This window comes from Streptomyces actuosus (assembly GCF_016921115.1).
Lineage (GTDB): Bacteria > Actinomycetota > Actinomycetes > Streptomycetales > Streptomycetaceae > Streptomyces > Streptomyces actuosus_A.
On record NZ_JAFFZS010000001.1, the window covers coordinates 1 to 114,581 of the forward strand.

The following is a 114,581-nucleotide window of genomic DNA, read 5'->3' on the forward strand; positions in this document are numbered from 1 at the left end:
TCGGTGGCGTTCAGCCCCGACGGCCACACCCTCGCCACCGCAAGCGAAGACCGAACAGCGCGACTGTGGGACATGGGAACCGGCCACCTGCGCACCACGCTCACCGGCCACAGCGACGGCGTGACCTCGGTGGCGTTCAGCCCCGACGGCCACACCCTCGCCACCGCAAGCGAAGACCGAACAGCGCGACTGTGGGACATGGGAACCGGCCACCTGCGCACCACGCTCACCGGCCACAGCGACGGCGTGACCTCGGTGGCGTTCAGCCCCGACGGCCACACCCTCGCCACCGCAAGCGAAGACGGCACGGCGAAGCTGTGGGACGTCGCCACCGGAGGCACCCGCACCACCCTCACAGGCCATCTCGGCTACGTGACCTCTGTGGCGTTCAGCCCCAGTGGCCACAGCCTGGCCACCGGTGGGATCGATCGCAGGGCAAGACTGTGGGAGGTCGCTCTACCCGGTCAGACCGATGCGATCAGGAGAATCTGCAGGGCCGTCCACCGAGACTTCACCCCACAGGAACGAGCGACGTACCTCTCGGGTCGGCCGGTTCACACCTGTGCTCCCTGAGGGAGCGTGAGATGTGGTCCTGCTCGCCGTCCAGCAGTCGTGGCGAACGGTGACGGTGGAGGCCGCCGTGTCCAGGCAAGACACCGTTCCGGACTGCGGGCAGTGTCACCACGGCCATGCGGATCGTCCGGAAGGACGACCGCTGGCGGTCCGCCACGCCCCGTTTCCGCCGGGACCGACCGGACATGGCCGGGCAGGCGCGCGCCCGCAGCCCGCCTGCCCGCCCGGAGGCGCCGTACGACCCCGCACGGTGTCGGCACGGCCGCACAGCATCGGGCGCCGCGCCCGATCCGGGCGGCACAGGCCTCGGAACGGGCGGGCCGCGCCGTGTCAGAAGGCCGAGTTGGCGAACCAGCGCTCCAGCAGGTCCTCGTCTCCTTCGGCAGAGACGAGTCCGCTGTCGAGCGACGTGCGTCCGTAGACGAGCAGGAGCAGGTCGGCGGCGGTTCCCCGGACGGCCGCGTCGCAGGCGTCCGCGGCCGCGTGAGTGGTGTCGAGCCCGAAGCCGTCGGGACGCAGGCGCACCAGCCATCGGTCGTCCCCGTCGGAGGTGTCGAAGAGGATCGTTCGGTCGGGGGCGCGCAGGTCGGCCACCTTGGGGGCGAAGAAGGCCGCGAAGGGCAGGTTGACCAGGAACTCGTCGACTCCGTCGACTGCGGCCGGACGGTCGATCGCGGGTCGCAGGCCGAGCGCCGATTCGGCGTCGGTCCGGTGCAGCAGGGTCTCGCAGAACATCCGGCGCGTCCAGAAGCGGGCGTGCTGGTCGGCTCCCCAGGCCCACATCGGCAGATCCGGCTCGGTGACCGCGAATGCGTCGGCGGCCACGGTCGCGCTCGCAGTGAGCCAGCCGGGGTATCCGTCCTCCCGGTCCGGGAGGTCCAGGTCCACGTCGCGTGTGCTCGGCGGCTGCTGGACGCGCGTCCGCAGCAGGACCGAGAACCAACGCTGGACGCTGCCCGTGTGCCTGATCAGATCGGTCAGGGTCCAGCCGGGGCAGCCGGGCACGGGCGTCGCCGGGTCGGCGCCCTCGACCGCGGCGACGAACCGGGCGGTCTCGGCCGCCACCGCGGCCCGGTGGTCCACCGGTGTGTGAACGGGCCGGTGGCCGGAATGGTCCGAGGTCTTCAACGTCGCATGCCTTTCGGGGAGAAGGGGTTCAGCCGTGCCGCCGGACGCGGCGGGCTCGGGAACGGCGGCGGGGCAGGTCGGTGGATCCCGCTCACACGGCCGCCGTGGCGGATTCCGCCTCCGCACCCTGCGCCGCCGGGGGCTCGGCGGCCGTACTCGGCTCGGCAGCCCGCGGCACGCGGTCCGGCTCGAGCCCGAGGAGCGCGATGACCACGACCAGGAGGAAGGCCGCTCCGGCGATGACGAAGCTCAACGTGAACTGGCTCTCGGCGGGCAGCGCGGGCACGCCCTGCGGCACCGGGACGGTCTTGGACGCGAGCAGCGAGGTGATCACCGCGCTCGCCACGGCGCTGCCGACCGAGCGGGAGATCGAGTTGATGCCGTTGGCGATGCCCGTCTGGTGGGACGGGACGCCGGCCACGATGAGAGCGGGCATCGCGGCGTAGCCGAAGCTGATCGCCAGCCCGATGATCATGCCGGCGCCGATCACCGAGGCCGTGGTGTCGTGCGCGCCGCTCAGCCAGGTGAAGCCGAGCACGCCGCAGCAGGCGCCGACGGCCAGCGTGGCGCGCGCGCCGAGACGGCGGACCAGCACGCCGCCGACCTGGGCACCGAGCAGGGAAACGAGTGCCGTCGGCAGCAGGTACACCACGGATGCCTCGAGGACGGACGCTCCGAAGCCGTAGCCGATGAGCCTGTCCGGCATCTGGACGAGATACGAGACGCCGAGGAACTGGGTGAACATGGCGAATCCCAGCATCAGTCCGGCCAGGTTGGTGAAGAGGACCGGCGGGTGGACGAACATCTTGAGGTCCACCATCGGCTCCGCGACCCGGCGCTCGACGAGGACCCAGACCATCCCCATCACGACAGCCCCGGCGAAGGCACCGAGCGTACGGCCGGAGGCCCATCCCCACTGGTGCCCCTGCGAGACGGGGAGAAGGATCAGCACCAGCAGCGCTCCCAGAGTGAGGGCGCCCAGCCAGTCCGTGCGCCCGCCCGTCTTCGTCCGGGAGGCGGGCACGACGAACAGCACACCCGCCAGCGCCACCACTGCGAGCAGGACCGCGAGCCAGAAGACCCGGTGGTAGTCCGGGTGGGAGCCCCGGGTGAGCAGCCCCGCACCGACCAGCGCGAGTCCGCTTCCGAACGCGAGGGTGCCGCTGACCAGGGCCATCGCACCGTGCAACCGTTCCGGCCTGACTTCTTCTCGCAGGATGGAGAGGGCCAGGGGGAAGATCGCGGTGGCGGCTCCCTGCATCACTCGGCCGACGATCAGCCAGGTCAGCGAGGTGGTCGTGGCGGCGAGCACGGAACCCGCGACCATCACCATCAGTACGCCCACGAGGGTGGGCTTCTTGCCGTGCTGGTCGCCGAAGCGGCCGAACAGCGGGGTGAAGACGGCCGCCGACAGCAGCGTGGCCGTGGCCACCCAGCTGACGTCGGCGGTCGTGGCCCTGAGGTCGTTCTGGATGATGCCCAGGATCGGGACGACCAGGGTCTGCATCATCGAGACGACCATGGCGGCAAGCCCGAGCACCAGGACGACCGCGGTGTCTCCCGAGCGTCGTGGAGGAGCCGCCTGCTGTGCCTGAGACACGAAGAGTCTCCCTGTCCATGACCCGGTGAGCTCCGTGAGAGCCCGGATCAACTATTTGAGAACGTCGATACTTGAGAACTTCAAGCAATGGCGGGACGGTAGCCATCAATGCTTGAGATCGTCAAGTTTCCTGGCGTAGGGTGACGCGCATGACAGGAACCGCCCGCACCGACACGGCTCACCTCATGGAGCTGTTCTCCGTCACGCTGGCCTCCTACTACGGCGATTTCACGGTTGCCGCCGCGAGCGAGAACCTCACGCCCAGCCAGGGCAAGACCCTCACCGTGCTGCGTCGCGGAGCCGCGTCCATGAGCGCCTTGGCCACCACCTTGACCTGCGACGCCTCCAACATGACCGGGATCGTCGACCGACTGGAGAAGCGCGGCCTGGTACGCCGCGAACCGAGCCCGTCCGACCGGCGTGTCAAGAACGTCGCCCTGACGGAAGACGGTGAGCGGGTCATCGACACGATCCGCGGCAAGATGCACCACACCGTCGCGGGTCTGGAGCAGCTGAGCCCGCAGGAGAGGGACACCCTGTCCGCACTGCTGGAGCGCGTCTTCGCCACGCGGCCCGCCGTCTGACCCGAGTCACCCGAGAGCGGCCCCGCGGCACGTCCGGTCCCACCCGCGGCGATGCCGCGCCCGCGATTCCGTCAGGCCCCGCGCACCCGGCCCGGGGCACCGCGCCCGGTGCGGCGGCCGCGAGCCCCGGTGGCGACGCGGGCGTCGCGCCGTCCGCGGCCCCACCGTTCGCCGCTGGAGCCGCCGACCGCCCCATCACCCACCCGCCGGCATGACCGAGTACGCCGAGCTCTCCCCATGGGCGGGGCGGCAGCCCCGGTCTGATCCACAGCAAGGCCCCAGATCCCAGAAGGCCGCGCTCCACCGGTGCCCGAGCGGCACTGTGCGGACGGCTTGAAGGGTGGCGGCCACGACGCGGCTTCGGCCGGTCCCGTGGCCCTGGGGGCTCCCGGCCGTGCCTCCCCTGCTACAGGCCCAGGCCTCGACGGATCGCCTGCTCGACCGGCGAGATCCCACGGTCCACGTCGTACGGCTCAGCCGGGTACAGGCACGGCTGAGCGAGGAACCGCGGCCGGGCACTGATCCTTGTCACCGGCTTGATCCAGGTGGACGGGTCATCAGGGTCACGGCCGGTCTCCCTCCAGAGGATGGCCAGGCACTCGGCGGCCACCTTCTCGGGGAACGCCTGCTCGACCTTGGCGAAACCGTCCTCGATGAACCGGGTGACCTGATCGTCCGTCAGCATGAGCCCAGAATGCCCTGAGCCGGCCATCACGAGCGAAGGGGATTTCGGGCCTCCGCCGGGATCTCGACGCGAGCGTCCCCACCGACGTGACCAGCACGAAGGCCATCTGCCCGGTGTGTTCTCCGCGGACCCCCGCCGCTCGACGAACTCGGGGACGCGGGGCCGGGAGTCCTCGACGGGGCGCTCGCGGGCTTACGGCCGGTGCGGCGTGGGGCACCTCCCGCACCTTCGGGGCAGCACGGGTGCCAAAAAATGCATGCCTTGCGCAAACTTGCTCGGGCCGTGTAAAAATAGTAGGTGTCCGCAGGCAAGAGGAGGCAGAGCGGTGCCCGCTGCAACGAACCGGACGCTGAGAGCCCGGGAACGCAATCGGCTGTCGATCCTGAGCGCCGCGAGGGAGGTGCTGGCCGCTGACCCGGACGCGAGCATGGACGACATCGCCGCGGTGGCCGGGGTGGTGCGCCGCACCCTGTACGGCCACTTCCCGACCCGGCAGGACCTGGTCGCGGACCTGGTCCGGGCAGGGGCGGAGCAGTTCGTCACGCACCTGGGGCCCATCGACGTCGAGGCCGACGACCCCGGCGCGGAGCTGGCGGCGATGGTGATGCGCACCTGGGGCGCGGCACGCGAGTTCGCCGTGGTGGTCGAGCTCGCCCGCCGGGGTGCCCCCGACGCCGTGACATCGGCGATGGAGCCGTTCAACGCGGTCGTCGCCGAGCTGATCCGGCACGGGCAGCAACGCGGCGTCTTCGGCAACGACCTCGACCCCGGGATGCTGTCGCGGGCTCTGGAGAGCACCGCGCTGATGTTCCTGTCCGCCGAGCCCACCGAGCGCTGGGGCGGCGACGCTGCCGACGTGGCCCTCACCCACCTGCTGCTGCTCGGCACGCCGCTGGACACAGCCCGCACCGCGGTCCGCACCGCGCAGACCCGGGAGGGAGAAGCCCGATGAGATACGAGCTCAGCGCCGCCGACCGGGCGCCCAGACCGGCCCACCACACCCGCGAACCGCGCTACCTGGGCTACCGGGAGGCCGACCGGGCCCAGCCGTACGCGAGCTACTTCCAGGCCCGGACCCGGCCCGTACAGGAGCATGTCGTGCACGCCCTGGTCAGCGGGATGGCGCCGACCGAGTACGGGTACGGGGTCGACGAGGTCGCCGACCGGCTGGCCCGGCCCGGGTACGAGGCCATGGAGACCGGCTGGACCCGCCTCCCCGGCGGGGGCGTCATGGTCAGCGTCCACACCCCGATGCCCGGTACCACCGCGGACATGTGGGACTGGTGGTTCGGCTGGCACAGCCGTGAGAGCGCGCGGTACAAGCTGTGGCACCCGGACGCCCACCAGTACTGCAGGCTCGGCCTGGACCGCGGCGCCGACCTGACCCTGACCGACCGGCAGCGCTACATCGGCAACGTCTCCTACGTGGACGAGTACATCGGCGGCCGGATGCAGGCACTGGCGATCCGGTTCCTGGACCCCGAGAAGATGGGCATCACCCCCGTCACCGGGACCACCCACATCTGCGCCCGCGTCGGCCTCAGCTCCCACCCGCTGGCCTTCGGATGGCTGATCCACCAGGTCAGACCCACCGAGGACGGCGCCGAGATGCGGTCCCGGTTCTTCCTCGGCGACGGCGCACTGCTGGACCTGCCCGCCCACGCGCTGCCACCCGGCCTGGCCACCCGCACCCTCACCTCACCCCCGGGCCGTGCGGTCGGCCGCGTGCTCGCCCCCAGAGCCGCGCCACGGCTGACACCCGCCACCATCGGCACCGACATGATCCACCACTGCGCCGCGGAGATGAACCACCTTGCGTCCTTCCTGCCCCGACTCCACGAGGAATTCAAGGCCAGCCCATGACACGTCCGGCCGGCTCGTCCGCCCCCGCAGGGCAGGGTCCGCACCGCTTCGGCCGGGCTGCCCGTGATCGTCTGCGTGCAGTCGTTCGGCGCGGGAGCGGTCGTCGGCGTCCTGTACGCGGCGCTGCGGGTGCGGTCCCCCGCGCCACCGCTCATCGGGCTGATCGGCCTGGCGGGCATGCTCATCGGGTACGGCCTGTCGGACTGCCTCACATGACCGCCCGACTGCGCCGGTGCGCCATCGCGTCAGCCGCCGGGCTACCGGCCGGAGCGGTGTTCCGGCTGTTGGGTGTTCCCAGCCCGGCTCCTCCTTGGAGCGCGCTGTGCGCTCTGCTCGGCATCCTCATGGCCGAACGCCTCACGGCGCGGGCCCGCACCCGGCACCCCACCGTCCCTTCCCCTCGCCCGTCCGGCCGGCTCCCTGCGGACTGACCCACGCCCCACGGCATCCCAGGTACCCCGGCTCACCGGGACGCCCGCCGTCCTCATCTCGAGAAGGTCCCCGCATGAGCACCCTCACCCCGGCGGTCCCAGACCTGGCAGGTCCGTGCTCCTCCCCACGGTGGCTGCTGTGGCTGCTGCTGATCGCGAACACCGCCCTGTTCGCGATCTACGGTGGCGTCATCGGCGTGCTGCTTCCGCTGCAGGTCGAGCGCATCGACGCCGCCAACAAGGTCATGCTGCTCGGCCTCGTCACCGGCGTCAGCGCCGTGATCGCCACCCTGTTCAACCCTCTGGGCGGCGCGCTGTCGGATCGCACCCGGTCACGGTTCGGCCGCCGTCACCCGTGGCTGCTCGGCGGCGCCGCCCTGGCGATGGTGTTCCTGGTCTCGCTCGGCCTCAGCCCGACAGTGCCGCTGCTGATCGTTCTCTGGTGCCTGGCCCAGGCCGCCACGAACGTGTTCCAGGCCGCACTCACCGCCGTGGCGCCCGACCGGGTACCCCGGGAGCGCCAGGGACGCGTCTCGGCGGTGCTCGGCGCGGCCGGAACACTCGGACTGGTCACCGGCATCGTCGTGGCCGGCCGATTCACCGAGGCGCTGTCCACCGGATACGCGGTCCTGGGAACCCTGCTGCTCGCCGCCGCCCTGCTGTTCGTCACCCTCACCCACGACCCCCAGCCCGACACCACGGTGAACAGTGCGGCAGGCGGACAGCCGGCGCGCCGGCAGCTGCGATCGCTCCTGTCGTCGTTCGCCGTCGCGGACTTCCGATGGGTGTTCCTGAGCCGGGCGCTGATGATGCTCGGCTACTTCATGGTCACCGGCTACCTGCTGTACCTGCTCCAGGACCACATAGACCTGCCGAAAGGCCTGGCAGCGACGGACGGGGTCGCGATCCTCGCGGCAGCGTCGTCCGGGGCGATGATCATCGCCGTGTCGATCAGCGAACGCCCCGCCATCCTCACGGGCCTGGCCGGACACGCCCAGTTCGTCGGCGACTTCGGCGCGACCGACCGGGCCGTCCTCGATGCGGTCCTGGACGGCAACGGTGGCGGTGCCACCCTCCCCTTCGAGCTGCCCCGCACCCCCGAGCGGGTCGACAACGGCCGCGAGGAGGTCCCCCGCGACGCCGGAGACCCTCTCTTCGCCTACGGCCACGGCCACCCCACCCCCGAGTCCGGCACAGCCGCCCCGTAACTCACCCCGACACCCCGCCCACTCCCACTCCCACTCCTGGTGGAAACGCAGCCGAGTCCGCCCGGCCGGTCGCAGCTGCGAGTACCTCGTCCTCGGCCGGGCGGCGAGCACCGCGCACCCAAGTCCCCTCCTCGGACGGGTCCTCCCCCGCTTCCCCCCTCGTCTCGACCCCATGCGTTCCATGCCGTTGACCACACGACGTCCACGACGACGCGGCCGGCAGAGACCTTCCCCTCTTCCGCCTCCGCGCCCAAGAGCTGCGCGTCGTGGCCACCCACTCTCACCCGCCGGAGACTTCCGTGCACTCACCCTTCACCCCGACATCCGCCGACGGCCCACGAACTCCACGCCACGCGTTCCGTGAGGCCCTGCACGGCACCCGACGCACCTTCCTGGCGGTCAATGCGATTCCCCTCGCAGTCAGCGTCGCCCTGCTTCCCGCGACAAACCTGGCCTCCGTGCGCGTCGCCGGACACCTCACCATCGGGGTGGTGTGGGGCCTCCTGCAATGCGTCCTCTTCGTCACCAGCACCTGGTGGTACGAGCTTCGATGCACGCGCGCCTGCGACCCCCTCGATCAGCCCGTGACGTCCGGCACGCCCCAGCCCGGGAACCGGGGAACCTCCGGTGGCGGCAACAGGCACGGGTGGTGAAGCGATGTCCCTGGCAATCCTCAGCACGGGCGCGCTCGACTCCATCGGTTCCGACGCCAGACGGCCCGTGATCATCGCCTTCCTCCTGTTCGTCAGCGGTTCGTTGCTGTGGCTCTTCGCACTCGTCGCAGCCCACCAGGACGACCCCGACCGGTTCTACGTAGCAGGCCGACGCCTGTCCCCCACGGTCAACGGGTTCGCCATGGCAGGCGAACAAATCTCGGCCGTCGCGCTGCTGGCGATCCCCGGCGGCATCGCACTGTTCGGCTACGACGGCTTCACCGTCGCCGTCGACGTGCTCCTCACCATGGGCGTCATGCTGCTTCTCGCCCAGAGGACACGAAACACCGGGCGCTACACACTCGGCGAACTCTTCGCACTCCGCGCACCGGGCCCAGGCCCCAGGATCGCAGCCGCCCTGGTGACGTTGGCCATCACCCTTCCGGTACTCACAGTCCAGCTGCGGGCCGCCGGCATCAGCGTCTCCCTCCTGATCGGCATGCCCACCGACTCCGCCCAGCTGATCTGCACGATCCTCATCGGATTCCTCGTCGCGTGCTTCGCCGCCATCGGAGACCTCAGAGGCATCACCTTCATGCAGGTCGTCAAAGTGCCCCTCTGCCTGATCACACTCGCCGTGGTCACCCTGCTGGCGCTCAGGAGATTCGAGTGGGACCCGGGACACCTGCTGGGAGCCGCAGTGAACCGGAGCCTGGCACCGGACAAGTACCTGAGCCCCGGGCTATGGCCGTACTGGACCAGCCTCAGACCACTCAACAGTGTCGGCGAGCACATCATCGCGATCCTCGGCACCGCGGTGGCACCCCACCTGCTCCTGCGCATCGGCGCCTCCCGATCCGGGCCGGCGGCACGGCGCTCGATCAGCATCGCATCGGCCCTGGTCGGCATGTTCACCGTCCTCCTGATCGCCACCGGGTTCGCATCAGCGGCTCTCCTGGGCAGCAAGAACATCGGCGCCGCCGACGGCAACGGACAGTCGTCCCTGCTCCTCCTGGCCTCCGGCGTACTCGATGACGGCTCATCAGCACGCGTCGCACTGATCACCACCATCGCATGTGTCACCTTCCTCGCGGTGTTCACCGCCGTGACCAGTGTCGCGTTCGCTGCAGCGGTCTCCCTCACCCGCGACGTGTTCGCACGACGCCTGCGTCGTCACAGCAACACAGCAGAGGTACGCACCCTGCGTCTGGCCGTCGTCCTCCTGTGCACCGCAGGACTGTCGCTGTCCGTCGCCACACACCACTACCAGGTGGAATTCCTGGTCAATTTCGCCATCAACGTCGCAGCGTCATGCATCTTCCCGGCACTGATCTGTTCCCTCTTCTGGCAGAAGTTCAACCGCAGAGGGCTGCTGTGGTCCGTCTACTGCGGACTCGCCCTGTGCACACTGCTCACCGTCTTCTCACCCGAAGTCTCAGGGACCACGTACGCACTGTGGCCGGACACAGATTTCGCCTGGTACCCGTTCCACACCCCCGGACTGATCTCCGTGCCAGCCGCCTTCCTGCTCGGGTGGATCGGCAGCGTCACCTCGCAGGAAGCCCCGCCTTCCTGCTTCCCGGACATCGAGTACACGATGGCGACAGATACTGGTGAGCGCCCGGCAGCGGCGTCTCCCCACTACGGCTGACAGCACGTCCCCCTACCGCCTGGGCATGGCGGACATCGCGGAAGGCATGGGCTGCGCGATGCTGACGCGTGCGGTCCCGGCCGGGAAGCAGCCGTGTGGGCGAAGGTTCCAGGCCTCCGGTGCCAAGGGCGAGGGCGCTGGCCGGTGGGAGCGTCGCGGTAGCGGCTTCGGTGGCCCGCCCCGGCCCGGGCCTGCGCCGCAGGCCTGCGGTCCGCACGGTGCTCGAGCAGCGGATCTTGGAGCGGAGGCGTGGGCCGCAGCCCCTGTCAGGTGGTCCGACCAGCCAGGGCGGCCGTGCCGGCCGGGGTCACGAAGGGAGCGTCGGCCGCCCGGGGCAGCGGGGGGACGGCGCTTCCGACCTGAGTGCCCGTGGTGTTGTCGGCTATCTGGAAGAAGCCCTGGACCGTGTCGTTGTTCGGGTCGGCGAAGGTGTCCCGGAGCATCGGTGTAAGGGTGTTGACGTACCCGGTTCCTTTGGAGTCCTTGAAGAACGGCGGACCGGCCTGCTGATCCGTGCGGGGGCGGTGGTTGTAGGTGACGACCAGCTTGGGCGGGAACTCGCCCGAGTGGTCCTTCATCGCCATCGTCGGGGTCCTCGCTTCCTCCGGATCAAGCAGATCCAGTTTCAGCATGTCCACCCACCGGGGCGAAGTTCCCGAATCCGCCCCGGCCTTCCAGGTGTGCTCACCGTCCCGCTTGCAGAGCCGCCCACGTCTGCGGCCCCACGACGCCGTCGGACTCCAGGCCGCGGGAAGATTGGTACGAGCGCACGGCGTTCTCTGTCGCCGGACCGAAGTCGCCGTCGATGACCACGGTCTCGCCCAGGGCAGCCGTCAGGGCGCGCTGCAGCCGGGTGACAGCCTCGCCGTTCGCACCCGCCCGCACTTCAGGGGTGTCGCCGCGGGACAGCAGGACGGTCCAGGTCTTCGGCCCGACGACGCCCAGGGTCTGCAGGCCGTGATCGGACTGAAGGCTCAGCGCGGCGGCGGCCGTCATCTCGCCGAACTCCCCGTCCACCGGGCCCGGATCGTAGCCCGCCGCCATCAGCAGACACTGCGCGGCCCCCACCAGCGCGCCTGTCGATCCGCGTTCGAGCGGGTCGTACGCGCCGAAGTCGACGCCTACTTCGGCGCAAGCAGCCTCCGGCCTGCCCGCCTCCTCCGCCCGGTACAGCGTGACCGTCATCCCCCTGAGCGCGACGGTGCCGGGCTCAGGGTCCTGCCGTACCACCCGGCCGGGCCCGGCGGACTCCGCTTCGCCTTGTCCCGCGGCAGCAGTCTCGACGCCGAACCCGGCCTCACGCAGGCTCGCTTCAGCCTCATCGGCCGGCTTGCCCACGACGTCCGGCACCTCGGCGTTCTCCTCGGTGCCCGGGTCGACCTTCAGCACCTGGTCCTGTTCACCGGATGTACCGGGTGGCCGTTCGAGGCCCTTGGTCTCTCCGTCCTCGGTGTGTTCGACGAGGAGGACGGCATCGAGCTTCTTCTCGGCCGGCTCGACCTTCACGATCCTCTTCCTGTCGAATCCCTTCCATTCCTTGCCCTTCTCGCCCTTCCCACGCTTGTTGCCCGCGACCCGGTCCGCGTCGAAGTCGACCTCCACGTCGTCACGCGGCATGTCGAAGCGGCGCAGCGGGTTACCGCAGCGGCACTGGACCACGGGCAGGCCGTAGGCATCGATGAGGACGGCCACCCCGGCTTCGAGCAGTGCGTAGAACGGCGTTGGTTCCTTCTTCCGTGTGTCGTAGTCGTAGTTCTCGACAAGGGTGTCGTTGCGCAGGAGCACGGGAGTGAGTTTGTCGACGTAGCTCTCGATCTGCTGCATGCCGATCCCCCGGACCTCTGCCCAAGCCGCCGCCTTCTCCCCGTTCTCCTTCAGGTACTTGATGAGCTGCCCCTTGTCGCAGCTGGACTTCCGCCGCGTCCCGCCGTAGAGCCCCGGCGTGGCTCCCGACTTCGAACCGCCCTCCAGCGCGGAGATCGTGCCGATGAGGTCGACGGCCAGACCGGCCGCGCGGAAGAAGGGTGAGCTGTTCGTGGCACCCCGGGCGAGTGCCTTCACCGTGACCCTGCCGCCCGCGCAGCTCGAGGCCCCGAGGGTGAACAGCATGCTCGCTGCCACGCCCAGGGCGGTCAGCACGACTGTTCTGTGCCAAGTTGCGGGCCTCCACCCCTGACGTAGCGCCGGTAACCAGGCCATGTTCTCCCCTGTCTCTCTGTCTCTCCTTCCGGCCGGTGCAGTCGCGGCCGACCGGAGCCCGGCCGGAGTGTGCAGACGGTGCGACCGGGCGGCTGATGCACGCCTATTGATGCAGGCGGTACGCGACGATTGGGGCCGGTTCACGCACGGCGTGGGTATTGCCGCTGGTGAAGGGCCTACGCTCTTTTCTCCGGACCGGACCGGTCCGGACATGGCGGTCTGTTGGGGACGGGACATGGGCAAGGCGGAGCCGACACCCAGGCGGGTGTTCGCCGACCGGCTGAGCGAGCTGCTGGGACTCGCGGCGGATCTTCCGATCAAGAGTGCGGTGGCCGAGGTCAACCGGCGTCGCCCCGCCGGTCGGAGCCGGCCCATCTCGGGACGGCGGGTCAGCGACTGGAAGCAGGGCCGCCATCTACCTGAGTCGGAGATGGCGTTCCTGCTCCTGGTCCGGGTGCTGCTCAACCACTGCCGCGGCCGGCAGATCCCAGCGGCACTGCTGGACGAGGAGCAGTGGCGGCGCTGCCTGCGGGCCGCCCGCGCCTCCCCGCCCGATCCTGAACCCCCGGCACAGCAGTCACCGGCACAGGTCCAACAGGCCGGGCAGGCGGCGCACGACCAGCGTCGGCGGGAGCCGGACCGGAGCGCCTCGGCAGTGCCCGACCGCCATCGTGGCGAACGCCCGGTGCACCCGCGGGAAGACTTCATCGGGCGGATGACCGAACTCGCGGCTCTCGCAGAGCGGATCGAGGCTGCGGCGACCGGCGCCGGATCCGTAGTGCTGCTTGCCGGCCCGGCAGGCATCGGCAAGAGCACCCTCGCGGCCGAGGCGCTGCGCCGCCACGCCGATTCCGCGCGCTTCACCGTCGTACGAGGCCATTGCCCCAGAGACGCGGTGGCGCCACCACTCTGGCCCTGGCAGCGAGCGCTACGCCTTGCGGGGGTCACCCCTGGTGGCGCAGCACAGCGAACCGCCGCGCCGCGGCCGGGAGCCGGGGCCGCGCCGGGGCACCGGCCATGGGAGGCGACGGATCCGGCCACCGCGGCGACGGCACGTTTCATGGAACTGGCCGGGATCGGTGAGGCGCTGGCCGTAGCATCCTCCCAACGCCCACTGATCGTCCTGCTGGAAGACCTGCACTGGGCCGACACCGCCAGTCTCGACCTGCTGCTGCAGGTGAAGACCGGCGTGGCGGCCGAGTGCCGGCTGCTCGTGCTCGGCACCTTCCGGGAGCCGGTGCCCGAAGAAGCCGCCGGAGCGCTCGGGAGCCTGGGCTGCTACTGGCCCGACGTGCTGCGGCTGGCCCCCTTCACCCGGGAGGAGGTCGCACAGTGCGTCGGCGAGCCGAACGCGGCGGATTCGTATCGGCGTACCGGTGGGCTGCCGCTGCTCGTCACGGCACTGCGCACGCACGGAGCCGACCTCAGCACCATCGTCAGCGGGCTGCTGACCGGACTCACGGCCGAGCAGCGGAGCGTCATGCGTGCCGCGGCCGTGCTCGACGAACGGGTGGATGCCACCGATCTCGCCGCAGTCCTGCCGGACCTGGACGAGACCCTCGTCGCCCAGGCGCTGGCTGCGGCCTGGCACGCCGGTGTCCTCAACACGGCAGAGACCACCGGCGCCGGACGCACCTACCGCTTCACCCACGATCTGGTACGCGACGAGATACTCGGCCGAACCGATCCAGCCGTCGCCCGTGCCCTGCATCGAGCAGCCGCACTGGCCCTGGAGCAGGCCGAAGGCGCGGGCGCGGCAGCCCGCATCGCGGCGCACTGGCGACTGGCCGGCAGGGGGCCCGGCCACCGTGCCGCCGCCGCACACTGGTCCCGGATCGCAGCGGACCAGGCCCGCGACCGGCTCGCCTACACAGATGCCGCTCGGTACCTTGCGGATGCCGCCGCCGTACTCGGCCCGACCGATCCGCAGCGTGCCCCGGCCCTCATCGAGCTGGCCCGTGCCGAGTACCTTGCCGGGCGGTACGACGCCAGCCTGAGGCACTGCACCGAAGCGGCCGACGCAGCGAACGCAACCGGCCAGCCGGCTCTGCTCGCCGAGGTCGCCCTGGTGTTGCAGGGCGTCACATTCCCTCGGGCCTCACAGACGATCAGTCGGCTGTGCAGGGCGGCACTGGCCGTCGAGGGCCTATCAGGGGCCGTGCGTGCTCGGCTGCTCGCCCAGCTCGCCAGTGCCTCGGCCGATCTGGGCTCGCCCGGGATGGCGGCCGAGCACGCCCGCGCCGCCCTCGATCTGGCCGAGGCAACCGGCGATCTGCGGGCCGAACTCGACGCGGCTCGGGCCAGGGAGATGACCCTGGCCCATCCGGACGACACCGCCGAACGCCTGAGCCTGGGTGAGCTGTCCGTGTCCCGCGCAGAGCAGCTCGGCGACCCGCTCGCCGCGGTGCTGGGCCACGAGTGGCGTATCCAAGCCGGGTACCTGCTGGGGCGGCTGAACCTGGTGACCGATGCGATCAGCGGCATCAAGGCGATCACGGCCCGGTCCGCACTGCCGCTCACTCGCTGGCACCTGCTGCGCGTCACCGCCTCCCAGGCCGTTCAGGTAGGAGAGTTCGCCGCTGCTCGCCGGTACAACGAGGAAGCCGCCGAACTCGCCCTGGCCAGCGGAGACCAGACCGCGATCGCCATGAACCACGTACTGTGCCAGCAGCTGGCTCTGGTGCGCGGTGCCCCCGAGGAACTGCCCGAGGAGATGTGGCGCGACCTCGACCGGGCGCCGAGAGAGCCACTGATCCTGTCGGTCCGGGCCCGGGCGCTGTTCCTCGCGAGGCGGCTGGACGAGGCACGGGAGGCCTACACCGGGCTGCGCGCGCTGCTGCCGATCCCGATGACGCACCCGACGTGGCCGGGGGTGCTGCTGCACCTGGTCGACCTCATCGAGATGATCGGCGACGCCGAGGCGGCGCGGCTGGTGTTCGACCAGCTCGCACTGTTCCGGCCGTACCCAGGAGCGCTCGGCACACCCACGGCCTACTTCTCCGGTACGGTCAGTCGCGAACTCGGCCGTCTCGCCCTGGTCGCCGGCCGCCCGGCGGAAGCCGAGACGTTGTTGCGGGAGGCGCTGGTCCGCAACCATGACCTCGGCGCGCGCCCCTACGTGGCGCTGACCTGCCTGAACCTCGCCACCGTCCAGCGCGACCAGGGTGCCCTGGCTGAGGCTGCTGCCCTCGCCGGCGAGACGCTGGCCATCGCTGATCAGCTCGACCAGCCCGGCCCCTCCGCTGATGCCATGCGCCTCCTCGACGAGATCGCCGCCCTGCACGTCGACCCGACCCCGATCACTCCACTACCAGCAACGGCGCCGCACGCTCCCTCCTCACGCAGGCACCCTTCACCGACCAGCGGAAGCCGAGATCGCCCACTGCGGCTGGGAACGCCTCACCACCCGTGCAACCCCATACCCGGGCTCCCTGACACTCCACGCCGCCCGGACCACGCCCTCCGGCGTGTTCGAACGGACGAAGGAGCCCCAGGAAGTGTCCGCGCGAAGAAGCCGCGCGCCCCGACGCCGGCGACCGGGCCAAGCCCGGCAGCTCACCTCTGATGGGCGCGGTGCGGGGGCCGACGGGGTGGTGGTGTCGCACCTGCACGTCCGGTCAGGTGAGCGCCGCCTTCCGCTGGACGCGAGGCCGTGGGTGACGAAGCGCGGGCCGGGTGCGCTGGTTGGAGTGGGGCGTGCGGTCCTTCAGTGTCCTGTGAGGTGAACAGCGCTATTTTTGCTGTTCGTTACGATTGTTAGGTTATAAAATTGCTGTGAGCCCCTGGGGTTGGGCGGAGGAACGGCAGTACGGTTCCGGCACTCGGCAGTAGGAGATCAGGTGCGGCCGTAGGGGCGGCCGCCGCTCCTGCCGAAGAAGCCGGAGACAAGGCATGCGTGTGTATTCCGCACGGCGCAGACCGCGCCGCGGGGCGGAGAGGAGCGGTCGGGCGGCTTTCGCCGCCGTCGCCGCCGCGCTCCTGATAGCGGGGACGGGACCTGTCACCGCGTACGGAGCGGACGAGACGGGATCCGGTCGCCATGACCTGGCGGGCGAGGAGTCCCATGAACTGATGGAGTCCCTCGACGCGTTCAACGAACCGAGGCTCTCCCCCGGCGGCCGGATCGCGCCGGGTGCGTACGCCGACGCGTGGGCGCACATCACCCACATGCCGGTGGCGTCCGGCAGCTGGAACGAGGTCACCACCTCGCCGTACAACGAGGACGCGCTGCACTACCGCGACCGGTCGGCGTCCAACTCCGGTGGCGGTGCGGGCCACTCGGCGGGGCGTATCGCCGCGCTGGCCACCGATCCGACCCACCGGGGCGTGGTCTACGCGGGCGCCGCAGGCGGCGGTGTGTTCCGCTCCACCGACGACGGCGCAACCTGGGCACCGATCGCCGACCGGCTGCCCGCTCTGTCGGTGGGCGCCCTCGCGGTCGCGCCCGACGGCTCGCTGTGGCTGGCCACCGGCGAAGCGACCACCGCCTCCGACAACTACCTGGGCAGCGGCGTCTACCGCCTCGCGGACCCGGTCACCGGCACCTTCAGCGAGAGCGACAAGGTGGGCGGTACGGAGCTGGACTCGGCCTCCATCCACACCGTCACCTTCGACCCGGCCGCCGGGTACGTCTTCGCGGCCTCCTCGCACGGGGTCTTCCGCCGCCCGCTGGCGGCCGGGCAGTCCACCGCGTGGACGAAGGTCCTCGCCCCCTGCGCGGGCGTCGGCGTCGACGGAGTGAGCTGCGGGGTGGACAGCCACTACGCGGACATCGCCAACGACATCGCCGTTCGCCCCGGCAGCGACGGCACCGCGCTCCTGGCCAACGTGGCCTGGCGCAGCGGCGCCGACTACAACGGGTTCTACTACTCCGACGACGCCGGAACCACCTGGAAGCGGGCCAACCCGACCGGCGCGATCAACCCCGCCGAGATCGGCAACGCCTCCTTCGCCTACGCGGCCGACGGCAGCAAGCTGTACGTGTCGATGGAGTCGCCCAGACTCCTGACCAGGGCCTCCGGCGCGGGCGTCTACTCGGTCCTCGCCGGCGTGTATGTCAGCCGGAGCGGCGACGCCGGCGGATCGTTCAAGCAGATCGCGACCTCCTCGTCTCTGTCGACGACCGGCTCCGCGATGAAGGTCAGCGAGATCGGCACCGGCTACCAGCCCGGCTCCCAGTCCTGGTACGACCAGGTCATCGCGGTCGACCCGAGCGACCCGGACCACGTCTACCTGGGTCTGGAGGAGATGTTCGAGTCCCGGGACGGCGGCGCCACCTGGAAGGCGATCGGCCGGTACTGGGACTTCGGCATGCCGTGCTTCTCGTACGACCCGGCCGTGAACACCTGCGACGGCGACGTGATGCACTCCGACCAGCACGCCCTGGCCTTCTCGCAGTGGAAGGGCGGCACGCCGGAGGTGTTCGTCGGCAACGACGGCGGCGCCTACGCCCGGCCGACCGCGCAGACCACCACCGGCTGGCGCAACCTCAACGCGTCGGGGACCCTGCGCAACCTCCAGTACTACTCGGTGCGCGCGGGGAGGATGACCGACGGCAGCGGCGACGCCGTCTGGGGCGGCCTGCAGGACAACGGCGTCTCGCTGCTCGCTCCCCGGGGCGCCACCTACCAGGGCCGGCAGCTGAATCCGGACGGTGAGATGGTCTCCCCGTTCGGCGGGGACGGCGGCGACCAGCTGGTCAACCCCGACAACGGCTGCCAGACGGTCGGCGAGTACGTCGACCTGGCCCTGCAGATCACCGACAACTGCGGCTACACCGCCAGCGACGACGGATCCGAAGACGTGATCACGGACATCGCACCGGGCGACCCGGGAGCCCGCTTCATCGCGCCGTTCAGCGCGGACGAGACGGACCCGAACGGCCTGTGGGTCGCGGGCGGCCAGTACGTCTGGGGCAACACCAAGACCTGGCAGAGCACCTCCGGCGCCGACTGGACGAAGCTGTACGACCTGGGTGCCGGTCACTCGGCCTCGGCGATCGCCAGCCGCAATCATGTGACGTGGGCGGCCTGGTGCGGCCCCTGCTACACGGTCACCGAGTCCTTCGGGCGCGGCATCGCCACCGACCTCGGCGGGAGCTGGCACCAGGTGACCCTGCCCGGCGACTTCCCCAACCGCTACATCTCCGGCCTGGCCATCGACCTGTCCGACGCCTCCGGCCAGACGGTCTACGCTGTGGTCAACGGCTTCTCGCGGCACTGGAACGAAGGCCCCGGCGCCGGCTACGGCCACATCTGGCGGACGACAGACGGCGGCACGACCTGGGCCGACGTCAGCGGCGACGCCGCGGCCTCCGACTCCTTCCCGGACGCCCCGGCCAACGCGGCGCTGGTCACCGGGGACGGCACCCTCCTGGTCGCCACCGACCTGGGTGTGTTCACCAGCACCTCGGCCGGTCACTGGGCCCGCCTGGGCACGAACCTGCCCACCTCGCCGGCGGTGTACCTCTCGCCGAGCCCGGACGGCACCGAGGTGTACGTCGCCACGCACGGCCGCGGGATCTGGAGGACACGGATGCCGTAGCGGGACCCGGCCCCGCCGCCCGCGGCGCACCTGGAGCGGCCCCGATGTCCCCGGACCTCATCAGGGATGCCGTTGGTCAATGCGTCCCGCCGAGTGTGAGCTCGGCGGGACGGAGTCGCTCCAGGTGGTTGGTGCGGGTGCGGGACCTCGGTCTGCCGCTGGTCGAGGCGTGAATCGTGCGAGATCGAGGGCGGTAGCCGTGAGCTGGTGTCGGAGCCGGGTCTTGGCGAGGCCGTGGTAGCGACACGGGCATAGGCCGCGACGGTCTCTGCCTCCACGCTCCCCGCGTCCGTCTGCCCAGACGTGTCAAACTCCGTGTTCTGACCGAACGGTCCCTCTCACGCGCACTGCGCACGTGTGCGTCGAGACCCGCACGGGGACGGGCACGGCGGGCAGTTGCCGCAAGTGCTCCTCGCCACCGCGTATCGAGGTGTTCTCCTCGTCCCGGACGTGGGAGAGCACCTCGTCCAAGAGCTGCCGTAGCAGGGGCCCGTCTCCGGTTCTCGGTGTCCCCGACCGGGACGGCCCTGACAAGCGACCGGCTGACGTCACCGATCCGTAAGACGCCGGCTCCCCGACCGCCGGGGCCACCGCCGCTACGCTCACCGGCAGTCCCGACCTCCAGGAGTCCTCCTTGCGCGCCCGTAATCTCCTCCCGGCCGCCGTCGCCGCCGCCCTTCTCACGCTCACCGCATGCGGCTCGGGCGAAGGCTCCACGGCCGCCGGCGACGCAGACGCCCCTCCTTCGAGGGCGTCCTCCCCCGCCCGGTCGTCGGCCGACTCCCACGACACCGGCAGCGGAAGCGGGGTGTCCGGTGCGAAAGCGCCCCGGGTGCTGAACTTCACCGCCACCACGGTGGACGGCAAGCCGTTCGACGCCAGGACACTCGCCGGCAAGCCCACCGTGCTGTGGTTCTGGGCTCCTTGGTGCCCCACGTGCAAGGGCCAGGCCGCCGAGACCGCCAAGGTCGCCGACGCCCTCCGGGGCCGGGCGAACGTCGTCGGCGTCGCGGGCCTGGACGACAACGACGCCATGCGCGCCTTCGTCTCCGACACCGCCACCGGCTCCTTCCCCCACCTGTCCGACGAGGCGGGTGAGGTGTGGAAGCGGTTCGAGATCACCGAGCAGAGCTCCTACGTGATCCTCGACCGGACCGCAAAGACCGTCTACGAGGGCGTCCTCCCCGGCGGCAAGGGTCTCGCGGAGAAGGTCTCCGCCCTCACCGGCTGATCCCGCCATGACCGACCTGCCCCTCGCTCTCGCGCTCGGCGCCGGGATGCTCGCCGCCGTCAACCCTTGCGGCTTCGCCCTCCTCCCCGCCTACCTCTCCCTGCTCGTCCTGGGCGACGGCGCCCCCAGCCGCACCGTCGCCGTCGGCCGGGCACTTGCCGCCACCGCCGCGACGACCGCCGGCTTCGCCACCTTCTTCGGAGTGTTCGGACTCGTCATCCAGCCCGTCGCCGACCAGGTCCAGCAGCACGTGCCCTGGTTCACCGTCGTCTTCGGCCTGCTCCTCACCGTGGCCGGAGCTTGGCTCCTCGCAGGCCGCCAACTGCCCGCCCTGACCCCGAAGCTCCGACGCGCTCCGACCGTGACACGCTCGGTGCCCTCGATGGCACTGTTCGGCATGGCGTACGCCACCGCCTCCCTCGGCTGCACCGTCGCCCCCTTCCTCGCCATCGTCGTGTCCGCCTTCCGCAGCGGCTCCACCGCACAGGGCGTCGTACTGTTCGCGGCCTACGCCGCCGGGATGGGCCTGATCGTCGGTGCCGCCTCCCTGACCGTCGCCCTCACGCGCACCACCGCCGTCACCCGGCTGCGCCGCCTCAGCGCGCTCGCCCCGCGCCTCGCCGCCGGCCTGCTCCTCCTGGCCGGGGCCTATGTCGCCTACTACGGGTGGTACGAGATCCGCGCCCAGCGCGACCCGACCACCACCGACCCCGTCATCGACACGGCGGCCGACATCCAGCGAGCCGCTGCCGACACCCTGGACGCAGCCGGCCCAGCCGTGGTCGCCGTGCTCTTCGTGCTTCTGCTCCTCGCCGCGCTGCTGATCCGGCGCCGCAGGCGCACGCGCCGGCGGGCCGGCTTCCAGGCATGACGAGGGGCTTCGGACTGCGGCGCGCCCCCTCCGTCACGGCTGTGCGCCGGCCGCAGGATTTTTGATCGCCGCCGTCCGGTGGGGCTTGCGCCCGCCCGGTACGGACACGATGTCCTCAAGGGCTGCCTCACGGCACCGGACGGTCCTCGTGGACCCACCGCGTCGGCAGCCGGTGTCGCGGCGGAGAGCGCGGCGCGGAGCCACCGCTGATGCCTTCACCGAAGGCATCAGCGGGCGACCGCATACTTCAGCACAACCTCGGCCCCGTGCTGCCCTCCGTGACCGCGGCAGGAAGGGCGCGCTGTCCCTGCCCGTGCGGCCGCCGTCGGACGAGACCCGCTCTCCGCCCGGTCGCTGCTCGCAGATTACCGAGCACACCAGTCCGTGTTGTTGCCGTCGGCGAACGCGGCCCTGGTCCGCGGTCCGGCGATTCCGTCGATACCGACTCCCAGGAAGTTCTGCAGAGCCTTGATGGTGTTGGACCCGACGATGCCGTCCACGACAAGCTTCCTGCCGACGTTGTAGTCGTAGTAGTTGAAGAACCTCTGGGCCGCCTTCCAACTCTTGGGGCCCAGCTTTCCGTCGATCGTGCCGGGGCTGAAGTGCCAGTAGTTCAGCCAGCACTGCCAGTGCCTGGCCTGAGTGGCGTTCAGACCGAGGTTGTTGACGGCCAGGACGGAGACGTCCTGGCGGCTCACCACGGGTTGGGCGGCCGGCAGGGACGCCGCGAAGCCGGCGCTGGCGCCCGCCAGGCTCCCGGCGGTGATCCCGACGGCGGCAGTGGCACCGACGAGTGTCCTGGTCACGACATTCGCATGCATTCGTTTCCCCTCGGGTCGTAGGACTTCACGTGTTGCGGTAGCGCGCAGGTGGCGGCGATCGGATCGAGCGCGACCGCACGCTTCCCCCGGTCAGATCCTTCGTCCTTGGTGCTCGTGCGTGGATAGCGCTGCGCGCCGGCTGCTTAGCGGTGGGCGCCAGGATCTGCGGGCCGGGACGCCCGGCGGTAGTCGATGGGGGTGGTGCGGTAGGCGGTACGAAAGGCGCGGGTGAAATCGGCGGGACGGGTGAAGCCCCAGCGAGCGGCGATCGCGCGGACAGGCCGTGCGGCCAGGCGCGGGTCGGCGAGATCGCGCCGGGCCATGGTGAGGCGCTGGTGGCGGATGTAGGAGGAGACCGTGGCACCGTGGGCATGGGCGTGGAACAGGCGGTGCAGAGTCCGCAGCGAGACGTGGTGAGCGGCGGCGACGGTGTCGGGGGACAGTTCGGCGTCGCCCAGGTGCCGGCGGATGAAGTCCTGGATCTTCAGGAACTGCATGTGCCGGCGCGTCTCGGCGGGTGTCTGGTCCTCGGCGTCGAGATGGTGGGCCAGCCATGCGGTGATCAGGTCCACGAGGACGCCGCCGAGCCGCTGGCCGTCGGCGGGCCGGTAGGACGCGGTGTCGGTGGCCACGTGGGTGAGGAAGTGGGCGAGAAGGCCGCCGACACCTTCGTGTCCTGGCATCCGGGCGGCCAGTATGCCGTCCACGCGGTTCGACGACACCGGGACCATGGCACGCGGGACTTGCACCACCACGGATGCCGCTGTGTCCTGCCCGGCCTCCACGACCGCCGTGTAGGGGTGGGAGGTGGAGTACACCACGAGATCACCTGCTCCGAGCGGCGCTTCGCTCCGATCCTGCACGATGACCTGTCGTCCGCGGAGGATGAGCCCCACCGCGTACATTTCGGGGTCGGACCGGCGGATCAGCCGTGGTGTCCGCCGTGACGCCATGGACGCGTAGGTCAGGGCCGTCATCTGCGCCTCGCCCAGGGTCGCGGCTCTCAGCGAGGCCCGGAACTCGGCTGCGCGGTCGATGGTGAACTCGTTGGGTATCAGCGTTCTTGCCGTGACGTCCCGCCAGGCCTCCACCCGGTCCGGCACCGGCACCTCCTGGCTGTCGAACACCTTTCCCCACATCGGTGTCGTCCCCCTCGTGCCGTCTGTGCAGTCCCCTTCACTCTCTCGGGCGGGGAGCTGTGGGGAAAGCGGGGCGTCGGCCAGGTGGCGGGGTGCCCTCCGAGGAGGAACGCCGCCCGTTCCCGTCTCGGCCCCGGGCGTGCGGCGGCGCGTGTTCCGGCTGTGTGCAGTGCGGGTCCGGTGCTCGCTCCTCGCCGGCGGTGCGGGCGGATCATGGCGGAAGGCCGTCCGTGTTCCTGCGATCTGCCGGACACCCGCCGGCAGTTGAGCGCGCCGGCACCGAGGGCCCGGCGGGCCGCTCGGCGCCGACGCGCCGAACATCGGACCCCGCCCGAGGACGAGTTGCGCGACCGGCGCTCGCGATGCGTTCGCGGGGCGGCTATTTGGCCAGTCGGCCCAGCCATTCCGTCATCAGCTGCTGTTCGGCCTGGCTCAGGACGTTCTGGTCGGGGAGTGCGGCGCGCAGGGCGCGGGCGGCGCCGGCGGGGCCCTCTTCCCGTACGGCCGGCACCTGGTCGGTGACGGCGGCGATCATCGCCTCGCGCAGTGCGACGAGGAGGGCGGGGTTGCGCTCGGACTCGGGAAGGGACAGCCAGGTCAGAACGGCACCGCGTGCGGTGGCGTGGATGATCTGCGCCGCAAGCTCCTCCTCGACGCGCAGGCGGCCCGCGACGGCCAGGCGCCGGATGCGCTCCATGAGGAGTTCGAGGCCGATACGGAAGACGGTGGTGGACCGGGCGGGTTCGCCGTACATCAGCGTGTACAGGGCGGGGTTGGCCAGCCCGAACTCGACCGCGGTGTCCCAGCCCGCCCGCAGCTCCCTGACCGGGTCCTGCGGGTCGGGGTCGATGTGCTTGGCGGCCAGGAACCGGGTGAACCCGCGTTCGGCCACGGCGTCGAGCAGTCCCTCCTTGTCGCCGAACAGCCGGTACAGGGCCGGCGGCTGCAGTCCGGCGGCGTCGGCGACGGCTCGGGTGGTGACCGCGTCACGGCCGCCGCGCTCGAGCAGGTCGATCGCGACGTCGATGATCCGGCGGCGGGTCTGCTCGCGTGCTGTGGCGCCGGGCTCCACTGCGAGTGGTCCGGGCGGCGGGTCGACAGGCATGTATCAACGATAGCGCCACCGGATTACCAGGTGGGTATCGTCGTTATCATCAATCCATTGACATCGATATTATCGATGGTACCTTGAATGAGGTTCCATCGGAAACAACTGCAGGGAGCGCCACCATGTCCGACCGCCTGAGGATCATCGGAGTGGAAGAGACCGTCGTCGTACCCGCCGTCCACGAGGCCTACCGGCGGGCCGGATCACCGCAGACACCCGCCCGCGGCTTCGGGGACGGCCCGATCGCCAGGAACCTCCACGACGTCGGCGAACGGCGACTTGCCCACATGGACGACCAGGGCATCGACGTCGCCGTGCTGTCCCTGTCGTCGCCGGGCGTTCAGGACCTGCCGCAGGCCGACGCGATCGCCGTGGCCCGCGAGGCCAACGACCAGCTCGCGCAGATCGTCGCCTCACGCCCCGACCGCTTCCAGGCGTTCGCCGCCATCCCCACCCAGTCGCCGGCCGCAGCCGCGGCCGAACTGGAGCGCGCGGTGAACAAACTGGGCTTCCCAGGCGCCATGCTGTACGGCCGCACCGGAGACAAACCGGCGGACCACCCGCACAACGACGAGCTGTACGCCACCGCCGAACGGCTGGGCGTGCCGCTGCACTTCCACCCGCAGATGCCCGTCCAGCCGGTGATCGACGCCTACTACTCCGACATCGGCCAGATCGGCCCCTGGCTGGCAGGGGCCGGAATCGGCTGGTACTACGACCTCGGCATCCAATACCTGCGGATGATCTTCTCGGGCGTCTTCGACCGGTTCCCCGACCTGCAGGTGATCGCCGGACACTGGGGTGAGATCGTCTTGTTCTACCTCGACCACACCGGATTCTTCGCCGAGGCCGGCGGCCTCCAGCGCCCGCTGGCGGACTACTTCCGACAGAACTTCTGGGTCGCCGGCAGCGGCACCAACAGCCACCGCTACCTGCGCTGGACCGCCGAGGTCGTCGGCACCGACCGCATGCTCTACTCCACCGACTACCCCTTCACCTACGGCTTCCGCCCCGGCGGCTTCCCCTACGTCGACACCAGCAACGGCGCCGCACGCTCCTTCCTCACCCAGGCCCCCTTCACCGACCAGCAGAAAGCCGACATCGCCCACCGCAACTGGGAACGCCTCACCACCCGCGCAATCCCCCACCCGGCTCGCTGACACACCTCGCCGCCCGGACCACGCGGACGAGTCGGACGGGCGTGCCGCCGGTCCCACGTCTCCCCGATGCGCACGGCGAATCCCGCAGCGCGCGCCCCTCGCCCCGGCCGTCGGCCACCGGGGCGGACGAGCCGACAGCGGTGCGGCCGAGCCCGTGACGCCGTTTCAGCCGCAGCAGTAGGCGGCCGAGGCGCGTGCAGCGAGACCCCGTTAATATCAGGCGATCTTGAGAACACGGGGGCTGATGTGGAAGCACGGGAAGCGCCACAGGGCGCGGACGACGGCATACGAGCCGACACGCATGAGGGCATTTCAGGTTCATGGCTGCGGCGCCGCCGCGGAACGGTCGTTGCGGTGACCGCACTCGCGCTCGCCGTCACCGGGGCAGGTGTACGGGCGGCCGGTATGGGGCCCTTCGCCAAGGATCGCTACTGCTGGGGTGCTTGGGAACAGGACAGCGGCCCCAGGCTGCTCGGCGACGACGAGCTGGGGCGTTCCGGGAGCAAGCGCACCGCCGAGGAGTCCGCCGCCCCGTCGGCCGACCGTCCCGAGGGCACCTGCACGCTGCGGGTGACGTCGAGCGTGCCGGACGACCACGGGGCATCGGCCACCGACGCCTACGGCGCCGATGACGACCAGGCGTCGAAGACCATCGAGTTCAAGAAGACGGTCGAGGTCCGCTACGGGGCCGTGCCGGCCTCGGAGGAAGAGCACCTGAAGTGGCTGCAGCGGTTTCTCGGCGGTTCCGTGGCGCCGCTGCCGGACGGTGTCCCCGGGCTGGTCGGCGGGGCCGAGGGCATGGTCGTCCTGCCGGAGGGGTGTGACGTCGACGGACGGCCGACCGTGGTGACCATCTCCGCGGACGAGACAGGCGACGGCCACCTGGGGCTGGTGAACATGCCGGTGTCGATCGGCAGCCAACGGGATGTGGCCCGGCTGCTCCTCGCCGTGGCCAACGAGGGCATGCGGCGCACAGGTTGCGCACAGGGCGCCGCTCCGCTGCGGGTCACCTCTCCGGTGAAGCCCGTCCGCGACAGGGAGATCGGTGGAGTCGGCTCCACATCCACTTGCGGCATCCGGGGTCTGGGCTTCGCGACGGTCAAGGGCGATCACTACGACGCGCTGGCCGGTACCGTCGAGGACGATGTCCAGCTGTGCACGCTGACCAACACGGACGACGTCAAGAACCCCGTTTTCACCGGGCAGTTCGTCATGGTGGCCCACCCGCGCCTGGCGGCGCTCTTCCAGGGACTCACCGGTGACCGGTCACCGGGGCCCGGCTGGCGCGGCAAGGGCCGGCTGACCGGCTCGTACGACATCGTCCGGACCGACTGCGCGCACGGTCCCACGGTCTTCGCGCTCCAGCTCGAGAGCGACTATCTGAAGAAGATCGCCGTCCCGGACTCGGGTGGCGCGTTCGCCCGCGCCGTGAACGCCGTGGGCGACCGCATCGGTTGCCCGGACGTGGCGCCGCGGCGATGAAGGGGGCATCGGAGACGGAGAACGGGAGCGGCGAGATGTCCGAGAACACCCATGAGCAGGAGCCCGCATCCGAGACGACGGCCCCCGCCGCCAGCTCGCCTTCGCCGGAGCCCTCCTCCGACCGTCGGCGGTGGCTGCGCGGCAGGCGGGGAGCGGCGCTCGCGGGCCTGCTCTCCGGCGCCCTCCTCGGCGCGGGCACAGTGGCCTGGCAGACGGACGCCCTGCCGTTCGTGCCGAGAGACCTGTGCTGGGGGACGCTGTCGGAGGACGTGGCGTTCGGCATGTTCACAAGAAAGGGGGACCTGGAGGCGCGGGAGCTCCCCCTCGAACATGCCAGGGGGAACGACACGCGGATCCGGGGTGAGTGCCGGATCACCCGCGTCGAGGGCGGCAGGCGGCGCTGGGAGGTCACCGCCGAGGTACGCGACCTCGACGGACTGTACGGGCTGGACATGCGGCAGTGGCCCGACGAGTTCCTCTCCCCCCGGATGGCCCCGCTGGGCGGCGAGATCACCGGCATGGCCTCACCCAACCGCGCCTGGGCCGCGCTGCCCAAGAGCTGCACCGGTTCCTCCGGCCGGGCCCACGCGCCGACGGTGGTGGACCTGTCCGCGGGCGCCGACCGGCTCGAGCACGACGACGACAGGACCCGCCGCAAGGCCATGGCACGCGCCGTGGTCAGCATGACCAACGCGCTCATGGAACGGTGGGGTTGCTCGGGGAGGTACGCCGAGCCCGGCGAGCCGGCGCCGCTCGCCGAGCGGCGCGGCGCGGACCCGGACGAACTGTGCGGGGTGAAGGACCTGCGCCTGCCCGATGCGGCCCGGAGGGCCGAGGAGGACGAGGTCTCCTACTTCGAGCGCGTCACCCCCGGGCCCGGCGACGGAGTGCGCAGCTGCGACGTCAGCACACACGGTGATCGCCCAGCCGTCCGGCTCATGACGGTGGAGGACCCCGATCTGGCACAGATCTTCATGCCACGCACGCTCCAGAGCGGCGAGCACCTCAAGGGCGGCGGCTACGGCGTCCTGGGCGGGGACCTCTCCGTCTTCACGAGTCACTGCCAGACCGGCGACGTCGCCTTCGTCGTCCGCGCGTTCGACACACTCGACGGCGACTGGCCGGGCACGCTCCTTCCCGCCTACGTGAAATCCGAAGCCCGACGCATCGGCTGTGGAGAGGTGTCCGTGACCGTGCCCCGCTGACCCCGCTGACCCCGCCGACCAGCCGCCGGCCTTGTCGTCGGCCTGCCCGGTCGGAGCTTGTCGATCAAACGCACAACGGTCTCCCCGACAGGGCAGGTGCACCACGAGGCCCCCGGGTTCCCTCCGAAGTCCGCCGGGCCCAACTGCTCGGCCCCGGGCCTGCCGGCTCGGCGTGGCCGGGCCAGTTCGCTATGTGATGGACGGCTGTCCATGTAAAATGGACAGCCGTCCATGAAATAGCGGAGAGCGAGAAGACGCCCATGGAGACGACAGCGCAGGTGCTGGTGGGGCTGGTGGCCACGCTGCACGGGTACTTCCTGGTTCTGGAGATGTTCCTGTGGGAGCGGAAGCCGGGCCGCGATCTGTCCGGCTTCGACGCGGTCATGGCTCGCGCCACCGCCCCGCTCGCCGCGAACCAGGGCCTCTACAACGGGTTTCTGGCGGCCGGGCTGGTCTGGGGCCTGATCGCGGAAGATCCGACCGGGTTCCGGGTGCAGGTCTTCTTCCTCGCCTGCGTGATCGTCGCTGGGCTGTACGGCGGACTCACCGCCAACCGGCGCATCTTCGTCGCGCAGGCGCTGCCCGGAGTCCTGGCGCTCGCGACCGTACTGGCGGCCCGGTGAGCGTCGTGCCGCCCGATCCGCGTGCCGCACGGACCCGGGCCCGGCTGCGTCGGGCACTGCTGGAGGAGTGCGCTGACCGACCGCTGGCCGACGTCAGCGTGGCTGCGCTGGTACGCCGGGCCGGGGTCGGCCGCGCCACGTTCTACCTCCACTACCAGGACCTGGAGGCGCTCGCCGTCGACGCCTGCGCCGATGTCGTCCGGGAGGCCGTCGACGCTCTGCACGCCTGGCGCGGCGTGCCCGATCCACGCACCCCGCCGCCCGCTCTGCTCGCCTTCTTCGACCGTCTCGCCCCGCACTCCCGGCTCTACGGCGAGTTGCTGAGCCCGGGTGGCGGCGGTCCGCTCGGCCTGGTGCTCCACCGGGACCTACGCGCCCGCAGCCGCACCGAACGCACCCTGGCCGGCGCGCCGGAACCCGACCTGATCGCCTCGGCTGTCGCCGCGGCCTTCGCCGGGGTTCTCGCCGACTGGCTGCACGACCTCATCGAGGCCACCCCTGCCGAGATCACGCAGCGGGTGTGGTGCCTGCTCGTCAACCTGCACCGCACTCCCCTGTCCTGAGCAACCGCCCGCCCCAGCCCCAGAGGCTCCGGCCGGGTGGCTGCGTGGACAGGCAGGCCCTCGGGTTTCAGCGGGTCACACCTCGTTCACCAGGCGGCCCTCGCGCAACCACCGGACGAAGACGAAGACCCAGGTCACCAGAAGCAGGAGTTGCAGCGACAGGGCGAGGAGCCAGGGCGCCGGGCGGGACCAGCCGATCAGCAGAGACGCCACGGCGGCCCCGGTGAACACCACTTGGACCGAGAAGTAGGCCGACGCCCGCCGACCGTAGACCTCCAGGGTGGGCAGGACAGCCACGACGGTGAGGAACATGACGGCGACACTGCCGCTCATCAAAAAGCTCAGCGCGCCCGGCGTCCTGCCGTCGTCGGCGTGCTCGATGAGACCCACCATGCCCGCTCCCGCCGCCGCGACGGCCATGGTCATCGGGAGGTGGATGAACATCCACGCGGCCAGCGACGCGCGGGCTTCGCGTGGCGGTTGCCGGGCCACCAGATCGGCGTAGCTCCACCAGAATCCGAACCCGACGGCGAGTCCGAGCAGGCCTGTGGTGACGACCAGTGCGGTGCGGTCGGCGTTCGCCAGGCCGTCCACGACACCGACGACGACCTCACCCAGCACGATGATGATGAACAGCCCGAACCGCTCGACCATGGAGTCGGTCACGACGTTGTAGGCGGGGTTCCTGCGCCAGCCGACGAGCACGCCGGATTCGACGGCGCACCAGCCGAGCACGAAGAGTGCCCAGACGCCGAGCCTGGCGTCCGCGGACAGCGGCGCCGAGACCACGACGAGGGCGATGCCCGCCAGCATGACCACCAGGTACTGCCGGGGTGTCCTTCGGTACTCGGGCGGATCCTGCCGGTAGACCGAGTACCACTGCCAGCTCAGCAGCACGAGCAGCAGCGCGTACAGCACCGCGAGAGTCCGCCCGTCCTCGCCGTCGGCGTGACCCACGTAGGCCGCCATCAGCGCCAGCAGCAGCATCTGAAGGAAGATCATCGAGCGGGTCCGGCCGTCTTCCCGGCCGTGGAGTTCGTAGAACAGCGTGCCGTTCAGCCAGGCGATCCAGATCAGCCCGAACACGACGGCGAACGTGACGGTGCCCCGCCAGGAGACGTCCTCGGCCAGGGCGTGCGCCGCCTGACCGATGAGCACGACGTAGACGAGGTCGTAGAAGAGTTCTAGGAAGCTGACGGTGCGGTCGGTGTCGACCTCGCCGTGACGGCGCGGCGGGCGGAACAGCCATCGCCGGAGACCGTCGCCGAGGCGGATCGCCTCCCGGGAGCCGGTGCCGCTCCGGCTGCCTGTGTCCGACATGCGAGCTCCCTGCACTGTGGTGATCCGAGCGCTCCGCTGCCGAGCGTACCCAGCCCGGTGCGGCGCGCACGCCGAGGAGCGAGACCGCGGCGGGCGTCCGGGCTTCCGTGTCCTTCCGGACGGCGGAGAGGGGGCGCCGGGACGGGCGGTTCCGGCGCGGACGTTCGGGCGCCAGACCTTGAGTCGGGTCGTACGCGACGGGTCGGGGCCCGTGGGGAGCCGTTCACCGACGAGCCCGGCCCTCCTCGTCCCGCCGTAACAGATCAGTGGATCCCCCCGGCCGCGTCACCCGGGCGGGACACGTCGCTCGCCCAGGGGGCGGTGACTCGGGTGTCGCCGCCCCGGCGCTGTCAGCCCCACGGACCGCGGCCCCACCGCACGGGTCGACGCCCTGTTCGGGTGGGGCGCGGGATCGCGTACGGTCACCGGCACGCCCCGGTCCCGAGGAAATCCACGAGCCAGGTGTGCGGGACGGCGTCCACAATGTCCTCGTGGATCATGTGCTTCACGGGCTCGCCGCCAATCCCTCGCTGCCGCCCGAGTCGGTCGACCGGCTGATCACGGTCGCGGACACCGACCTCGGCTGCAGTCTTGCCGCGCGTGGCGACCTCACCCGGGTGCAGGTGGCTGCGCTCGCCGCGCGCGGGGAGGAGGTCGGCCGGCGGCTGGCGTACGAGGGCGTGCTGACCGCCTCCGACGTCGATCCGGTCGCCCAGCCCGACACCGCGCTCGTGCTGCTGGAGGAGGGGGCCGGCCGACCGGATTGGGCCCGGAGCCTCGCCGGACATCCCGGTGTCGAGTGCCGAGAGAGGCTCGCCGCCTGCCCCGCACTGCCCCCCCGATGTGGTGGAGAGGCTCGCGGCCGACAGCGACGTGCGGGTCGTCGCGGAACTCGCGCTGTGGGCCGCGCCGGAGGTGGCCGCCCGGCTCGCGCACGTCCCTCATGCCGAGGTGCGCCGTGCCGTTGCGGCCAACGAGGCCGCACCGCCTGCCGTCCTGACGATGCTGCTGACCGGCGAGGGGCTGCTTGCGGCACGGAAGTGCCTGGTCTGCGACCGCGAACCGACCCCGTTCGTTCACCGTCGTGACTGCCCGCGACGGGACTGCCTGCTGCCCCCGGGCGCCGCATGCGACGGTTCCCACCAGTCCACCGTGCACGCGATGCAGCAAGCGGCGATCCTGAACCCCGCCACGCCGATCGACGCCGCCGTCCCCTTCGCGGGGCACCCTTCGACGCTGCTGCGGCGTGCCCTCGCAGCCCGCACCGATCTGCCACCGCCGGAGTGCGAGCGGCTCTCCGCGGATCCCGAGCCCGCGGTCCGGGCCGAACTGGCCGCGAACGCCGCGATCGGGGACTCCCTCTTCGCCGTGCTCGCCGACGATCGCGGGCACGACGTGCAGCGCAGCCTGGCGCACAACCCGCGCGTGCCGCTCGACGTCCTGGCGCAACTGGCGGACGTCACCCGGATCGGACCGACGCTGCTGCCGCGGATCTCCCGTGCCTCGGCGGCAGAGGTCACGAAACTGGCCGGTTCACGGCACCCGGCGCTGCGGATGTTCCTGGCCGAACGGCGCGACCTGCCCGCCGGGATCCGTGACGCGCTGGCCGCCGACCCCGACGCCAGGGTGGCCACCTCCGTCGCGCCGCATCCCGGTCTCTCCGACACCGCGCTGCGGGCCATGATCGCCCGTCATGGGGTGAGTGTGCTGGCCAAAGTGGCGGCGAATCCGGACGCTGACCCCGCCCTGCTGGAGGAACTGGCCCGGCACCGCCCGCCGGTGCGGAAGGCGTTGCGCTCCGTCGCCCGGCACCCTTCCGCCACCGCCCCGGCCCTGCCGGCCCTGCTGGACTGCCTGGCCGACCGGAAGGCCAGGCCCGTCGCCGCAGGGCATCCGGCGCTGCCTCCATCCGTCGTGGCCGAACTGCTCACGGACGGCGACTGGCGGGTGGTGGAAGCCGCGGCCGCCAACCCGTCGCTGCCGCCCGCCGTGATGGACCGGCTGACGGCCTCGGCGACGGCCGGGCCGACGCCCACGGCAACGCCCGGGGACGTCCTTCGGTGAGGTACCGCGCAGCGCGCCCCCGCGCCCTCGGGCACGCGTGGGCCGGGCAGGCCCGGTGTGGTGCGCGAGCGGCACGGGCCGGGCACAGCAGGCCCGCCCCCGGATCGGCCGGTCTGATGTGGCCCCGGAGGGTCGCCTCACCCAGGGTTCGTATCGCAGAGGCATGCGGCATGTCACAACTGCTCATTCAGCAGCCTTTCTGTCACCAGTCCCGCGGCCGGCGGCTGGAGGGGTGCGCAGCCGTAGACGTTCTCCTTGAGGCCCGAACATGATCAGATACTCGACCGGTCCGGTGGATCCGGCGTTCGCGAGTCCGTGGCGGATGCGGGTGTCGAACTCGACGACGTCCCCGGCAGTCAGGACGAGGTCCTGGTTGCCGAGTGCGAGCCACAACCGCCCGTACAGGACGCACAGCCACTCGTAGCCCTCGTGGGACACCTGTCGGGGCCGCCCGGGCGGCCCTTCGACGGCAGGCAGGACGTGCTTGTGGGCATGCAGGCCGCCGACGTATGGGGTCAGCGGCAACACCGTCTTGTCGTCGCCGAAGCCCTGCGGCGCCGTGCCGCGGGGCTCGGTCGCAGGGGCGGGTGCGGTGCCGGCCAGCTCGTCCAGGGCGACTGCGTATTCCTTCGCCAGCTGCAGCACCACCTCCAGGGTGGGCTTGCGCCGGCCGGTCTCGATCCGCGACAGCGTGCTGGGCGAGATGCCGGTCGCGCGGCTGACATCGGCGAGTGTGACGCCGCGGCGCTCGCGCACGACCCGCAGCCGCGGCCCCATCGCCGCCAGCGTCTGGGTCACCTCGTCACCTGCCACCGTCCCCGTTCCTTCCCGTCGCGCCGCTTCGCCGCCCTGTCCTGCAACCTTGCCAGAATGGCAACGCTGATCGCGCCGAGTGACCGCAACACCACATGATCGACGGGTTCCCGCCGACCGCCCGCGAACCGAGGAGAAGTCCCTCATGCGATCCGAACCGACCGTCGCACTCCACCACCGCACCATCGAGGCCCCTGCCGGGCGCCTGCACCTGGTCGAACAGGGCACCGGCCCGCTGGTCCTGCTCGTCCACGGCTTCCCCGAGTCCTGGTACTCCTGGCGCCGCCAGCTCCCGGCCCTCGCCGCGGCCGGCTACCGGGCGGTGGCGATCGACGTGCGCGGCTACGGCCACTCCTCCAAGCCGGAGGCGACCGACGCCTACCGGATGCTCGACCTGGTGGAGGACAACGTCGCCGTCGTGCGCGCCCTCGGCGAGGAGAACGCAGTGGTCGTCGGCCACGACTGGGGCTCCAACATCGCCGCCGCCTCCGCCCTGCTCCACCCCGGAGTCTTCCGCGCCGTCGGCCTGCTGAGCGTCCCCTACGCGCCGCCCGGCGGCCCCCGCCCCACCGACATCTTCGGCCGGATCGGCGGCCCCGAGCAGGAGTTCTACGTCTCCTACTTCCAGGAGCCCGGCCGCGCCGAGGCGGAGATCGAGCCCGACGTCCGGGGCTGGCTCGCGGGCTTCTACGCGGCCCTGTCCGCCGACACCATGCCCGCCCAGGGCGAGCCCGACCCGCACTTCATCGCCCGCGGCGGCCGGCTGCGCGACCGCTTCCCCACGGGGGTCCTCCCGGCCTGGCTGAGCGAGGACGACCTCGACGTCTACGCCGGGGAGTTCGAGCGCACCGGCCTGACCGGTGCACTCAACCGCTACCGCAACATGGACCGCGACTGGGAAGAACTCGCCCCCCACCGCGGAGCCCCGATCAAGCAGCCGTCCCTGTTCATCGGCGGCGCCCTGGACGCCTCCACCACCTGGATGTCCGACGCCGTCAACGCCTACCCCACCACCCTCCCCGGTCTGTCGGCCTCCCACCTCCTGGAAGGCTGCGGCCACTGGATCCAGCAGGAGCGCCCCCACGAGGTCAACCGCCTGCTGACCGACTGGCTCGCCACCCTCCAGGGCTGAACCAGGCGGGCTACCAGAGCAGCTCGGCGGTGTGTCTCGGGTGGGCCGCGCCGAGGTCACATGCCGGCCTGATCGGTGATGCCGAACAGTGAGCTTCTTCATCGTTGCAGCTCCAGAGTGAGGACGGCCTTGGCGATTGACGTCATGCGGTTGGGGCTGCAGCGTGACCTGCGGAAGATCCGCCAGGACTTCGGGCGGGCGACGCCGCGTCCGACGGGTGCCCGTGTCACGGCCAGGGCACGGTTGCGGGTCTTGTCGGTAGTGGTGAGTTCTTGCAGGGGCTTGCGTTTGATGCCCGTGGTCAGCCAGGGACCGCCGCCCTGGTAGGCGAGATCGGCCACGATGGGAACGCCCTGGCGCTCGCAGATCCGGATGATCCGGTGGGTGCGGGCGGCGGCCAGGTCGTGGGTACGGCCCGGCAGGGCGGGCGAGAGCCACAGCAGCCGGCCATAGGGATCAGTGACCACCTGCACGTTCACGCCGTGGCGGCGGTGCTTGTGGGAGTAGTCGGCCCGGCCGTCGCCGACCCGGTCGCATTCGGCGGGAGTGCCGTCGAGCAGGACGAAGTCGGGTTCGTGGTCGCGCAGCGTCTTGAGCAGACCCGGTGCACGAGCGGCGAGAAGGCCGACGACCGCACTGGTCTAGGCGTGGGCGGTGGACTCGCTGATCCCGAACCCGGCGGCGATCTTCGCCAGGGTGGTGTGTTCGCGCAGGTACACCAGTGCCACCGTCGCGCGCTGGGACGGGCGCAGCCTGCAGCGACGGTCGCCCTCGCGGGTGACGATCAGCATGGTGACCCACTCCACGAGTGCATGCGGCAGGTCGATTGCGGCAGGATGGACGACCAACGAGGCCCCCGAGCAACGTGATTGAGACGTCAGACATCTCGATCAACAGCCCGGGCGCCTCGCGCGTTGCGCTTCACGGACCATCACCCGATCGGTGGCCAAGTCGAAGAAGCTCAGTCGCACCGCACGTACTCCACTACGCCGGTGACAACAAGCGTGCCTATGTGACAACTACCGTGCGTCGGCTCACGCCTGTGCGGGCGGCGTAGGACGTCCGGGGCCGGGTCAGAGGTCGAACTCCAGGTGTTCGAGGTCGGTGAACTCGACCTCCAGGCCCTGGGCGCGACGGCCGCTGTCACGGAAGTAGACCTCGCCCAACGCCTCGGCGGCGATGTCCCGCAGCTGCTCCTCGGAGCCGCCGGCGGCCCGGGTCTCGAAGAGGCGGGCGGCGTACTGCGGAGGCAGGGCGACGGTGAGGTGGCGCAGCCGGGCGTCGTCCGTGGTGCCGGGAGCGGCGGTGTAGCCGAATCGGGCGCGGGTGTCGATGACGATGCCGTCCGTCGTGGCGGCGGCCCGCCTGGCCCTGGCCCGGATCTGCGGCTGCCACCGCTGCCTGACCTCGCGTTCCATGCGCTGCGCGAGGTCGGGCCGGGGTGTCTTGATCTGGTCCTTCACGTACCGCTCGACAGTGCGCTGGGTGATGCCCAGCAGTTCGGCGACCGCTCTGGTGCCCCGGAGCTGCCTGACCAGGTAGCGCATCTGCGCGCCCGCGCTCTTGGGGATGGGGCGTGTGAACGCCTTCTGCAGCGCGGCGTCGAGTCCGTCCCCGACCCTGTCCATCGGTCCTCGTCTCCTACTCTCCGTCGTCCTTGGCGGTGACCTCGCCCGTCTTGATGTACCGGGCGAGGTTGAGGATGTGACCGTACTTCTCCCGTACTTCCTCGGCCCACAGCGTGGTCCGGGTGCCCTCGTGCTTGACCATCCCCGGCGACACGCCGAGCCGGAAGCTGCCGGGCACGGTCCTGCCGTCGGCGTCGTAGGGGAGGACGTCCAGAGGGGACGGTCCGTCGGCCGCGTACACGGCGCAGTCCGACAGGACGGCGACCGGGTACCGGCCGGTGGCGGCGGCCAGGTTGAGCATCTTGCGGTGCATGTTGATGCGTGCCCGGGAGATCACGGCCGCGCGGATGTCGGGGCGCCACGTCGGCCTCGCGAGGGCCGGCCACGGCTGCCCGGGTTTCCAGCCTCCACCGCGCGCGCGTTCGCGCAGTTTGCCGATGCCGCCCTTCACCGTGGCCTTGGTCGCGTCCAGCACCATCGCCATCTGCGCGTCGCGTGCCCGGTACTCCGCCATCGCCGTCAGGAACTGCTGCGGCGACAGCTTCTCGCCGACACCGAGGTCCGCCATGGTGTCGACGTAAGCGTCCCGCAGGCGCTTGTACCAACCGTCCAGGAACCTCCCCCTGTCCTCTCTCACCCAGGCTTCGACGGGGGCCACGTCGTAGCCGAGCTCCACCGCGTACGCCACGGTCGGTGTCGCGTACCAGGCCGGGCCCTCCGGGCGCTCGCCGGTCGGCGTGAACGGGCTGGGCAGCAGGTCTCCTTGGAGCTGTCGCCACTGCTTGCCCACCACGACGCGGGAGAGGTCGACGTGAGAGAGGTCGACCAGCCAGGATCCGGGCAGCGCCGGGTCGAAGGCGGGGGCGGTGAGGTGCACCGGCGGTGTCGCCAGACCGACGACGGCGCCGTTCGCCGCCGCGCCGAAGGCGAGGTTGACGTCGATGCCCACGAGGTGGCGCTGCATGCACTCGGCGTCGGTGAGCTCGCGTGCCCAGTCGTACGCCTCCTCGAACAGCATCTCCGCAGGGCCGCGCTGATGGAATCGGGGCAGGCCGACGAGCAGCGGATGACCGTCCGGGGCCTCGCACGGCGCGCAGTCGACCGGCTGCTCCCCCAGCGATCCGGGCCGGTGCTCCTTGTGCCGCCTGCCCTCCGCATCCGGCTGGCTCGCCCGGGTCGGCGGGTTGAGCGCGGTCATCAGCTCCAGACCGGTGACGGCCGTGGAACCGCGCGGCGTCATGACCCGGGCTGCGTACGTGCCCAGGACGCGGGCGAGTTCCGCGGGGGCCAGCCGTGCGGCATCGCCCCAGGTACGTGCGTCGAGTGCGTTCCAGGACGGGATGCACAGCTGCACACACCGCCGTTGACGGCCCTGGGCGGGGCGGTAGATCCGCGCCCAGGGGCCGAAGCCGCGCTTCGTCAACTGCCAGTCAGCCCGCTTGAGTTGCACGGTAGTCTTGTGCCCGTCCGGGAGGCGGCCGGCGAGCCGCTCGGACGCCGACAGCTCCACCGGAAGTCCGTACCTCCGCAAGGCCGCCGGTGTGAGCACGAGCAGCGGATCGGCGTCCCTGCCCGAGCCGTTGAGTGCCGGGGCACCGAGCTGCGCCTCGGTCAGAGCCCACTCCACCAGTGCGGGCAGCGACCTGGCGGGCACGTCGAGGAGCAGGCCGCCGACGCCGTGGCCGGTGACATTCCGGTCGTCGTCGACGTCGAGGACGAGCAGCGGGCCGTTCGCGAACCGAGAGTCGGCACCGGACGGCGGCGCCGGGGCTTCGTGGGCCGCGGGGGCCGGCGCCTTTCTCGTGCTCGGGTTTCGTGACGCCGGCGACGGGGCGGTGGCGGAACGCGGCGCAGGGGTGGCGGCGGTGGGACGGGGTGCGGATCTTCCGGAACGGGGCGCCGGGGCTGGGCCGATGGGTTCCGTGCGGGCCCGGTCCGGACCGGTGGCCGGGCACGGCGGCTCGGCGGGAGGCGTGCCCGCGTCGGCAAGGCCCGTGTCCTGCGCAGGCGGCACGGGCTCGGCAGGGTAGAACTGGGCGAGCTGACCGAGCATCCGGGCGTAGGCCTCACGCTCCGGCGGACGTGGCTCGGTCCTGCCGGCCTCCCAGGCGCTGACCGTCGCGCGCCGCACGCCCAGTGCTGCGGCCACCTCGTCCAGGGTCAGCCCGTGCGCCTGACGCAGCCGCTTGCGCTCCGCCGGCGACGGCAGCGGGGACCGGGACGCGACCAGCGCGTCAACTGCGTCGAACAGCTCGGACATCTCGCACCTCCTGCCGCGCAACCCTAGCGTGAAGCACACATTTCGCGTACCAACGGCGTACGGGTGGCGTGCGGGGCAGTGGCGAAGACCGGGGTTCGAGACCCGTGATCCGGCCGCACGCGCCGGGGAGGAACGAACACGCGAGAACGCCCTCCGCATCACGGAGATCCCCTGGCGTCGGCGCCGTCGAGAGCCGGGTCCGGTCGACCGAGGTGAGTTGACCTCCGGTGACCTTCCGCTGGACCTACGGGTTCGCCGCGGACGGACTGGTGCCGACCTCGGATCCGACGTTGCGTTTCTCGGCAGCGGGAGAAAGTCGAGCGGGATCCGGTCTCCCGCGGCTACGTGGTGGAGGAGGATCGCGATGCGCCCGACCGACCGGGAAGGGAGTTCGTCTTCCTGGCGCGACGTCCGTGGTCCTCCCTGATCGCGGTGTCCGGCACGGGGCCCGCGAGCGCTGCCGCTCGGCGGACCGAGCCGGATGATCGCCGAGGGGCCACGGCTCGAGGTGCGGTCGACGCAGCGCACCTGAGGTGCGGATCAGCGGCGCTTCCGGCTGAGACCCGTTGCCGTCGCGCTCGACACCGCGCGGAACGACGGCACCGCGAGGTCGTCGGCGCGGGTGGCTGCCCTTCCGCCTCCCGCCGCGGTCCCCGCACGACCGCACGACCGCACGAGCAGCGAGCGCCACGGCCCCGACTGGCCCGGCGGAGCGGGGGACGCGTGCCCCCGTGGCCTACGACGTGGGCGGCCGAGCGGGGATCCGGGGAGTGTCAGGCGAGGGCGAGGAAGAGTCGTTCCAGTTCCTCCTGCGACATGGGAGGGGAGTCGGGGTCCTCGGTGAGGCACTGGCGCATCCCACTCGCCACGATCTTGAAACCGGCCCGGTCCAGGGCTCTGGACACCGCGGCCAGTTGGGTCACGACGTCCTTGCAGTCGCGGCCGGTCTCGACCATCGCGATCACGGCGGCCAGCTGTCCCTGCGCACGGCGCAGCCGGTTCAGGACGGGCCGTACCGATTGTTCGTCCACCTGCACGGTGATCCTCCTTACATCCCCCTGCTCAAGAATACCCCATGGGGTATGAATCGGATGGTGATCACGCGCCGACCGCAACCCGCCACCGGTCGCGCCGTATGGATGGCGCCGACCGAGGGAGCGGGCGGCGGAAGGACCGCTCCGCCCCCTGTCGGCCCTTCGGGTCAGGGATGGACGGACACGCCACCGGGGGCCGCCGGGCCGACACCCGGGAGCAGGTCGGCGCCGGCGGGCGGGGGCGTCACCGCGTGCTGCGCAGCTCCGCGATCACCGCACGGATGTCGGGGCGCGGGCCCCGGTTGTACGGCAGCTTCGACAGCAGTACGCCCATGGCGCAGGAGTTGCTGAGCGCGGCATAGGTGAGCCCGGCGCCGACGGCCGTGCCGATGAGGTGGAGGCCCGGTACGAGGATGCCGGCCAGGCCCGTGGCGAGGACGATCGAGCCGGCCACGAGCCGGACCTGGCGTTCCATGTCCCAGCGCTCGGGGCCCCGGTTCACGGGCGCCCCTGCCGTCTCCCAGGCGACCATGCCGCCGTCGAGGACCCGCAGGTTGGGCAGACCGGCCTCGGCGAGCGCCTTCTCGGCCTGCTGCGCCCGACCGCCCGAGCGGCACACCAGGACGACCTCCTCGTCCAGGTGGGCGAGGAGCTCGTCCCGATGCTCGCGCAGCGTGTCGAGGGGGACGTTGTACGCACCCGGAATGTGCGCCGTGCGGAACTCGCCGGGGGTGCGCACGTCGAGCATGCGCGGTGCGCGCTCCTCGTCCATGAGCCGCTGCAGTACGGCCGGGGTGATCGACGGGGCAGGGGTGTGCTGGACGCTCATCTACGGCTCCGATTTCGGGGTCGGGGAACTGATGCCCGTGGGGGGGGAGGTTCGAGGGGTGTGGATGGGGCCCCGAGCACGGTCGGGGCCCCGCGCGGGTGGGGTCAGAAGGTGGCCGGCGTCGCCGCCTGCGCCGAGAGGGCCCAGGCGGCGTAGCCGCCGAGGACGTCGGAGACGTCCGTGAAGCCCCGGTGCCGCAGGACGCTCGCGGCGATGGACGAGCGGTGGCCTCCGGCACAGTGCAGGACCAGGGGCCGGTCGGCGGGCAGTTCCTCCGTGCGACGGGGAAGCTCGCTCAGGGGGATGTGCAGGGCGCCGTCGATGAAGCCGGCGGCCTCGCGTTCGCCGCAGGTGCGGACGTCCACGACGACGGGCGGGTTCTCCGCGGTGAGGGCGTCCCGCAGTTCCGCGGCGGCCAGCCGGCTCGCCGGCAGCACCTCCGCGGACAGGTCCTCCAGGGCGTCCTCCGGGTTGCGCAGGTAGCCCGCCACCCGGTCGAAGCCGATGCGGGCGAGGCGGGTGACGACCTCCTCCTCCCGGTTCTGCGGTGCCATCACCAGCAGTTCGTCGGACGGGTCCAGAACGGTGCCCGCCTGTTCGGCGAAGCGCCCGTCGGCGGGCACGTTCACCGCGCCGCGCAGATGCCCTGCGGCGAACTCCTGAGGCGTGCGGGCGTCCACGACGACCGCACCCGCCGCACGCAGTTCGGTGAACCGCTCGCGCGTCAGCGGCAGGGGGGCGGCGGAGTCGTAGCGCACCCGGTCCTTGCGGTTCAGCTCGGCGTCGTAGGCGAAGTAGCCGGGCGCGGCGGGCTGGCCGGCGGCGACGAGCGCGACGAACTCCTCACGGCCCATCGGCACGCAGGCGTAGTTGGTGGCCCGCTGCTCCCCGATGGTCGACTGCTTGTTCGTCGACAGGTTCTTCCCGCAGGCGGAGCCTGCGCCGTGCGCGGGGAAGACGCGGACCTCGTCGGGCAGGCCCATCAGCTTGTTCTGCACGCTGTCGTGCAGCATCGCGCCGAGTTCCTCGGCGGTCACGCCGACGGAGGCGAGCAGGTCGGGGCGGCCGACATCGCCGATGAAGAGCGCGTCACCGGTGAGGACGCCGTACGGCACGGTGTCCTCCACCCGCTCGTACACCACCACGCTGATCGACTCCGGGGTGTGGCCGGGTGTCTCCATGATCTCCAAGGTGACGTCACCGAGGGAGATCCGCTCGCCGTCGGCGAGCTTGCGGATCGGGTACTCGGTCTCGGCCCGCCGGCCGTAGCCGATCCACGCGCCCGTACGGTCCGCCATCTCCAGGTGACCCGCGACGAAGTCGGCGTGGAAGTGGGTATTGATCACGCCGACCACGGAGAAGCCGTGCGCACGGGCGTCGGCGAGGTATTCGGACACGTCCCGGCGGGGGTCGACGACCACCGCCCGGCCCGTCCTCTCGTCGGCGATCATGTAGGACGCCTGGGACAGGCAGTCGAGGTAGTACTGGGTGAGGAACACGGCATTCCCTTCGTGAGGAACGCACCCCCGAGGCGGGTGCGGGAGGCGGGGCGCGGGCGGTCGCGCACCCGGTGTGACGAGGCGCGGAGGGTGGGGGGCGGGCCGGGCCCCGGGCGTTCAGGCGGCGCGGACGGCCTCGCCCCGCACCAGCGGCCGGCCGGTGCGAGCCCAGCCCTCGGTGCCGCCGGCGACGGACACGGCGTCCAGTCCCAGCGCGGTGAGATGTCCGGCGGCCCGGGCGCTCCGAGTGCCGCCGGCGCAGATCACGTACACGGTCCGATCACCCGGCAGGTCACCGAGGGCCGCACCGAGGGCCGACAGCGGGACGTTGCGCGCACCCGGCACGTGGCCCGCGCGGTACTCGCCCCACTCGCGGACGTCGATGGTGAACGCGCCGCGGGCCAGCTCGGCCGCGAAGGCGTCGAGGTCTGTTTCTCGCATCAGGACACCCCTGCTCTATACCCCCCTGGGTATTTACCCAGTCGAAGGTAAGCGGCACCCCGGGGAGAAGTCAAATACCCCCTGGGGTATCTCGGTCCGAGGTGGAGGCGCCGTGGGGCGACAAGGGGTGGGCCGACGGCCCTCGCCGGTGCCCCGGCAGGGCTTGCCCACCGCCCCACGTCGCCTCAGCGGGGCGGCGCCACCCGATCAACGTGCACGGCACCGGCACGGCACCGCCCTCGGCGAACAGCCCCGGCAGGGCCCCGACAGGGCCGCGGCGGGCACCGCGGCACCCCCAGAAAGGTGAGCCCGACGGCGACGAGGCCGATGACGGGCGCCGTCGGCGGGACGAGAGCGTGCGCGGGGCCAGGAAGGGACGGCCGGGGCCGGGAGGTGGCTGCCGCGGCCGAACGGCCCGGACAGGACGAGGCCGACCGGGAGGGGCTGCACAGCGGCTCATGCGATGGCGGGGCAGCCGCGCGGGCATCCCCGGACGACCCCGCCTCAGTGCCCGGCGAAGGAGCGATGAGGGGTGCCGACGGGACACCGGAGACGCGCGGGCGACCCGACGGAGGACGCCGGTGATCACCCTGCGGCGCTGCGGGTCGTCCGGGCTGTCGCGACCCGGCCCCAGCGGCCTCTGCACAGCTCCCGCACGCCCCACGGGGCCGATCCACAGCGACGCGAAAGACGGTGCTCCATTCGAGTGCGCTCGTCAGGCGATCGGCCGCGTGTCGTACTGCTGCGGCCGTGGTCCCGGCCACAGCAGGCAAGGATGAGGTCCGTCACATGGGCGACCGGCCCTTTCGCGAGAGAGACACAACTTGTGAGCATTCTCAACGAGCCCCGAGGCTCCGCGGGCGAGGAGTCGTACTACCAGGACGAGTTGCCCGTGCAGCGCAAGCACCCCGGCAACGTGGTGGTGAAGTGGCTGACGACCACGGACCACAAGACGATCGGCACCCTGTACCTGTCGACGTCGTTCGCGTTCTTCCTGATCGGCGGTGTTCTCGCGCTGGTCATGCGCGCCGAGCTGGCCCGCCCGGGCATGCAGATCATGTCGAGCGAGCAGTACAACCAGGCGTTCACGATGCACGGCACGGCGATGCTGCTGATGTTCGCGACGCCGCTGTTCGCAGGCTTCACCAACTGGATCATGCCGCTCCAGATCGGCGCCCCGGACGTCGCCTTCCCGCGACTGAACATGTTCGCCTACTGGCTCTACCTGTTCGGCTCACTGATCGCCATGGGGGGTTTCCTCACGCCGGACGGCGCCGCCGACTTCGGCTGGTTCGCCTACTCCCCGCTCACCGACAACGAGCACTCGGTCGGCATCGGCCCGGATCTGTGGATCATGGGCCTGGCCTTCTCCGGCTTCGGGACGATCCTCGGCTCGGTCAACTTCATCACCACGATCATCTGCATGCGTGCCCCGGGCCTGACGATGTTCCGCATGCCGATCTTCGTCTGGAACGTGCTGCTGACCGGTGTCCTGGTGCTGTTCGCCTTCCCCGTCCTGGCCGCGGCCCTGTTCGCGCTGGAGGTGGACCGCCAGTTCGGCGCCCACGTCTTCGACGCCGCCAACGGCGGTGCCCTGCTGTGGCAGCACCTCTTCTGGTTCTTCGGCCATCCAGAGGTGTACATCATCGCGTTGCCGTTCTTCGGCGTCATCTCGGAGATCATCCCGGTCTTCAGCCGCAAGCCGATGTTCGGCTACGTGGGTCTGATCGCCGCCACCATTTCCATCTCCGGCCTGTCCGTGTCGGTGTGGGCGCACCACATGTTCGTCACCGGCGGTGTGCTGCTGCCGTTCTTCTCCTTCATGTCCTTCCTGATCGCCGTCCCGACCGGCGTGAAGTTCTTCAACTGGATCGGCACGATGTGGAAGGGCTCGCTGTCCTTCGAGACACCGATGCTGTGGGCCACCGGCTTCCTCATCACGTTCCTCTTCGGCGGGCTCACGGGCATCCTCCTCGCCTCGCCGCCGATGGACTTCCACGTCTCGGACTCGTACTTCGTGGTGGCGCACTTCCACTACGTCGTCTTCGGCACGGTCGTCTTCGCGATGTTCGCCGGCTTCCGCTTCTGGTGGCCGAAGTTCACCGGCAAGCTGCTCGACGAGCGCCTGGGCAAGATCACCTTCTGGACGCTGTTCGTCGGCTTCCACACCACGTTCCTGGTGCAGCACTGGCTGGGCGCCGAGGGCATGCCGCGCCGCTACGCCGACTACCTCGCCGCCGACGGCTTCACCGCCCTGAACACCGTCTCGACGATCGGGTCGTTCGTCCTCGGCCTGTCGATGCTCCCGTTCCTCTACAACGTGTGGAAGACCGCCAAGTACGGCAAGCCGGTCGGCGTCGACGACCCGTGGGGCTACGGCCGTTCGCTGGAGTGGGCGACCTCCTGCCCGCCGCCGCGGCACAACTTCTACACGCTGCCGCGGATCCGCAGCGAATCCCCGGCGTTCGACCTGCACCACCCCGAGCTCAGCGAACTCGACGAGAAGACGAGCAGCGGCCGGAGGGACGCCATCGACACGGCCGGGCACGAGGGCGAGCGGTGATGACGGACGCGTCATCCGGGCACCTCACCGAGGAGCAGGCAGCAGCGCTGACGCGTCAGATCGAGGGTTACCTCCGTGCCCAGCGGGACCGGGAGCAGGCGCGGGCGGAGGCGGAGGCCTTCTGCACCCGTCTGCCCTGGCTGACCTCCGCACAGGCCGAGGACGTGGCACGGCACTATGCCGAGCAGCGTCTGGAACTCACCCGACAGACCTTGCGGCACACGGTCCGGCACGCCGGGGAGCTGCGCCGGGAGTACGAGGCCCGCTACGCCGAACTCCGGCACCGGCTGATCACCCGGCATGTCGTCGCCGCGTCCACCGTGGTGGCCTGCGCCACCGGAGTCAGCGCCGCGCTCTGCCTGCTGATGCGCTGACAGCGGTGCTGCGGTGCTGCGGTGCTGCGGTGCTGCGGTGCTGCGGTGCTCCGATGCTGAGCGGGAGGGGAAGGTTCCGCACGACCGCCCCACCCACGTCCGAGGAAGCGCCCGCCCGATCAGATGTGGAGTTCGGGCGGGAAGCCGGTCCAGCGCAGGTCCGCAGGCAGGTGCCGCATGTCGTTGTGGCAAAGAATCGAGGACGGCCTGCCGGGGGTGTACCGGATGACCGTCAGAGCCGCGTTGCCGTGGTCGAGGCCCATCCAGCGCCACTCGGGCGCGTCGAGAGCGGCCCGGACCAGCCACCCGATGAGGAAGTTGTGCGTCACGACCAGCTCGTGGCGGGGTCGGTCGCCCGCTACCGGCCCCGTGAAGGCCGCGAGAGCTTCCCGCGCGACGACCGGACCACGACTGCGCTCCTCCTCCGGAAACTGCGCGAGGAATCCGAGCATGGCGTCCGCTGAATCCGGTGGGAGCTCTTCCTTCGCCGGCAGGTGGGGAATGTAGTCGCCGGCCAGTTCCGACCGGTGCAGGGGGACGGCGCCGAGTTGTGCGCCGATCAGTCGGGCCGTCTGCTGCGCCCGGGGCAGCGGCCCGTGGTGAATCGCCGAGAGCGGGGTGGGGCGGAGCCGTTCGCCGAGCAGAACGGCCTGCCTCCGACCGCGTTCCGTCAGGGTCGTCTCGTCCGCCGAGGCCTCACCGTGCCGAGCGAGGTAGAGGTATCGAGCGGCTGCGTCTGCCATGCCGTCGGTCTCCTTGGCCATCCGTGATCTTGTTGTCAGGTAGGGACGACGAGATCTGTGCGCCGGGTTCCCTCACGCCGCTCCCGCATCGGATGCCCCGGATCCCCGTCGTCGGGGACCGAGTTGCGGGGCACCGGGCGCCGCACGGCCGATCCGGGCACTCGGCAGGCCCGCTCGCATACGACCGCCGTCCCTGACCACGGTCGGCCGGCGCCTCGCGACGGCCCCGGCGCAACTCCTCTGCGCCGGGCCCGGTCGCCATGACGGTCGCACGCCTCAAGTCGCCCACGGCACACCCGGAACCGGGAACGGAGCCCCCGGTCGGCGGCGCCGGATCGACCGCTTGCCATACATCCGTAACCCACCCCTCTCACGGGCGACACTCCGATAACATGTTCGAACTCGCGGTGATCACCCCGTCGCCGTCATTCACCGACAACACAAAATCGAGCAAATCGGCCAAAAATTGACATCTATATCATCGCGGGTGTTTTCGCGAATAAACAACAGAATTCCGCTCACCGCGTTGCGTCAACCGCGGGCGACACTGTGGGCCGCCGTGAGCGCGGTGGCACTCGGATTCCTCATCGCGTTGGAGATCGCCGCACGTCACTACGGCCTTCCGGGACCGATCACCAATCAGGTCAAAGAAGTGGTACTCGCCCCCAAATCGGGGCCGCTGCTCTATGCCAGCATGGCGTTGATGATGGTGGTCCTGCCCTGGCGGCAGCGGCTCGTCGCGGCGGGCGTCGCGGTCGGCATCGACATCGCGTTCTTTCTGGTGCGATGGGCGTTCGACGCCAAGATGATGTTCGGCAATGGCGCATTGTGGGTGGTCCTGGGCTATGCGGTGATCGCCGTCACGCGACGCACGGGCCGGGAGCGCGTTCTGCTGCTGAAGGGCGTCGGGCTGGGCCTGCTGCTGGTCACCGGCCGCAAGACCGGCGACACCTGGCTGCTCATCACGTCGAAGACCCGCCCGGTGGTACTGGACCAGTACGTGGCTGTCGCCGATCACGCGTTGGGCAACCCGTCGTGGCTGGCGGGCCGGATCGTCGCGGCGACCGGCACGGTCGGCGCGCACGTTCTCGACTACGTATACATCCAGCTCGCGGTCGCGGCGGTCCTCGTCGCGCTGTACCAGCTGCGCCACGTGGCGGCCGAACGCCGCTTCCCCCGCCACCATCTGGTACGCACGTTCCTGGTGATCGGCCTGCTCGGGCCGGGCATCTACATGCTCTTCCCGGTGGTCGGGCCGATCTTCGCCTACGGCGGCGACGGCGGGCACTGGGCGGTGGCCGATCTGTGGCCGCACACGCCGCCGGCCCTCGTGACACCGCACCACATGCCGTTCGACGAGATCACCCCGCGCAACTGCATGCCCAGCCTGCACACGGCGTGGGCCACCGCGATCTTCATCCATTCCCGCCGGGGGCCTCGAGCCCTGCGATACGCGGGCACGTTCTGGCTGATCGCCACGCTCGCCGCGACGCTGGGCTTCGGCTACCACTACGGGACGGACATCGTCGCCGGCGTGGTGTTCACGGTCACCATCGAGGGTGCCCTGCGCTCGCTCGAACGGGGCTGGGACCGGTCGGGAGCCCAACTGGTCGCCTACGGCACGGCCGTCTTCGCCGGCCTGCTCGTGTCGTACCGCTACCTGCCGATGCAGATGGCCGAGCATCCGTGGGTGTTCGGGCCGCTTCTCCTTCTGGCGATGGTCTCGGTGATCCACCACTACCTGCGGACCACCAGGATGTGGGAGCCGAAGGCCCTTCCGGCGCTGCAGCCGGAGCCACAGCCCGAACTGGTCTGAGACCCGGTACCGTCCGGGCAGCAGACCGGGGTGGCGCGTCCGCGGTCCGGGCTCCTCTCGGACAGCGCGGGGACAGCACAGGGACGGCACAGCAGAGCGACGGCACGGCGGCATGACGACATGGCGGCATGACGACATGAGGGGGAACGAGAGGGAACGGGAGGGACGAGAGGGCCGGCGGGAACCCCGTTCACGCCGGCCCCTGCGCTGTCGGCGGCCCGCGCCTCAGAACTCCTGCACGTAGTAGGGCTCGACGGTCATCCAGCCGTTGCCCCGGGCTCCGTGGCGGGTGCCGTTGTCGCTGCGGGCCAGGGTGTACCAGGAGTCGACGTAGTCCGGATCGTCCGTCCACCACTTGTCGGGCACGGCGTCCAGGACGGCGTTCACGAGCGGGATGTAGGCGCCCTGGTCGGTGACGGTCAGCAGGGCGGCGGCGATGGCCTTGGCCAGGTCGCGGTAGTTCGTGCCGCCGTCGTCCTCCATCATCACGGCGTCGGCCAGGTTGTACTTGTAGGACGACCAGTTGACCAGGATCTGGTTGGGCCGGTAGATCGTGCCGTCGTAGTCCAGGTACGGCATGTCGACGGGGTCGACCCGGACCTTGCCGTCCTGGCCGAAGCCGGTGACCAGGGTGTAGATCTCGGCGGCGCCCTTGAACCAGGGCTCCTCGTCGTCGGAGAGCTCGACCGCGGATATTCGCGTCGTCCAGAAGCCCCCGCCGGACGCCGCCGCCGTCGTCCGGTTCGCCGAGGCACGTGCGGGGCCGGGGTCGGCGGAGGGCACGCCGTACCGTTCGAGTTCCTTGTTCAGCACGTCCAGGCCGGCGTCCAGGGCCTTGGAGCCGTCGATGTCGACGACGTACACGGGGTGCGCGGGTGCCGTGCGGGCGTCGAGGGTGTGGGCCCGGCCGCGGCTGTCGTAGGCGGTGAGGGTGGCGGTGGACTCGTCGGCGGTGGCCGCCGCCACCCAGGGTGCGGCGCCGGAGGTGAGTGCGGTCCGCATGGACGCGTCGCCGAGGCGCAGCCTGAGCAGCGAACCGACCCCGGTGTCCAGGCCCTTGGCCGTGGCGATCCGGCGGTCGTCGGCGACCAGGGCGGCCTTGAGGGAGGCCGGGGCGCGGCGCGCCAGGGCGGTGACATCCACCTCGTCGGAGGCGAGCGCCGCCCTCCGGAGGCGGGCCCGCCAGGCGGGGTCGGCGAGGGAGGTGGCCAGGACACGCGCGGCGTGGTCCTCCGCGGTGCGGACGGCGGTCGCGGGGCGGGGAGCCTGCGGCGCCGCCGAGGCGGGCACGGCGTTCAGGGTCTGACCGGTGCACAGGGCGGCCAGGGTTGCCGCGGCGGCCACGAGGCCGCGCCGGCGGCTGTGCCGGGTATGACGGGGTCTCACGAGGATCGATCCTCCTGGGGGCGAGTGGTCGATGTCTCACTGTCAGGTGGAGCCCGTGGAACGAATCTATGCGGGTAGACATCCCGCATCCCCCAAGCATGACGGGGACATGACACTCCAGACAAGAGGGGTTCACGACAGGCTCGGTGACGCCCGCGAGTGCCTCGTGCCGTTCCCCCGCTCCCCTCATGCCGCCCCGGACCACGGCCGACGGCGTGCGTGGCCGCTCCGAGCCCACCGCGGACCGAAGCCGGGCACCGATGGGTTCCGGCCGGTCTACATGTGATGTGGAAGGTTGGGCGGCGGCGGCGGGAGGGGCGGTGCCGCGATCGTGTCCGTGCCGGGGGCGGCTTCCGGCCAGACCAGGAGCACGGGGCAGGGCGCGTGGTCGACGACGAACCGGCCGGCGGGGCCGAGGCTGTGGGGACCCAGCCGGCTGGGGTCCCCGTCGCGGGCCAGGACGAGTAGATCGGCGCCCTCGGCGGCGGCAACGACCTCGTGCTCGACGCGCCCGCTGCGCGCGGCACGGGTGCACGGGCGCCCCAGCTGCTCGGCCGCTTCCTCCAGAAGACGTTCCCCGGCGGCCGCCGCCATGTCTTCCACGGTGTCGCCGGGGTCCCGGTCGGAGCGGGCGTGGCCCAGCAACCCCGCGAAGGCACCGTGCGCGACGCCGGACTCGTCGGGGCCGGTCACGTGCAGCAGCACGATCTCGGCCTCCTCGGGGGCATGGGAGCGGGCGGCGTCGACGCAGGCAGGCCAGGTGCCTTCGACGATCCAGGCGATGACGGTCACGACGGTCGGCCTCCGATCACGTGGAGCGAGACCCAAGAGTGCCATCACAGCGAGCAGAAGGGGCGACCGGCGCGGCGAGAAGCCCCAGCCGGGTGAACTCGACCAGCTCCACATCGGTGTCGTGCTCCGCACGAAACGCCGCCACAGGAGGTGGCCGGTGAGCCGGCGTGGGTGAGGTTCGGTCCGACGTCCACGCCCAGCAGGACGGCGAGGACGGCACCCGGGCCGGCGGGTGCGGCCGGCGGCAGCAGCACCAGGACGGCGGGCACCCCCGTCCCGATCAGGACACCCCGGCGGGCACCGTGCGGGCCCGGCCGGTCAGGCCGGTCAGGCCGGTCAGACCGACCCGTCAGTCGGGGCGACCCGGTCGGTCGGTCCTGTGGCCGGCCGTCTCGCCACTGCCGCGGTCGGACAGGGGCAGAGAGCCGGTTTCCGGCACGGCCGGATGCCCGGCGGTGAGGGCGTGGCAGATGTACCACTCGGTGCCGAACAGCCGCCGCCGGGCCTCCGGCGACAGGCCGGCGATCACGCCGGGGAGCGCTCCCCGCTCCACTTCGGACCGGTGGGCGAGGATCGCGGCGATCTTCCGTTCCAGCCAGGGACCGACGTCGAGTGCCGTGCCCACCTGGTCGTCGGGAACGCTGTGCACCGCCTTGTGCGCGCCGATCGCCTCCTGGAGTGCGGGGACGGCCGACTGCGGGTGCGTGGCGAGGCGGAGTTCGCGCGGCTGCCAGGGGGCACCGGTGTCGGGGTGGAGGTGCCCGAGTCCGGCCACCCGGACGGCTCTCGCGGTCACCTCGTGGGTGCGGACGTGGTCCGGGTGCCCGGGCAACCCGCCGTGGGCGTCATGGGTCACGACGACGTCGGGGCGGACGTCACGGATGTGCGCCACCACGCGCGCCACGACCTGCTCCGGCGGCGTGTCGCACAGGCGCGGCCGCCCCGGGGCGGAGTGCGGGACGCGCTCGTCGGCGTACCCGAGCAGGCGCGGGGCTCCGGCACCGAGGACGCGCAGTGCGTCGGCGAGTTCTCCGGCTCGTACCGTTCCAGCGGCCCAGGTCGCCGTGACGACCGCGGTCCGTGCGCCGGCCGCTGCGTGCCGGGCGAGCAGTCCGCCCGCCGACAGCGACTCGTCGTCGGGGTGGGCGAAGACGGCCAGCACGTTCGGTGCGGGCATCCACAGGTCTCCTTCCGGCCGAGGGGCAGCTGCCCGAGGAACAGTCGATGCTACGTCGGGCGCCCGTCCGGCAGCGCCGCCGTCACGTCGCCGTCGTTGGGCCGGCGCACGCCGTCCCCGGGAAGGGCGTGCGGCGACCACGCGGTCCTTCGGCCATCCGGATCGGCGACGATTCCACGGTGGCCCGGCGACGGCTCGGTGGTGGTACGCACGCGGGGCTCGATCCTGGACGAGGAGTGGCCGGCCGTCCGCGCGATCATCGAGCTCCGGCTGGCAGCGGGGCGGTCCCCGATGCCCCTGGGAGGAACGCCGGGTGGGCCCGGCGCACAGCCGCACGGCCACGACGAACGGCTCGTTCCGGCCTGAACCCGGCGCAGGGGGCCGGCGGCGCTGCGGGGCCCGGGGCCGCCGCGCGCCGCAGGCCTCCCCGGCTCCGGGGCACACGGCCTGCCGCGCCGGGGGACCGTGCCCGTCACCTTCTCCGCGGTGCGGCGGTGCGGTGCTCGGGTGCGGTCAGGCCTCCTCGACGATCGCCGTCACGGGTGTGCCGATCTCGATGGTGCGGCTCACCGTGCAGAGCCGGTCGTGGGAGGTCTTGACCGCCCGGGGAACGATGGCTCGCGCGCGCTCGGCCCCTTCGCCGTCCGGGAAGGTGACGGAGAACGTGACCGTGAGGTCGGTCATCCGGTTGCCGTGCTCGTCGTTGATCTTGTTGCCGGACACGGCGACGGAGAACCGGGTGGGCTCGGCGTGGCGGCTGGTGGCGACGTCGACGTCGACCGCGGTGCAGCCGCCGATCGCCGCGAGCAGCAGTTCGACCGGGGTGAAACCGGCCTCCCCGTCGGGGCCGGAACCGGTGCCGAAGCCGACGGTGCCGCCCCGGGTGTTGGTCGCGACGAATTGGCCGGTGCCGGTTCGCTCGACGGTGACGGAGCGCAGGGAGTTGTCGGTCATGCCACCGACCCTAGCGCCGCCCCACGGGGCGGGTGGCGACCGGTCCGACCGGACCCCGGCGGTGCGTCGTCCGGCGGGCGCCGGCCGCCCGTCGGCCCCGCCGTGCCGATGACCCGGGCCACCGACCGGCACGGGCGGCGGGGACACTACCCGGCGGTCGTCGGCCCCGCGCGGGTCACCCACGTGCGCCGCAACCGGCTGCCGGGCGTGGCCCGCTCGGGCGACCTCTCGGCCGCGACGCGCGGCAAGGGCGCCCAGGCTGCCGCCCACTCTCTCTCGGGCACCTGTACGCCGGTGCCCCGCGCCCCGATCGAAATGAGGTCCGTATGCCCAGACCGTCCCGCACGGCCGGTGCCGCCACGGCTGCCCTCGCCCTGAGCCTGCTCGCCGCTGCGCCCGCGGTGAGCGGTGAGTCCCCCGCGCCGTCCGCACGCATCGTCGCCCACTTCGACCTGGCCGCCGGGCAGACGCCGGAGAACATCGCCCTGGAGCCCGACGGCTCCGCCGACCTGACGTTCGCCTTCGCCCGCCAGATCGCGCACGTCACCCGACACGGCAACACGCGGATCCTGGCGACCCTGCCGGCCGTCGCGGAGCCGAACACACCGATCGTCCAGAGCGCGATCGTGCTCGGCATCGCCCGCGCCCACGACGGCACGCTCTACGTCAACTACGCCACCGGCACCGCCGAGACCGGCGTCTGGCGTCTGGCCCCCGACGGCAGCGCGCCCCGGCAGATCGCGAGACTGCCGGCGGACGGGCTGCCCAACGGCCTTGCCCTGGACGAGCACCGGGGCGTGCTGTATGCCGCCGACTCGGTCCGCGGCACCGTCTGGCGCATCCCGCAGAGCGGCGGTGAACCCGAGGCCTGGGCCACGGGCACCGCGCTGGATCCGCTTCCCGCCCCGGCGAGCGGGTTCGGCGCCAACGGCATCAAGGTGCACGGGGGCGCCGTCTGGGTGTCCAACACCGATCGCGGAACGCTCCTGCGCATCACCGTGAACCGCGACGGGTCCGCCGGGGCGGGCCGCATCGTGGCGCGGGATCTCGGCGCGGTGGACGACTTCGCCTTCCCCGGCCGCGGCGACACCGTGTTGGCCGCCCTGATCCAGGACAACAAGGTCGTCCGGGTGCGGCCGGACGGCAGCCGCTCCGTCCTGCTCACGCAGGACGACGGACTGTCGAACCCGACGTCCGTGGCCGTACGCGACCGGTCGGTGTATGTGCCGAGTGCGGCCTACTTCACCGGGCAGGACCCGAACCTGCTGCTCGCCCGCTTGCACGCGCAGCCCCACCGCCGGCCCGAGGGGAGGTAGCCGCAGGGGGCCGGCGGTCACCGCACCGTGTGCGGTCCCGGGGCGGCGCGCGGGGATTCCGCGTGCCGCCCGCCCGGCACTCCTTTCCCGCACGACCCACATGTTCCGGCATACGGAATTCTGACTCCGGTCAGGGCAGGTCGGTCGGCTGACCCGGACAGATCGACCGCCGAGCACCCCGGCTCCGCCTCCATTCCCCGGACGGGCCCCGGGCCCGTCCGGGGCCCGTCATGAGCGCACCCCGGGGGCGGACCGGCCCTGCCTTGGTGCAACGTGCGCGGTGGTGGGACGCTGGGATGGGGGGTGTCCGAGCAGGGGAAACCTGGGAGGGCCCATGGGACGGGACGTCCCGGCGCTGGTGTTCAGCCGTGAGGACCGCCGCCGGTACCGGATCAAGATGCAGCAGTGCCTGGAGACCCTCGCCCAGATGCTGCGCGAGGCGAGGTTCGAGTCCGAGCGGCCCCAGGTCGGCCTCGAGATCGAGCTGAATCTGGTCGACGACCGCGCCCTGCCGGCGATGGCCAACAGCGACGTGCTGGAAGCGATCGCCGACCCCGCCTGGTCGACCGAGCTCGGGCGGTTCAACCTGGAGATCAACGTGCCGCCCCGGCGGCTGACGGCCGGCGGGCCCGACGCCTGGGAGGCGGAGATCCGGGCCGCGCTCAACCACGCCGAGAAGCGAGCCGGGTCGATCGGCACGCACCTGATCATGATCGGTGTGCTGCCGACCCTGCGGCAGGAGGACGTCGGCGCCGCCGCATTGTCGGAGAACCCGCGGTACCACCTGCTCAACGACCAGATCTTCGCGGCCCGCGGCGAGGACCTGCACATCGAGATCGACGGCGCGGACCGGCTGCGCACCTACGCCGACACGATCACCCCCGAGGCCGCCTGCACCAGCACCCAGTTCCATCTCCAGGTCTCCCCCGCGGAGTTCGCGGACTACTGGAACGCCGCCCAGGCCATCGCCGGCATCCAGGTCGCGCTGGCGGCGAACTCCCCGTTCCTGTTCGGCAGGGAGCTGTGGCACGAGACCCGCATCCCGCTGTTCGAGCAGGCCACGGACACCCGACCGGAGGAGATCAAGGTGCAGGGAGTGCGTCCGCGGGTCTGGTTCGGGGAGCGGTGGGTCACCAGCGTCTTCGACCTGTTCGAGGAGAACCTGCGCTACTTCCCGGCGCTGCTGCCGATCTGCGACGAGGAGGACCCCGCCGACACGCTGGACCGGGGGGACGTCCCCGAACTGGGTGAACTCACCCTGCACAACGGCACGATCTACCGCTGGAACCGTCCCGTGTACGCCGTCACGGACGGCACCCCGCACCTGCGGGTGGAGAACCGGGTACTGCCCGCCGGCCCCACGGTCGCCGACACCCTCGCCAACGGCGCCTTCTACTACGGCCTCACCCGGGCCCTGGTCGAGGAGGAGCGGCCGGTATGGTCGAGGATGTCGTTCGCGGCGGCCGAGGACAACCTGCACAGCGCCGCACGCAACGGCATCGAGGCCCGGCTGTACTGGCCCGGGATGGGTGAGGTGCCGGTTCCCGAACTCGTACTGCGCCGTCTGCTGCCGCTGGCGCACCGGGGGCTGGAGCACTCCGGCATGGACGAGGCGTGGCGCGAGCCCCTGCTCGGCGTGATCGAGCAGCGCTGCGTCACCGCCCGTAACGGCGCGGTGTGGCAGAAGGAGGTCTTCCACCACCTCCTCGCCTCCGGCCACGCCGGTCGGCACGAGGCGCTGCGCCGCATGACGCAGTTGTACACCGATTACATGCACCTCAACGCTCCCGTGCACACCTGGCCCGTCGACTGACGGGGCCGGCCCGGCCCGGTCCCGTCCTTCCGAGCGGCTCAGGCGGAGGAGGTGTCGGCCTGCCCGCCGGTCCTCGGCCGGGTTCGCGCCGTACCGGCGCCCTACGGCCCGGGTGACCGCGGCGGGCCCGGTCGGGCGCGGCCCCCGGTGCCGGGGTGTGCCGTCAGCCTCCCAGAGCGGACAGCACGATGCCCCTGGCCTCCTCCTGTACCCGGGCCAGATGGTCGGGGCCGAGGAAGGACTCCGCATAGATCTTGTAGACGTCCTCGGTGCCCGAAGGACGGGCCGCGAACCAGGCGTTGGCCGTGCTGACCTTGATTCCGCCGATGGCTGCGCCGTTGCCGGGGGCCTCGGTGAGCACGCCCGTGACGGCCTCGCCGGCCAGCGTGTCGGCGGTCACCTGGGCCGGAGACAGCTTCGCCAGCAGCGCCTTCTCCTCGCGGGTGGCAGGGGCGTCGGTGCGGGCGTAGGCCGGTGCGCCGAACCGGGCGGTCAGCGCGGTGTAGTGCTCCGACGGCGTCTTCCCGGTGACCGCCGTGATCTCCGAGGCCAGCAGCGCGAGCAGGATGCCGTCCTTGTCGGTGGTCCACACCGATCCGTCGATGCGCAGGAAGGAGGCGCCGGCGGACTCCTCGCCGCCGAAGCCGAGGGAGCCGTCGGCCAGGCCGTCCACGAACCACTTGAACCCGACGGGGACTTCCACCAGTCGGCGGCCGAGGTCGGCGGCGACACGGTCGATCATGCCGGAGGACACCAGGGTCTTGCCGATGCCGGCGCCGGCGGGCCACGCGGTGCGGTGGGCGTACAGGTAACCGATGGCGGTGGCCAGGTAGTGGTTGGGGTTCATCAGGCCGCCGTCGGGGGTGACGATGCCGTGCCGGTCGGCGTCGGCGTCGTTGCCGGTGGCGATCCGGAAACGATCGCGCTGCTCGATGAGCGAGGCCATGGCGTACGGCGAGGAGCAGTCCATGCGGATCCTGCCGTCCCAGTCCAGCGTCATGAACCGCCACGTGGGGTCGGTCAGCGGGTTGACCACGGTGAGGTCGAGGCGGTGCTCCTCGGCGATCCGGCCCCAGTAGGCGACGGAGGCTCCGCCCAGGGGGTCGGCGCCGATGTGCAGGCCCGCCGACCGGATCGCGTCCAGGTCGAGGACGCTCGGCAGGTCGGCGACGTAGGTCCCGACGAAGTCGTACCGCCCGGTGCCGGGTGCGGCGAGCGCCCTGGCCCAGGGGATGCGGCGGACGTCCTTCAGGCGGGTGGCGATGATCTCGTTGGCCCGGTCCTGGATCCACGAGGTCGCGTCGGAGCCGGCGGGGCCGCCGCTGGGCGGGTTGTACTTGAATCCGCCGTCGGCGGGCGGGTTGTGCGAGGGGGTGACGACCACGCCGTCGGCGAGGCCCGAGGTGCGGCCCCGGTTGTGGGTGAGGATGGCGTGCGAGACGGCCGGGGTGGGGGTGTAGCCGTCCGCGGCGTCGATGAGGACGGTCAGGTCGTTGGCGGCGAACACCTCCAGGGCGGTGATCCGCGCGGGCTCGGACAGGGCGTGCGTGTCGGCTCCGAGGAAGAGCGGACCGTCGGTGCCCTGCGCCGCGCGGTATTCGCAGATGGCCTGGCTGGTCGCGGCGATGTGGTCGTCGTTGAACGCCGTCGCCAGCGAGGATCCCCGGTGTCCGGACGTGCCGAAGGCGACGCGCTGGCCGGGGTCGGCCGGGTCGGGGTGCAGCGTGTAGTACGCCGTCACCAGTCGGGCGACGTCGACCAGGTCCTCGGTTCCGGCCAACCGCCCCGCTCGCTCGTTCTGCATGCGCCCTCTCCTCCACACAGGTCATGCGTTCGTCGGCGATCTCATCTTCCTCCCTCCGGGGCGGAGATCCGCACCCTGCCCCCCGGTTCGTGCGGCCGGGGCGCGGCTGTGCCGGGCCTCTCGGAGGGGCGGGGGCGGCCCGGTACGGCACTCCCGGTACGGCACTAGGGTGAACGGCATGACCGAGGTCGAGGTGGTGCAGTTGCTGGTGTCCCCGGCGCACCGGCTGGCGGGGCGGCCCTCGGACGGGCTGCCGTCCGTGCCGGACGACCGGGTGCCGCGGGTGGAGGTGCGGCGCGGGCTGGGCCTGGTGGGCGACCGGTACTTCGGGCAGCCCGCGCACCGTGACGCGTCGGTGACCGTCATGGCCGCGGAGAACCTGCCCGTGGGCATCCGCGCCTCCGCCGATCTCCGGCACACGCGCCGCAACGTCCTGCTGCGCGGCGCCGACATCGATTCCCTGGTCGGTGCGACGTGCTTCCTCGACTGCGGCCAGGGGCCCGTGCTGTTCGCCGTGAACCGTCCCGCCCGCCCGTGTGCGTGGATGGACGTCACCGTCGGCCCGGGTGCGCAGCGCGCCCTGCGCGGCGGGGGCGGGGTGCGCTGCACCCCGCTGAGCGACGGGGTGCTCGCGGTGGGGCCCGCGATGTTCCGCGTCCTGGAGCAACCGCCCGGGAGGGCATAGCACCGCGGAGGGGCTGGGCGGGGTGATACCCGGGGTGCCCGTACCGGAGTGGTTCCGGCCCGGTGGGCCGCCTCATCGGTCCGGGCGAGCGGGCCCTTCGTCCTGTGTCGGGGTGCGCTCCGGTGAGGCGGCGTCCGTGGCGGTGAGGTGTTCGAGCACCTCGGCCAGTTCCTGGCAGGCACGTTGCACGGAGCGGCGGGTGTTCTGCTGCTCGGTGATGAGGGCGGACAGCAGGAGTGCCGTCAGAGCCATCGACCCGTTGAAGGCCTGGAGCTTGATCATCACCTGGACGTGGCTCAGATCCTGGAAGGCTCCCGTGCCGTCGGTCGCGACGACGGTGATCAGGACGGAGGCCGCCAGCGCGCACAGGACGCTGCCCGCGAGCTGGAAACGCAGCGCCGCCCAGATCAGCAGCGGGTAGATGAGGAACATCAGGCTGAGCGTGCTGTAGGCGGCGATCGGCACGAGGCAGCAGACGGCGAGCAGCAGGGCGAGCGCCTCCGGCCAGCGGGACAGCCGCAGGGGCAGGCGCACGCGGCCGAGGAGGATCAGGGCGGGGGTGACGATCAGGACGCCCATGGCGTCGCCCACCCACCAGCCCAGCCAGACCGCCCAGAAACTGCCGGGAGTGATCTTGTCCGTGAGGACGAGGAGGCCCGCACCCATGGTGGAGCTGATCAGCATGGCCCCGAGGGCGCCCAGGAACACCAGGGCCAGGCCGTCTCTCAGCCGGTTCATCGCAAGGCGGAAGCCCACACGGCGGAGCATGAGGTAGGCGCAGACGGGGGCGGCGGTGTTGCCGACGACCGTACCGATCACGGCGGGGCTGAGCGGTGCGATCGACGCGATCACCAGCAGGACGCCGAGGGAGATGCCGGGCCAGACGCGCAGCCCGAGGAAGAGCAGGGCGGCCACGGCCACCCCGGTCGGGGGCCAGATGGGGGAGAACACCGCGCCCTCGACGGTGAGCTCTTCCAGGAGTCCGAGCCGCCCGGCCAGGTAGTAGGCGCCTGCGACGGCCAGCATCTGGGCGACGAGGGCGAGAGCCCGGCGCTGGTCCTGCGTAGCCTCCACAGCTGCCATCAGACACCTGCGGCGCCCGGTCGGCGAGGCGAGCGGGCCGCGGTCCGCGCCGTGACCGGTTCAGGCGCCGTCCCGGCCGGTGGCTGCGTCGCTGCCGTCCCGGGAAGCCGGGCCCGCGGCGCCCTCCGGCGTGTCTTGCAGCCCGTCCCGGGCGTCTCCGCCGTCTTCCCCGTCCCCGCCGTCTCGGCCATCAGGGTTGTCCGTGCCGGGATGGCCGCCCTCGGGGCGTGGCGTGTCCCGGCCGCCGGGACCGGTGGGCGTGCCAGGGCCGTCATGGGTGGGCGGCGCGTTCCGCATGTCCTCGTCCTGGCCGTCGTGGCCGATGACGAGGACGGCCGCGTCGTCCGCGTGTCCGACGCGCTCGGCGCCCTTGATGACGGCCGCGGCGAGCGAGGAAGCCTCCAGGCCGGCGACGGCGGCGACGCCGGCCAGCCGCACCACCTGGTCCAGTCCCTCGTCGAGATTCATGGACGGCCCCTCGACGACACCGTCCGTGACCAGCACGAAGACCCCGCCCGTGGTGAGCCGGTGGCGGGTGACCGGGTAGGGCGTGCCCGCCGCGACGCCCAGGGGAGGTCCGGTCTCGTCGTCGGTGATGCCGGACCGGCCGTCGGCCGTGGCCCACACACACGGAATGTGTCCGGCGCGGGCGCTCTCCAGGAGGCCGGTGGCCGGGTCGAGCCGCATGAAGGTGCAGGTGGCGAAGAGGTCGGTGCCGAGGGCGAGCAGCAGCTCGTTGGTGCGGGCCAGCAGGTCGCCGGGGTCTCCGGTGACGGAGGCCAGCGCGCGCAGGCCGACCCTGACCTGGCCCATGAAGGCGGCGGCCTCGATGTTGTGCCCCTGGACGTCGCCGATGGAGAGCCCTATCCGGCCGTCGGGCAGCCGGAAGGCGTCGTACCAGTCACCGCCGACGCTCAGACCGTGGGTGGCCGGCGTGTAGCGCACGGCCAGATGGAAGCCGTCGGCGGCAGGCAGGTCCCGCGGGAGCATGCCGCGCTGGAGGGCGATCGCCAGTTCGACCTGGGAGCGCTGGAGCTCGGCACGCTCACGTGCCTGGGCGGTCAGCGCGCCGAGCCTGGCGAGCAGCTCGTCGCCGTCGTCCGGCGGACGCGTGCGGGACATGGATCACTCCGGCAGGACATGTGCCCGTCGTCAGGGCGGACCCCGTCTTGGACATAACCCCGGATTCTGCTTTGAGAGGATGATAGCCACCCGAAGGTGACGGCGGACATCCGTGCAGCTGGGGCCGGGCGACGGGTCGGTGCCCTCCAGCGCCCTTCCGGGCCCCGGTGAGGATCGCCCGCTCGAGGACCCCGGCCTCGCGCTCCCGCAGCACGCGGTCGACCTCGTACTGCCGGCACCCGGACACCGGCGGCCGGGTCGCCGGGCGGGCCGCGCTCAGCCCAGCACGCGCAGGGCCCCGGGCAGCACCCTGGCCGTGACCGGGAGGGCGGCGTCGACCTCGCCGTCGGCGCCGTAGGGGACGGCTCGGTCGGCCTCGATGCGGATCTCCTCGGCCCGCAGGATCCGCACCTGCGGACGGTGCACGTGGGCGCCGGTGTCGAGGTCGTTCATGAGGGAGAAGAACAGGCGCCGGGGCGCCTCGGCGATCAGGACGACGTCCAGCAGTCCGTCGTCGATACGGGCGTCCGGGGCGATGAGGCGTCCGGAGCCGTAGTAGCCGGAGTTGGCCGCCACCGCGGTGTAACCGCGGTGGAGGTGCTCCTCGCCGTCGAGGGTGAGCCGGTAGCGCGCGGCACGCCAGCCGGTGACCGCGCGCAGGCCGCCGAGGTAGTAGGAGGCGGAGCCGCGCAGCAGACGGGCGCGGTTGGCGTGGAGGTTGGCGAGCGCGTCGACACCGGCGTAGACGCTGCCGAGCACGACGGTGCGGTCGTGCACGGCGGAGGTGACCTCGATGGTGTCGACGGACCGCGGATCGGCGTGCAGCAGCACCTCGGCCAGGGCCTGGGCGTCGGCGGGCAGCCCCAGGGCGCGGGCGAAGTCGTTGCCGCGGCCCGCGGGGACGAGGCCGAGCACCGCGCCGGTGCCGCTGAGGGCGCCGCCGATCGCGCCGGCCATGCCGTCACCGCCGACGGCGAGGACCACGCGGCCCTGCTCCCCGGCCTCGCGGGCGACCTGCCGGGCGTGGTCGAGGCTGCGGCTGTAGGCGGTCTCCAGCTCGGCGCCGGCCTCGCGCAGCAGCCGCGCCACGCCGAGCAGCGCGGCGGCTCCGGCGGATGCCCCCGCCGTGGGGTTGACGACCGCGGTGAACTGTCGCATCGGTGCTGCCTCCGGGGCTGACGGGACCGTGCCGGTGATGGATGGGCGGTGACGGACGGACGGTGTACGGGTGGTGACGTGCCGGTGCTGACCTGCGGGCGGGGGCCTGCGGGCCGTGACCTGCGGGCCGTGACCTGCGGGTGGTGGCGGACGGGGACCGGGGGCTCAGTCGGCCGGGAGGAGGACCCCGGGGTTGAGCAGACCCGCCGGGTCCAGGCGGTGCTTGACCGCCTGGAGCGCGGCGACGCCGAGCTCCCCGGCCTCGCGCAGGTACCAGTCGCGGTGGTCGGTGCCCACGCCGTGATGGTGGCTGATCGTGCCGCCGGCGGCCAGGATCGCCTCGTTGGCGGCGTGCTTGGCGTGCTCCCAGTGGGGGACGGGGTCCTTGCCCTGGGCGGAGACCACGGTGAAGTACAGCGAGGCCCCGTTCTCGTACACGTGGGAGATGTGGCACATGACCAGTGGCGGTGTCCCGGCGGCGGTCAGGGTGCCGGTCAGCGCGCCGCGGACGGCGGCGTAGAGGGCGGGGACCCGGGACCAGAAGGCCGCCGTCTCCAGGGTCTCGGCGAACGCACCGGCGTCCAGCAGGGAGTCGCGCAGGTACGGCGCGGAGTAGCGGCCCTCGGCCCAGCGGTGTCCGGGATCGTCGCCGAGGGGGGTGCCACCGCACGCGCTCAGGACGGCGGCGGCCTGCTCGCGGCGGAGCGCGGTGTCCTCCTCGGTGCCCTCGAAGCCGACGACCGCCATGCAGCCGGCCTCCTGCGGCGTGCCGGCGGAACCGATGGCCTCGGGCTGGGCGAGCCCGATGAGGGTCTCGGTCTCGTCGGACAGGCGCAGCACGGTGGGGCGCGGGCCGTCCTGGGCGAGCCGGCGCAGGGCGGCGGCGCCGGTGTCGAAGGAGGCGAAGCGCCAGCCCTCGTAGCGGCGGGACTGGGGCCGCGGCCGGATGCGCACGGTCACGGAGGTGATGACACCGAACGCGCCCTCGGAACCGAGCAGCAGCTGGCGCAGGTCGGGTCCGGCGGCGGAACGCGGGGCCCGGCCGCTGTCGAGGGTGCCTGCGGGGGTGGCGAGGGTGAGGCCGAGCACCATCTCGTCGAAGCGGCCGTAGCCCGCGGAGGCCTGGCCGCTGGAACGGGTGGCGGCGAATCCGCCGATGGTGGCCCACTCGTAGGACTGGGGGAAGTGGCCGAGGGTGAAACCGTGCTCGGCGAGCAGCGCCTCGGCCTGAGGGGCGCGCAGACCTGGTTGCAGGGTGGCGGTGCGGGAGACCGGGTCCAGGGCGAGCAGCCGGTCCATGCGGCGCAGGTCGAGTGCGACGAAGGGGCGCGCGCGGGCCGGGGCGAGTCCGCCGACGACGGAGGTGCCGCCGCCGAAGGGGACGAGCGCGAGGCCGTGCTCGGAGCAGGCCCCGAGGACGGCGAGCACCTCGTCGTGCGTGGCGGGCAGCACGACGGCCTCGGGAACGTCGTCGACGTCGCCCCGGCGGATGCGCAGCAGATCGGGCGTGGACTTGCCGCGGGTGTGCCGGACTCGGGTCTCGGGGTCGGTGCGCACGTGGTCCGATTCGCCGAGCGCGGCGATCAGGGCCGCGTGCGCGGCCTCGGTCAGCCGCGGCTCGGGGACGGTGATGTCCCCCAGGGCGAGCGGTTCAGCCGTGCTCGGCGCGACGCCCAGCAGGTCGCGCAGCAGTCCGGTCACCGTCTCGGGCAGGGGCGCGGCCTTGGCGGGGTCGCCCCAGCCGTTCCACAGCATGTCCATGGTCGTCGTCCTCACCGGTCGGTCCGAGGGGTTTGCGTCGTGCGGGCCCCGCGGCGGCGTCGGGGCGTTACACTGTGACACATGACGCCTATTCGTCACAAGGACTCGGAGAGCGATCCGGTGCTCGACGCGGTGCGCGACTGCGTGCTGGCGGTCGGCGTGCGCCGCACCACCCTGACCGACGTGGCGCGCCGCGCCGGCGTGTCCCGGATGACGCTGTACCGGCGCTGGCCCGATGTGCGCTCCCTGGTCGGCGACCTGATGACGCGCGAGTGGGTCGACGTCGCCACCCGGGCCATGCCCGAGCGCCGACCGGGTGTCGACGCACGCACGCTGATCGTCGACGGGCTGGTCTCAGGGGTCGCCGCCTTCCGTGAGCATCCGCTCTTCCGCAAGATCGTCGACGTCGATCCGGAGCTGCTGCTGCCCTATGTGCTGGACCGGCGCGGGGCGAGCCAGGAGGCGCTGCTCGGGCTGCTCGCCCAAGCCCTGGAAGAGGGCCGTGCCGACGGATCCGTGCGCGCCGGGCACACCGAGCGGCAGGCCCGGTCCCTGCTGCTGGTCGTGCAGTCCTTCACCCTGTCCCTGCGGACCATGACCGACGAGGAGGACGCCGAGCTGAGCACCCCGGCCTTCCTCGACGAACTGCGGTCCCTTCTCGAGAGGACCCTCGCACCATGAGCCCCCACTTCTCCGAGGCGGCGCCGGGATCCTCCCTGTCCGCCGCGCGGCGCGCCCGTGAGCTGGCCGGGACGGTCGGCGGTCCCCCGGTGGACGTCCTGGTCGTCGGTCTGGGCGCGACGGGCGCCGGGGCCGCGCTGGACGCGGCGGCACGCGGACTGACCGTCGCCGCCGTCGACGCCCACGACCTGGCCTTCGGCACTTCCCGCTGGAGTTCCAAACTCATCCACGGGGGACTGCGCTACCTCGCCTCCGGGCAGTTGGACGTCGCCCACGAGAGCGCGGTCGAACGGGGTGTGCTGATGGAGCGCACCGCGCCGCATCTGGTGCACGCCCAGCCGTTCGTCCTGCCGCTCACCCCGCTGGTCTCCCGCCCGCAGGCAGCACTCGCCCTGGCCGGGTTCCGGGCCGGGGACGCACTGCGGCTGGCGGCCCGCACGGCGCGCGGCACGCTTCCGGCGCCGCGCCGACTGTCCGCCGTGGAGACCCGCAACATCGCTCCGGCCCTGCGCGCGCAGGGACTGCGCGGCGGCCTGCTGTCCTGGGACGGCCGGCTCACCGACGACGCACGGCTGGTGACCGCCCTCGCCCGGACCGCGGCGGCGCGCGGCGCGCGGATCCTGACCCGGGTGCGGGCGCTGGAGGTGACCGGCGGCGGCGCCCGGGTCCGCGACGAGGTCACCGGCGAGGAGGGCGAGATCCGCGCCCGCGCGGTGATCAACGCCACCGGAGTGTGGGCGGGCGACCTGGTCGACGGCATCCGCATCCGGCCCTCCCGCGGCACCCACCTGGTGCTGCGGGCCGAGCTCCTGGGCCATCTGCCCGCGGGCCTGCACATCCCGATCCCCGGGGAGACCAACCGGTTCGTTCTCGTGCTGCCGCAGGGCGACGGCCGCGTCTACGTCGGGCTCACCGACGAACCCGTCGACGGCCCCGTCCCCGACGTTCCCGAGGTGCCCGAGACGGACATCGGATTCCTGCTGGACGTGCTCGGCTCCGTGCTGGACGTGCCGGTGGGCCGGGAGGACGTCGTCGGCGCGTTCGCGGGCCTGCGCCCACTGCTGGACACCGCCGGGCACGGACCGGCCGACACGCCCGCCAGGACCGCCGACATCTCGCGCCGGCACGCCGTGCTGACCTCGCCGGACGGTGTCGTGACCGTGGTCGGCGGCAAGCTCACGACCTATCGGCGCATGGCCGAGGACGCCGTCGACGCCGCCGTGGCCGCCCGCGCGCTCCCCGCGGGCGCCTCCCCCACCGCACGACTGCCGCTCGTCGGTGCCGCCGCGCCCCGGACGCTGCGCGCCCTTCAGGCGCCGCGCCGGCTGGTCCGCCGCTACGGCACCGAGGCGCCCGCCGTGCGGGCCCTGGCCGAGCAGGCCCCCTCGCTCGGCGCTCCGCTGCTGCCGGGCCATCCCGTCACCGGCGCCGAGGTGCTGTGGGCCCTGCGATACGAGGGTGCACTGGACGAGTCCGACGTACTGGACCGGCGGACCCGGATCGGCCTGGTGCCGACGGACCGGGCCGCCGCCCTGGAGGCGGTGCGGGAGCTGATGGACCGGGTGACGGCCGACCGCGACTGAGGCTCGGCACGACGGACGAGACCCGGCAGGCCGGCAACCGGCCGCTCCCTGCCGGGCGTTCGACGTGCCGGATCCGACGTGCGCACCCTGCCCGCGCCGCCGGGGGCCGACGCGTCGGCGAGTGGTTGGTCCTGGCGCGGCGCGTCCGACGGCTGGGGCAGCCCCGGACGCGACCGCGGCAACACCGAGTCCGGCACCCCGGTCCGCTCACCCTGGGCTGCACCGTCTTCGCCGAGGGGATCGGCGCGCACGCCGACTCCGGCACCGAGTTCTGGCTCGCCGGCCGGTGCTCGGCGCTGACGGCGACCGTCGGAGTCGACGACGAGACGGACGGCTACGGCGGCGTGTCGTTCTCCGTCGTCGGCGACGCCACGGCGCCGCGGTCCTCCCCCACGCACACCGGCGTCCGCACCCGTCGCGGTCACCGTTGCGTTCGGCGGCGCCCGCCATGTCCGTCTGGTGGTCGCCGACACGGCCGGCACGTAGGCGGGCGGCCACGGGACCGGGCCGGGGCCAGGTTCCGCTGCGGGCCGCGAGCCCGGGCGAGGCCCGACTCCCGCAGGGTTCCCGGGGATCCGTGCCTCGTCGTGCGCGGACGGTCAGCCCCGCAGGGCGTGCTCCAGCTTGCGGATGAAACGGTGCATGTGGGGGTCGAGCGAGGTGAGCGGCTCGTCGAGGATCTGCTCGGGCGCGGCCCAGCGGACCGCCGAGAACTCCTCCTGGTCCCAGGCGACGACGCTGTCGGCGTCGGCGTCGACGACGTACCAGAGCGAGACGTCGGTGTGCGCCCCCTGCCCGCGGGTGCGGGTGACGGTGAGGAAGAGGGGGCGCGGGCCGGTGAGCTCCGAGGCCGCCGCGGGGATCCCGAGTTCCTCCCGGCACTCGCGCTCGACGGCGGCCCACGGGTCCTCGCCCGGTTCCACGTGCCCGCCGGTGGGGAGCCACAGGCCCGCCTTCCGGTGGGCGACGAGCAGCAGTTCGCCGCGGGAGGCGTCCCGCACGACGAAGTAGCTCACGAGGTGCGTCGCCGGGACGTCGGGCTTGCGCAACCGGTACAGCTGAGCACCGCCGGCGACCCAGGCGGCGGCCGTGTGCAGGTGCGCCCGCTCGACGTCGTCGCAGGGGGCGATGCCGTGGACGAGGTCCAGCAGGCGGCCCCGCAGGTGTGCGTCGTACGGGTCGGCAGCGGTGGGCGGAGAGGTCATCCCGGCATCCTGGCACGCCCCGGCGCGGCCGGCGGCGCCTCTGGAGGGAGCTCCCCGAGCGCGCCCTGCGCGGCTGTGACCGGGGGGCGATCACAGCGCCCGAAACGAGGGTCTATCATATGAGCGCCGTCTAGCTCGAAAGATACTTCTGTGACTGTCAACGAGGACTCGTTCACCAACTGGAAGAACCGCGAGGAGATCGCGGAGTCGATGATCCCGATCATCGGGAAGCTGCACCGGGAGAGGGACGTCACCGTCCTCCTCCACAGCCGCTCCTTGGTGAACAAGTCGGTGGTCAGCATCCTGAAGACCCACCGGTTCGCCCGGCAGATCGCCGGTGAGGAGCTGTCGGTCACCGAGACGCTCCCCTTCCTGCAGGCGCTCACCACCCTCGATCTCGGCCCGTCCCAGATCGACATCGGCATGCTCGCGGCCACCTACCGGGCCGACGACCGCGGCCTGTCCGTGGCGGAGTTCACCGCCGAGGCCGTCGCCGGCGCCACCGGCGCCAACAAGATGGAGCGGAGCGAGGGCCGCGACGTCGTCCTGTACGGTTTCGGCCGCATCGGCCGGCTCGTGGCCCGCCTGCTGATCGAGAAGTCCGGTTCGGGCACCGGCCTGCGACTGCGCGCCATCGTGGTGCGCGGCGGGGGCACCGAGGACATCGTCAAGCGTGCGTCGCTGCTGCGCCGGGACTCCATCCACGGCCAGTTCCAGGGCACGATCACCGTCGACGAGGCGAACAGCACGATCGTCGCCAACGGCAACGAGATCCGCGTGATCTACGCCGACGACCCGTCGTCGGTGGACTACACGGAATACGGCATCAAGAACGCCATCCTCATCGACAACACCGGCAAGTGGCGCGACCGCGAGGGGCTGTCCAAGCACCTGCGCCCGGGCATCGACAAGGTCGTCCTGACCGCGCCGGGCAAGGGCGATGTCGCCAACATCGTGCACGGCGTCAACCACGACACGATCAAGCCGGACGAGCAGATCCTGTCCTGCGCGTCCTGCACCACCAACGCGCTCGTCCCGCCGCTGAAGGCGATGGACGACGAGTTCGGCGTGCTGCGCGGTCACGTGGAGACCGTCCACTCGTTCACCAACGACCAGAACCTGCTGGACAACTACCACAAGTCGGACCGGCGTGGCCGTTCCGCGCCGCTGAACATGGTGATCACGGAGACCGGTGCCGCCTCGGCCGTGGCCAAGGCGCTGCCCGACCTCAAGGCGAAGATCACCGGCAGCTCGATCCGCGTACCGGTGCCGGACGTCTCGATCGCCATCCTCAACCTCCAACTGGCGCGCGAGACCACCCGCGAGGAGGTGCTGGACTACCTGCGGGACGTGTCGCTGACGTCGCCGCTCAAGCGCCAGATCGACTTCATCAGCGCACCGGACGCGGTCTCCAGCGACTTCATCGGCTCGCGCCACGCCTCGATCGTCGACGCCGGCGCCACCAAGGTGGAGGGCGACAACGCGATCCTCTACCTGTGGTACGACAACGAGTTCGGCTACTCCTGCCAGGTCGTCCGCGTCGTGCAGCACATCTCCGGCGTCGAGTACCCGACGTTCCCGGCCCCGGCGGCCTGACCCCGGCCGACCCGCCGGCAGCCTGCGGCAGGACAGATGCGCCCCCGGGAGCCCTCGCGGCTCCCGGGGGCGCGCGCTTTCCGGCACCCCCACCGCAAGGCGTGTCCGTCCCGTTCCCGCCCTCCCCGTCGGCACCCGGCGCCGCGGCGGCCCCACCCGCTCTTGTGGTGCACCCCGCCAGACGATTCAATTCCCTCACCTCCCACAGGAGAACGCCCGTCCCACACCCGTAGAAGGGGTTCTTCTTGACTGCCGTACGCGCCACCGCCGTCACCGCAGCAGCCTGCGCCGCCGTGCTCGCCACCGCGCTGCCGTCCTCGGCGATCAACTCGTACAACGCCGCGCCCGCACCCGAGCGCACCGAGGTCGGCGCGCTCGTGGCCACCTGGGACGACGACTCCGATCCGGCCACCCCGGACCGCGTCGACTGGGTCTGCTCCGGCACGATGATCGACGCCGACACCTTCCTGACCGCCGCCCACTGCACCACGGACTGGCCGGACGGGGTCCGCTTCTACGTCTCCCTCGACCAGGACGTCCAGGCCGGGCTGGACGCCGCCGCGCAGCAGCACCCCGGCGACCCGGCCGCCCAGGCGGGCGCCGTCGGCGTCGAAGGCACCGCGCACAGCCACCCCGACTACCCGGGACCCGCCTCCGACCCGCACGACATCTCGGTGATCGAACTGCCCGCGCAGCAGGTCGCGGCCCGCTGGGCGTTCACCCCGGCCACTCTGCCGGCCGCGGGCCGGCTGAACGCCCTCGGACCGCAGGGCCTGAACTCGACGGACTGGTTCGTCGCCGGGTACGGCACACAGGAAGCCGTGAACGGCCCCGGCGGGCAGACGCATCCGGGCGGCGGCGTCCGCATGAAGGCACCGGTCTCCTTCGACGCCCTCAACAAGTCCTGGGTACGCCTGGCCATGACCGCGCCGCAGGGCAACGGCGGTGCCTGCTACGGCGACTCGGGCGGTCCGAACTTCGCCGTCATCGACGGCCGGACCGTCATCGCGGCGACCACGATCACCGGTGACGGCCCGTGCTACGCCACCAACGTGTCCTACCGGCTGGACGCCCCGGGCGCGCGCGCCTTCCTGGCACCGTTCGTCGCGCTGCCCTAGCGCCGCAGCAGGCGACGTTCGCCGGGTGAACGTCGCCTGCCGCGGCACCAGGGCCGCGCCGGGCGGCGACTGCTGGCCACCGCGGCACCTATCCCCTCGCCGCGCCGCCGCCGTGGCGAGGGGGTCGTACGACGGCCGGCGATCGGCGTCCGGCCCGGGCCGGGCGGCGTCATTGCAGCGAGGTGCTCCGGTCGGCCGCGCCGCGGCCGGGCGGCGGCAGGTGCGGGTGGCGCAGGCCCGCCTCCACCTCGTCCAGGGCACGGCGCGCGGCGGCAATGCGACCGAGCAGGTCGGGATCGGCGGCCCTTGCGGGGCGCGAGCCGCCCTCCTGCGTCCGCTCCAGTTCCCGGGCCTCCTCCAGCGAACTGATCACGACGCCGATGAGGACGTTGACCAAGACGAACGAGGCGATCAGAACGTAGGAGACGTAGTACAGGACACTCCAGCGGGAGATCTCCAGTCCCGCCTGCACCGCCTCGCCCAGACCGTCCAACGTCATGAGCAGGAACAGCGTGAGCACGGCGCGGCCGATCGAGCCGTACTGCTGCGGATCGGCGCGGGCGAAGCACAGCCAGCCCACCATGGCGTACACGTACAGCAGCAGGGCGCCCACCGTCAGGACGCTGACCGTGCCGGGCAGGCTGCGGGCGACCGCGACCATGACGATGCGCAGCTGCGGCAGGAAGCGGGCCGTGCGCAGCACCCGGGCCAACCGCAGCAGCCGCAGAACGGTGGTGTTCTCGCGGACCAGGGGCAGGAATCCGCAGGTCACGACAGCCAGGTCGAACAGGTTCCAGGGGTCTCGGAAGAAGCCGCGGGGGCGGTCGGTGTACGCGCAGACGCGCAGGACCATCTCGACGGTGAAGGAGGCCAGGCACAGGCGCTCGGCGAGGACGAACCACCGGTGCCAGTCTCCGGCGAGTCCCCGGTAGGTCTCCGCACCCAGCAGGGCAGCGTTGGCGACGATCAGGACGAGGACGGTGAGGGCGAACCAGCGGGCCTCGGTCACAGAGCGGGCCCACTGCGCCAGTGTCCGGCGTTCGGTGCGCTCAGGGTGGTGCGTGGGGGTGCGGTACTCGGTCATCGACCTGTATCTGCTCCTGCACGCAGCGCGATATGCCCGGATGAGCGCGGAAGGTTCGGTCTGTCGCGCAAGTTCGACTTCGTGCGGCTGCGCTGTTCGAGTGGTGGGGTGTCGCGGGCGGTCGTAGTTTCGTGGGCAGGACGACCGCACCAGCAGGGCTGCGGGACAGGGCCGCCGGGGAGCAGGCATGCGCGGACACACGGTCAGGACGGCGATCGCACTGGGCGCGCTCGCATCGCTCGCGGCGGCGACAGGGCCGGTCGCGGCCTCCGCGCGGACGGACAGCCGGGCCGCCGCGCCACCGCCGGTCCTCGTGGACTGCTTCTGGCACGCGAAGGTGCGCCCCGCGAACTTCGTCCTCGCCTGCGGGGACGGCAACAGCCGGCTGGTGTCGCTGCACTGGTCGCGCTGGGACACGAGGTCTGCGGTCGCCGACGGGGTGAACATGGTCAACGACTGCAAGCCGTACTGCGCGGCGGGCCGCTTCCACGCGTACGCCGTGGTCGTGCGGCTGGACCATCCCCGGACCTGGAAGAAGGACCCGCATCTGCGGCACTACACGCGCATGACGCTCACCTACAAGAACGCCCACCCCGAGCGTCTGGCGCAGTCGGTCACCTACCCCCTGTGGAACTGAGCGCCCCGCTGGTGACCGGGACCTGTGCCCGGCCTGCCGGCCGGCCCAGGTGCCGCAGTGGCCGCCGAGGTCGGCCGGGGTGCCGGGGTGAGGACGGACACGCGGGCAGCTCACGTACCGACCTGGATGATGCCGAGTGGTTCCGTGGTGGGCTGTTCGGACCCGCCGGCGGGTTCGACCGTGAGGCCGACGGCGACCGCTCCGTCGACGGGACGGTCCAGGACACGGGCGGGGCGGCCCCCCGTGCCCGGCAGCAGCCCTGCCGGACGCAAGTCACCGGACGGTGCGGCGTACCACAGCTCGTACACCTTGCCGGCGCTCAGAGCGGGCAGACCCGTGGCGAGAAAGGCAGCCTGGTTGTCGGCCCGGGAGATGACGACGGCAGCCGCGCCGCCGCCCGTGATGTCCCCGGTGTGCAAGGTGGCGTCCGGTGCGGTCAGGACACGGGTCAGCGTGTCACTTCCGCTCTGCAGAGCCGCTGCCTGGGCGCGGGCGTCCTGAGCGCGGGAGTACTGCCAGGCGGCGACCCCGCCGAGGGCGGCGGCGACGACCAGGCTCGCGGCCAGTGCCCAGGACAGAAGCTTGTGGCGCCGGCCGGGCGGCAGGTGGGCTGCGGGACTGCGCTCCTGCTCGATACGGTCGATCTCACGCAGGACACGCTGGTGCAGGCGGGCCGGCACGGCGGCGGTCTCGGCCTCCGCGAGCGAGAGATCGCTGACTGCCTCCGCGAGTTCGGCCACCTCGCGCCGGCATGCTCGGCAGCCGTCCATGTGCCGTTCGAATGCCGCTTCCTCGTCCGGTGGCAGGGCGTGCAGTACATAGGCCCCTGCAGCAAGGTGTGGATCCGCGCCGGATGTCATGACCGGGCTTCCAGACAGTCGCGCAGCAGGCGCAGCCCTGTGCGCATGCGGGACTTCACCGTGCCGGCCGGTGCTGACATCGATTGCGCCACCTCGAGGTAGGTCATGCCGTGGTAGTAGGCGAGCAGCAGAGGCACCCGGTACAGGTGGGCGAGATCGTCCAGGCACCTGTGGGTACGCTTCCGTTCGTCGGCGCTCTCGACCGCCTCGGCGACCTCGTCGTGCTCGCGGCCGGCGATCAGCGCGCCGACGCGACGCTCGCGCTGTGCCGCCGACTGCACATGACGGACCCGGTCCACCGCTCTGCGATGGGTCATGGTGAGCACCCAGGCCTTGGCGGTACCGCGATCGGGGCGGTACCGGCCCGCCGTACGCCAGACCTCGACCATCACGTCCTGTGTCACTTCCTCCGCCTGTGCCGGGTCCTGCAGGATGCGGCAGGCGAGTCCCATGACGGGCCGGGCCAGGGCCTCGTACACGCCGGTGAACGCGTTCTTGTCCCCGTTCGCGACCTTGACCAGCAACGCCTCGACGCTGGTGCTGTCGCTCGCGAACGGCGGCTGCGGTTCTTCTCCGTACCTGGTGCCGGCCATCTGCCTCACGTTCCGTCGACACGCTTCTTCCTCGCCGACACTGCAGGCCGGGAGTGCGGCTCGCAGCCCGGGGCCCTCCGGCGGCGCAGCGCGTTCACCCCCCGAGGTCAAGGGGTTCCCGGCCCAGGTCGAGTGCCGCGTGCACGGTCTTGCCCTGCGGGGACGGCGCGACGGTGACCCTGGCGCCCAGTTCGTCGAGCAGGCTCAAACCGAAACCTCCGCGCTCGTCCGCGCAGGTGAGGGTCCGCGCCCGGGGAGCTTCGGCACTGGTGTCGGCGACGGCGATGTCGAGTTCGGATCCGCGAGCGGTGAGCATCAGGGTGCAGGGCCCGCTGGTGTGACGCAATGTGTTGGTGACCAGCTCGGACACGATGAGCATCGCGTCGAAGGCAGTGCCGAGGGGGGCGTGGCAGTCGGCCAGCCACCGCGCCGTGATCTTGCGGGCGACTTCGGGAGCATGGCGGCTGCGGGCCAGGGCGACACGATGGCTGGTGGTGTGCGCGGGTGGAGCCACGGTGGTGGTCATGACCGCCCCCTCGGCGGATCGGAGTGACACGGTCCTGTGAGGAATTCGATGCCGCCCGGCTCTCGGATGACTCTCCTTCGCCGGCGCGAGGCATCCCATGCCCGGGGTGGCGCTCGCGAAGTTTCTCCTTGTCTCTTCGGATGTCGACTCATACGCGAGCCGGCCCGCTTCGAATCCCTTGCGACACATGAACCAAGCCACTCGGAAGGGAGGTGAGCCCGATGACTGCATCCGTGGGAATCCGTCGGCTGGTGGCCGGTGCCGCCGCCACAGGACTGCTGGCCGGAGGCGCTGCCCTGGGCCTGACCGGCACGGCCACCGCGGCCCCGAGCACGACCACCGCGGCCACCGCACCGGCCGGTCACCATCACGACCGGTGCGAATGGAGGAAGGGCCACTGGGACAAGAAGTGGGTCAAGGGCCACTGGGAGAAGAAGGTCTACTACACCAAGACCTGGCACAAGGGGCACTACGACAAGCACGGCAAGTGGCACACCGGCTACCAGGGCCATGACCGCCACCACAAGTGGGTCTACGTCCACGGCTACTGGCACCACTTCTGGGTCAAGGGACACTGGCACTGCCACCACAGGTGACACCAGGGCGCGACCACCGAGCGGGCGGTGGGAGTCGGAAAGGCGATTCCCACCGCCTGTTGCGTGGCATGTGTTCGAGCCGGTCGGGGCATGTGAGCCGGCTCCGCTCCGTCACCCGTCGGCCCCATGAGACCCAGCGCATCGCGGGGAGCGTCCACCAGCGGCAGCGACGGCGCGTCGCGGTGACGACGGCGGCACCGGGCGGGCGTGGGTGCCGAGCCCGGAGTGGTCCATGCGCCCCCGCAGACCCGACTGCCCTGGTGCCCATCCCTCGTGCCGGCGGCGGGGAACGGGACACGCGCCGGGATGGGGGACGGCGGGCTGGTCGGAGCGGTGGGCCGCGACCGGCGGGCGGCCGTGGAGCACGACACAGGCCCTGGTCGACCGTATCGGCAGGGGCGTGCTGGACGACCTGGGCGGCGGGGACGGCGCCGCCGAGGCGGAGATCCGGCTGGTCCCGCTGGATGCGGTACTGGGTCAGCACGACGCCCCGTGGCCGGCGGTTCCCGGCGGACCGGGCGCCGCTCGACGGGCCGGCCGCGGTGTGTCGCAGCGCCGGATGGTGGTGGCCGTTCGCGCGGGCGGCGGTCGTGTGCGAACGCCCGGTTGCCCTGCACCGGGAGGAGGCGGGCCGGCTGGACCGCGGGGAAGGCCCGGCGCCGGCCTTCCCCGACGGTTTCGCGCTCCGTGCCGGGCGGGGCATGCCGGTGCCGGCCGGTTTCCTGGCCGAGCTGGATGCGCTGACGCCGGCGCGGATCCGCGCGGAGGAGAACGCCGAGCTGCGGCGGGTCATGCTGGAGTTCTACGCTGTGTACACCGTCTGTCCGACTCCGGGACCCGCCCGCTGGACCGGGCGAGACGGGGACACTGTGGCGGATCGGCCTGGAGGGCGACGAGCCGGTGGTGATGGTGGAGGACCTCAACTCGACGCCGGATGCGGACGGCACCCGGCGGACGTATGGCTGCGGGTGCCGTCGGCGACCCGGACGGCCCAGCGGGCGGAGGCGTACGCACCGCTGAGGGAGACCTGAACGGCGGCGGCACGCACCGCGATGCCGTGCCCGAGCCGCACCTGTTCCTGTACTGCCCGCGCAGGACGGTGGACGGCACCGGCTGAGTTTGTCACGGCCTGCCGCGCAGGAGTGCGCAGACGAAGTCCTCCTGGACGGCGCGCAGCAGGCGCAGCTGCTCGGGTGTTCCGCTGTTGATCTGCGAGGTGACGGAGAAGGTCAGCGACCGGCGGCCGTCCGGGGTGGCGGCGATCAGCTGCGTGTAGCCGGGAGTGTTGCCGGTGTGTCCGAGGACGGTGCCGCAGCGGGTCTCGTACCGGAAGATGCCCAGGCCCGCGGAGTTCCGTCCGGGACCTTCGGGGTGCGAGGAGCCGGGGATCCAGCGGCGCTGTGCCTGCAGGGCGCTCCTGCCGAACAGGGCTCCGCCGGTGTAGCCGCGGACGAAGCGCGTCATGTCGGCGGGTGTGGAGACGATGCCGCCGGAGGCCCAGACTCCGGAGGCGCTGAGGAGCTCGCTCACGTCCTCGGGGGGCGACACGGTCGTGTCGTAGCCGTGCAGGTAGGGCCGCGGCATCCGGTAGCCCTGCGGAAGGCTGGTGTCGTGCAGGCCGAGCGGGCGGTAGACCAGTTCGGCGAGCAGCTTCTCGTACGGGGTGCCGGTGACGGCCTCCGCCATCAGGGCGACCGCGATGTTGTCCGAGTTGGAGTACCGGTAGCGGCTGCCGGGGCGGAAGAGCAGCGGCTCGTCGGCCACGTAGTCGAGCAGACGCCGGGAGTCGAAGTGGTGATGCGGATCGGCGATCACCTCGGCGATGAACTCGGGGTTCTCGGTGTAGTCGGGCAGACCGCTGGTGTGCTGCAGGAGCTGGCGGAGCGTCACCCTGCCCCAGTCGCGGGGCAGCTGGGGCAGCCGTTCGCGGATGGTGTCGTCCAGGCCCAGGGCCCCGTGGTCGACCAGGGCGAGGGCGACCGCCGCGCTGAAGGCCTTGGCGGTGCTGGCGATGCGCATGTGGTCGCGGATCCTGGGCGGCCGGCCGGTGGCGAGGTCCGCGACGCCGGCGCGCACGACGCGGGTGTGCCCGTCGGCCCGGAGCACGGTGATCACCCCCGGAGGTCCGCCCGGGCTGTGGACGAGCCGTTCGAGTCGCCGTCGCAGCGCGCGGTCGTGATCGGGCCCGGCATCGGCGGCTGCGGCCGGCACGGCCGGTGCGAGCGCGGCGAGGCAGAGGGCGGCGGTCACCAGCGCGCGCAGCCGCGCGCGCCTCGACGAGGGCGCGATGTGCTGGGTCATGGAAACTCCGGGGGACGGGGTCGCGATTGCCTCGCCCAGCTTCCGTGCCGCGGCGGGCGGCCGCCCTGCCGGGCTGCTGCATCCGGAGCAACGGCGCGGGCACCGCTGCGGGGGTACGCCCGCCGTCAGGGGGCGGCCGGTCCACACCACGGGGATCGGCCGGTCCGCGCGCCGACCGCGTGTGGGGCGGGACAGCGCCGCCCCGGCCGGTGCGGAGACCTGGATGTGGCGGGCCCGATGGCGCCGGGGCGCTCCGAACGCGGGATCCCGCAGGGGTCGCCGGGCTCACCCCGGCCCTCCCCTGCCCGTGGCGCTCTCACCGTCGACGCGCGGCCCGGCGTCCCGCGTGCCGCAGCCGGCCGCGCCCCGCCCCCGTCGCGGACCCGCCTGTGTCCCGCGTCGGTCGCGGTCGACCGCGCGTCAGGCCCTGTCGGTGTCGCCCGCCTCGCTGCCGCTCCGGTCACCCGCCTGCGTCACGGCCTCCGACCGCGAACAGATACCCGGCGCCGGAGAGCTCCAGCAGCCGTGCCGCCGCGGGGCCGGCGGCGCGCACGACGACCGTCTTCGCCTCGTGCCGGGCCCGCTCCCGCAGGGCCAGAAGGACGTTGAGGGTGGAGCAGTCGCAGAATCCGACACCGCCGAGATCGAGGTCGACGCCGCGGTCGGAGCGGGCCAGGGCCGCGCGCAGGGCCTGCTGGAGTTCCCGGCCGGTGTCGACGTCCAGGTCGCCGCGCACCGCCACCCGCACACGGTCGCCGCCGGGACCGATCTCGATCACCGGCGGGCACGGCGGGCGAGGCTTCGGCGGGTTGCCGGACATCGCACGGACGGCCGGTTCTCCGACGGGACACCGCGCCTGGTACGCGGGCTCCGGCATGACCGCCTCCGGGTCGCTCACGGCACGTGCAACGGGCCCCAGCCTCCGCCCCGGGCCGTGGCACGTCAAGGGATTCACGAACTGCATTTCGGGCTTTTGTTCACACGAACAGCGAACCGTAGACTCGCCGCATGGAGGGAGTGCCGGAGCCGCACACGGGGTGGACGTTCGTCACCAATCACGCCCGGGTCCTGGCGGCCATCGCCGACGACCACAACGCGCGCATCCGGGACATCGCCGTCCATTGCCGCCTCACCGAACGCGCGGTGCAGAAGATCATCGCCGATCTGGAGCGGGGCGGATACCTGTCGCACACCCGCGAAGGGCGCGGCAACATCTACCGGATCGACCCGACGAAGGTTCTGCGCCATCCGGCGGAGGCCGGTCTCGGCCTCACCGTCGCCTCCCTCCTGTCACTCCTCGTCCTCGACGAGGCGGACCGCAACCGGCGATCGGAGCCGGGCAGCCGGTCGGCCGGCACCGGGTGAGCTGATCGCGCCCGCAACGCGACCGACCGTCACCGCTTCTGTACGGCAACGCAAACATCACGAATACGTATCGGACATTCCTCGCCTCAACCTTCACACGAGGTACACAAGTTGGCTAGGTTGACGCTCGGGTCGCACGGGAGACTCCGGCGAACTGCGCCGGGCCGCGCGGCCTCCGCCGAATCCGGCCCGCCACAGCGGGCGTCGCCACCAGGGCTCGAACCCCCTGGCGTGCGTTCGGCCGACTGCCCGAGCGGCAGGTCCACCGGGCTCGACCGTCCGTGCGACCGCGCCCGGACCGGCGGCCGACAGGGCAGGCGGAGCACGGAGGGAGCACGGCAGCAATGGCGCCGGAACGCAACTTGATCCCCACCGCCGGGCCCGCCCTGGGACGTGACACGCGTCTCGATCCGGCCACCCCCTCCCGCATGTCGCTCTCCGGGGGCACCAGCCCGATCACGGAGGACGGCGGGCCCAGCCGTGAAGAGGTCCAGCAGCGTATCGCCGCCCTGTACAACCTCGCCGAGAACGACACCGGCACCTTCAACGCCACCCGTGCCAGGGCCGTGGCCGGAACCCGGTCGGACAAGGACTCGGGCGGCCGGTCCGCCTCGGCCCCGGCGGCATCGACCCGGCAGTGGTTCGACATGGCGCGCGCCAAGCTGGGCCCGACCGTTCCGGCCGTGCGGCCCGCGGAGCGGAAGCCTGCGGCTCCCAAACGGCGGCACCCGCTCGGGCCCGGCGCCGACGCCCCGGAGTCGGCCACTCCGCAGCCCGCGGAGCCCCGCGGCCGGGGTGGCGCTCCGGCAGGCGGATCCGCCCCCGCTCTGCCGGCGGCGTCACCCGGGCCCGACCCGGAACAGCCGCAGATCCTGCCGGTCGGGGCCGCAGCCCCGGCGCTTCCGGAAGGCCGGCCGGGACAGCCCGGTACCGCCTCCTCGGAACAGCGGAAGCGCCGCTCTCCCGAGGAGGCCAAGGAGCGCACGCAGGCCGGTCTCGCGGCCGCGCGCGCCATTCTGTCCCGGCAGGTGCCGCAGACTCAGATGACGTTCACCGACACCGGGTTCACCCAGGTCGGCGGTTTCGAGGCAGCACCGGTCGATCCGGCGCCCTACCCTCTGTCCGCCCCTGACCCGCTGTTCGGCCCCGACCCGCTGTCCGGTCCCGACCCGCTGTCCGGCCCCGACCCGCTGTCCGGTCCCGACCCGCTGTCCGGCCCTGACCCCCTGTCCGGTGCCGACTCGCTGCCGCCCGCCCCGAGCACGCTGCCGCCCGTCGCGTCGCCGCTGCCGCCCGAGTCCCCCGTGTCCCTGCAAGCCGCCGCATCGCCGCTGCCGCCCGAGATGCCCATGTCCCTGCCGGCAGCGGTAGCCGCCGCGGCCCCGCTCCCGCCGGAGGCCGCTCCGGACGGGAAGGCCGCGCCCGCGGTCGCCTTCGCCCGGGCGCAGGCGGGCAAGCCCTGCGTATGGGGGGCGACGGGGCCCGATTCGTACGACGGGGCCAGCCTGGTGCGTGCGGCGTGGCTGGCGGCCGGAGTTCTCCTGCCGCGGTCCGCGCGCGACCAGGCGCTCGCCGGCACGCCGGTCTCCGTGACCGCCGCCTGCGCGGGGGACCTGGTGTTCTTCCAGGACACCCCGGACCACGTCGGCCTGTGCACCGGTGACGGCACGGTGGTGCACGCGCCCGGCCCAGGGGTGTCCATACGCGAGGAGCCGCTGTCCCAGGCCGGCCCGGTCGACGGCGTCGTACGGCCGAGCTGACGGTCCGGCGCGGCTGTCCGCCGCACCTCGACGGTCGGCTCCCCGTTCCAGGACGGCGTCGTCTCCGGACGCCGGGGGCCGGCCGTTTCGGTGAGGGAATGTCACTCAACAAGCCTCCGCCGACTTGAAAGGGCGGGTCGAAGGTCCGATGTGGCCGCTTGACGGGTGGGCAGTTACCCGGACCGCACTTCCACCGGCAGGCGACCACGAGCTTCCGAACAGCAAGAACACCGCTACGTCGCGGTGTCACCTCCTGTTCTGCTGGGCGCACGAGAAAGCTTCAGTGACGGACGGCCGGAATCCGCGGCACCGGGCGTGTGCCTTGGCATCTGTGCCGCGGGAGCGGTGCAGACTGTCGCCATGGCCGAGAACGAAGCGCAGGTCAGGCCTCCTGAGTCGCTGCTGCAGTTGATCGAGAATCTCGCGCGGTTCCATCGCGAGCACGAGGAGTACTACTCTCAGGCGCCCTTGCAGCAGGCCCACGAGTTGCAGGCACGCTCTCGGGTGCTGAAGGCGCTGGCCGACCGGTGGAGCGAGGTCAGCGTGGGTGAGCAGGCATCGGCGGGCGGCTTCACCGGTGCGGAGGACCTGAATGCCCCCGGACTCGTCGCGGAGGCAGGAGTCCTGTTCATGGAAGGTGAGGGCGAGCCGGCAGAATTGCAGCGGTTGAAGCGCGAGGTCAGACAGGTCGCGGATGACGCCGAAGAAACGGGTGCCTGGCTGACTCAGGCGATGGAGCAGGCATGGGAGATCGCGGGGAGCCTGGCCGCCTACCCCGCATTGGCCGACCTGCTCGGGGAACGGCACCGGATCATCTGCAATGACTGGCAGTCGGCTGCCCTGCAGTCCCTGGTCGCACGGCTGCTGAGGCGGGCCCTTGACCTCCTGGCCGAAGTCGACTTCGCACCGGCGGCACTGCGGACCGACCTGGCAGGCGAACGGCAGGCCCCCGCCTACCTGCACTCGGCTTCCGAACTGCTGGACCGGGCGGCGGACCTCATGGCGGAGTCGGCAATGCTGGTGCATGACAACGAGCGGCGCTGGCGTGTCTTCCGTGCTCGAGTTCGCGAGTTGCAGTCCGCATAGGCAGGTGCGCAGGTGCCGGCGTGTCGCAGCTCGTGGAACAGCCGTCCGATCGCCGGCGGCGGATGCAGTGCGGGCGAGGATCGGCTGGAAGTACGCACTCAGCCGGCCGCCGGAGGATGCGGGGTTCGATTTCTCGGCGCTCAGCGCGTTCCACTCGCGGCTGTTGACGAGTCCGCACAGTGCCCACCCTCTCGACCGAACTCACCGCACAGCCTCGAGGACGAGATCGCCCAGCGGCTGTCGCCACACCGCACGAGCGGACGTGCCCAGGTGCGCACGAGCGGCGCGGCAACAGTGCCCGGTGGTCACGCGGCCCGTGCACCGCCCGCCGGGCGCATGACCCGGCCGGGGACGGACACCCGGGAAGCGCCGTAGCCGCCTCGTGTCGGGAGAGGATCATGAGTCTGATGCGCCTGGCCGGCCGCCCCATGCTCGCCTCCATGTTCATCGCCGGGGGTATGGAATCCGTGCGCAGGCCCGAGCGGGTCGCGCCGGCCGCCGAGCCGGTGGTGCGGCCGATCGCCGCCCGGGCGCCCCTGGTGCCTTCGAGCATCGAGCAGGCTGTTCGGCTCAGTGGGGCGGTACAGGTGGTGAGCGGGGTGATGCTCTCCACCGGCCGGATACCCCGGGTCGCCGCCCTGACCATGGCGGGCACGCTGGTGCCCACGACGCTGGCCGGGCACCGCTTCTGGGAGGCGGAGGATCCTGCCGAGCGCGCTCGGCAGCGCGTCCACTTCCTCAAGAACGCCTCCGTCTTCGGCGGACTGCTGATCGCCGCCGCCGACACGGCGGGTGCGCCGTCGCTCGTGTGGCGCGGCCGGCAGGCCTCGCGCGATCTGCGGCACGACGTACGGCTGGTCGGCCGAACCGTCCTGGCCACCGCCCGGACGGCCGCGGCCCTCCGCCGGGTGCGAGGCAGGCTGCCCTTCTGAGCGCCGGGGATCCCCGTCCGGCGGCGCCGCCGGCTGTGAGCGGCGGGCCGCGGGGACGTCCCCGATCACGGGGCCGGTGAACCGGGGCGGACCACCCGCAACGTCCCGGGCGGCCCCGTCACCGCCCGGCCACGCCAAGGCCGCGTGGCTGTGGTCCACGAAGTGATGGGTGGTCCAGGTTCCGAGAGTTCCGATCCGGCTGCGGGCGGGCTCCGGGGCACCGGTCGGAAATCACGGGCGCCCGGGCGTCCGCGCATCGGCGCCCTCACGCCCTGCCGGAATGCCCGGTGCGGGCTGCGCCGCCACGGCGCGAACGCCGTCGTCCGTCGCCGTGGAAGGCACATCATGTGGCCCGGTCCCTGCACTCGGGCCCCGGGATGTTTTCGCTCCGGGCCCATCCATCACCCGGGCGGGCGAGGAAAGGCCCGGCAAAGGCCTCCCTCCGCCGGCAGGGCCCTCAGCCCCTGCCCGGTCGACCGTCGACCGTCGACCGTCACCGGATCCGCGTGCCACGCGCCGCGTGCGGTGGTCAGCCTCGGGCCGTGGCCGGTCGGCCGTAGCGCCGGTGGAAGCGCTCCAGCCGACCCGCGGTGTCCACGACGCGTGTCGTGCCGGTGTAGAAGGGGTGGCTCGCCGAGGAGATCTCGACGTCGACCACCGGATAGGTGGTGCCGTCCTGCCACTCGGCCGTCGCCGTCGAGCGCGCGGTGGAGCGGGTGAGGAACGAGACGCCCGCGGCACGGTCGCGGAAGACGACCGGGCGGGAGACGGGGTGGATGCCGGGCTTCATGGTGCTGTCCTTCCTCTCGGCGGTCCGGTGATCGGTGCGGGCGCCCGGGTCAGCGTTCCTCTCGGAAGGGGACGTGCTGCCCGGCCACGGGGTCGTACTTCCGCAGGACCAGCCGGTCGGGATCGTTGAGACGGTTCTTGCGCGTCACATAGGTGACGCCTGTCCCCGCCGTCGACTTCAGCCGGACGACGGGACGCGCGGTGCTGCGTGCCACGGGGATCTCCTTTCGCGGACCGACACGGCCTTGTTGATCAGTGCATGCCAGTCACATGACCCTCAACGGCATCGGGCGCACGGACATTCCCACGCCCGCAGGACCACAGGCGCGACGGACGACCGGAGGGCGGGAACCGGGTCCGGCCTCGCCCGGCGACGAGGCGACGGCGGACCCGGAGCCCGACGCCCCACAGAGCCCGGCCCGTCCGCGAACGGCGGCCGGCCCTCTCGGCGCACTTCAGGCGTCCTCGCACCCGGCCCGCCGGGCCATCACGCCCGACGCACCCTCCGCCACCCGGGCCGACCGTTCGGCGACGTCCAGCCGGACCCGGTGCGGCGCGGAGGTGCGCCGCACGGCACCACCGGGCGGGCGTCGCCCGGCGCGGCACTACGACGGCGACGTCCGGATCCCCGCGACGAGTGCCGCGACCAGTCGGCGGGCGTCGTAGCGGGGGTCGCTGTCCGCTCCGATGCAGAGGTTCCCGACGCCGCGCATCAGTTCGTACGCCCCCAGGTGGGAGCGGACCTCGCCGGCGCCCACCGCCGCGTCGAGCAGACGTGTGCACACGGGCACGAGGCGGTCGAGGAAGTAGGCGTGCAGCACCTCGAATCCGGCGTCGTCGGAGCGCAGTACCTCGGCGAGGCCGTGCTTGGTGACCAGGAAGTCGACGAAGAGGTCGATCCACTGCGCCAGCGCGGCGGCGGGCGACGGGCTGCCCTCCAGCAGAGCCGGGCCGGCCTCGGCGCAGGCGTCGACCTGGTGCCGGTACACGGCGATGATCAGGTCCGCCCGCGTCGGGAAGTGCCGGTAGATCGTGCCGAGCCCGACACCCGCCCTGGCCGCGATGTCACGCACGGGCGCGTCCACGCCCGACGTGACGAAGACCGCGGCGGCGGCGTCGAGCAGCGCCTCCTTGTTGCGCCGGGCGTCCTTCCGCCCGGCCGGAGCCGCTCGCCCCGCACCCTCCGCGCCGTCCTTCACCACGCACTCCTTCCCGCACCCACTTGCTAAAGCGGAACACTGTTCCGTATCGTCGTTCCGGAACAAGGTTCCGTTTGCTCATGATGCCAGAGCGGGCCCCGGCGGCCAAGCCGTGCCCGCCACCGGGAACCCCTTCCCGACGGAGGAGAACAGCCATGCAGTACCGCCCCTTGGGCCGCACCGGCGTGCAGGTCAGCACGCTCGCGCTCGGCGCGATGAACTTCGGCCGCATCGGCCGCACCACCCAGGACGAGGCGACCGCCCTCGTCGATGCCTCGCTCGAGGCGGGGATCAACCTCGTCGACACGGCGGACTGGTACAGCGCCGGCGAGTCCGAGGAGATGGTCGGGAAGGCCATAGCGGGCCGCCGGGACGACATCGTCCTGGCCACGAAGGCGACCATGCCGATGGGCGACGAGCGCAACCACCAGGGAAGTTCCCGCCGCTGGCTGATCACCGCCCTGGAGGACAGCCTGCGCCGCCTCGGCGTCGACCACGTGGATCTCTACCAGATCCACCGGTGGGACCCGAACACCAGCGACGAGGAGACCCTGTCGGCCCTGACCGACCTCCAGCGCGCAGGAAAGATCCGCTGCTTCGGCTCCTCGACCTTCCCCGCACACCGCGTGGTGCAGGCGCAGTGGGCCGCGCGCGAGCACCACCTGAGCCGCTATGTCACCGAGCAGCCGAGCTACTCGATCCTGCAGCGGGGAGTGGAGGCTCACGTCCTGCCCGTGGCCGAGCAGTACGGGCTCGGTGTGCTGGTGTGGAGCCCGCTGGCGTCGGGGTGGCTGACGGGCGCGGTGCGCAGGGGCCGGGACGTCGCCACCCACCGGTCGGCGATCCTGCCGGAACGCTTCGACATGACTCTTGCGCACAACCGGGCCCGGCTCGACGCCGTGGAGCAGCTGGCCCGGGTGGCGGACGAGGCCGGCCTGACGCTGATCGAGCTCGCGCTGGGCTTCGTGACCGCGCACCCCGCCGTGACCGGTGCGCTGATCGGCCCACGCACACCGGAGCACCTGCGCACGCAGCTCGCCGCCGCCGACACGGTGCTCTCCGCGGACGTCCTCGACGCGATCGACGCCGTCGTCGCCCCGGGCACCGACCTGGCCCCGCACGAGAAGCACGACACGCCGCCCGCACTGCTCGACCCCTCACTGCGGCGCCGCTGACCGGCCGGTCGCGTCCGGTCCCCCTCGCGGCGGCAGGCCCGGCCCGGGAGGCGAGGCCGTCTCCCGGGCGGGTCTTGGCGCTCCGGCGGGCGCCCGCCGACCGGGAGGATGCCGGGACGCCGGCCTTGGACCCCCGCTCCGGCCCGGGAACGTCCGGGTGGGCCGGGGCGGGGGCACGGCTCCAGGGCTCGTCCACCGTTCGGCCCATCCGGCCGGACCGGGCCGGATCCCGGGCGGCGGACCGCCCGCCACGGGGCCGGCAGAGCCGTCGCGCGGATGCGCGGCGGGACGCGCCTGGCGCATCCTTGCTGTGTCGCCCACGCGGCGGCGCACGGACGAGGTAGGGCGATGACTGCGAGCGCCGGGGACGGACCGGGGACACCCGGGCGGCTGACCACGCTGCTGACCGAGGCTGCGACGGACGCGGCCCGCGCGGCGGGTGGGCGCGCCGCGGGCGTCTACCTGTGCTCCAGCACGCCGGGGCTGCTGCGGCTGGCCACGCTGGCGGGGCTGCCCGGCGAACTGTTCCAGCCCTGGTGGCGGGTGCACACCGACCGCCCGTTCCCGGTCGCCGACGCGCACCGGCTGGGCGTGGCCGTGGTGCTGCCGAACGCCACCGAGGCGATGCGCCGCTACCCCCAGTTCGCCGCCGGGCTGCCGTTCCCCTTCGGATCGCTCAGTGTGCCGGTCGCGACGCCGCTGCGGTCCTTCGGCGTGCTCACGGTGCTGCGGCCGTCCGCCCAGGACGTCACGGAGATCGTGGCGGACCGGGACGAGCTGACGCGCATCGCCCACGACCTCGCCAGGGCACTGGTCGGGCTGGAACGCGAGGGCCCGATCGTCTGGGACGATCCGCCGCTGTGCGTGCACGCGCCCCCGTCGGACCCGCAGACCGGGCGCGTCGGCTGCTTCGGCTGGGAACCGGAGACCGACCGGCTCACCGCGGACCGCCGCGCCCGCGCCATGCTGGGCCTGCCGCAGACCGGGAAGCCCGTCACCCTGGCCACGCTGGTGTCGGCGGTGGCCGCGGAGGACGCCGAGCGGCTGTCCGCCGTCCTGCACGAGACGGCGCACGGCATTCCCCCGATCGTGCCGGTGCCGGTGCACACCGCGGACGGTGCGCTGCGGCTGCTGGACATCTGGAACGCGCGCACCGAGGGGCCCGGCCACGGGCCGCTGCACGTCAGCGGGGCCGTGCTCGAACCGGTCTCACCGGCCCACGCGGCGGCCGAGCTGCTGCCCGAAGGCGTGTTCTGCGTGGACCGCCTCGGGGTGGTCGTCTACGCCAACCCGCGTGCTGCGCTCCTGCTGGGCGTGGCCCGCGACCGGCTGCTGGGCCGCCCTCTCTGGGAGACGATGCCGTGGCTGGGGAGCCCCGGCAACGAGGACCACCTGCGCGGCGCCCTCCTGGCGTCCGAACCGGTGCACTTCCACACCCGGCGCCCCTCCGGCGACGAGGAGGGCCCGCCGGGACCCGCCGAGGGATCGCGCCCCTGGGACGCCGGGGACGGGACGCTTCCCCCCGGCACCGTCCGGCCGCACGAGCCGGGCACGCAACCCGGGCCGCACGCTGTCGCGGCCGCCGGAACCGCGCCCTCCGCGCACCCCGCCTCCCCCGCATCCGGGCAGCGCGCCCCGTCGCCCGGTGCCGGCCCTCATCCCCCGCCGTACGAGGGGGACTGGCTCGCCCTCTCCCTCTACCCCGGCGAAGACCTGCTGACCTGCACGGTCACCCCGGCCGGCCGGGTCTCGGACACGCCGGCGGCGGACGAGGCCGTACCGGCGGCGCCTGCCGCGCTGCCGGGGACGAACCCGGAGTCCCTGCCGTACCGGCCGATCGTCCTGGCCATCGCCCTCACCGAGGCGGTGACGGCCCGCCAGGTGTCGGCGGTCGTGATGCAGGAGCTGCTGCCCGCGTTCGGCGGCCGGAGGCTCGCCATCTACCTGCTGCAGGAGCGGCATCTGTATCTGGCGTGGGAGACCGGTTTCCCGGACGGCTTCCTGTCTCCCTTCGAGGGCGTCGGCCTGGACGCCCGGCTGCCGGGCGTGGAGACCCTCACCACGGGCCGTCCGCTGTTCTTCGACTCCATGCAGCAGCTCCAGGCCGCCTATCCGGGCATCCCGCTCGACGCGACGGAGGGTGCCCGCGCGTTCCTGCCGCTGATCGCCTCCGGCCGCCCGGTGGGCTCCTGCATCCTCGGCTTCGACCGACCGCGCAGCTTCAGCACCGAGGAACGCACGGTGCTCACCGCGCTGGCCGGTCTGATCGCGCACGCGATGGAGAAGGCCCAGCGCTACGACACCGAGGCCGCCCTCGCCCGCGGACTGCAACGCGCCCTGCTCCCCCGGCGGCTGGCCACACACCCCCAGGTCGAGGCGGCCGGCCGCTATCTGCCCGGCACCGAGGGCATGGACGTGGGCGGGGACTGGTACGACGTCGTCGAGGCCGGGGACGGGCTTGCCCTGGTCATCGGGGACGTGCAGGGGCACGGCGTGCAGGCCGCGGCCACCATGGGGCAGTTGCGCAGTGCCGTACGGGCCTTCGCGCTGGGCGACCGGCCGCCCGAGGAGGTCATCGGCGGCACGAACCACCTGCTCATCGACCTCGACCCGGGCCAGTTCGCGAGCTGCTGCTACGTCCGGCTGGACCCGGCCACCGGGCGGGCCCGGGTAGTGCGTGCGGGGCATCCGCCGCCTTTGCTGCGTCACGCGGACGGCCGTACGGAGGTCGTGGACCTGCCCGGCGGTGTCGTGCTCGGTGTCGACGCGCGCGCCCACTATCCGGTGGCCGAGCTGGAGATGGAGCCGGGTGCGGTGCTCGCCCTGTACACCGACGGCCTGGTCGAGCGGCCCGGCACCGACATCGACGACGGCATCACCACCCTGCGGCTCGCCCTGGCCGGGTCGGACGGGCCGCCGGGCAGACCGCTGGGCGAGCTCGCCGACCGGCTCACCGCCACCGCGCGGCAGGCCGTCGACCGCCCCGACGACATCGCCCTGCTCCTCGCCGTGCGCCACGGTCCGTGACGGGCGGGGCCGGGGACGGTACCAGGGGTGACGCCCCTCGCCTCACACGGCGCGGCAGTGTAGACATGGCACATGGTCCGACTTCTGGGTCGATCCGGGACCCGGTCGCCGCGTCTCGGCGGCGCGCGCTCCGCGGCTGCCCACGAACGTGTCCGGCGCCCGTCCGTGGGACGGGCGCCCGGCGGGAGGGACGGCCAGGGACGTGGCGTGCCGCGGGACGGCGGGGGCCGGGGGCGGCGGGACTCGGGGTTGCGGGCGGCCCTGGGCGGGCGCAGCCTGGCGGGACAGGTGTTCGTCTTCCAGGTCGTCATCGTCCTGCTGCTGGTGGTGGCTGCTGTCGTCGCCCTGCTGCTGCAGTCGCGCAGCGACACCACGCGGGAGGCCCGCAGCCGTTCGCTCGCGGTGGCCCAGACGTTCGCCAACTCGCCCGGCATCGTGGCGGCCCTGCGCAGCCCGGACCCCACAGCGGTGCTGCAGCCGAGCGCGGAAGCGGCCCGTATGGCGGCGGGCGTCGACTTCATCGTGGTCACCGACACCGAGGGGATCCGCTACACGCACCCGAAGCCGGACCGCATCGGCAAGAAGTTCGTCGGGAACATCGCTCCCGCGCTGGCCGGCGGCATCGTCGTCGAGGAGATCGAGGGCACCATCGGCCGGCTGGTGCAGGCGACGGTGCCGGTCGAGACGACCGACGGCACCGTGGTGGGCCTGGTGTCGTCCGGCATCACCACCAAGCACGTGGGCGGTGCCGCCAACCGGCAGCTCCCGTTGTTGCTGGGCGCCGCAGGCGTGGCCCTGGCCCTGGCCACAGCGGGCACCGCGCTGGTCAGCAGGCGGCTGCTGCGCCAGACCCGCGGTCTGGGACCGCGTGAGATGACCCGGATGTACGAGCATCACGACGCCGTACTGCACTCGGTGCGGGAGGGCGTGATCATCATCGGTGGCGAGGGCGAGCTGCTGCTCGCCAACGACGAGGCGCACCGGCTGCTGCACCTGCCCGACGACGCCGAGCGGCGGCAGGTGCTGGAGCTGGGCCTGGACCCGGAGACGGCGGCCCTGCTGGCCTCCGGCCGCGTCGCCACGGACGAGGTGCACCTGGTCGGCGACCGGCTGCTGGCCATCAACCAGCGGCCCACCGACCTGGCGGGCGGCCCGTCCGGCAGCGTCGCCACCCTCCGGGACTCCACCGAGCTGCGGGCCCTGTCCGGGCGGGCGGAGGCGGCCCGTGAGCGGCTGCACCTGCTGTACGACGCCGGGGTGACCGTCGGCACGGGGCTGAACGTCGGACGGACCGCCGAGGAGCTGGCCGAGCTCGCCGTGCCGCGGTTCGCCGACTTCGCCACGGTGGATCTGTTCGACGCAGTGCTGGCCGGGGAGGAACCGGAGGCCGGGAGTGCGCTGCGGCGCACGGCGCTGAGCGGGATCAGCAAGGACGCGCCGCTGTATCCGCTGGGCGAGCAGATCCGGTTCGTCGACTCCTCGCCGCAGGCCCGCAGCCTGCGCACCGGCCTGCCCGTCACCGAGCCCGACCTGGCCGCCGCCTCCGGCTGGCAGGTGCAGGACCTGGAGCGCTCGGCGCAGATCGTGGACTTCGGGATCCACTCCCTGATCACCGTGCCGGTGCGGGCGGGCGCTCTGGTTCTGGGCGTGGTCACCTTCTGGCGCTCGGAGCGGCCCGAGCCCTTCGACACCGACGAGGTGGCACTGGCCGAGGAACTGGTGGCGCGAGCGGCCGTGTCCATCGACAACGCCCGCCGCTTCACGCGCGAGCACGGTCTGGCGGTGACACTGCAGCGCAGCCTGCTGCCCCGCCGTCTGCCCGCGCAGAACGCCCTGGACATCGCCTACCGCTATCTGCCGGCGCAGGCCGGGGTGGGCGGGGACTGGTTCGACGTCCTGCCGCTGTCCGGGGCCCGGGTGGCGCTCGTCGTGGGTGACGTGGTGGGGCACGGACTGCACGCGGCGGCGACGATGGGCCGGCTGCGCACGGCGGTGCACAACTTCTCCGCCCTCGACCTGGCACCCGACGAGCTGCTCACACTGCTGGACGAGCTGGTCGGCCGGATCGACCAGGACGAGGCCTCCGACGGCACCGCCGCCCCCGTCACCGGCGCGACCTGCCTGTACGCCGTCTACGACCCGGTGAAACAGCGCTGCACCATGGCCCGGGCCGGCCATCCGCCGCCCGCGGTGGTCTCGCCGGACGGCACGGTGGAGTTCTCCGACGCGCCGGCCGGTCCGCCGCTCGGCGTGGGCGGGCTGCCGTTCGAGGCGACGGAACTGCAGCTGGCGGAGGGCAGTCGGCTGGTGCTGTACACCGACGGTCTGGTCGAGGACCGGGAACGGGACATAGACGCCGGTCTGGAACTGCTGCGCGGCGCGTTGGTCCGGGCCGCCTCGCCCGAGGACACCTGCCAGGCGGTGCTCGACGCGCTGCTGCCGGCCCGCCCGAGTGACGACATCGCCCTTCTCGTCGCCCGCACCCGGGCGCTGGGGGCCGACCGGGTCGCCGAGCGGGAGGTGCCGATGGATCCGGCGGCGGTGCGGGAGGTCAGGGCGCTGGTCGGCCGGCAACTGGCCGAGTGGGACCTGGAGGAGCTGGAGTTCACCACGGAGCTGATCCTGAGCGAGCTGGTGACCAATGCGATCCGCTACGGCAGCGCGCCGGTGCGGGTGCGGCTGCTCCTCGACCGCACGTTGATCTGCGAGGTGTTCGACGGCAGCAGCACCTCTCCGCACCTGCGCTACGCGGCCCTGTCGGACGAGGGCGGGCGTGGTCTGTTCCTGGTGGCGCAGCTCGCCGAGCGGTGGGGCACGCGGTACACCCCGAACGGCAAGATCATCTGGACGGAGCAGCCGCTGCCGCAGGCCGCACCCCAGCCACCTCTTTGACTTCCCATAAGCGGCCCTTATGACCTCATAGACCGGACCCCCGTACCGACTTAGGTTTGCCTCAGTTTAGGCTTCCCGTCGAGTTGATCCATTGCCGCTCGAAGGGAACCTGATCATGCCCCGCCCCCTGCGGGTAGCCATTGTCGGAGCCGGCCCCGCCGGGATCTATGCCGCCGACGCGCTGCTCAAGTCCCCCGTGGCCGCCGACCCCGGTGTCTCCGTCGACCTCTTCGAGCGCATGCCGGCGCCCTTCGGGCTGATCCGGTACGGCGTCGCCCCCGACCACCCCCGCATCAAGGGCATCGTCACCGCCCTCCACCAGGTCCTCGACAAGCCGCAGATCCGCCTGTTCGGCAACGTCGAGTACCCGACCGACATCAGCCTGGACGACCTGCGCGCGTTCTACGACGCGGTGGTCTTCTCCACCGGCGCGACAGCCGACCGGGCCCTGCCCGTCCCCGGGATCGACCTCGACGGCTCCTACGGCGCCGCCGACTTCGTCTCCTGGTACGACGGCCACCCCGACGTGCCCCGCACCTGGCCCCTGGAGGCGGAGAAGGTCGCTGTGCTGGGCGTCGGCAACGTCGCCCTCGACGTGGCCCGCATCCTCGCCAAGACGGCGGACGAGCTGCTGCCCACGGAGATCCCGCCGAACGTCCACGACGGCCTCCGGGCCAACAGGGCCAAGGAGATCCACGTCTTCGGCCGCCGCGGCCCCGCACAGGCGAAGTTCAGCCCGATGGAGCTGCGCGAGCTGGACCACTCCCCCAGCATCGAGGTCGTCGTCGACCCCGAGGACATCGACTACGACGACGGCTCGATCGCGACCCGGCGCGGCAACAAGCAGGCCGACATGGTCGCCAAGACGCTGGAGAACTGGGCGATCCGCGACACCGGGGACCGCCCCCACAAGCTGTTCCTGCATTTCTTCGAGTCGCCGACCGAGATCCTCGGCGAGGACGGCAGGGTCGTCGGGCTGCGCACCGAGCGCACGGAACTGGACGGCACCGGGAACGTGAAGGGCACCGGGCGGTTCACGGACTGGGACGTCACCGCGGTCTACCGCGCCGTCGGCTACCTCTCCGACCGGCTCCCCAAGCTGCCGTGGGACATGGAGTCCGGCACGGTTCCGGACGAGGGCGGCCGGGTCATCGAGGACAGCGGCGCGCACCTGCAGTCGGTCTACGTCACCGGCTGGATCCGCCGGGGCCCGGTCGGCCTGATCGGCCACACCAAGGGCGACGCCAACGAGACGGTGGCCAACCTCCTCGACGACCACGCGAGCGGCCGCCTGCACACCCCCGTGGCGCCCGAGCCGGCGGCCGTCGACGCCTTCCTCGCCGAGCGGAACGTCCGCTTCACCACCTGGGAGGGCTGGTACCGGCTGGATACCGCCGAGCGCGCCCTGGGCGAGCCGCAGGGACGCGAACGGGTGAAGATCGTCGAGCGCGAGGACATGCTGCGGGAGAGCGGTGCCTGAGCGCTCAACCGGAAGTGCCGCGGCAGACGTCGGCCGAGCGCGGCGCCGGCGTGGCTGGTCGCGCAGTTCCCCGCCCCCTTCGGGGCGGGGAAGCCGCAGGGGACAGGGACCGACCTGCTGAGGGCCACCGCCGCCGCCCGGGAACTCCTCCCGGGCGGCGGCACACCTCCGCTCGGGCGAAGCCGGAAGTGGTGAAGGAGCGGGCAACCGGAATGCTTCGGCAGGCCACGGGCATGCTGTGAACGGGGTCACTCCCGCTCGACGGAGGGCCTCCTTCGTGGCTGCCCCTGCTCTCGCTCTCCGCCTCCCCCGAAGGACGTGTCGCTGTTGGCTCTCACGTACCCTCATGCACCGTCGGCCCGCAGGCCCGGCCGCTCGTGGACGATCCGGATGGTCGGTCACCGCGACCGCACCGCCTCCGTCACCTGCTCCTCGGCGTGCGCCATGCCGGCACGTTCCCGCGACATCGCAGCGCTGCGCCGGTTCGCCGTGGCGCACGCCGCCGCCCACGCCAAGGCCGCGGCGGTGCGGGCGGACGCCTCCTGCTGGTGCAGGCAGCAGCGATGCGCCGCCCACGAGGGCACGCGCGTCGGCTGCGCGGGCCCGGTCGTCCTCCTCCTGCGCCACGACCCCGCGGTGGGCCAGGTCTGGACCCTGTGCGAGGTGTGCACCTCGTGCGCCCCGCTGATCAGTCACGCCCGGGTCGTCGGGCGCGCCGCGCCGGCCGAGCGGACCCGGGTGCCGGACCAGCCCGGTCCGCGCCCGGCCGCCGTACCGTCCGGGTCCGTGGCCGGTCCCGCGCTACTCGTACCGGGCGGCTTCAGCGCGCCCTCGGGCGCGGACGGCCCGCCGCAGGCGTCCCACCGGCGCCGACGGGGCCGCGGGCGGCGCAGCAGCCCCTGAGACGGCACCCGAAACGGACAGGACCCGCCCCGATGCGGATGGCGGGCCGGCCCTGTCCGCCCGGACGATTGTCGGGCGACGGCCCGTGCGGAACCACGCGTGAACCGGACCGGCCGTGGTGAACGCCGCACACCCCGAGTGCGCCGCACGCCTCCCGTGCGTTCCCCGGGCGTCCCGCCCGTCCGCTCGGGCGGTGGATCCGCAAGCCCTGCACCGCCCCGGGCGGGAACGTACGGCGTGGCCCTCCGACCGCAACCCCGGTCACCCGCCTCACCGCGGACCGCGTCCGCGCCCCGTACCGCCGGCCGCGGACCGCGCTCGGCCCTCGGCGGGTCGAGGACCGGGCCGGGACGGGGTCCGACGCACGCGGCGTCCGGGTCCCCGCGGGCCGGTGCCGCGCGGCTCCCGGGCGGCACGGCGGCGGCGGCGCCGACGCTCGTCCCGGCTCCCGCAGCACGTCCGGTCCCTGCCGGGACGCCGGCGGCGGGGAGGCGGCGGTGACCGGCGCTGTCCCGGGCCCGGGCCGCCTCCGGCGCACGGGGGCGCGCGCCTGCGAGGCCGCGCCGCCGGGACGCTCCGGGCGCCGCCGACCCACCCCTGCCCCCGCTTGATCGCCGGTGGCCGGAGGCGGCGATACTGGCAGCCGTACCCCGTCCGCCCCTTCCTTCGCGAATGGACCCATGCCCAGCTCCCCCGACGACCGCACCGACCCTGTCCGCACCGTCTGGACGGCCCGTGGCCGTCACCTCGGGTACGCGGCGGCAGGTGTCGTCCGCGCCCGTCTCCGGACGCTCCAGGACACGGGGACCCTGCAGGACTTCCTGGAGCTGCCCGAGGACGAGTGCCCGCCGGGCCGCCGGATGTTCGAGGCGCGCTGGCAGGTCGCGGACGCCGTCACCGTACGGGCCGGGCTCACGGTCGCGGAAGGGGCGGACCGGGGCCAGGAGTGGATGCTGGTCGCGCGGGCCGAGCAGCCCTGGGACCTGTACTGGCCGGCGCCGCCCGAGATGTTCTGGCCGCACGAGCCGGACGGGACGTGGGCCCACGAGTCCCCCGCCGGCCTGGGCCATCTCCGGCCCAACCCGCTGCCCGAGGACGACAAGGCGATGCGCCGTGTCCTCAGGGACGCGGCGCGCGACGGCTGGGACGTCCACGTCGTCGTCCACGAGGCCATGACCCCCGATGAGCGCGGGCGCGCGCCGCTGACGCCGTACCTGCCACCCGGGCTCCGCCACCGGGTCGTCGAGCACCGTGCCGCACCGCACCAACTGCGAGCGGTCAACTGGGCCCTGCGCGAGTTCGGCGTCGAGGTGCCGCGCGGCGGCGCGCTCGTGCTGCCCGGCGCCGCGCCACCGGCCGACACGGACGCCGGCGACCTCTCGGTGCGCACCGTCTTCCTCGACGGCTCCGAACCCGTCGAGCTCATCCGCACGGTGACACGTCTCGCCGCCCAGTCGCGCCCGTTGCCGGACGGCGCCGACGAGGCCCTGACCGCGCTGCAGGAGCACTGGCACCTGTTCACCGTGGAGGAGGAACTGGAGCGCCAGCGCAGGCTCGTGGCGATGTACGCGGAGGCACTGGAGGCGATGACCCGCTCCCGTGACCTGTATCGGGAGGCCGCCGAGCGGGCCCACGAGGCGCTGGCCGCCTTCCGCGAGTCCCCGGGGGGCGGGACGCCCCGGCTGCCCGCCGCGCGGACCGGCAGCCCCTCCTTTCCTCAGCTGACACGCACCCTGGAACGGATCAAGGGCACCGCCAAGGCCCTGCGCCCGCCCGCCGGACCGCAACGGGCCGACGGCAGCGAGGCGGACGCCCCCGAGGGCCGCACGGCCCTGTAGGTGGCGCAGGCGGCCCCGAGCCAGGAGGCGGGAGCCGGATCCGCGGACGGGCCGTCAGGCGTTCGGTGCCCCCTCCGCCCGCCGCATCGCGGAGGGCGGAGGGGGTCCCTCCCCGCGGCGGAGTCGGGACGACGACCTGGAGGCGGACCGGCGCCCGCCGCCCGTTTCGGCGGAGCAGGCCGTGCTCCGCCGGTACCGGAGGCAGCCTGCCGCGGTGCCTGTCGGCCGCGCCGCCCGGACACACGGATCGGACCGCGGAACCGTTCGTACGGAAAGGGCGGCCACGGCACGACGCGTGGGCACATCCCGCATGGGGCGGCCCCGTCCGACGGGACACTGCGGGTCGAGTGGCGAACCTCACACCCTCACCGCCGGCCTCCGACCGGCGACCAGAACCCGGTTCGTCTGCGGCCCGGCTCCGGCCCTGCGAACCGCCCGTCGGCCGCGGCCCGGTGTTCGAGAAGCGGGCGGGGCCGGCCACGCGCCGGGCCCGTGGGGTCCGGCACGTGGCCGGTCGTGCCCAGTGCGGTGCCGCGGGGTCGGGCGTCCTGCGGTCGGGCGAGGTGGGGCGCGTCCGGTTCCGGGTCCGGTTCGTCGTCGAGCGTGACCGGGTGCACGGCGCCGGTGGACGGTGGAGCGGGGTGGACGGTGACGTCGGAGCCGTTGACGACGGGTCGGTCCGGACCGGGCCCTGAAGAGCGGATGATCAGGCTTGGCTCTCTGTGAGGGGTGCGGTCGGCCTTGCGCCCCGAGCTGCGACACGCGACGTGACGCTGCCCGTGACCGGGGTCCGGGCGCCCTGATCGCCACTCGGGCGGCGCACGCGTGTGAGGACCGGGTGGAAAACGGGAATTCGTCCAACAGAAGCGGGGGAACAGCAGACGCGGCGCGGCGCACCGCGCAGGGGAGGATCCGTGGCTTCGACCACCACGCTCGTCGCCGTGCCCGCGGTCCCGGCAGCAGCCGCCCGTGTCCCGGTCGGCAGCACCCGGCTGGACCTTCTCAGAGCGGGCCGCAGGCCGCTCCCGCGGTCCGCGCCCCGCACACCCGTCCGACCCCGGGCCACCTGCTGACCCGTACCCCGTAACTCCCGTGTCTCACGCCCTTCCTCCGCGCTGTGCGCGGCGGGCGCCGAGGCCCGACTCCGCGATGACTACGGAGAGTAAGGAAACCAATCACCCGTTCGATTCGTATAAGTGACTGGAGGTCGCAGGAATGCGCTGGGCCAGGTGGTGCCGTACAGCGGCTCCACTTGTTCGAGGCAGTACCGAAGAGGGAGAGACGATGCAACCGTTCGCGCTCAACTACGCACGCCCCGCAGCGGAGTTGGAGTTCGCCACGCCCTACACATACGACTCCGGACTGCAGCTGAACGTGCTCCTGGACGGTGGGATAGCGGCGCGCGACCATGCCCTGCTCAGAGAGTTGGGGACCACCACCTCGACCGCGGGCTCGAAGACCCACTTCGACGACTGAACACGGAACCTACGACGATGACCGTGTTGATCCTGACCTCTGAAGAGGACGTCACGGCGGACATGGTGGTGGTCCACCTGCACGCCCTGGGCGCCCCGGTGGTCCGGCTCGATCCCGCCGATCTGACGAGCGGCGTCGCCCTCTCCGGCGAGTACGTCCACGGCGCCTTCCGCGGGCACCTGTCGTCCGCGGGGCGCCTGGTGAGTCTCGACGGCCTGCGGTCCGTGTGGATGCGCAGACCCGGGGCCGCCGCGACCCGGGCGGCCGCCCCCTCCCCCTGGCTGACCGAGGAGTCCGAGCAGGCGCTCTACGGCATGCTCCGCGGCGCGCAGGTGCGCTGGATGAACCACCCGGACGCGGCCCGCCGCGCCCGGCACAAGCCGTGGCAACTGCGGCTCGCCCAACGCAGCGGGCTACCCGTGCCGGCCACACTGATCACCACGTTTCCCCAAGCCGCCCGCGAGTTCGCGGAGCGCTACCCGGACCTGGTCGTCAAGCCGGTCTCCGGAGTGCACCCACAGGACCCTCCGCAGGCGGTGCCGACCAGCCGGGTCGCCCCCGATGCCGACTTCGCCGCCGTCGCCTACGGGCCGACGCTGCTCCAGCGCCGGATCGCCAAGCGGGCGGACGTACGCCTCACAGCCGTGGGCAGCGCCCTGCTCGCGGCGCGCAAGCCCACCGCCCCGGACGCCGACCCCGACCAGGTCGACGTCCGCTTCGCACCGTCCTCCGGCCCGTGGCAACCCGCAGAGGTCCCGCCGCGCATCGCCGACGCCGTTCGCGCCTACCTGACCGAGGCGGAACTGGCGTACGGCGCTTTCGACTTCGCCGAGGACGCCGACGGGACCTGGTGGTTCCTGGAGTGCAACCAGTCGGGTCAGTTCGGCTTCGTGGAGGTGGACACCGGCCAGCCGATCGCCCGGGCGATCGCCGAGTGGCTGAGCAGGCCCACGTCGGACGAGTTGCCGCAGCCGGTCAACCGCACCGGGACCAGGCTTCCCTGAGGCCGTATCCGCTCCCGCCCGCCCTGCCGGGTCATTGGGATCGCGGGCCGGGCAGCAGCGCCGTGCGCTGCCACCCGGTTCCCGCCTGCGGAGTACGGCCGCCGGAGGATTCCGGGAAACCGGGCGACTCCAGGGGGCGCAGGACGAGTTCCAGCTCCCTGTTGACGCGCTCGGCCTCCCGGCGCACCTCGGCGGGCACGTCGCCGCACTCCTCGATCAGTCGGTCATAGATGGGGGAATCGTGGAACACCCGGCAACGCGCCTTTCATCTCATACGTCCATGTGCCTTGGGCACGGCTGCCGAGTCTAGGCGCCTTGGCACCCCTGGACACGCAATCCGTCGGAGTGCTTGCGCCGTCGGAGGGAACTGTGCCCGCGCTCCCGAGAGAGCACGAGACTCAAACGGCCAGTGACAGACCGCTCTCGCCCTCCTTCCCGACGACCGTACCGCCGGTGGCGCCGCCGGCCGTGTCGCTGCTGCCACGCCCCGCTTCGAGCAGGGCGTCCGCCTTGGCGATCGCGTCCTGCAGGCTCGTCGTGCCCATCAGGACGCACAGGGTGTAGCTCACGTCCTCCAGTTCCCGGGCGGCCGTCGCCCTCTCCCTCTCCGCCTGAGCGATCTTCAGTGTGGCGTACCGCGTCAGCAGGATCCTGACGGTCTTCGGGTCCGGCATGAGCAACGGAGTTCCCCTCTCTGCATTTTTTGCTCCGTATGCCCGCCCCGGGCAGGACTATGCGCGCTTTTCACACAGCTTTACAGGAATTTCCGCACAAAGCCGGGGCCTGTGCACACAACACCCCGCTGCCGCCCGGAATTCGGACACGCCACCGCGATTCACCCGAACCGTCGTCAGCGGGTCGTGGACCGCTTCCCCCGGTGCCCTCACGCGTTGGGCAGGGCACGTGTCCCCGGCTACGAACGGTGCCCGCCCATGACCTGGTCCAGCCGCATGCTGAGCACGCTCTACGTCACCACCAGCGCCGGCCTCGCCTGGACCGCCGACCTGCAGTTCCGCCACGGCCTCGCCTGGGCCGGCTGCCTGTTCGGGGCGGGCTGCGTGGTGCCGGTCATCGCCGTGGTGCGCGAGAGCGTGCTGTGCGATCTGCGCCGGGCCGTCGGCCGCAGGGGGAGCGGGTCGCCCGCCACCCGGACGCGGGCCTGCGGCACGGAGGCGGCGGTCCGCGCCGAACTCGGGTCCGCCTGCTGCGAACGCTGGTGGACCAGCCTGGGCACCGACCACGACATGGCCTGCCGGGAGCAGTCCAGCAGCGCCGCCTGACCGCGTCGGCCGCGCGGGCGGGCCGACGCGGGGTCTACTCGCCCAGGGCGCGCGCGAGTTCCGTGGTGGCGCGGGCGATCTCGGTGTCGTCGTCTGCCAGCAGCCGGTGGAGCGCACCGCGGCGGGCGTGGACGGCCCGGCGGGCGTCGCGTTCCCAGGTGACGTGGTTCTCACGGCGGTTGAGCAGTTTGGGGTAGACCGCGGCGGTCCGCTCCCACTGCCGTGCGTCCGCGATGTTCTTCAGCAACTGGATGATGTGGGCGCGGCACGTGACGTGCGGGAGTTGCGCCAGTTCCCAGAGGAAGGGGACGGTGGCCGCGGTGGCCTGCTCGACGACGAAACCGTACTGGCAGATTCGGGAGCGCAGTTCGTCGAGGGCTGCCCGGGCGGTCTCCGCATCGCCCCGGGCGACGCTGTCCAGCAGGACGGGGATGGCAGCTGCCGAACCGGTGGAGTCCTTGATCTCACCCCATGGGACCTCGTCGAGCGCGGCGAGGGCCGCGGCCCGGGGGGTCGGCCCCTCGGCAGGCGCGTGGCGATGCGTGTGCGCGCCGATCCCGCTGGACGAGCATGACGCCCGCTGAGCTGGTGAGGACACGGTTTCTCCCTGAGACGACGTCAGGTCCGGGCGCCCACGGCAGTGTTGACGCCGCGGCTATTATCCATGCCGATGGTGCTAGCGTGCAATTGCACGAGAAATTGCGCAAACGGCGAGGAGGCTGCGGTGTCATCTGTTCGGAACGGAGTGCGGGCCAGTTCGCTCGAGGTCCGCTGGACCAAGAGCAGGCACAGCAACGCCGAGGGCAACTGCGTGGAGATCGCCACGCTGCCCGAGGGCGGCATCGCCGTGCGCAACTCCCGTGATCCGGACGGGCCCGCGCTCGTCTACACCCCGGCCGAGGTGGCGGCGTTCCTGGCCGGTGCGCGGGACGGCGAGTTCGACCACCTGGTGTGAGACGGGCCAGGAATCGCGGGCCGGGCTCCCCGACCACGGCGCTTCTGCCCGGGAACGGGGCGTGGGAGCCGACGGGGTGCGGTACCCTGACCCTCACGTCTGCCGGCACACGGGGAGTCAGGATGTCCGCCGAGTCGCATCGCATCTCCCGGCTCGAATCCTATCTGGACCGGCCCGAGCCCGCTCCCACTCTGCTGAAAATGCTGGTCGGTGTGCAGTTGGCCGGTTTCCGGGAGGACGCGGGCCTCTCCCAGGACCAGGCCGCCCGTGCGGCGGGTTTCAGCGGGGCCAAACTCTCCCGCATCGAGTCGGGCAAGGGCCGCCGCCCACCGACCGAGGGTGACGTCCGCGCGCTCCTGGACCTGTACCGCACCGACGCCTACGAGGCCTCGGTACTGCTGAAGTTGCTGCAGCGGGCCGGTGAACCGGGGTGGTGGCAGCGGTACGACAAGCGCCTCATGCCGGAGTGGTTCGACCGGCTGGTGGGCCTTCAGGAGGCGGCGGCCACCATCCGCACGTTCGAGATCCAGTACGTTCCCGGCCTGCTGCAGACCCCGGCCTACGCCCGGGCCGTGGTGGAGCGGGGATTGCCGAACGCGTCCGCCGGTGAGGTGCAGCGGCGGGTGGAACTGCGCACGCGCCGCACCGAGCTGCTGCACCGTGCGGACGCCCCGCGACTGTGGGCGGTGGTGGACGAGTCGGTACTGCTGCGGGTGCTGGGCGGCAAGGACGTCATGCGGGAACAGCTCGCTCATCTGATCGCCATGGCACAACGCCCCCATGTCACCGTGCAGGTGGTGCCGTTGGACGTCACGAACGCCTCGGCGCCCGCGATTCCCGTCACCTATCTGCGCTTCGGTGGCCTGGATCTTCCGGACGTGGTCTATCTGGAGCACATCCGCAGCGCCAACTTCCTGGAGGACCGGGACGAGACGGAGGAGTACCGGCTCGCCCTGGACCGGCTGGCCGACGAGGCGCTCCAGCCGCGTGCGTCGCTGAGCCTGCTGCGGGAGACGATGGAGCACCGCTACCCGGCGCCATGAGCACCACGCCGGAGGACTCCTCCGCGATGGCCGGCACTCCTCCAGCAGGCCCCCTAACGCAGTCGTCCGACACCGCCGAACTCGATCCACTCCTGCGTGAGCTGACGGGGGGCCACCTCGCTGTCGGGCCGCCAGGTGGAGACCTCGACCAGGCCGGGTTCGAGGATCTCCATCCCCTCGAACAAGGCGGCGACGTCCTTCTCCTCGCGGACGCGGCCCCAGTGGCCCTGGGTCGCCTGGTCCATGAAGTCGGTGACGAAGCGCCGGACCTCGGCGTCCTCGCTGACGAGCTGACACATCACCATGAAGCTTCCCGGCGCCAGCCGTTCGGCGACCCGGCGGACCACGGCGGGCGGGCCGTCGGTCTCACTGTCCGGAATGCAGTGGAAGACGGAGTTGAACAGCACGGCCACCGGTTGCGAGAAGTCGACCAGGCGCCGGGTGTCGGGGTGGCCGAAGATGGCGTCGGTCTCCCGCAGGTCGGCGTGGACGACGGTGGTGCGCTCGTCCTGTTCCAGCAGGGCGCGGCCATGGACCAGGACCATGGGGTCGTTGTCGACGTAGACGACGCGGCTGCCGGGATCGACGCGCTGGGCGACCTGGTGCACGTTGTCCTGGGTCGGCAGGCCTGAACCGTGGTCCAGGAACTGGCGGATGCCGTGCTCGGCGGCGAGGGTGCGCACCACGCGCTGCAGGAAGCGCCGGTTGTTCAGGGCGAGAGCGCGTGTACTGGGGACGACCTTGTCGAGTTCCTCGCATGCCGCGCGGTCGGCCGCGTAGTTGTCCTTGCCGCCCAGGTAGTGGTCGTACATGCGCGCGGCTGTCGGCACACTTGCGTCGATCTTCGTGGACAGCTGCTTCTCGGTGTGCATCGCTCCCCCAGCTCGGCGCCGACCCGACTCGTCCGGTGTGACAGAGAGTACATCGTCGGAAGCTTGCGCTCGACCGATCCGGGGACTTCCGTCCGCGGTGGGCAGTTGCTCGCCCTCGGACGACGTCCGGCGGGTGCCGGTGTCCTGGGCCGGACGGCCGTCGGGGCGGGCGGCCGTCCGGCCGCGGCTCAGTTCTTCGCGCTCAGGTAGGCCTCCGCGTCGGGCACCGCGTGCGCGTCCTCCACGCCGACGACACCGCCGGCCGCGTCGGCGTCGGGCCGCAGCACGTAGGTCTTCATGCCGGCGGGGCGGTTGACGTCGGAGAAGTCCAGCGGGGTGCCCAGTCCGGTGTCGGCGTTCTTCTGCGCGCGGTGGGCCTTGACGACGTCCTGGCGGGCGAGGCTTCCGGATTCGCAGGCCTTCTTCAGGTCGGCTCCCATGAGTTCGGCGGCGTTGTAGCCGGAGAGCACACCGGCGTCGACCAGGGAGCCGGGGTACTTCTTCTCGTAGGCCGCGACCATGGCCCGCACGCCGGGCAGGTCGGAGCTGACGGCCGGCGCGGCACTGACGATGTTCAGCATGGCGGCGAGGGCGGGTGCCGCGGGCGTCTTCATCAGCTGGGGGGCGAAGCCGGGGGCGCTGCTGACGACGGGCACGCGCAGGCCGCGGGAGGCGGCGACGCCGACCAGGGAGGCGGTCTGCGCCGGTCCGGCACTGATCAGGACGGCCTTCACCCCCGCCTTGCGCAGGGCGGAGACCTGGGCGGACAGGTCGGTGTCGGTCGCCTTGATCTTCTGCGGGACGATCTTCATGCCGGCCTTCTGCGCGGCCCAGGTCGAGCCCTGGAGGGCGTTGGCGCCGTAGTCGCCCTCGAAGTAGACGTGGCCGATGCTGTCGCCCTTCTTCAGGCCCTTGGTCCTGGTGAGGAAGTCGACGGCGGCGATCATGTCGAGGTCGTAGGTGGTGCCCAGGACCTGCACCGATTCCTTGCCGAGCAGGGAGGCCGCCCAGGCCTGCGGGAAGGTCAGCATGTGGTCGCGCCGGATGTCGTCGAGGAGGGCGGCGACGACCGGGGAGCCGATGACCTCCGGCAGTGCGACGACGTCGGGGGCGATGTCGGCGTAGGCGGTGACCGCCTTCTGCACGTCGTAGCCGTGGTCCTTGACGACGATCTCGATCTTGCGGTTGCAGATGCCTCCGTCGGCGTTGGTCTCGTCGGCCCACATCTGCTGGGCCTGCACGATGGATTTGCCGAGGGTGGCGTACGGCCCGGTCAGGTCGGTGAGGGCGCCGAGCCGGATCGTCGTCGCGTCGACGCCCGGCCCGGTGCGGACGCCGTCGGCGCCGCCCGCAGTCTTCTCGCCGTCGGCCTTGGAGCTGCATCCGGTGACCGCCGTCAGCAGGACGAGGGCCCCGGCGAGCGCGGCCGCGGCCGCGCGGTGCCTGGAGTGGAAGGTGTTCACGGGGTGTGCTCCTTGGGTCGTGCGGCGGGAGAGGAGGGTGACGGGGGCGGGCCGGCCGGCTCGCGGGACGGGCTGCCGGGGCTGTGGCGGCCGGGCAGGCGGCCGCGGACGCGGCGGGCCAGGCCGTGCAGGCCGTCCGGCGCGTACAGGAGGATCAACACGATGGCGGCGCCGTAGAGGTAGCGGGCCGCCTCGGTCGGCCCGACCGCGCCGTCGCCGCTCCCCGGGGTGGCCACGAGAGGCAGTTGGTCGGCGTAACGGGTCATCAGCAGCGGCAGCGCGGTGACGAAGACGGCGCCCGCGGTGGCTCCGGCGACCGAGCCGAGGCCGCCGATCACGATCATGGCGAGGTAGTCGACGGAGAGGGCCAGGGAGAAGTAGTCGGGGACCACCCGGCGGAACGCGAGCGCGAGCAGCACTCCGGCCAGGCCCGCGTACATCGACGACACGACGAAGGCCGCCGACCGGTGGCGGGCGACGTCGACGCCCATCACGGCCGCCGCGGTCTCGCTGTCGCGCAGGGCGGCCAGGGCCCGGCCGGGCCGGGAGCGCAGCAGACCGCGGGCGGTGAAGCAGGTGATCCCGAACAGGGCCAGGCCCAGGTACCACAGCCGCTCCTCGGCGCCGAACGGGACACCGAGGACGACGAGTTCACGGCCGTCCTCGGCGAAGGCGAAGCCGCCGAGGGTGAGCGGGGGCACGGAGCGGCCGTTGAATCCGCCGGTGACGGAGTCCGCGGTGAGCAGCAGGTGGTGTCCGAGGAAGACCAGGGCGAGGGTGGCGACGCCGAGGTAGATGCCGCGGACGCGGGCCGCGACGGGACTGAACAGGCCGCCCGCCGCACCGGCGAGCAGCACCGCGAGCACCACGGCGAGCGCGGGCGGCAGGCCGGGGCCGGGCTCGCCCGCGAGTGCCGTGTACCCGTAGGCGCCGACCGCGAGGAAGAAGGCGTGCCCCAGGGAGAGCTGCCCGGCGGTGCCGGCGAGCAGCGACAGACCCACGGCTCCGATGGCGGCGGCCAGCGAGAACAGCCCGATGCGCAGCCAGAAGGCGTCCAGGTAGAAGGGCGGCAGGCACAGCAGGAGGGCGAGGGCCACCGTTCCGGCCGGCTTCAGGCGCAGGCGGTCGAAGGGTATCCGGCGATCAGACACGGGCCGCTCCCTTCGCACCGAACAGCCCGGTCGGCCGCACCAGGAGGACGAGGACCATCACGGCGTACGGCACGACGTCGCCGAACCCTTCGCCGAGGACGTGCAGTTCCGCCTGGTGGGCGGCGACGAGGGCCTCGGTCAGGCCGATGAGCAGGCTGCCCGCGAGCGCGCCGGGCGGGGACGTCATGCCGCCGAGGATGGCTGCGGGGAAGGCCTTGAAGGCGATCTGACCGGTGGTGCGCTCCAGGCCGGGCGCGGGGAATGCGGCGAGGAACACGGCCGCCAGCGCGGCGAGCGCGCCCGCCAGGCACCAGGCCAGGGTGCGCACCCGGCCCAGCCGGACGCCCATCAGCGCGGCGGCCTCCTGGTCCTCGGCCGCGGCGCGCAGCGACAGCCCCCAGCCGCTGTACCGGAACAGGGCGAACACGGCGCCGATGGCCACCGCCGAGACGGCGATCGCGGCGAGCCGGCTGTCGGCGACGGTCACCGAGCCGATCCGGGCGACGGAGTCGCCCCAGGGGTCGCCGAGGGAGAGCAGGTCGCCGCCGATGCGCCGGGAGAGGTCGGTGAGCAGGAGGATGTCGACACCGATGGTGACGATGGTCTGCACGTGGGCGGTGCGCGGATCGGGGTCGCCGCGGCCGAACAGCAGCCGGTCGAGGGCACCGGCCAGCAGCGCGGTGGCCAGGACGGCCGCGGCGAGCGCTCCCGCGAAACCGAGGTCGTCGTGGAGGACGGCGGTGAGGTAGCCGCCGAACAGGAGCAGCGACCCCTGCGCGAAGTTGATCACTCCGGAGGCCTTGAAGACGACGACGAAGCCGAGGGCCACGAGGGCGTAGACCGCACCCAGGGCCAGGCCGTCGAGGAGATCACCGAACAGGGACGTCATGCAGCGCCCTCCTGTGTCGTCGCGGTGCCGAGGTAGGCGCGCAGCACCTCCGGGTCCCGGCGGACGTCGTCCGGGCTGCCGTGGGCGATGGCCCGGCCGAAGTCGAGGACGGTGACCTCGTCGGCGAGGCGCATGACCAGCCCCATGTCGTGCTCCACGAGCACGACGGACAGGCCGAGTTCGGCCCGCACGTCGCGGATGACGCCGGCGGTGCGGGCCCGTTCGGCCGCGTTCATCCCGGCCACGGGCTCGTCCAGGAGCAGGACGCGGGGCTCCAGGCACAGGGCGCGGGCCAGTTCGACGCGTTTGCGGTCGCCGTAGGACAGCAGGGCCACGGGGGTGTCGAAGTGGGCGGCCAGGCCGGTGAGCTCGGCGATCTCGCGGACGCGGGCCAGGTGCTCGCGCTGTTCTCGCCGGGCGCGCGGCAGGTGCAGGGCACTCGCGGTGAAGCCCGCGCGGGTCAGGACGTGGCGGCCGAGCATGAGGTTGTCGGCGACCGTGCCCTCGGTGGTGACGATGTTCTGGAACGTGCGGGCGACGCCCAGCGCGGCGATGCGGTGCGGTGCGAGCCGGGTCAGCTCCGTCTCCCCCAGCCGGACACTGCCGGTGGCCGGGCGGTACAGACCCGACAGGACGTTGAAGCAGGTGGACTTGCCGGCGCCGTTGGGCCCGATGAGGGCGTGCGCCGAGCCGGGGGCGACGGTGAAGGAGACCTCGTCGAGGGCGGTGAGGCCGGCGAAGCGGACGGTGACGTCCTCAGCCCTGAGCTCGGGGGCGTTCATGCGGCCTCCTGTCCGTCGGCGCTCTCGCCCAGGTACAGGCGGCGCACCGCGTCCGTGCGGGCGAGTTCGGCGGCGGGTCCGGCCAGCCGTGTCTCGCCGACCTCCAGGACGTGGGCGTGGTCGGCCAGCGACAGGGCCATGCCGGCGTTCTGCTCGACCAGCAGGACGGCGGTGCCCTGGGTGTTGATCTCCCGCACCACCTCGGCGATGCGGTCCACCATGAGCGGCGCGAGGCCGAGAGAGGGCTCGTCGAGGAGCAGCAGGCGCGGGGCGGCCATCAGGGCGCGGCCGATGGCCAGCATCTGCTGCTCGCCGCCGGACAGCAGGCCGGCGGCCTGCCGGGGGCGTTCGGCGAGCCGGGGGAAGAGGGTGAAGACCCGGTCGCGGGCCTCCTGGACCTGGGCCGGTCGGCGGCGCCCGAGGCCCAGGCCGCCGGTCCGCAGGTTCTCCTCGACGGTGAGTGCCGCGAACACCCGCCGCCCCTCCGGTACCTGGACGACCCCGGCGCGAACGGCGCGTACGGGGTCTCGCCCGTCCAGTGCGGTGCTGCCGTAGCGGATGCTGCCGGCGGTGATCGCACCGCGATGCAGGCGCAGGGTGCCCGACACCGCGCGCAGCAGCGTCGTCTTGCCGGCACCGTTCGCGCCGAGCAGGGCGACGACGCCGCCGGGCGGCACCGTCAGGGACACGGAGCGCAGCGCGGACAGGGCGCGCCCGTAGGTCACGTCGACGTTCTCGACGTGCAGTGCGGCGCGGTCGTCCGGTGGTGCTTCGGGCATCGCCACTCCTTGGGACCGTGCCGGTCAGCGGCACGGCCGGCGGGGGAAGGGGAGCTCACGACAGCACGGGCACCGGCGGCCCGGACAGGTCCCGGGGCTCGGACGCTGCGGTGTCCCAAAGCTGCTGTGCGCGGGTTGTGCGGGTGCCCAGAGTGCGGTGGTCGGGGCCGGCGCCGGGGTACGGAGCAGAGGCGCGACCGCCGGCGGCGGGCGGGGAGGGGCCCGGAGGGTTCCGGAACACCGCGAGGGTGGCGGTTGGGTGGGCCGGGACGACCGGCGCCGCACGGCTTCCCCGGCCCGGTGGACGTCCGGCCGGGTGGACGTCGCGGCGCGGGCAGGACGCGGCACGGCGGGGCGACCGGCCCCGACGGGCCCCGGGCAACGGTCGCTTCGCGGGCGGCCCCGGGCAACGGTCGCTTCGCGGGCGGCCGCGATGCGCAGGGACGTCTTCTTCGGAGCAGGTACGAGGGGCACGGGGTGGGCACGGTCGGTCCGGTGACGGCCGACACGGTGGGAGAGGCGGGACAGGTGGTGCGTGGGGACGGGTGGTGATGCGTGAGCAGGGGCACGGCGACGGCGTCAGGCCGGGCCGCCCGCTGCCGGGACGCGAGGCGGGGCGGGCGGGACGAGAGCCGGGCCGGCGGGGTATCCAGGTGCCTCGACTTCGCCGACGGGCACCGCGGGATCAGCGGGGCATCAGCCGCCGGGCCGCCAGCGCCAGGCCCACCTCCACCAGGTCGGTGGGGCGGGCCAGGCGGCGGCCGGTGAGCTGCTCGAACCGGCGCAGCCGGTTGAGGACGGTGTTGCGGTGGCAGTACAGCCGCCGGCTCGCACGCTGGGCGGAGCCCTCGCAGGCGAGCCAGGTGGCCAGGGTGTCCACCAGGACCTCGGCGTCGGCCCCGTCCAGCTCCGCCAAGGGGCCGAGGACGCGGTCGGCGAGGGCGGTGCCCAGTTCCGGGCAGGAGACCACGAGCGCCTCGGGGAGGTGGTCGGTCAGCCGTACGGTGCCGCCGGTCCCGGGGCACAGGCTCAGTGCCACGTCGGCCAGCCGGCGTGCGTCGCCCACGGCCGCCAGGCCGTCGACGGCGCTGCTGACGCCGGTCCGCACACCCGGCGCGTTCCGGGGCTCGACACCGGCCGGTGTGTCGCCGTCGGGGGCCAGGACGATGCAGTGGTCCACCTCCGGGCCCGCATGCCAGTGGGCCCGTGTCGCCGGGCCGAGCTCGGCGTCACGGCTCCCGGCCTCACCGGCGACCGCGACGACGACGTACCGCCCGTGCTCGGGCAGGCCGAGGGCGGCGGCGGTCTCGGGCAGGTCGGCGATGCGGCTGGTGCCGTCCAGCAGGGCGCCGGCCAGCAGCCGGACCCTGTTCTCGCGGCGCCAGGCCAGCCGCTGCTCGGTCTGCCGGTAGGCGTCCGCGACGAGGGTGCAGTGCTCGTCGACGAAGTCCCACACGTCGGACGCGACGTGCACCAGGAGGCGTACGTCCTCGGGCGCGCACCGGGACGTCTCGTCGACCAGGTCCTGCCAGACCAGGGAGCCGCCGAGCCGGAAGGCGTGCAGCAGGGCGTCGAGCGGCAGTCCCTGTTCGGCGCGCGTGGCGCCGATCCTCCAGGTGCAGTGGCGGGCCGCTTCCCGGGCGCCCCGCGGGTCGAGCAGCGAGGAGACGCTGTGCCGCAGCGAACGGTGCACCTCCTGCCAAGTGCCGGGCGTGTCGCTCTCCAGGGCGGCCCGGTAGGCGGGTTCCTGCTCCTGGAGGAGGCACAGGAGGCGATCGGTGAGCTGGGGCAGGTCGTCCAGCAGGACGCGGGCCGCGCGGTGCAGCACGCGCAGGGCGTCGGCGTCGATCAGCGGCCGGCCGCGCGGGGCGCGCCGGTGGGCGGGTTCGGGGCCGGGTCGGAGCACGGCTCGTGGGCCCAGGGCTCGATGCATCGCGGTTCTCTCCCCAGGTCGGCTTCCGGCGGCGCCCTCACGGTGGTGCCGGGGCCGGCACCGAGGTGTACGGCCCGTGGGGCGGTCGCCACCTGACTCGTCCTGTCCCGAAGAATGACATACCGTCCGGTCGGTCCCTAGGGTTGTGCACGGTCTTTTCCTCCCGCTCGGCCCAGGGGCCCTCCGTGCCGGCCGCCGCGCCCGGCACGCGACGTCGTCGGGACAAGGCCGCTCCCCCGCCAGGCCGGGGAGCTCCGCGGCGCGGTGTGCGCCGGCATCCGGGCGCGCCGCTCCCGCCCCGGCCGCCCGGCGGGCCCGCGGCGGCACGGGCCGTTGCGTCCCCTGCCGGGGACGCGGACCGGCCCCTCCTCGCCCGCGCCCGCATCGTCACACTTTCTTCACTCGACGCGAGGGCATCAGCGGCTCGTTCCGGTGCACCCGTTCGACCGCCGTCCGGCGAAGGAGATCACCATGGGCTGGGTCGCCGTGTCACTGCTGCCTCTCGTGTCGCTGCTGTTGCTGGTCGCCGACCGGATCGAGGATCGCCTGTTCCCTCCGCCCGCCGCGCGCGAGCAGCGGGGTCGCGACGAGCGGCGGCGTCTTCGCCCGGTACGGGACCGCGGAGCGCGGGCCCGGGGCGCTCAGGACCGGCCGGCCGCCTGACCGCGGTCTGCGGCGGGTGCACGGCACCGTGGTCCGTGTGGCACGCTCACGGATGACGTGATCAGGTCTTCCGGAGAGGCGACCGCATGCGCATCGGACTGCTCGGCACCGGCCCCTGGGCGCAGCTCGTGCACGCCCCCGCGCTGGCGGCGCACGACACTCTCGCCTTCACGGGCGTGTGGGGCCGGCGCCCGAAGGCAGCCGAGGCGCTCGCCGAACGGCACGGCACCCGGGCCTACGCGGACGTGGACGCGCTGCTCGGCGACGTGGACGCCGTGGCCGTGGCGCTGCCGCCCGATGTGCAGGCCGCACTGGCCGTGCGGGCCGCGCGGGCGGGTCGGCACCTGCTGCTCGACAAGCCGCTGGCGACCACGGCCGAGCAGGGGCGCGCGGTGGCCGAGGCCGTGCGGAAGGCGCAGGTCGCCTCGGTCGTCTTCTTCACCACCCGCTTCCAGCCCGGCCCGGAGGCCTGGATCGCCGAACAGGCGGCGCGGGGTGGCTGGTTCACCGCCCGCGCCACGTGGCTGGGCTCGGTGTTCACCGCCGACAGCCCCTTCGCCGACTCGCCGTGGCGCCGCGAGAAGGGCGCTCTGTGGGACGTGGGCCCGCACGCCCTGTCGGTGCTGCTGCCGGTGCTCGGCGACGTACGGCAGGTGGCCGCGGCGGCGGCCGGGCCCGAGGACACGGCTCATGTGGTCCTGCGGCACGAGGGCGGCGCGTCGAGCACCCTGACCCTGAGCCTGACGGCACCGCCCGCGTCGGCGGGCACCGAGGTCGAGCTGCGGGGCCGGCAGGGCACGGCGCTCCTGCCGGACGCCGCGGACGGCCCCCTGCCGGCCTTCGCCCGGGCAGCGGACGCGCTCCGTGCCGCCGCCCTCGACGGCCGCCCGCATCCCTGTGACGCCGCGTTCGCGCTGCGGGTCACCGAGATCCTCCAGGCGGCCGAGGCCCTGCTGGACGGCACACGCCCGCACGCCTGACCGCAGGCCGGCCGTCGGCCGTCATCGCCGGGCCCCGCCTCGTCGGCCGCGTTCCCGAGGTGGCAGCGCGGTCGCCCCGCCGCGGGGGAGCACCGTCGCCTCGCCACGGAACAGGGGAGCCGGTCGTGCCGTCCCGCGATGTGCCGCTCCCCCCGGCGTCCGGCGCGCAGTGACCCCGGCGGAACCCGGCGCCGCAGCGCCCCTCGCACCGGCTGCGGCGCCACCGCCGGTGCCCGCCCCGGCCGCATCCGGCGCCGTCCCCGCCCCGGCCGGGGCGGCGGCCCGGCGCTCCCGGCACCGGCTGCCCTCGGCGTGCGAGGCCGGGTCCGGCGTAGGAGCGTGGTCGTGTGGCCGGTGTGCGCGTTCTGTCACCGCGCCGGGCGGGTGACCGGCGCGGCTGGCTGCACGGCGCACCCCCGCCCTGGTGGGTGCGGGCGCTGCCGCTCGCGCTGGTGGCCGCGGTGTGTGTGGCCACGCTGGTGAGCAGCGAGCCGCTGGACATCGGGTTCCTGCTGGGCGCGATCCCGCCGCTGGCCGTCCTGTCGTACGGGCCCTTGGGGACCGCGCTGCTGGGTGGTGCGGTGATCGTGGTGCTGAACCTGCCCGTCTTCCAGCTCGACAAGCCCGGCCAGACCGACCTGTCGACCATCGCCTTCGTGGCCCTGCTGAGTATCTTCGTGTCGTTCGTGCGCAGCCGCCGCGACGCGCAGCTGGACCTGGAGCGGACGGTGGCCGTGGCGGCGCAGCGGGCCATCGTCCCGCCGGTGCCCGAGCGGGTGGGGCCGGTGAGCTGCGCGGGGCTGTACCGGGCGGCCGAACGGGGGACGCTGGTCGGCGGTGACTTCTTCGACGTGCGCGGCGGCCCCTACGGGGTCCGGGCCGTGCTCGGGGACGTGCAGGGCCACGGGCTGGCGGCCGTGGCCACGGTGGCGTCCCTGCTGGGGGCCTTCCGGGAGGCGGTGCTGGACCAGCCGGACCTGGAGTCGGTGGCCGCCCGGCTGGACCGCAGGCTGGTGACGGACTCGGCCCACACGCCGGACGCCGAGTTGTTCGCGACGGCCGTCCTGCTGGAGTTCGGCGCCGACGGGCGGACGGTGCGGGCCGTCTCCTGCGGTCATCCCGCGCCGATGCTGCTGCGTGCGGGGAAGGCGACGGAGGTGGCGGTCGAGCCGTGGCTGCCGCTCGGTCTCGGTCTCCCGGAAGAGGCGCCCCTCCGTGCGACCGCGGTGGACCTGCGCACCGGGGACCGGTTGCTGCTCGTGTCGGACGGGGTCGTCGAGGCCCGGAACGGCTCCGGAGTCTTCTATCCGCTCGCCGAACGGCTCGCGGACCTCACCGACGTGCCCGTCGCCCAGCTCACCGCGCGGCTGTGGGCCGACCTCGCGCGCTACAGCCCGGACGTCAAGGACGACGTCACGATGCTCGCTCTTGCTCCGGAGGCCCGCTGACGCCCGGGGCCGCCTCGCGGTCACCCTCGGCGTCGATGTGCGGCAGGATCCGGTCCAGCGGGCGAGGCGTCCACCAGGCGTGGGGGCCGAGCAGGGTCATCACCGCGGGCACCATCAGCAGGCGGACCACCGAAGCGTCGATGAGCACGCTGACGGCGAGGCCCAGGCCCAGCATCTTGACCACGATGTTGTCGCTGATGATGAACGCCGCGAAGACACTGGCCATGATCAGCGCGGCGCAGGTGATGACGCGGGCGGTGATCTCCAGGGCGTGTGCGACCGAGTCCTCGGCGTCCCCGGTGCGCAACCAGTTCTCGTGCACACGGGACAGCAGGAAGATCTCGTAGTCCATGCTGAGCCCGAAGATGATGGCGAACATCATCATGGGCACGTAGCTCTCGATGGGCACGGTGCCGTTGACGCCGAGAGCGGGGCCGCCCCAGCCCCACTGGAAGACGGCCACGACGACGCCGTAGGAGGCGGCGATCGACAGCACGTTCAGGACGGCCGCCTTGACCGCGACGAGCAGGCCGCGGAAGACCGCCAGAATGATCAGGAAGGCGAGGCTCACCACGACGGCGATGATGAGGGGCAGCCGGCTCGCGACGATGTCCCGGAAGTCGACCTGGGCGGCGGTGGTGCCGGTGACGTAGCCGTGGGCGTCCGTCCCGGAGACGGCCTGCGGGAGCGTGTCGTCGGCGAGGCGGTTGGCCAGGTCGGTGGTGGTGGCGCTCTGCGGGGACTGCTGGGAGTAGACGGTGGAGATGAGGACGTCCCCGTCCTGGGTGGGCGTCAGCGGTGTCACCGTGGCGGCGCCCTGCACGGCGTCCAGCGTCTTCTGCGCCTGGGAGGCGAGAGCGGAGCGGTCGGACTGCGGGACGGAGGTCTGGTCGATGACGACGGTGAGGGGCCCGTTGGAGCCGGGCCCGAAGGCGTCCGACATCAGGTCGTAGGCCCGCCGGTCGGTGAACGAGGTCGGGTCGGCGCCGTCCCCGATGTGGCCGAGTTGGATGGAGAACAGGGGGATGGCCAGCACCGCGATGATCGTGACACCGGCGCCCAGGTAGTGCCAGGGCCGTCGCTCGACCCGCTTGGCATACCGGTGCCAGGTGCCCTGGGGCTGCGAGCCCGGCTGTCCGCTCGCCTCGGCGACGGGCCGGCGGACGGTGAACTGGTCGATGCGTCTGCCGATCAGGCCGAGCAGCGCCGGCACCATGGTCAGGGCGCCGGTGACGGCGGAGACGACGGTGACGGCGGCAGCCAGTCCCAGCTTGCCGATGAAGGACACCCCGGAGGCGTAGAGGCCGCCCAGCGCGACGATCACCGTGCAACCGGAGACCAGGACGGCTCGGCCGCTGGTGGCGGCGGCGTGCCCCGCCGCCGCCACGGGATCCGCGCCGTTCATCAGGTTCTGCCGGTGCCGGGTGAGCAGGAACAGGGAGTAGTCGATACCGACGCCGAGGCCGATCATCGTGGCCAGGGTCGGCGAGACCGTGGCGAAGGTGAAGGCGGCGGCCAGCAGCCCCAGGATGGCGAGCCCGCCGACGACGGCGATGAGGGCGGACAGCAGCGGCAGCACGGCGGCGATGATGCTGCCGAAGCCGATGAGCAGCACCACGATGGCCACGCCGAAGCCGATCGCCTCGCTGAGCCGGTCGTTGGGGGCCGGCCGTGCCAGTTCACCGAGCGGGCCGCCGTACTCGACCTCCACACCGGCCTGCCGCAGCGGGTCGACCGCGCGATCGACCCCGTCGAGGTAGTCGCTTCCGAGCGTGGAGGGCTGGACGTCGAAGCGGACGGTGATGTACGCGGTCTTGCCGTCGGACGACAGGGGGCCGACATCGCTGCTCTGCTGGCTCTGCTGCGACTGCTGCGAGGTGCCGCCGGGTGCGGTGAGGGGATTCTGCACCGAGAGGACGTGCGGCAGCTTCTGGAGGTCGGCGACGGTGTCGGCCATCGGTGTGCCGAGGGCGGTCAGGGACTGGCCTGCGTCGTGCAGGACGATCTGGCTGCTGTAGCCGCCGGCCTGCGGGTCGTGCTGCTTGAGCACGTCCAGGCCCTCCTGCGACTGGGTGCCGGAGATGGTGAAGTTGTCGGAGTAGTCGCCACCGAAGGAGTAGTTGAGACCCTGCAGCGCCACGAGTGCGACGACCCAGGAGACGATGACGATCAGGTAGTGCCGGGCGCACCCTTCCCCGAGCCGTCTCAGGGCCCCTCGGGCGGTGCGTCCTCCGGCCTGCTCTGTGGTGGGTGCCATGGCCTCGGTATTCTCCGCTGGATGGTCTCCGGACCTTCCATTCCACGCCGGTGCGAGGCGGTCGGCACCTCGGAGTGCGCCTTTCGGGAGGCTGTACGGCAGCGCCTCGCGGGGGCGACGGCTCCGGCGGCGCGTGCCCTCCGGATGCAGGGTGCGCCGCCTCGGTGAATGGTGTTAGTGGACCCGATGACCGCACCGGGCCGCCGCATCCTTCCGCACCGGAGGAGGAGCTCGAACCATGTCGCCGTCACAGCCCGAAGGGTCCCGGTCGCCCCGGGACAGCACCACTCCCGACCGACTGCTCCACGCGCGCACCGGCACCGACGTCACGCCCGAGGACGTGGTGCTGGCCGCGGGCCGGGACCTCACACCGCGCAATCTGGAATGGGCCAGGCAGAAGCTCGCGCAGGAGGGCCCCGCCTGGCCTCAGTGGTCCCGGCTCTCCGCCTCGACCGGACCGTCGCCGCCCTCGCGGTCCCGTCCGTCCCCCTCCTCCGGTTCGGGGCAGAGGACCGGGACCCGCTGGACGAGGTTGTTGGCGAAGCCGCCCCGGTTCCAGGGCTGTTCCATGGGCTGCGTCGCGCCCCCCGCGTCCGTGGCGCGCACGGCGAGGACGTGGGCGCCGGGCGCGGCGGTCCAGGTGTGCCGCCAGCCGCGCCAGGCCCAGGGGTGGCCGGTGTCGGGTTCCTGATCGGCGTCCCGCCAGGTGGCGCCGCCGTCCGCGCTGACCTCGACGCGCGTCACCGGCGCCCGACCCGACCAGGCGCGTCCTTCGAGGACCACCGGGCCCGGCCGCACGACGCGGGTGCGGGACATGAAGTCCGGGAAGCCCGGCGGCACCATCAGCGCCCGGGGGGCGATGCGGGTCACGGCCTCGCCCGCGTCCTGCGGGTCCTGCCGCAGCCGGTACGCCACGGACTGCTGGAAACCGGTGAACGGCGTGTCGACGACGGTGATGTCGCGCAGCCACTTCACATGGGCCATGCCGTACCAGCCGGGGACGATCAGACGCAGGGGGTGGCCGTGCTGCGGCGGCAGCGGGGCACCGTTCATGCCGACGGCGAGCAGCACCTCGGGGTCGGTGCCGGTGGCCACGTCCACCGGCAGGGCACGCCGGTAGTCCTGTTCGACGCCGCGTTCGACACCGTGGTCGGCTCCGGTGAAGACCACGTCGACGGCGTCCGCTTCGACGGCGGCCTCGGCGAGCAACAGCCGCAGCGGTACGCCGGTCCACTCGGCGGTCCCGACCGCCTCGACCAGCCAGGGCTGGCTGACCGGGCGGGGGCTGAGCAGTGCGCGGCCGTTGCCCGCGCACTCCAGCGTCACCCGGGTGGTGATCTGTGGGAAGGCCCTGAGGTCGGTGAGGTCCAGGCGGAGCGGCCGGCGGACGCGACCGCCCACGGTCAGGGTCCAGGGGGTGTCCGGGGGCACGTACGGGATGTCGTAGTGCGTCAGGACGTAGTGCAGGCCCGGTGGGGAGACCTCGTGGCGC

Annotated in this window: 96 protein-coding genes and 7 pseudogenes (1 of these 103 running past the window's edge); 54 read left to right on the top strand and 49 right to left on the bottom strand. The window is 72.6% G+C overall.

Features of this window, described 5'->3' with window-relative positions:
* On the top strand, positions 1–573 hold a 573-nt coding region (locus tag JS756_RS00005), incomplete at its 5' end, for a WD40 repeat domain-containing protein (RefSeq protein WP_205380765.1).
* Between the two features lie 330 nt (positions 574–903).
* Here the strand turns inward: JS756_RS00005 and JS756_RS00010 are convergent.
* Together JS756_RS00010 and JS756_RS00015 are read right to left on the bottom strand one after the other, a co-directional pair.
* Entirely contained in the window at positions 904–1,656 is a 753-nt protein-coding gene (locus JS756_RS00010; RefSeq protein WP_307790128.1) for a maleylpyruvate isomerase family mycothiol-dependent enzyme, read from the bottom strand.
* Positions 1,657–1,792: 136 nt separating this feature from the next.
* Positions 1,793–3,301 carry an MFS transporter gene (locus JS756_RS00015; protein WP_205380767.1) on the bottom strand — a complete coding sequence of 503 codons (1,509 nt, stop codon included), beginning with the start codon at positions 3,299–3,301 and terminating at the stop codon, positions 1,793–1,795.
* 149 nt (positions 3,302–3,450) lie between these two features.
* Between JS756_RS00015 and JS756_RS00020 the strand changes: the two genes are divergently transcribed.
* Positions 3,451–3,885, top strand: a complete 435-nt coding sequence (locus JS756_RS00020) for a MarR family winged helix-turn-helix transcriptional regulator (protein WP_240203074.1) — start codon at positions 3,451–3,453, stop codon at positions 3,883–3,885.
* Between the two features lie 406 nt (positions 3,886–4,291).
* On the opposite strand, the gene JS756_RS00025 is transcribed toward JS756_RS00020, so the two are convergent.
* Positions 4,292–4,570, bottom strand: a complete 279-nt coding sequence (locus tag JS756_RS00025; protein ID WP_205380768.1) for a phytanoyl-CoA dioxygenase family protein — start codon at positions 4,568–4,570, stop codon at positions 4,292–4,294.
* Positions 4,571–4,895: 325 nt separating this feature from the next.
* Between JS756_RS00025 and JS756_RS00030 the strand changes: the two genes are divergently transcribed.
* From JS756_RS00030 to JS756_RS00055, 6 genes are all read left to right on the top strand, one after another.
* A complete protein-coding gene (locus JS756_RS00030) occupies positions 4,896–5,522 on the top strand; it encodes a TetR/AcrR family transcriptional regulator (protein WP_205380769.1) in 627 nt (208 codons plus the stop codon).
* Positions 5,519–6,433 (top strand): DAPG hydrolase family protein, encoded by a 915-nt coding sequence (locus JS756_RS00035; protein ID WP_205380770.1) that lies wholly within the window; start codon positions 5,519–5,521, stop codon positions 6,431–6,433. Before JS756_RS00030 ends, JS756_RS00035 begins: the two co-directional genes overlap by 4 nt.
* Before the next feature lie 75 nt (positions 6,434–6,508).
* A complete protein-coding gene (locus JS756_RS00040; protein WP_307790130.1) occupies positions 6,509–6,649 on the top strand; it encodes a DUF1427 family protein in 141 nt (46 codons plus the stop codon).
* Positions 6,646–6,864 (top strand): XapX domain-containing protein, encoded by a 219-nt coding sequence (locus JS756_RS38000; RefSeq protein ID WP_205380771.1) that lies wholly within the window; start codon positions 6,646–6,648, stop codon positions 6,862–6,864. The genes JS756_RS00040 and JS756_RS38000 overlap by 4 nt, the downstream gene beginning before the upstream one ends.
* A 74-nt stretch (positions 6,865–6,938) precedes the next feature.
* Positions 6,939–8,072: an MFS transporter gene (locus JS756_RS00050; protein ID WP_205380772.1), complete on the top strand. Its 1,134-nt coding sequence runs from the start codon at positions 6,939–6,941 to the stop codon at positions 8,070–8,072.
* A gap of 657 nt (positions 8,073–8,729) precedes the next feature.
* Positions 8,730–10,376, top strand: a complete 1,647-nt coding sequence (locus tag JS756_RS00055) for a sodium/solute symporter (RefSeq protein ID WP_205380773.1) — start codon at positions 8,730–8,732, stop codon at positions 10,374–10,376.
* A 266-nt stretch (positions 10,377–10,642) separates the two neighbouring features.
* Here the strand turns inward: JS756_RS00055 and JS756_RS00060 are convergent, their stop codons facing one another.
* A complete protein-coding gene (locus JS756_RS00060) occupies positions 10,643–11,008 on the bottom strand; it encodes a hypothetical protein (protein WP_205380774.1) in 366 nt (121 codons plus the stop codon).
* Between the two features lie 52 nt (positions 11,009–11,060).
* Entirely contained in the window at positions 11,061–12,515 is a 1,455-nt protein-coding gene (locus JS756_RS00065; RefSeq protein ID WP_205380775.1) for a DUF6777 domain-containing protein, read from the bottom strand.
* Between the two features lie 295 nt (positions 12,516–12,810).
* Between JS756_RS00065 and JS756_RS00070 the strand changes: the two genes are divergently transcribed.
* The 4 genes from JS756_RS00070 to JS756_RS00085 all read left to right on the top strand — a co-directional run bounded on the left by JS756_RS00070 (position 12,811) and on the right by JS756_RS00085 (position 21,220).
* Positions 12,811–16,140, top strand: coding sequence for an AAA family ATPase (locus JS756_RS00070; RefSeq protein ID WP_205380776.1), 3,330 nt, complete (start codon positions 12,811–12,813; stop codon positions 16,138–16,140).
* Positions 16,141–16,466: 326 nt separating this feature from the next.
* Positions 16,467–19,118 carry a beta propeller repeat protein gene (locus JS756_RS00075; protein ID WP_205380777.1) on the top strand — a complete coding sequence of 884 codons (2,652 nt, stop codon included), beginning with the start codon at positions 16,467–16,469 and terminating at the stop codon, positions 19,116–19,118.
* Positions 19,119–19,752: 634 nt separating this feature from the next.
* Positions 19,753–20,349 carry a redoxin domain-containing protein gene (locus tag JS756_RS00080; RefSeq protein ID WP_205380778.1) on the top strand — a complete coding sequence of 199 codons (597 nt, stop codon included), beginning with the start codon at positions 19,753–19,755 and terminating at the stop codon, positions 20,347–20,349.
* Between the two features lie 7 nt (positions 20,350–20,356).
* Positions 20,357–21,220, top strand: coding sequence for a cytochrome c biogenesis CcdA family protein (locus JS756_RS00085; protein ID WP_205380779.1), 864 nt, complete (start codon positions 20,357–20,359; stop codon positions 21,218–21,220).
* A 365-nt stretch (positions 21,221–21,585) separates the two neighbouring features.
* Here JS756_RS00085 and JS756_RS00090 read toward each other — a convergent pair whose 3' ends face one another.
* The 3 genes from JS756_RS00090 to JS756_RS00100 all read right to left on the bottom strand — a co-directional run bounded on the left by JS756_RS00090 (position 21,586) and on the right by JS756_RS00100 (position 24,285).
* Positions 21,586–22,041 (bottom strand): peptidoglycan-binding domain-containing protein, encoded by a 456-nt coding sequence (locus tag JS756_RS00090; protein WP_205380780.1) that lies wholly within the window; start codon positions 22,039–22,041, stop codon positions 21,586–21,588.
* 143 nt (positions 22,042–22,184) lie between these two features.
* Complete coding sequence (locus JS756_RS00095; RefSeq protein ID WP_205380781.1) at positions 22,185–23,168, bottom strand: AraC-like ligand-binding domain-containing protein; 984 nt, start codon at positions 23,166–23,168, stop codon at positions 22,185–22,187.
* Positions 23,169–23,559: 391 nt separating this feature from the next.
* Positions 23,560–24,285, bottom strand: a complete 726-nt coding sequence (locus JS756_RS00100) for a TetR/AcrR family transcriptional regulator (protein WP_205380782.1) — start codon at positions 24,283–24,285, stop codon at positions 23,560–23,562.
* A gap of 125 nt (positions 24,286–24,410) precedes the next feature.
* Between JS756_RS00100 and JS756_RS00105 the strand changes: the two genes are divergently transcribed.
* The 5 genes from JS756_RS00105 to JS756_RS00125 all read left to right on the top strand — a co-directional run bounded on the left by JS756_RS00105 (position 24,411) and on the right by JS756_RS00125 (position 29,321).
* A complete protein-coding gene (locus JS756_RS00105) occupies positions 24,411–25,448 on the top strand; it encodes an amidohydrolase family protein (protein ID WP_205380783.1) in 1,038 nt (345 codons plus the stop codon).
* A 354-nt stretch (positions 25,449–25,802) separates the two neighbouring features.
* Positions 25,803–26,930 carry a hypothetical protein gene (locus JS756_RS00110; RefSeq protein WP_205380784.1) on the top strand — a complete coding sequence of 376 codons (1,128 nt, stop codon included), beginning with the start codon at positions 25,803–25,805 and terminating at the stop codon, positions 26,928–26,930.
* A gap of 35 nt (positions 26,931–26,965) precedes the next feature.
* The gene (locus tag JS756_RS00115) at positions 26,966–28,135 is read left to right on the top strand and encodes a hypothetical protein (RefSeq protein ID WP_205380785.1); all 1,170 of its coding nucleotides are present in this window, start codon (positions 26,966–26,968) and stop codon (positions 28,133–28,135) included.
* A 260-nt stretch (positions 28,136–28,395) separates the two neighbouring features.
* Positions 28,396–28,758, top strand: a complete 363-nt coding sequence (locus JS756_RS00120; RefSeq protein WP_205380786.1) for a DUF1304 domain-containing protein — start codon at positions 28,396–28,398, stop codon at positions 28,756–28,758.
* Positions 28,755–29,321, top strand: coding sequence for a TetR/AcrR family transcriptional regulator (locus JS756_RS00125; protein ID WP_307790132.1), 567 nt, complete (start codon positions 28,755–28,757; stop codon positions 29,319–29,321). Before JS756_RS00120 ends, JS756_RS00125 begins: the two co-directional genes overlap by 4 nt.
* Before the next feature lie 75 nt (positions 29,322–29,396).
* Here the strand turns inward: JS756_RS00125 and JS756_RS00130 are convergent, their stop codons facing one another.
* The gene (locus JS756_RS00130) at positions 29,397–30,641 is read right to left on the bottom strand and encodes a low temperature requirement protein A (RefSeq protein ID WP_205380787.1); all 1,245 of its coding nucleotides are present in this window, start codon (positions 30,639–30,641) and stop codon (positions 29,397–29,399) included.
* Positions 30,642–31,132: 491 nt separating this feature from the next.
* On the opposite strand from JS756_RS00130, the pseudogene JS756_RS00135 reads away from it, so the two are divergent.
* Positions 31,133–32,705 (top strand): annotated as a pseudogene (locus JS756_RS00135) (hypothetical protein).
* Between the two features lie 183 nt (positions 32,706–32,888).
* Here the strand turns inward: JS756_RS00135 and JS756_RS00140 are convergent.
* Positions 32,889–33,518, bottom strand: a complete 630-nt coding sequence (locus tag JS756_RS00140) for a helix-turn-helix domain-containing protein (protein ID WP_205380788.1) — start codon at positions 33,516–33,518, stop codon at positions 32,889–32,891.
* Positions 33,519–33,663: 145 nt separating this feature from the next.
* Between JS756_RS00140 and JS756_RS00145 the strand changes: the two genes are divergently transcribed.
* Positions 33,664–34,650, top strand: a complete 987-nt coding sequence (locus JS756_RS00145) for an alpha/beta fold hydrolase (protein ID WP_205380789.1) — start codon at positions 33,664–33,666, stop codon at positions 34,648–34,650.
* A 98-nt stretch (positions 34,651–34,748) separates the two neighbouring features.
* Here JS756_RS00145 and JS756_RS00150 read toward each other — a convergent pair.
* The 3 genes and pseudogenes from JS756_RS00150 to tap form a co-directional block, all read right to left on the bottom strand.
* Positions 34,749–35,498: pseudogene (locus JS756_RS00150) on the bottom strand (transposase).
* 225 nt (positions 35,499–35,723) lie between these two features.
* Positions 35,724–36,278, bottom strand: a complete 555-nt coding sequence (gene tpg / locus JS756_RS00155; RefSeq protein WP_205380790.1) for a telomere-protecting terminal protein Tpg — start codon at positions 36,276–36,278, stop codon at positions 35,724–35,726.
* 13 nt (positions 36,279–36,291) lie between these two features.
* Positions 36,292–38,538, bottom strand: coding sequence for a telomere-associated protein Tap (tap, locus tag JS756_RS00160; protein ID WP_205380791.1), 2,247 nt, complete (start codon positions 38,536–38,538; stop codon positions 36,292–36,294).
* 85 nt (positions 38,539–38,623) lie between these two features.
* Between tap and JS756_RS36435 the strand changes: the two are divergent.
* Positions 38,624–38,952: pseudogene (locus tag JS756_RS36435) on the top strand (SAM-dependent methyltransferase); the annotation flags it as partial.
* 359 nt (positions 38,953–39,311) lie between these two features.
* Here the strand turns inward: JS756_RS36435 and JS756_RS00165 are convergent.
* The 4 genes from JS756_RS00165 to JS756_RS00180 all read right to left on the bottom strand — a co-directional run bounded on the left by JS756_RS00165 (position 39,312) and on the right by JS756_RS00180 (position 42,341).
* Positions 39,312–39,575: a metal-sensitive transcriptional regulator gene (locus JS756_RS00165; protein WP_205380792.1), complete on the bottom strand. Its 264-nt coding sequence runs from the start codon at positions 39,573–39,575 to the stop codon at positions 39,312–39,314.
* Between the two features lie 241 nt (positions 39,576–39,816).
* The gene (locus tag JS756_RS00170; RefSeq protein WP_205380793.1) at positions 39,817–40,401 is read right to left on the bottom strand and encodes a rhodanese-like domain-containing protein; all 585 of its coding nucleotides are present in this window, start codon (positions 40,399–40,401) and stop codon (positions 39,817–39,819) included.
* A 104-nt stretch (positions 40,402–40,505) separates the two neighbouring features.
* On the bottom strand, positions 40,506–41,900 hold the full coding sequence (locus JS756_RS00175) for an MBL fold metallo-hydrolase (RefSeq protein ID WP_205380794.1): 1,395 nt from the start codon (positions 41,898–41,900) through the stop codon (positions 40,506–40,508).
* Between the two features lie 117 nt (positions 41,901–42,017).
* Positions 42,018–42,341 carry a rhodanese-like domain-containing protein gene (locus JS756_RS00180; protein ID WP_205380795.1) on the bottom strand — a complete coding sequence of 108 codons (324 nt, stop codon included), beginning with the start codon at positions 42,339–42,341 and terminating at the stop codon, positions 42,018–42,020.
* Positions 42,342–43,167: 826 nt separating this feature from the next.
* On the opposite strand from JS756_RS00180, the gene ctaD reads away from it, so the two are divergent.
* Positions 43,168–44,904: an aa3-type cytochrome oxidase subunit I gene (gene ctaD, locus JS756_RS00185; protein ID WP_205380796.1), complete on the top strand. Its 1,737-nt coding sequence runs from the start codon at positions 43,168–43,170 to the stop codon at positions 44,902–44,904.
* Entirely contained in the window at positions 44,904–45,278 is a 375-nt protein-coding gene (locus tag JS756_RS00190; RefSeq protein WP_205380797.1) for a hypothetical protein, read from the top strand. Before ctaD ends, JS756_RS00190 begins: the two co-directional genes overlap by 1 nt.
* Before the next feature lie 119 nt (positions 45,279–45,397).
* On the opposite strand, the gene JS756_RS00195 is transcribed toward JS756_RS00190, so the two are convergent.
* Positions 45,398–46,021 carry a histidine phosphatase family protein gene (locus tag JS756_RS00195; protein ID WP_205380798.1) on the bottom strand — a complete coding sequence of 208 codons (624 nt, stop codon included), beginning with the start codon at positions 46,019–46,021 and terminating at the stop codon, positions 45,398–45,400.
* Positions 46,022–46,508: 487 nt separating this feature from the next.
* Here JS756_RS00195 and JS756_RS00200 point away from each other — a divergent pair, with 487 nt between their 5' ends.
* A complete protein-coding gene (locus JS756_RS00200) occupies positions 46,509–47,837 on the top strand; it encodes a phosphatase PAP2 family protein (RefSeq protein WP_205380799.1) in 1,329 nt (442 codons plus the stop codon).
* A 225-nt stretch (positions 47,838–48,062) separates the two neighbouring features.
* On the opposite strand, the gene JS756_RS00205 is transcribed toward JS756_RS00200, so the two are convergent.
* The 4 genes from JS756_RS00205 to JS756_RS00220 form a co-directional block, all read right to left on the bottom strand.
* Positions 48,063–49,223: a DUF3103 family protein gene (locus tag JS756_RS00205; protein WP_205380800.1), complete on the bottom strand. Its 1,161-nt coding sequence runs from the start codon at positions 49,221–49,223 to the stop codon at positions 48,063–48,065.
* A gap of 276 nt (positions 49,224–49,499) precedes the next feature.
* Positions 49,500–50,015 carry a universal stress protein gene (locus JS756_RS00210; protein WP_205380801.1) on the bottom strand — a complete coding sequence of 172 codons (516 nt, stop codon included), beginning with the start codon at positions 50,013–50,015 and terminating at the stop codon, positions 49,500–49,502.
* A 349-nt stretch (positions 50,016–50,364) separates the two neighbouring features.
* On the bottom strand, positions 50,365–51,192 hold the full coding sequence (locus tag JS756_RS00215; protein ID WP_205380802.1) for a PIG-L deacetylase family protein: 828 nt from the start codon (positions 51,190–51,192) through the stop codon (positions 50,365–50,367).
* 513 nt (positions 51,193–51,705) lie between these two features.
* Positions 51,706–52,146, bottom strand: a complete 441-nt coding sequence (locus tag JS756_RS00220) for an OsmC family protein (protein WP_205380803.1) — start codon at positions 52,144–52,146, stop codon at positions 51,706–51,708.
* Between the two features lie 326 nt (positions 52,147–52,472).
* On the opposite strand from JS756_RS00220, the gene JS756_RS00225 reads away from it, so the two are divergent.
* Together JS756_RS00225 and JS756_RS00230 are read left to right on the top strand one after the other, a co-directional pair.
* Positions 52,473–53,462 carry an SMP-30/gluconolactonase/LRE family protein gene (locus JS756_RS00225; RefSeq protein WP_205380804.1) on the top strand — a complete coding sequence of 330 codons (990 nt, stop codon included), beginning with the start codon at positions 52,473–52,475 and terminating at the stop codon, positions 53,460–53,462.
* A gap of 334 nt (positions 53,463–53,796) precedes the next feature.
* Positions 53,797–55,275, top strand: coding sequence for a glutamate-cysteine ligase family protein (locus tag JS756_RS00230; RefSeq protein WP_205380805.1), 1,479 nt, complete (start codon positions 53,797–53,799; stop codon positions 55,273–55,275).
* Positions 55,276–55,438: 163 nt separating this feature from the next.
* Here the strand turns inward: JS756_RS00230 and pgm are convergent, their stop codons facing one another.
* Entirely contained in the window at positions 55,439–57,079 is a 1,641-nt protein-coding gene (gene pgm, locus JS756_RS00235; RefSeq protein WP_205380806.1) for a phosphoglucomutase (alpha-D-glucose-1,6-bisphosphate-dependent), read from the bottom strand.
* Between the two features lie 178 nt (positions 57,080–57,257).
* Between pgm and JS756_RS00240 the strand changes: the two genes are divergently transcribed.
* Positions 57,258–57,764, top strand: a complete 507-nt coding sequence (locus JS756_RS00240; RefSeq protein ID WP_205380807.1) for a molybdenum cofactor biosysynthesis protein — start codon at positions 57,258–57,260, stop codon at positions 57,762–57,764.
* Between the two features lie 72 nt (positions 57,765–57,836).
* Here JS756_RS00240 and JS756_RS00245 read toward each other — a convergent pair whose 3' ends face one another.
* From JS756_RS00245 to JS756_RS00260, 4 genes and pseudogenes are all read right to left on the bottom strand, one after another.
* Positions 57,837–58,847 (bottom strand): MASE1 domain-containing protein, encoded by a 1,011-nt coding sequence (locus JS756_RS00245; RefSeq protein WP_205380808.1) that lies wholly within the window; start codon positions 58,845–58,847, stop codon positions 57,837–57,839.
* 309 nt (positions 58,848–59,156) lie between these two features.
* A pseudogene (locus JS756_RS00250) lies at positions 59,157–59,969 on the bottom strand (PP2C family protein-serine/threonine phosphatase); the annotation flags it as partial.
* 276 nt (positions 59,970–60,245) lie between these two features.
* Positions 60,246–61,127, bottom strand: coding sequence for a diacylglycerol/lipid kinase family protein (locus JS756_RS00255; RefSeq protein ID WP_205380809.1), 882 nt, complete (start codon positions 61,125–61,127; stop codon positions 60,246–60,248).
* Positions 61,128–61,292: 165 nt separating this feature from the next.
* Positions 61,293–62,888 (bottom strand): FAD-binding oxidoreductase, encoded by a 1,596-nt coding sequence (locus JS756_RS00260; RefSeq protein ID WP_205380810.1) that lies wholly within the window; start codon positions 62,886–62,888, stop codon positions 61,293–61,295.
* 81 nt (positions 62,889–62,969) lie between these two features.
* Between JS756_RS00260 and JS756_RS00265 the strand changes: the two genes are divergently transcribed.
* The 3 genes and pseudogenes from JS756_RS00265 to JS756_RS38005 form a co-directional block, all read left to right on the top strand.
* On the top strand, positions 62,970–63,569 hold the full coding sequence (locus tag JS756_RS00265) for a TetR/AcrR family transcriptional regulator (RefSeq protein WP_205380811.1): 600 nt from the start codon (positions 62,970–62,972) through the stop codon (positions 63,567–63,569).
* Positions 63,566–65,152 (top strand): glycerol-3-phosphate dehydrogenase/oxidase, encoded by a 1,587-nt coding sequence (locus tag JS756_RS00270; RefSeq protein WP_205380812.1) that lies wholly within the window; start codon positions 63,566–63,568, stop codon positions 65,150–65,152. The genes JS756_RS00265 and JS756_RS00270 overlap by 4 nt, the downstream gene beginning before the upstream one ends.
* Before the next feature lie 125 nt (positions 65,153–65,277).
* Positions 65,278–65,544: pseudogene (locus JS756_RS38005) on the top strand (NPCBM/NEW2 domain-containing protein); the annotation flags it as partial.
* A gap of 207 nt (positions 65,545–65,751) precedes the next feature.
* On the opposite strand, the gene JS756_RS00280 reads toward JS756_RS38005, so the two are convergent.
* Positions 65,752–66,357: an NUDIX hydrolase gene (locus tag JS756_RS00280; RefSeq protein WP_205380813.1), complete on the bottom strand. Its 606-nt coding sequence runs from the start codon at positions 66,355–66,357 to the stop codon at positions 65,752–65,754.
* A 150-nt stretch (positions 66,358–66,507) separates the two neighbouring features.
* Here JS756_RS00280 and JS756_RS00285 point away from each other — a divergent pair, with 150 nt between their 5' ends.
* Complete coding sequence (locus JS756_RS00285; RefSeq protein ID WP_205380814.1) at positions 66,508–67,953, top strand: glyceraldehyde-3-phosphate dehydrogenase; 1,446 nt, start codon at positions 66,508–66,510, stop codon at positions 67,951–67,953.
* Positions 67,954–68,198: 245 nt separating this feature from the next.
* Positions 68,199–69,071: a trypsin-like serine protease gene (locus JS756_RS00290; protein WP_205380815.1), complete on the top strand. Its 873-nt coding sequence runs from the start codon at positions 68,199–68,201 to the stop codon at positions 69,069–69,071.
* 169 nt (positions 69,072–69,240) lie between these two features.
* Here JS756_RS00290 and JS756_RS00295 read toward each other — a convergent pair whose 3' ends face one another.
* Positions 69,241–70,155, bottom strand: coding sequence for an ion transporter (locus JS756_RS00295; RefSeq protein WP_205380816.1), 915 nt, complete (start codon positions 70,153–70,155; stop codon positions 69,241–69,243).
* Positions 70,156–70,342: 187 nt separating this feature from the next.
* Here JS756_RS00295 and JS756_RS00300 point away from each other — a divergent pair, with 187 nt between their 5' ends.
* Entirely contained in the window at positions 70,343–70,792 is a 450-nt protein-coding gene (locus JS756_RS00300) for a hypothetical protein (protein WP_205380817.1), read from the top strand.
* 110 nt (positions 70,793–70,902) lie between these two features.
* Here JS756_RS00300 and JS756_RS00305 read toward each other — a convergent pair whose 3' ends face one another.
* The 3 genes from JS756_RS00305 to JS756_RS00315 all read right to left on the bottom strand — a co-directional run bounded on the left by JS756_RS00305 (position 70,903) and on the right by JS756_RS00315 (position 72,771).
* Positions 70,903–71,652 carry an anti-sigma factor gene (locus tag JS756_RS00305; RefSeq protein ID WP_205380818.1) on the bottom strand — a complete coding sequence of 250 codons (750 nt, stop codon included), beginning with the start codon at positions 71,650–71,652 and terminating at the stop codon, positions 70,903–70,905.
* Positions 71,649–72,245 carry an ECF RNA polymerase sigma factor SigK gene (gene sigK, locus JS756_RS00310; protein ID WP_205380819.1) on the bottom strand — a complete coding sequence of 199 codons (597 nt, stop codon included), beginning with the start codon at positions 72,243–72,245 and terminating at the stop codon, positions 71,649–71,651. The genes JS756_RS00305 and sigK overlap by 4 nt, the downstream gene beginning before the upstream one ends.
* 94 nt (positions 72,246–72,339) lie before the next feature.
* On the bottom strand, positions 72,340–72,771 hold the full coding sequence (locus JS756_RS00315; RefSeq protein WP_205380820.1) for an ATP-binding protein: 432 nt from the start codon (positions 72,769–72,771) through the stop codon (positions 72,340–72,342).
* Positions 72,772–72,992: 221 nt separating this feature from the next.
* Between JS756_RS00315 and JS756_RS00320 the strand changes: the two genes are divergently transcribed.
* The 3 genes and pseudogenes from JS756_RS00320 (at position 72,993) to JS756_RS00325 (ending at position 74,484) form a co-directional block, all read left to right on the top strand.
* Positions 72,993–73,367 (top strand): hypothetical protein, encoded by a 375-nt coding sequence (locus tag JS756_RS00320; protein WP_205380821.1) that lies wholly within the window; start codon positions 72,993–72,995, stop codon positions 73,365–73,367.
* 310 nt (positions 73,368–73,677) lie between these two features.
* A pseudogene (locus JS756_RS36445) lies at positions 73,678–74,398 on the top strand (DUF6745 domain-containing protein); the annotation flags it as partial.
* Positions 74,326–74,484 (top strand): hypothetical protein, encoded by a 159-nt coding sequence (locus JS756_RS00325; protein WP_205380822.1) that lies wholly within the window; start codon positions 74,326–74,328, stop codon positions 74,482–74,484. The pseudogene JS756_RS36445 and the gene JS756_RS00325, both read left to right, overlap by 73 nt.
* A gap of 5 nt (positions 74,485–74,489) precedes the next feature.
* Here JS756_RS00325 and JS756_RS00330 read toward each other — a convergent pair whose 3' ends face one another.
* Together JS756_RS00330 and JS756_RS00335 are read right to left on the bottom strand one after the other, a co-directional pair.
* On the bottom strand, positions 74,490–75,668 hold the full coding sequence (locus tag JS756_RS00330; RefSeq protein ID WP_205380823.1) for a serine hydrolase domain-containing protein: 1,179 nt from the start codon (positions 75,666–75,668) through the stop codon (positions 74,490–74,492).
* A gap of 460 nt (positions 75,669–76,128) precedes the next feature.
* Positions 76,129–76,446: an STAS domain-containing protein gene (locus tag JS756_RS00335; protein ID WP_307790139.1), complete on the bottom strand. Its 318-nt coding sequence runs from the start codon at positions 76,444–76,446 to the stop codon at positions 76,129–76,131.
* A 230-nt stretch (positions 76,447–76,676) separates the two neighbouring features.
* Here JS756_RS00335 and JS756_RS00340 point away from each other — a divergent pair, with 230 nt between their 5' ends.
* The 4 genes from JS756_RS00340 (at position 76,677) to JS756_RS00355 (ending at position 80,811) form a co-directional block, all read left to right on the top strand.
* Positions 76,677–77,033, top strand: coding sequence for a MarR family transcriptional regulator (locus JS756_RS00340; RefSeq protein ID WP_205380825.1), 357 nt, complete (start codon positions 76,677–76,679; stop codon positions 77,031–77,033).
* Positions 77,034–77,377: 344 nt separating this feature from the next.
* Positions 77,378–78,793, top strand: coding sequence for a C40 family peptidase (locus tag JS756_RS36450; protein ID WP_240203077.1), 1,416 nt, complete (start codon positions 77,378–77,380; stop codon positions 78,791–78,793).
* A gap of 360 nt (positions 78,794–79,153) precedes the next feature.
* Positions 79,154–79,879, top strand: a complete 726-nt coding sequence (locus JS756_RS00350) for a hypothetical protein (RefSeq protein WP_205380826.1) — start codon at positions 79,154–79,156, stop codon at positions 79,877–79,879.
* A 398-nt stretch (positions 79,880–80,277) separates the two neighbouring features.
* Positions 80,278–80,811, top strand: a complete 534-nt coding sequence (locus tag JS756_RS00355) for a DoxX family protein (RefSeq protein ID WP_205380827.1) — start codon at positions 80,278–80,280, stop codon at positions 80,809–80,811.
* Positions 80,812–81,340: 529 nt separating this feature from the next.
* Here the strand turns inward: JS756_RS00355 and JS756_RS00360 are convergent.
* From JS756_RS00360 to JS756_RS00370, 3 genes are all read right to left on the bottom strand, one after another.
* The gene (locus JS756_RS00360) at positions 81,341–81,601 is read right to left on the bottom strand and encodes a type B 50S ribosomal protein L31 (RefSeq protein ID WP_205380828.1); all 261 of its coding nucleotides are present in this window, start codon (positions 81,599–81,601) and stop codon (positions 81,341–81,343) included.
* Positions 81,602–81,650: 49 nt separating this feature from the next.
* Entirely contained in the window at positions 81,651–81,815 is a 165-nt protein-coding gene (gene rpmG, locus JS756_RS00365; protein ID WP_188182870.1) for a 50S ribosomal protein L33, read from the bottom strand.
* A 390-nt stretch (positions 81,816–82,205) separates the two neighbouring features.
* On the bottom strand, positions 82,206–82,799 hold the full coding sequence (locus tag JS756_RS00370) for a TetR/AcrR family transcriptional regulator (protein ID WP_205380829.1): 594 nt from the start codon (positions 82,797–82,799) through the stop codon (positions 82,206–82,208).
* A 155-nt stretch (positions 82,800–82,954) separates the two neighbouring features.
* Here JS756_RS00370 and JS756_RS00375 point away from each other — a divergent pair, with 155 nt between their 5' ends.
* The 8 genes from JS756_RS00375 (at position 82,955) to tgmB (ending at position 96,594) form a co-directional block, all read left to right on the top strand.
* Positions 82,955–83,974 (top strand): aldo/keto reductase, encoded by a 1,020-nt coding sequence (locus tag JS756_RS00375; protein ID WP_205380830.1) that lies wholly within the window; start codon positions 82,955–82,957, stop codon positions 83,972–83,974.
* Positions 83,975–84,322: 348 nt separating this feature from the next.
* The gene (locus JS756_RS00380; protein WP_205380831.1) at positions 84,323–87,001 is read left to right on the top strand and encodes a SpoIIE family protein phosphatase; all 2,679 of its coding nucleotides are present in this window, start codon (positions 84,323–84,325) and stop codon (positions 86,999–87,001) included.
* Between the two features lie 72 nt (positions 87,002–87,073).
* Positions 87,074–89,893 (top strand): SpoIIE family protein phosphatase, encoded by a 2,820-nt coding sequence (locus tag JS756_RS00385; RefSeq protein ID WP_205380832.1) that lies wholly within the window; start codon positions 87,074–87,076, stop codon positions 89,891–89,893.
* 115 nt (positions 89,894–90,008) lie between these two features.
* A complete protein-coding gene (locus tag JS756_RS00390) occupies positions 90,009–91,373 on the top strand; it encodes an FAD-dependent oxidoreductase (RefSeq protein ID WP_205380833.1) in 1,365 nt (454 codons plus the stop codon).
* Between the two features lie 327 nt (positions 91,374–91,700).
* Positions 91,701–92,276, top strand: coding sequence for a hypothetical protein (locus JS756_RS00395; RefSeq protein WP_240203078.1), 576 nt, complete (start codon positions 91,701–91,703; stop codon positions 92,274–92,276).
* Positions 92,277–92,956: 680 nt separating this feature from the next.
* Positions 92,957–94,114: a hypothetical protein gene (locus JS756_RS00400; protein ID WP_205380834.1), complete on the top strand. Its 1,158-nt coding sequence runs from the start codon at positions 92,957–92,959 to the stop codon at positions 94,112–94,114.
* 1,284 nt (positions 94,115–95,398) lie between these two features.
* Positions 95,399–95,590, top strand: a complete 192-nt coding sequence (gene tgmA, locus JS756_RS00405; RefSeq protein ID WP_110634798.1) for a putative ATP-grasp-modified RiPP — start codon at positions 95,399–95,401, stop codon at positions 95,588–95,590.
* Positions 95,591–95,607: 17 nt separating this feature from the next.
* Complete coding sequence (gene tgmB, locus JS756_RS00410; RefSeq protein ID WP_205380835.1) at positions 95,608–96,594, top strand: ATP-grasp ribosomal peptide maturase; 987 nt, start codon at positions 95,608–95,610, stop codon at positions 96,592–96,594.
* Positions 96,595–96,625: 31 nt separating this feature from the next.
* On the opposite strand, the gene JS756_RS00415 is transcribed toward tgmB, so the two are convergent.
* The gene (locus JS756_RS00415) at positions 96,626–96,844 is read right to left on the bottom strand and encodes a hypothetical protein (protein WP_205380836.1); all 219 of its coding nucleotides are present in this window, start codon (positions 96,842–96,844) and stop codon (positions 96,626–96,628) included.
* Between the two features lie 148 nt (positions 96,845–96,992).
* A complete protein-coding gene (locus JS756_RS00420) occupies positions 96,993–97,274 on the bottom strand; it encodes a DUF5133 domain-containing protein (RefSeq protein WP_205380837.1) in 282 nt (93 codons plus the stop codon).
* A gap of 252 nt (positions 97,275–97,526) precedes the next feature.
* Here JS756_RS00420 and JS756_RS00425 point away from each other — a divergent pair, with 252 nt between their 5' ends.
* The gene (locus tag JS756_RS00425) at positions 97,527–97,874 is read left to right on the top strand and encodes a hypothetical protein (RefSeq protein WP_205380838.1); all 348 of its coding nucleotides are present in this window, start codon (positions 97,527–97,529) and stop codon (positions 97,872–97,874) included.
* Between the two features lie 34 nt (positions 97,875–97,908).
* Here JS756_RS00425 and JS756_RS00430 read toward each other — a convergent pair whose 3' ends face one another.
* Positions 97,909–98,430: a hypothetical protein gene (locus tag JS756_RS00430; protein WP_205381268.1), complete on the bottom strand. Its 522-nt coding sequence runs from the start codon at positions 98,428–98,430 to the stop codon at positions 97,909–97,911.
* Between the two features lie 168 nt (positions 98,431–98,598).
* Here JS756_RS00430 and JS756_RS00435 point away from each other — a divergent pair, with 168 nt between their 5' ends.
* Positions 98,599–98,829: a DUF397 domain-containing protein gene (locus tag JS756_RS00435; protein WP_205380839.1), complete on the top strand. Its 231-nt coding sequence runs from the start codon at positions 98,599–98,601 to the stop codon at positions 98,827–98,829.
* Positions 98,830–98,951: 122 nt separating this feature from the next.
* On the top strand, positions 98,952–99,872 hold the full coding sequence (locus JS756_RS00440) for a helix-turn-helix domain-containing protein (protein ID WP_205380840.1): 921 nt from the start codon (positions 98,952–98,954) through the stop codon (positions 99,870–99,872).
* A 53-nt stretch (positions 99,873–99,925) separates the two neighbouring features.
* On the opposite strand, the gene JS756_RS00445 is transcribed toward JS756_RS00440, so the two are convergent.
* From JS756_RS00445 to JS756_RS00475, 7 genes are all read right to left on the bottom strand, one after another.
* Positions 99,926–100,744, bottom strand: a complete 819-nt coding sequence (locus JS756_RS00445) for an SAM-dependent methyltransferase (RefSeq protein ID WP_205380841.1) — start codon at positions 100,742–100,744, stop codon at positions 99,926–99,928.
* 188 nt (positions 100,745–100,932) lie between these two features.
* The gene (locus tag JS756_RS00450; RefSeq protein WP_205380842.1) at positions 100,933–102,207 is read right to left on the bottom strand and encodes an ABC transporter substrate-binding protein; all 1,275 of its coding nucleotides are present in this window, start codon (positions 102,205–102,207) and stop codon (positions 100,933–100,935) included.
* A complete protein-coding gene (locus JS756_RS00455; RefSeq protein ID WP_205381269.1) occupies positions 102,204–103,343 on the bottom strand; it encodes a branched-chain amino acid ABC transporter permease in 1,140 nt (379 codons plus the stop codon). Before JS756_RS00455 ends, JS756_RS00450 begins: the two co-directional genes overlap by 4 nt.
* 7 nt (positions 103,344–103,350) lie before the next feature.
* Entirely contained in the window at positions 103,351–104,247 is an 897-nt protein-coding gene (locus JS756_RS00460) for a branched-chain amino acid ABC transporter permease (RefSeq protein ID WP_205380843.1), read from the bottom strand.
* Positions 104,244–105,029, bottom strand: coding sequence for an ABC transporter ATP-binding protein (locus tag JS756_RS00465; protein ID WP_205380844.1), 786 nt, complete (start codon positions 105,027–105,029; stop codon positions 104,244–104,246). The genes JS756_RS00460 and JS756_RS00465 overlap by 4 nt, the downstream gene beginning before the upstream one ends.
* Positions 105,026–105,808: an ABC transporter ATP-binding protein gene (locus tag JS756_RS00470; RefSeq protein WP_205380845.1), complete on the bottom strand. Its 783-nt coding sequence runs from the start codon at positions 105,806–105,808 to the stop codon at positions 105,026–105,028. Before JS756_RS00470 ends, JS756_RS00465 begins: the two co-directional genes overlap by 4 nt.
* A 685-nt stretch (positions 105,809–106,493) precedes the next feature.
* Positions 106,494–107,741, bottom strand: a complete 1,248-nt coding sequence (locus tag JS756_RS00475) for a PucR family transcriptional regulator (protein ID WP_205380846.1) — start codon at positions 107,739–107,741, stop codon at positions 106,494–106,496.
* Between the two features lie 471 nt (positions 107,742–108,212).
* Between JS756_RS00475 and JS756_RS00480 the strand changes: the two genes are divergently transcribed.
* The 3 genes from JS756_RS00480 to JS756_RS00490 all read left to right on the top strand — a co-directional run bounded on the left by JS756_RS00480 (position 108,213) and on the right by JS756_RS00490 (position 110,832).
* Complete coding sequence (locus tag JS756_RS00480; protein WP_205380847.1) at positions 108,213–108,404, top strand: hypothetical protein; 192 nt, start codon at positions 108,213–108,215, stop codon at positions 108,402–108,404.
* 86 nt (positions 108,405–108,490) lie between these two features.
* Entirely contained in the window at positions 108,491–109,384 is an 894-nt protein-coding gene (locus JS756_RS00485) for a Gfo/Idh/MocA family protein (RefSeq protein WP_205380848.1), read from the top strand.
* A gap of 347 nt (positions 109,385–109,731) precedes the next feature.
* On the top strand, positions 109,732–110,832 hold the full coding sequence (locus tag JS756_RS00490) for a PP2C family protein-serine/threonine phosphatase (RefSeq protein ID WP_438817273.1): 1,101 nt from the start codon (positions 109,732–109,734) through the stop codon (positions 110,830–110,832).
* On the opposite strand, the gene JS756_RS00495 is transcribed toward JS756_RS00490, so the two are convergent.
* On the bottom strand, positions 110,798–113,089 hold the full coding sequence (locus JS756_RS00495) for an MMPL family transporter (protein WP_205380849.1): 2,292 nt from the start codon (positions 113,087–113,089) through the stop codon (positions 110,798–110,800). The genes JS756_RS00490 and JS756_RS00495 overlap by 35 nt on opposite strands.
* A gap of 238 nt (positions 113,090–113,327) precedes the next feature.
* Here JS756_RS00495 and JS756_RS36455 point away from each other — a divergent pair.
* Positions 113,328–113,510 (top strand): annotated as a pseudogene (locus JS756_RS36455) (hypothetical protein); the annotation flags it as partial.
* A 5-nt stretch (positions 113,511–113,515) separates the two neighbouring features.
* On the opposite strand, the gene JS756_RS00500 reads toward JS756_RS36455, so the two are convergent.
* A protein-coding gene (locus JS756_RS00500; protein WP_205380850.1) for a sulfite oxidase crosses the window boundary here: on the bottom strand, positions 113,516–114,581 show its 3' portion. Its footprint extends 119 nt past the window's final position; the window shows 1,066 of its 1,185 coding nt (coding positions 120–1,185); the start codon falls outside the window, past its right edge; its stop codon occupies positions 113,516–113,518.

Excerpts from the sequence above, each read along its gene's own strand:
- JS756_RS00020 (WP_240203074.1), top strand. The coding sequence starts at position 3,451 with ATGACAGGAACCGCCCGCACCGACACGGCTCACCTCATGGAGCTGTTC.
- JS756_RS00025 (WP_205380768.1), bottom strand. The coding sequence starts at position 4,570 with ATGCTGACGGACGATCAGGTCACCCGGTTCATCGAGGACGGTTTCGCC.
- JS756_RS00035 (WP_205380770.1), top strand. The coding sequence starts at position 5,519 with ATGAGATACGAGCTCAGCGCCGCCGACCGGGCGCCCAGACCGGCCCAC.
- JS756_RS38000 (WP_205380771.1), top strand. The coding sequence starts at position 6,646 with ATGACCGCCCGACTGCGCCGGTGCGCCATCGCGTCAGCCGCCGGGCTA.
- JS756_RS00050 (WP_205380772.1), top strand. The coding sequence starts at position 6,939 with ATGAGCACCCTCACCCCGGCGGTCCCAGACCTGGCAGGTCCGTGCTCC.
- JS756_RS00055 (WP_205380773.1), top strand. The coding sequence starts at position 8,730 with ATGTCCCTGGCAATCCTCAGCACGGGCGCGCTCGACTCCATCGGTTCC.
- JS756_RS00060 (WP_205380774.1), bottom strand. The coding sequence starts at position 11,008 with ATGCTGAAACTGGATCTGCTTGATCCGGAGGAAGCGAGGACCCCGACG.
- JS756_RS00070 (WP_205380776.1), top strand. The coding sequence starts at position 12,811 with ATGGGCAAGGCGGAGCCGACACCCAGGCGGGTGTTCGCCGACCGGCTG.
- JS756_RS00075 (WP_205380777.1), top strand. The coding sequence starts at position 16,467 with ATGCGTGTGTATTCCGCACGGCGCAGACCGCGCCGCGGGGCGGAGAGG.
- JS756_RS00085 (WP_205380779.1), top strand. The coding sequence starts at position 20,357 with ATGACCGACCTGCCCCTCGCTCTCGCGCTCGGCGCCGGGATGCTCGCC.
- JS756_RS00090 (WP_205380780.1), bottom strand. The coding sequence starts at position 22,041 with ATGCATGCGAATGTCGTGACCAGGACACTCGTCGGTGCCACTGCCGCC.
- JS756_RS00100 (WP_205380782.1), bottom strand. The coding sequence starts at position 24,285 with ATGCCTGTCGACCCGCCGCCCGGACCACTCGCAGTGGAGCCCGGCGCC.
- JS756_RS00105 (WP_205380783.1), top strand. The coding sequence starts at position 24,411 with ATGTCCGACCGCCTGAGGATCATCGGAGTGGAAGAGACCGTCGTCGTA.
- JS756_RS00115 (WP_205380785.1), top strand. The coding sequence starts at position 26,966 with ATGTCCGAGAACACCCATGAGCAGGAGCCCGCATCCGAGACGACGGCC.
- JS756_RS00120 (WP_205380786.1), top strand. The coding sequence starts at position 28,396 with ATGGAGACGACAGCGCAGGTGCTGGTGGGGCTGGTGGCCACGCTGCAC.
- JS756_RS00130 (WP_205380787.1), bottom strand. The coding sequence starts at position 30,641 with ATGTCGGACACAGGCAGCCGGAGCGGCACCGGCTCCCGGGAGGCGATC.
- JS756_RS00145 (WP_205380789.1), top strand. The coding sequence starts at position 33,664 with ATGCGATCCGAACCGACCGTCGCACTCCACCACCGCACCATCGAGGCC.
- tpg (WP_205380790.1), bottom strand. The coding sequence starts at position 36,278 with ATGGACAGGGTCGGGGACGGACTCGACGCCGCGCTGCAGAAGGCGTTC.
- tap (WP_205380791.1), bottom strand. The coding sequence starts at position 38,538 with ATGTCCGAGCTGTTCGACGCAGTTGACGCGCTGGTCGCGTCCCGGTCC.
- JS756_RS00170 (WP_205380793.1), bottom strand. The coding sequence starts at position 40,401 with ATGAGCGTCCAGCACACCCCTGCCCCGTCGATCACCCCGGCCGTACTG.
- JS756_RS00180 (WP_205380795.1), bottom strand. The coding sequence starts at position 42,341 with ATGCGAGAAACAGACCTCGACGCCTTCGCGGCCGAGCTGGCCCGCGGC.
- JS756_RS00190 (WP_205380797.1), top strand. The coding sequence starts at position 44,904 with ATGACGGACGCGTCATCCGGGCACCTCACCGAGGAGCAGGCAGCAGCG.
- JS756_RS00195 (WP_205380798.1), bottom strand. The coding sequence starts at position 46,021 with ATGGCAGACGCAGCCGCTCGATACCTCTACCTCGCTCGGCACGGTGAG.
- JS756_RS00215 (WP_205380802.1), bottom strand. The coding sequence starts at position 51,192 with ATGCCCGCACCGAACGTGCTGGCCGTCTTCGCCCACCCCGACGACGAG.
- JS756_RS00220 (WP_205380803.1), bottom strand. The coding sequence starts at position 52,146 with ATGACCGACAACTCCCTGCGCTCCGTCACCGTCGAGCGAACCGGCACC.
- JS756_RS00225 (WP_205380804.1), top strand. The coding sequence starts at position 52,473 with ATGCCCAGACCGTCCCGCACGGCCGGTGCCGCCACGGCTGCCCTCGCC.
- JS756_RS00230 (WP_205380805.1), top strand. The coding sequence starts at position 53,797 with ATGGGACGGGACGTCCCGGCGCTGGTGTTCAGCCGTGAGGACCGCCGC.
- pgm (WP_205380806.1), bottom strand. The coding sequence starts at position 57,079 with ATGCAGAACGAGCGAGCGGGGCGGTTGGCCGGAACCGAGGACCTGGTC.
- JS756_RS00240 (WP_205380807.1), top strand. The coding sequence starts at position 57,258 with ATGACCGAGGTCGAGGTGGTGCAGTTGCTGGTGTCCCCGGCGCACCGG.
- JS756_RS00245 (WP_205380808.1), bottom strand. The coding sequence starts at position 58,847 with ATGGCAGCTGTGGAGGCTACGCAGGACCAGCGCCGGGCTCTCGCCCTC.
- JS756_RS00255 (WP_205380809.1), bottom strand. The coding sequence starts at position 61,127 with ATGCGACAGTTCACCGCGGTCGTCAACCCCACGGCGGGGGCATCCGCC.
- JS756_RS00260 (WP_205380810.1), bottom strand. The coding sequence starts at position 62,888 with ATGGACATGCTGTGGAACGGCTGGGGCGACCCCGCCAAGGCCGCGCCC.
- JS756_RS00265 (WP_205380811.1), top strand. The coding sequence starts at position 62,970 with ATGACGCCTATTCGTCACAAGGACTCGGAGAGCGATCCGGTGCTCGAC.
- JS756_RS00270 (WP_205380812.1), top strand. The coding sequence starts at position 63,566 with ATGAGCCCCCACTTCTCCGAGGCGGCGCCGGGATCCTCCCTGTCCGCC.
- JS756_RS00280 (WP_205380813.1), bottom strand. The coding sequence starts at position 66,357 with ATGACCTCTCCGCCCACCGCTGCCGACCCGTACGACGCACACCTGCGG.
- JS756_RS00295 (WP_205380816.1), bottom strand. The coding sequence starts at position 70,155 with ATGACCGAGTACCGCACCCCCACGCACCACCCTGAGCGCACCGAACGC.
- JS756_RS00300 (WP_205380817.1), top strand. The coding sequence starts at position 70,343 with ATGCGCGGACACACGGTCAGGACGGCGATCGCACTGGGCGCGCTCGCA.
- JS756_RS00305 (WP_205380818.1), bottom strand. The coding sequence starts at position 71,652 with ATGACATCCGGCGCGGATCCACACCTTGCTGCAGGGGCCTATGTACTG.
- sigK (WP_205380819.1), bottom strand. The coding sequence starts at position 72,245 with ATGGCCGGCACCAGGTACGGAGAAGAACCGCAGCCGCCGTTCGCGAGC.
- JS756_RS00315 (WP_205380820.1), bottom strand. The coding sequence starts at position 72,771 with ATGACCACCACCGTGGCTCCACCCGCGCACACCACCAGCCATCGTGTC.
- JS756_RS00320 (WP_205380821.1), top strand. The coding sequence starts at position 72,993 with ATGACTGCATCCGTGGGAATCCGTCGGCTGGTGGCCGGTGCCGCCGCC.
- JS756_RS00325 (WP_205380822.1), top strand. The coding sequence starts at position 74,326 with ATGGCTGCGGGTGCCGTCGGCGACCCGGACGGCCCAGCGGGCGGAGGC.
- JS756_RS00330 (WP_205380823.1), bottom strand. The coding sequence starts at position 75,668 with ATGACCCAGCACATCGCGCCCTCGTCGAGGCGCGCGCGGCTGCGCGCG.
- JS756_RS00340 (WP_205380825.1), top strand. The coding sequence starts at position 76,677 with ATGGAGGGAGTGCCGGAGCCGCACACGGGGTGGACGTTCGTCACCAAT.
- JS756_RS36450 (WP_240203077.1), top strand. The coding sequence starts at position 77,378 with ATGGCGCCGGAACGCAACTTGATCCCCACCGCCGGGCCCGCCCTGGGA.
- JS756_RS00350 (WP_205380826.1), top strand. The coding sequence starts at position 79,154 with ATGGCCGAGAACGAAGCGCAGGTCAGGCCTCCTGAGTCGCTGCTGCAG.
- JS756_RS00355 (WP_205380827.1), top strand. The coding sequence starts at position 80,278 with ATGAGTCTGATGCGCCTGGCCGGCCGCCCCATGCTCGCCTCCATGTTC.
- JS756_RS00360 (WP_205380828.1), bottom strand. The coding sequence starts at position 81,601 with ATGAAGCCCGGCATCCACCCCGTCTCCCGCCCGGTCGTCTTCCGCGAC.
- JS756_RS00375 (WP_205380830.1), top strand. The coding sequence starts at position 82,955 with ATGCAGTACCGCCCCTTGGGCCGCACCGGCGTGCAGGTCAGCACGCTC.
- JS756_RS00380 (WP_205380831.1), top strand. The coding sequence starts at position 84,323 with ATGACTGCGAGCGCCGGGGACGGACCGGGGACACCCGGGCGGCTGACC.
- JS756_RS00385 (WP_205380832.1), top strand. The coding sequence starts at position 87,074 with ATGGTCCGACTTCTGGGTCGATCCGGGACCCGGTCGCCGCGTCTCGGC.
- JS756_RS00390 (WP_205380833.1), top strand. The coding sequence starts at position 90,009 with ATGCCCCGCCCCCTGCGGGTAGCCATTGTCGGAGCCGGCCCCGCCGGG.
- JS756_RS00400 (WP_205380834.1), top strand. The coding sequence starts at position 92,957 with ATGCCCAGCTCCCCCGACGACCGCACCGACCCTGTCCGCACCGTCTGG.
- tgmA (WP_110634798.1), top strand. The coding sequence starts at position 95,399 with ATGCAACCGTTCGCGCTCAACTACGCACGCCCCGCAGCGGAGTTGGAG.
- tgmB (WP_205380835.1), top strand. The coding sequence starts at position 95,608 with ATGACCGTGTTGATCCTGACCTCTGAAGAGGACGTCACGGCGGACATG.
- JS756_RS00425 (WP_205380838.1), top strand. The coding sequence starts at position 97,527 with ATGACCTGGTCCAGCCGCATGCTGAGCACGCTCTACGTCACCACCAGC.
- JS756_RS00440 (WP_205380840.1), top strand. The coding sequence starts at position 98,952 with ATGTCCGCCGAGTCGCATCGCATCTCCCGGCTCGAATCCTATCTGGAC.
- JS756_RS00445 (WP_205380841.1), bottom strand. The coding sequence starts at position 100,744 with ATGCACACCGAGAAGCAGCTGTCCACGAAGATCGACGCAAGTGTGCCG.
- JS756_RS00460 (WP_205380843.1), bottom strand. The coding sequence starts at position 104,247 with ATGACGTCCCTGTTCGGTGATCTCCTCGACGGCCTGGCCCTGGGTGCG.
- JS756_RS00465 (WP_205380844.1), bottom strand. The coding sequence starts at position 105,029 with ATGAACGCCCCCGAGCTCAGGGCTGAGGACGTCACCGTCCGCTTCGCC.
- JS756_RS00470 (WP_205380845.1), bottom strand. The coding sequence starts at position 105,808 with ATGCCCGAAGCACCACCGGACGACCGCGCCGCACTGCACGTCGAGAAC.
- JS756_RS00475 (WP_205380846.1), bottom strand. The coding sequence starts at position 107,741 with ATGCATCGAGCCCTGGGCCCACGAGCCGTGCTCCGACCCGGCCCCGAA.
- JS756_RS00480 (WP_205380847.1), top strand. The coding sequence starts at position 108,213 with ATGGGCTGGGTCGCCGTGTCACTGCTGCCTCTCGTGTCGCTGCTGTTG.
- JS756_RS00485 (WP_205380848.1), top strand. The coding sequence starts at position 108,491 with ATGCGCATCGGACTGCTCGGCACCGGCCCCTGGGCGCAGCTCGTGCAC.
- JS756_RS00495 (WP_205380849.1), bottom strand. The coding sequence starts at position 113,089 with ATGGCACCCACCACAGAGCAGGCCGGAGGACGCACCGCCCGAGGGGCC.